At 72.1% G+C, this 98002-nt stretch carries 74 protein-coding genes, 1 tRNA gene and 1 rRNA gene; 23 read left to right on the plus strand and 53 right to left on the minus strand.

Annotated elements, in window-relative coordinates:
- Positions 1 to 161: 161 nt before the first annotated feature.
- The 8 genes from ACIP5W_RS23325 to ACIP5W_RS23360 all read right to left on the minus strand — a co-directional run bounded on the left by ACIP5W_RS23325 (position 162) and on the right by ACIP5W_RS23360 (position 14100).
- The gene (locus tag ACIP5W_RS23325; RefSeq protein WP_401476719.1) at positions 162 to 1028 is read right to left on the minus strand and encodes a S1 family peptidase; all 867 of its coding nucleotides are present in this window, start codon (positions 1026 to 1028) and stop codon (positions 162 to 164) included.
- Positions 1029 to 1160: 132 nt separating this feature from the next.
- The gene (locus ACIP5W_RS23330) at positions 1161 to 2702 is read right to left on the minus strand and encodes an RNA polymerase sigma factor (RefSeq protein ID WP_401476722.1); all 1542 of its coding nucleotides are present in this window, start codon (positions 2700 to 2702) and stop codon (positions 1161 to 1163) included.
- 465 nt (positions 2703 to 3167) lie between these two features.
- Entirely contained in the window at positions 3168 to 4055 is an 888-nt protein-coding gene (locus ACIP5W_RS23335; RefSeq protein ID WP_401476725.1) for a FadR/GntR family transcriptional regulator, read from the minus strand.
- A gap of 162 nt (positions 4056 to 4217) precedes the next feature.
- Positions 4218 to 6428 (minus strand): ATP-binding cassette domain-containing protein, encoded by a 2211-nt coding sequence (locus ACIP5W_RS23340; RefSeq protein ID WP_401476728.1) that lies wholly within the window; start codon positions 6426 to 6428, stop codon positions 4218 to 4220.
- Between the two features lie 242 nt (positions 6429 to 6670).
- The gene (locus ACIP5W_RS23345) at positions 6671 to 7429 is read right to left on the minus strand and encodes an NUDIX hydrolase (protein ID WP_366061212.1); all 759 of its coding nucleotides are present in this window, start codon (positions 7427 to 7429) and stop codon (positions 6671 to 6673) included.
- 130 nt (positions 7430 to 7559) lie between these two features.
- Positions 7560 to 9479, minus strand: a complete 1920-nt coding sequence (locus tag ACIP5W_RS23350; protein ID WP_401476732.1) for a glycogen debranching N-terminal domain-containing protein — start codon at positions 9477 to 9479, stop codon at positions 7560 to 7562.
- A 433-nt stretch (positions 9480 to 9912) separates the two neighbouring features.
- Positions 9913 to 11778: a DUF4192 family protein gene (locus tag ACIP5W_RS23355; protein ID WP_401476735.1), complete on the minus strand. Its 1866-nt coding sequence runs from the start codon at positions 11776 to 11778 to the stop codon at positions 9913 to 9915.
- 168 nt (positions 11779 to 11946) lie between these two features.
- Positions 11947 to 14100: a RecQ family ATP-dependent DNA helicase gene (locus ACIP5W_RS23360; protein ID WP_401476738.1), complete on the minus strand. Its 2154-nt coding sequence runs from the start codon at positions 14098 to 14100 to the stop codon at positions 11947 to 11949.
- A gap of 427 nt (positions 14101 to 14527) precedes the next feature.
- On the opposite strand from ACIP5W_RS23360, the gene ACIP5W_RS23365 reads away from it, so the two are divergent.
- Positions 14528 to 15145, plus strand: a complete 618-nt coding sequence (locus ACIP5W_RS23365) for a hypothetical protein (RefSeq protein ID WP_401476741.1) — start codon at positions 14528 to 14530, stop codon at positions 15143 to 15145.
- A gap of 391 nt (positions 15146 to 15536) precedes the next feature.
- Here ACIP5W_RS23365 and ACIP5W_RS23370 read toward each other — a convergent pair whose 3' ends face one another.
- From ACIP5W_RS23370 to ACIP5W_RS23380, 3 genes are all read right to left on the minus strand, one after another.
- Positions 15537 to 16175: a hypothetical protein gene (locus tag ACIP5W_RS23370; protein WP_401476744.1), complete on the minus strand. Its 639-nt coding sequence runs from the start codon at positions 16173 to 16175 to the stop codon at positions 15537 to 15539.
- Positions 16176 to 16243: 68 nt separating this feature from the next.
- Positions 16244 to 16945, minus strand: coding sequence for a ribonuclease HII (locus ACIP5W_RS23375; protein WP_401476747.1), 702 nt, complete (start codon positions 16943 to 16945; stop codon positions 16244 to 16246).
- Between the two features lie 234 nt (positions 16946 to 17179).
- Positions 17180 to 17803, minus strand: a complete 624-nt coding sequence (locus tag ACIP5W_RS23380; protein WP_401476750.1) for a TetR/AcrR family transcriptional regulator — start codon at positions 17801 to 17803, stop codon at positions 17180 to 17182.
- Between the two features lie 238 nt (positions 17804 to 18041).
- Between ACIP5W_RS23380 and ACIP5W_RS23385 the strand changes: the two genes are divergently transcribed.
- Complete coding sequence (locus ACIP5W_RS23385) at positions 18042 to 19592, plus strand: MFS transporter (RefSeq protein WP_401476753.1); 1551 nt, start codon at positions 18042 to 18044, stop codon at positions 19590 to 19592.
- A 365-nt stretch (positions 19593 to 19957) separates the two neighbouring features.
- Here the strand turns inward: ACIP5W_RS23385 and ACIP5W_RS23390 are convergent, their stop codons facing one another.
- From ACIP5W_RS23390 to ACIP5W_RS23400, 3 genes are all read right to left on the minus strand, one after another.
- On the minus strand, positions 19958 to 20863 hold the full coding sequence (locus ACIP5W_RS23390; protein ID WP_401476756.1) for an ADP-ribosylglycohydrolase family protein: 906 nt from the start codon (positions 20861 to 20863) through the stop codon (positions 19958 to 19960).
- A complete protein-coding gene (locus tag ACIP5W_RS23395) occupies positions 20853 to 21533 on the minus strand; it encodes a histidine phosphatase family protein (protein ID WP_401476759.1) in 681 nt (226 codons plus the stop codon). The genes ACIP5W_RS23390 and ACIP5W_RS23395 overlap by 11 nt, the downstream gene beginning before the upstream one ends.
- Positions 21534 to 21654: 121 nt before the next feature.
- Positions 21655 to 22260: a YdbC family protein gene (locus ACIP5W_RS23400; RefSeq protein WP_401476762.1), complete on the minus strand. Its 606-nt coding sequence runs from the start codon at positions 22258 to 22260 to the stop codon at positions 21655 to 21657.
- A 153-nt stretch (positions 22261 to 22413) separates the two neighbouring features.
- Here ACIP5W_RS23400 and ACIP5W_RS23405 point away from each other — a divergent pair, with 153 nt between their 5' ends.
- Positions 22414 to 22947: a TerD family protein gene (locus tag ACIP5W_RS23405; protein WP_401476765.1), complete on the plus strand. Its 534-nt coding sequence runs from the start codon at positions 22414 to 22416 to the stop codon at positions 22945 to 22947.
- A 203-nt stretch (positions 22948 to 23150) separates the two neighbouring features.
- Here ACIP5W_RS23405 and ACIP5W_RS23410 read toward each other — a convergent pair whose 3' ends face one another.
- Together ACIP5W_RS23410 and nrdR are read right to left on the minus strand one after the other, a co-directional pair.
- Entirely contained in the window at positions 23151 to 26054 is a 2904-nt protein-coding gene (locus ACIP5W_RS23410) for a vitamin B12-dependent ribonucleotide reductase (protein ID WP_401476768.1), read from the minus strand.
- Between the two features lie 164 nt (positions 26055 to 26218).
- Positions 26219 to 26785: a transcriptional regulator NrdR gene (nrdR, locus tag ACIP5W_RS23415; RefSeq protein ID WP_401476771.1), complete on the minus strand. Its 567-nt coding sequence runs from the start codon at positions 26783 to 26785 to the stop codon at positions 26219 to 26221.
- A gap of 645 nt (positions 26786 to 27430) precedes the next feature.
- Here nrdR and lexA point away from each other — a divergent pair.
- Positions 27431 to 28210: a transcriptional repressor LexA gene (lexA, locus tag ACIP5W_RS23420; RefSeq protein ID WP_401476774.1), complete on the plus strand. Its 780-nt coding sequence runs from the start codon at positions 27431 to 27433 to the stop codon at positions 28208 to 28210.
- Positions 28211 to 28430: 220 nt separating this feature from the next.
- On the opposite strand, the gene ACIP5W_RS23425 is transcribed toward lexA, so the two are convergent.
- The 4 genes from ACIP5W_RS23425 to ACIP5W_RS23440 form a co-directional block, all read right to left on the minus strand.
- Entirely contained in the window at positions 28431 to 30404 is a 1974-nt protein-coding gene (locus ACIP5W_RS23425; RefSeq protein WP_401476777.1) for an ATP-dependent DNA helicase, read from the minus strand.
- A gap of 173 nt (positions 30405 to 30577) precedes the next feature.
- Positions 30578 to 31309: a GNAT family N-acetyltransferase gene (locus ACIP5W_RS23430; RefSeq protein WP_401476780.1), complete on the minus strand. Its 732-nt coding sequence runs from the start codon at positions 31307 to 31309 to the stop codon at positions 30578 to 30580.
- Positions 31310 to 31336: 27 nt separating this feature from the next.
- Positions 31337 to 33331, minus strand: coding sequence for an IucA/IucC family protein (locus ACIP5W_RS23435; RefSeq protein ID WP_401476783.1), 1995 nt, complete (start codon positions 33329 to 33331; stop codon positions 31337 to 31339).
- The gene (locus ACIP5W_RS23440) at positions 33328 to 34719 is read right to left on the minus strand and encodes a diaminobutyrate--2-oxoglutarate transaminase family protein (protein ID WP_401476918.1); all 1392 of its coding nucleotides are present in this window, start codon (positions 34717 to 34719) and stop codon (positions 33328 to 33330) included. Before ACIP5W_RS23440 ends, ACIP5W_RS23435 begins: the two co-directional genes overlap by 4 nt.
- 485 nt (positions 34720 to 35204) lie before the next feature.
- On the opposite strand from ACIP5W_RS23440, the gene ACIP5W_RS23445 reads away from it, so the two are divergent.
- Positions 35205 to 36428: a trypsin-like serine peptidase gene (locus tag ACIP5W_RS23445; protein WP_401476786.1), complete on the plus strand. Its 1224-nt coding sequence runs from the start codon at positions 35205 to 35207 to the stop codon at positions 36426 to 36428.
- A 67-nt stretch (positions 36429 to 36495) separates the two neighbouring features.
- Here ACIP5W_RS23445 and hflX read toward each other — a convergent pair whose 3' ends face one another.
- From hflX to miaA, 6 genes are all read right to left on the minus strand, one after another.
- Positions 36496 to 37989: a GTPase HflX gene (hflX, locus tag ACIP5W_RS23450; protein WP_401476789.1), complete on the minus strand. Its 1494-nt coding sequence runs from the start codon at positions 37987 to 37989 to the stop codon at positions 36496 to 36498.
- A 134-nt stretch (positions 37990 to 38123) separates the two neighbouring features.
- Positions 38124 to 39662 carry a M1 family metallopeptidase gene (locus ACIP5W_RS23455; protein ID WP_401476792.1) on the minus strand — a complete coding sequence of 513 codons (1539 nt, stop codon included), beginning with the start codon at positions 39660 to 39662 and terminating at the stop codon, positions 38124 to 38126.
- Positions 39663 to 39789: 127 nt separating this feature from the next.
- Positions 39790 to 42009, minus strand: a complete 2220-nt coding sequence (locus ACIP5W_RS23460) for a RelA/SpoT family protein (RefSeq protein ID WP_401476795.1) — start codon at positions 42007 to 42009, stop codon at positions 39790 to 39792.
- Positions 42010 to 42308: 299 nt separating this feature from the next.
- A complete protein-coding gene (gene dapF / locus ACIP5W_RS23465; protein ID WP_401476798.1) occupies positions 42309 to 43178 on the minus strand; it encodes a diaminopimelate epimerase in 870 nt (289 codons plus the stop codon).
- Between the two features lie 67 nt (positions 43179 to 43245).
- Positions 43246 to 43839, minus strand: a complete 594-nt coding sequence (locus ACIP5W_RS23470; protein ID WP_401476921.1) for a hypothetical protein — start codon at positions 43837 to 43839, stop codon at positions 43246 to 43248.
- 108 nt (positions 43840 to 43947) lie between these two features.
- Positions 43948 to 44886 carry a tRNA (adenosine(37)-N6)-dimethylallyltransferase MiaA gene (gene miaA, locus ACIP5W_RS23475; protein ID WP_401476801.1) on the minus strand — a complete coding sequence of 313 codons (939 nt, stop codon included), beginning with the start codon at positions 44884 to 44886 and terminating at the stop codon, positions 43948 to 43950.
- 182 nt (positions 44887 to 45068) lie between these two features.
- Here miaA and ACIP5W_RS23480 point away from each other — a divergent pair, with 182 nt between their 5' ends.
- Together ACIP5W_RS23480 and ACIP5W_RS23485 are read left to right on the plus strand one after the other, a co-directional pair.
- On the plus strand, positions 45069 to 45308 hold the full coding sequence (locus ACIP5W_RS23480; protein WP_401476804.1) for a hypothetical protein: 240 nt from the start codon (positions 45069 to 45071) through the stop codon (positions 45306 to 45308).
- A 24-nt stretch (positions 45309 to 45332) separates the two neighbouring features.
- The gene (locus tag ACIP5W_RS23485; protein WP_401476807.1) at positions 45333 to 45602 is read left to right on the plus strand and encodes an antitoxin; all 270 of its coding nucleotides are present in this window, start codon (positions 45333 to 45335) and stop codon (positions 45600 to 45602) included.
- A 179-nt stretch (positions 45603 to 45781) separates the two neighbouring features.
- On the opposite strand, the gene ACIP5W_RS23490 is transcribed toward ACIP5W_RS23485, so the two are convergent.
- The 3 genes from ACIP5W_RS23490 to ACIP5W_RS23500 all read right to left on the minus strand — a co-directional run bounded on the left by ACIP5W_RS23490 (position 45782) and on the right by ACIP5W_RS23500 (position 50212).
- Positions 45782 to 46507, minus strand: coding sequence for a class III extradiol dioxygenase subunit B-like domain-containing protein (locus ACIP5W_RS23490; RefSeq protein WP_401476810.1), 726 nt, complete (start codon positions 46505 to 46507; stop codon positions 45782 to 45784).
- An 86-nt stretch (positions 46508 to 46593) separates the two neighbouring features.
- A complete protein-coding gene (miaB, locus tag ACIP5W_RS23495) occupies positions 46594 to 48123 on the minus strand; it encodes a tRNA (N6-isopentenyl adenosine(37)-C2)-methylthiotransferase MiaB (RefSeq protein WP_401476813.1) in 1530 nt (509 codons plus the stop codon).
- A gap of 307 nt (positions 48124 to 48430) precedes the next feature.
- Positions 48431 to 50212, minus strand: a complete 1782-nt coding sequence (locus ACIP5W_RS23500) for a M28 family peptidase (RefSeq protein ID WP_401476816.1) — start codon at positions 50210 to 50212, stop codon at positions 48431 to 48433.
- 973 nt (positions 50213 to 51185) lie between these two features.
- Between ACIP5W_RS23500 and ACIP5W_RS23505 the strand changes: the two genes are divergently transcribed.
- Entirely contained in the window at positions 51186 to 51602 is a 417-nt protein-coding gene (locus ACIP5W_RS23505; RefSeq protein ID WP_401476819.1) for a CHAT domain-containing protein, read from the plus strand.
- A 54-nt stretch (positions 51603 to 51656) separates the two neighbouring features.
- Here ACIP5W_RS23505 and ACIP5W_RS23510 read toward each other — a convergent pair whose 3' ends face one another.
- Positions 51657 to 52328, minus strand: a complete 672-nt coding sequence (locus ACIP5W_RS23510; protein ID WP_363091944.1) for a response regulator transcription factor — start codon at positions 52326 to 52328, stop codon at positions 51657 to 51659.
- Positions 52329 to 52404: 76 nt separating this feature from the next.
- Complete coding sequence (locus tag ACIP5W_RS23515; RefSeq protein ID WP_401476823.1) at positions 52405 to 53460, minus strand: sensor histidine kinase; 1056 nt, start codon at positions 53458 to 53460, stop codon at positions 52405 to 52407.
- A 334-nt stretch (positions 53461 to 53794) separates the two neighbouring features.
- On the opposite strand from ACIP5W_RS23515, the gene ACIP5W_RS23520 reads away from it, so the two are divergent.
- Together ACIP5W_RS23520 and ACIP5W_RS23525 are read left to right on the plus strand one after the other, a co-directional pair.
- On the plus strand, positions 53795 to 54280 hold the full coding sequence (locus tag ACIP5W_RS23520) for a cation:proton antiporter regulatory subunit (RefSeq protein WP_382795088.1): 486 nt from the start codon (positions 53795 to 53797) through the stop codon (positions 54278 to 54280).
- Between the two features lie 4 nt (positions 54281 to 54284).
- On the plus strand, positions 54285 to 55511 hold the full coding sequence (locus tag ACIP5W_RS23525; protein ID WP_401476826.1) for a cation:proton antiporter: 1227 nt from the start codon (positions 54285 to 54287) through the stop codon (positions 55509 to 55511).
- Positions 55512 to 55743: 232 nt separating this feature from the next.
- Here the strand turns inward: ACIP5W_RS23525 and ACIP5W_RS23530 are convergent, their stop codons facing one another.
- On the minus strand, positions 55744 to 56151 hold the full coding sequence (locus tag ACIP5W_RS23530) for a MazG nucleotide pyrophosphohydrolase domain-containing protein (protein ID WP_401476829.1): 408 nt from the start codon (positions 56149 to 56151) through the stop codon (positions 55744 to 55746).
- 99 nt (positions 56152 to 56250) lie between these two features.
- Here ACIP5W_RS23530 and ACIP5W_RS23535 point away from each other — a divergent pair, with 99 nt between their 5' ends.
- Positions 56251 to 57249: a TAXI family TRAP transporter solute-binding subunit gene (locus ACIP5W_RS23535; RefSeq protein WP_401476832.1), complete on the plus strand. Its 999-nt coding sequence runs from the start codon at positions 56251 to 56253 to the stop codon at positions 57247 to 57249.
- An 11-nt stretch (positions 57250 to 57260) separates the two neighbouring features.
- Here ACIP5W_RS23535 and ACIP5W_RS23540 read toward each other — a convergent pair whose 3' ends face one another.
- Together ACIP5W_RS23540 and ACIP5W_RS23545 are read right to left on the minus strand one after the other, a co-directional pair.
- On the minus strand, positions 57261 to 58673 hold the full coding sequence (locus ACIP5W_RS23540; RefSeq protein ID WP_401476835.1) for an ATP-binding protein: 1413 nt from the start codon (positions 58671 to 58673) through the stop codon (positions 57261 to 57263).
- A 9-nt stretch (positions 58674 to 58682) separates the two neighbouring features.
- A complete protein-coding gene (locus tag ACIP5W_RS23545) occupies positions 58683 to 59366 on the minus strand; it encodes a response regulator transcription factor (RefSeq protein ID WP_401476838.1) in 684 nt (227 codons plus the stop codon).
- A 325-nt stretch (positions 59367 to 59691) separates the two neighbouring features.
- On the opposite strand from ACIP5W_RS23545, the gene ACIP5W_RS23550 reads away from it, so the two are divergent.
- The 8 genes from ACIP5W_RS23550 to ACIP5W_RS23585 all read left to right on the plus strand — a co-directional run bounded on the left by ACIP5W_RS23550 (position 59692) and on the right by ACIP5W_RS23585 (position 66224).
- On the plus strand, positions 59692 to 60468 hold the full coding sequence (locus ACIP5W_RS23550) for an amino acid ABC transporter ATP-binding protein (protein ID WP_401476841.1): 777 nt from the start codon (positions 59692 to 59694) through the stop codon (positions 60466 to 60468).
- Between the two features lie 91 nt (positions 60469 to 60559).
- Positions 60560 to 61411, plus strand: coding sequence for a glutamate ABC transporter substrate-binding protein (locus ACIP5W_RS23555; protein WP_401476844.1), 852 nt, complete (start codon positions 60560 to 60562; stop codon positions 61409 to 61411).
- A 132-nt stretch (positions 61412 to 61543) separates the two neighbouring features.
- Positions 61544 to 62212, plus strand: coding sequence for an amino acid ABC transporter permease (locus tag ACIP5W_RS23560; RefSeq protein ID WP_401476847.1), 669 nt, complete (start codon positions 61544 to 61546; stop codon positions 62210 to 62212).
- Complete coding sequence (locus tag ACIP5W_RS23565; protein WP_401476850.1) at positions 62209 to 63111, plus strand: amino acid ABC transporter permease; 903 nt, start codon at positions 62209 to 62211, stop codon at positions 63109 to 63111. The genes ACIP5W_RS23560 and ACIP5W_RS23565 overlap by 4 nt, the downstream gene beginning before the upstream one ends.
- Positions 63112 to 63286: 175 nt before the next feature.
- Positions 63287 to 64888 carry an FAD-dependent monooxygenase gene (locus tag ACIP5W_RS23570; protein WP_401476924.1) on the plus strand — a complete coding sequence of 534 codons (1602 nt, stop codon included), beginning with the start codon at positions 63287 to 63289 and terminating at the stop codon, positions 64886 to 64888.
- Between the two features lie 167 nt (positions 64889 to 65055).
- Positions 65056 to 65127 carry a putative leader peptide gene (locus ACIP5W_RS23575; RefSeq protein ID WP_309544753.1) on the plus strand — a complete coding sequence of 24 codons (72 nt, stop codon included), beginning with the start codon at positions 65056 to 65058 and terminating at the stop codon, positions 65125 to 65127.
- A gap of 93 nt (positions 65128 to 65220) precedes the next feature.
- Entirely contained in the window at positions 65221 to 65772 is a 552-nt protein-coding gene (locus ACIP5W_RS23580; RefSeq protein ID WP_401476853.1) for a cysteine dioxygenase, read from the plus strand.
- Positions 65773 to 65795: 23 nt separating this feature from the next.
- Positions 65796 to 66224 (plus strand): rhodanese-like domain-containing protein, encoded by a 429-nt coding sequence (locus ACIP5W_RS23585; RefSeq protein WP_401476926.1) that lies wholly within the window; start codon positions 65796 to 65798, stop codon positions 66222 to 66224.
- Between the two features lie 198 nt (positions 66225 to 66422).
- Here ACIP5W_RS23585 and recX read toward each other — a convergent pair whose 3' ends face one another.
- The 4 genes from recX to ACIP5W_RS23605 form a co-directional block, all read right to left on the minus strand.
- On the minus strand, positions 66423 to 67211 hold the full coding sequence (gene recX / locus ACIP5W_RS23590) for a recombination regulator RecX (RefSeq protein WP_401476856.1): 789 nt from the start codon (positions 67209 to 67211) through the stop codon (positions 66423 to 66425).
- Positions 67212 to 67219: 8 nt separating this feature from the next.
- On the minus strand, positions 67220 to 68350 hold the full coding sequence (recA, locus tag ACIP5W_RS23595) for a recombinase RecA (RefSeq protein ID WP_401476859.1): 1131 nt from the start codon (positions 68348 to 68350) through the stop codon (positions 67220 to 67222).
- Between the two features lie 324 nt (positions 68351 to 68674).
- Positions 68675 to 69937 carry an AI-2E family transporter gene (locus ACIP5W_RS23600; RefSeq protein WP_401476862.1) on the minus strand — a complete coding sequence of 421 codons (1263 nt, stop codon included), beginning with the start codon at positions 69935 to 69937 and terminating at the stop codon, positions 68675 to 68677.
- Positions 69938 to 69997: 60 nt separating this feature from the next.
- Positions 69998 to 70192 carry a DUF3046 domain-containing protein gene (locus tag ACIP5W_RS23605; protein WP_401476865.1) on the minus strand — a complete coding sequence of 65 codons (195 nt, stop codon included), beginning with the start codon at positions 70190 to 70192 and terminating at the stop codon, positions 69998 to 70000.
- Positions 70193 to 70271: 79 nt separating this feature from the next.
- On the opposite strand from ACIP5W_RS23605, the gene ACIP5W_RS23610 reads away from it, so the two are divergent.
- Positions 70272 to 71216, plus strand: coding sequence for a hypothetical protein (locus ACIP5W_RS23610; protein WP_401476868.1), 945 nt, complete (start codon positions 70272 to 70274; stop codon positions 71214 to 71216).
- Positions 71217 to 71259: 43 nt separating this feature from the next.
- Here ACIP5W_RS23610 and ACIP5W_RS23615 read toward each other — a convergent pair whose 3' ends face one another.
- From ACIP5W_RS23615 to ACIP5W_RS23625, 3 genes are read right to left on the minus strand one after another with little or no spacing between them, the layout of a single operon-like run.
- The gene (locus ACIP5W_RS23615; protein ID WP_366061112.1) at positions 71260 to 71568 is read right to left on the minus strand and encodes an AzlD domain-containing protein; all 309 of its coding nucleotides are present in this window, start codon (positions 71566 to 71568) and stop codon (positions 71260 to 71262) included.
- The gene (locus tag ACIP5W_RS23620) at positions 71565 to 72308 is read right to left on the minus strand and encodes an AzlC family ABC transporter permease (RefSeq protein WP_401476872.1); all 744 of its coding nucleotides are present in this window, start codon (positions 72306 to 72308) and stop codon (positions 71565 to 71567) included. Before ACIP5W_RS23620 ends, ACIP5W_RS23615 begins: the two co-directional genes overlap by 4 nt.
- Positions 72305 to 73171, minus strand: a complete 867-nt coding sequence (locus ACIP5W_RS23625; RefSeq protein WP_401476874.1) for an AraC family transcriptional regulator — start codon at positions 73169 to 73171, stop codon at positions 72305 to 72307. The genes ACIP5W_RS23620 and ACIP5W_RS23625 overlap by 4 nt, the downstream gene beginning before the upstream one ends.
- A 286-nt stretch (positions 73172 to 73457) precedes the next feature.
- Here ACIP5W_RS23625 and ACIP5W_RS23630 point away from each other — a divergent pair, with 286 nt between their 5' ends.
- Positions 73458 to 78449, plus strand: coding sequence for an ATP-dependent helicase (locus ACIP5W_RS23630; protein ID WP_401476877.1), 4992 nt, complete (start codon positions 73458 to 73460; stop codon positions 78447 to 78449).
- Between the two features lie 51 nt (positions 78450 to 78500).
- Positions 78501 to 79355, plus strand: coding sequence for an Fpg/Nei family DNA glycosylase (locus ACIP5W_RS23635; RefSeq protein ID WP_401476880.1), 855 nt, complete (start codon positions 78501 to 78503; stop codon positions 79353 to 79355).
- Between the two features lie 52 nt (positions 79356 to 79407).
- On the opposite strand, the gene ACIP5W_RS23640 is transcribed toward ACIP5W_RS23635, so the two are convergent.
- The 9 genes from ACIP5W_RS23640 to ACIP5W_RS23680 all read right to left on the minus strand — a co-directional run bounded on the left by ACIP5W_RS23640 (position 79408) and on the right by ACIP5W_RS23680 (position 93823).
- Positions 79408 to 79695 carry a hypothetical protein gene (locus ACIP5W_RS23640; protein WP_401476883.1) on the minus strand — a complete coding sequence of 96 codons (288 nt, stop codon included), beginning with the start codon at positions 79693 to 79695 and terminating at the stop codon, positions 79408 to 79410.
- A gap of 357 nt (positions 79696 to 80052) precedes the next feature.
- Complete coding sequence (locus tag ACIP5W_RS23645) at positions 80053 to 80433, minus strand: helix-turn-helix domain-containing protein (RefSeq protein WP_073497352.1); 381 nt, start codon at positions 80431 to 80433, stop codon at positions 80053 to 80055.
- Between the two features lie 109 nt (positions 80434 to 80542).
- A complete protein-coding gene (locus ACIP5W_RS23650) occupies positions 80543 to 81088 on the minus strand; it encodes a CinA family protein (RefSeq protein ID WP_401476886.1) in 546 nt (181 codons plus the stop codon).
- Complete coding sequence (gene pgsA, locus ACIP5W_RS23655) at positions 81085 to 81876, minus strand: CDP-diacylglycerol--glycerol-3-phosphate 3-phosphatidyltransferase (protein ID WP_401476889.1); 792 nt, start codon at positions 81874 to 81876, stop codon at positions 81085 to 81087. The genes ACIP5W_RS23650 and pgsA overlap by 4 nt, the downstream gene beginning before the upstream one ends.
- Positions 81873 to 83345, minus strand: a complete 1473-nt coding sequence (gene rimO, locus ACIP5W_RS23660) for a 30S ribosomal protein S12 methylthiotransferase RimO (protein WP_401476892.1) — start codon at positions 83343 to 83345, stop codon at positions 81873 to 81875. The genes pgsA and rimO overlap by 4 nt, the downstream gene beginning before the upstream one ends.
- A gap of 122 nt (positions 83346 to 83467) precedes the next feature.
- The gene (locus ACIP5W_RS23665) at positions 83468 to 84298 is read right to left on the minus strand and encodes a helix-turn-helix domain-containing protein (protein WP_401476895.1); all 831 of its coding nucleotides are present in this window, start codon (positions 84296 to 84298) and stop codon (positions 83468 to 83470) included.
- Positions 84299 to 84554: 256 nt separating this feature from the next.
- Positions 84555 to 87272 (minus strand): DNA translocase FtsK, encoded by a 2718-nt coding sequence (locus tag ACIP5W_RS23670; protein WP_401476898.1) that lies wholly within the window; start codon positions 87270 to 87272, stop codon positions 84555 to 84557.
- Between the two features lie 154 nt (positions 87273 to 87426).
- A complete protein-coding gene (locus tag ACIP5W_RS23675) occupies positions 87427 to 88113 on the minus strand; it encodes a two-component system response regulator (protein ID WP_401476901.1) in 687 nt (228 codons plus the stop codon).
- A 244-nt stretch (positions 88114 to 88357) separates the two neighbouring features.
- The gene (locus ACIP5W_RS23680; protein ID WP_401476904.1) at positions 88358 to 93823 is read right to left on the minus strand and encodes a HAMP domain-containing protein; all 5466 of its coding nucleotides are present in this window, start codon (positions 93821 to 93823) and stop codon (positions 88358 to 88360) included.
- A 327-nt stretch (positions 93824 to 94150) separates the two neighbouring features.
- Here ACIP5W_RS23680 and ACIP5W_RS23685 point away from each other — a divergent pair, with 327 nt between their 5' ends.
- Entirely contained in the window at positions 94151 to 96892 is a 2742-nt protein-coding gene (locus tag ACIP5W_RS23685) for a SpoIIE family protein phosphatase (protein WP_401476907.1), read from the plus strand.
- A gap of 62 nt (positions 96893 to 96954) precedes the next feature.
- Here ACIP5W_RS23685 and ACIP5W_RS23690 read toward each other — a convergent pair.
- The 3 genes from ACIP5W_RS23690 to rrf all read right to left on the minus strand — a co-directional run.
- Positions 96955 to 97027, minus strand: a tRNA-Thr gene (locus tag ACIP5W_RS23690).
- 111 nt (positions 97028 to 97138) lie between these two features.
- Entirely contained in the window at positions 97139 to 97801 is a 663-nt protein-coding gene (locus ACIP5W_RS23695; RefSeq protein WP_401476929.1) for a DegT/DnrJ/EryC1/StrS family aminotransferase, read from the minus strand.
- 114 nt (positions 97802 to 97915) lie between these two features.
- Positions 97916 to 98002, minus strand: a 5S ribosomal RNA gene (gene rrf / locus ACIP5W_RS23700); the annotation flags it as partial.

Genomic DNA, 98002 nt, shown 5'->3' on the forward strand with positions numbered 1-98002 from the left:
TATAACCTGGCGGCGCGGCGGCCCGTCCCCGCCGGCCCCGCCTCAAAATACGCGGGCTCACTTTGGGGGGGCCCCCCCCCCCCCACCCCGCCCCGGGGGGGGGGGGGGGGCCCCCCCGGGCGCCCGGGGGGGGCCCGCCCGCACTCGTTCGTCGTCCCGCTTCAGCCCGCGCGTGGCGCCCGCGCGGCACCCGGCAGCGCGGCCTCCCAGCGCAGTGTGCTGACGATGTCGGACACCCGCGTGTAGACGCCAGGACTTCCGGCCCGCCCGCATCCGTCTCCCCAGGACACGAGACCGATCAGCCGGCCCTGTGCGACCAGCGGCCCGCCGCTGTCCCCCTGACACGAGTCGCGGCCCCCCTGGGCCTCCCCCGCGCACACCATCGTCCGCGCCTGGTACGCGCCGTCGGCCGGCCCGGGGTACGCGTTCGCGCAGACACTGTCCCGCAGCACATGCACGCGAGCGGCCCGCAGACTGTGGGCGTAGGAACCGCTCCCCGTGGTGTCCCCCCAGCCGTACACCATGGCCTCGGTCCCCGGCTCGTACGCCGGATCGCCGACGCCGGTCATCGCGATGACCGAAGTCTGCGGCAGCGGCTCGGCCAGCTTGAGCACGGCGAAGTCGCCCGAGTTGCTGTAGGTGTCGTAGGCCGGGTTCACCCAGATCTCGTTCACGGCGATCTCCCGGCCCGCGTCCGAGTAGAGGTCCGTGCGCCCCGCGACGACCTTCAGGTCGTGCGCCCGGTCCGGGGGGACCCCCAGGGCTTCCTCCCCCATGCAGTGGGCCGCGGTGAGCACCGTGGTCGGGCCGACGGCCACTCCCCCGCAGAACTGCCCGGACCGCATACCTCCGAACCGGTCACGGCTGGACAGGGCGACGGTCCAGGGACTGTCCGACACATCGACCGGGAAACCGCCCACCACGACACCGTCGGAGGCCGCAGGAGCGGCGGAGACCAGCGGTATGACCATGACCGCGACCGCCAGGACCAACGGCCGGGTCAGTACCCGGACAAAGGGACGACGCATGCGCGCTCCTCACTCTCGAGTGACCAAGGGACACTCAGAGTGATCCAGCTCCTGTCGCCGCGCACCCGGGCGCAAGGCGAAGGCCCGGCCCCCCACGGGGGGACCGGGCCTTCGGCGTCGTACGGAGCCGACTCAGTCGAGGTAGTCGCGCAGCACCTGGGAACGCGACGGGTGGCGCAGCTTCGACATCGTCTTGGATTCGATCTGGCGGATGCGCTCGCGCGTCACGCCGTACACCTTGCCGATCTCGTCGAGGGTCTTCGGCTGGCCGTCGGTGAGACCGAAGCGCATGGAGACCACGCCCGCCTCGCGCTCGGACAGGGTGTCGAGGACGGAGTGCAACTGCTCCTGGAGGAGCGTGAAGCTGACCGCATCGGCCGGGACGACGGCCTCGGAGTCCTCGATGAGGTCACCGAACTCGCTGTCGCCGTCCTCGCCCAGCGGGGTGTGCAGCGAGATGGGCTCGCGGCCGTACTTCTGGACCTCGATGACCTTCTCCGGGGTCATGTCGAGTTCCTTGGCCAGCTCCTCCGGGGTGGGCTCGCGACCCAGGTCCTGGAGCATCTGGCGCTGCACGCGCGCGAGCTTGTTGATGACCTCGACCATGTGCACCGGGATGCGGATGGTGCGGGCCTGGTCGGCCATGGCGCGGGTGATCGCCTGACGGATCCACCAGGTGGCGTACGTGGAGAACTTGTAGCCCTTGGTGTAGTCGAACTTCTCGACCGCGCGGATCAGACCGAGGTTGCCCTCCTGGATGAGGTCCAGGAAGAGCATGCCGCGGCCGGTGTAGCGCTTGGCGAGGGAGACCACCAGACGGAGGTTCGCCTCTAGGAGGTGGTTCTTGGCGCGGCGGCCGTCCTCGGCGATGATCTCCAGCTCGCGCTTGAGCTTGGGGGCGAGCTTGTCGGCGTTGGCCAGCTTGTCCTCGGCGAACAGACCGGCCTCGATGCGCTTGGCGAGCTCGACCTCCTGCTCGGCGTTGAGCAGCGGGACCTTGCCGATCTGCTTGAGGTAGTCCTTGACCGGGTCGGCGGTGGCGCCGGCAGCGGCGACCTGCTGGGCCGGCGCGTCGTCCTCGTCCTCGTCGGAGAGGACGAATCCGGCGCTCTCGGTGCCCTCGGGCTCGTCGCCCGCCTTGGGGGTCTCCTCGAGGACCTCGTCCTCGACCAGCTCGGCGTCGTCCTTCTTGCCGGCGGTCTTCTTCGCCGCCGTCTTCTTGGCGGGGGCCGCCTTCTTCGCGGTCGCCTTCTTGACGGCGGTCTTCTTGGCAGCCGCCTTCTTCTCGGTGGCGGCTTCGTCTGTGGGGTCTTCCACAGCGGGGGCGGCCGGAGCGGTGGGAGAAGTGGCGGTGGCCTTCCTGGTGGTCACCGTCTTCGCCGCGACCGTCTTGGTGGCGGTGCGCTTGGCCGGACTCTTCGCTGCGACGCTCTTTCGGGTGCGCTTGGGCTCCGCGGCACTGACCATCAGCGTCACACCCTCTTCCTCGAGGATCTGGTTGAGGCTGCGCAGTACGTTCTTCCACTGAGTGGCCGGAATCTGGTCAGCTTCGAAGGCCCGACGCACATCGTCGCCGGCGATCTGCCCCTCAGCCTTTCCCCGCTCAATGAGCGCCATGACAGAGACGGACTCGGCGATCTCCGGCGGGAGCGTACGGGATGTGCTGGCCGACACGAACAACCTCTCGGAACGTTGGAAAACGGCTTCCGGCCCCGTCCACGACGGACAGGAGCCGACCACCGGCCTTGGGGGTGGGCCGACGGTGCGGGCGGGGGCCGGGAAGTTGCACAGCGCCTTCTATGGCGTCCGTATTCCTTCCGCGGCAGTCACCTCTTAGGTCATCGCGTTGCTTCCATGAGCGTTACGCCCAATCTTCGTGGCCCGAGTCACACCCCGTAAGCGCTCAAAGACGGTCAGACGCGGGCAGATAAGGTCACCCGCAGTGTCTACCCACACTGTTGCGAGTCAATCGGCCTCGACGCGCGGTCGGACCCCGCAGACCCGAGGCGGGTCCTGCGGGGTCCGACGGGAGGGCGGGGAGGCGGAGGCGCGACGCAGGAGGAGGAAGGGCGGGCGGGGCACGACACAGGAGGGGGGGAGGAGAGTGGGACGTCCGGCCGCGCCGACCGTGTTGTGCGGTCAGTGCTCGCGGGGCGCCGGGACGACCCGCTCCACCTCGGGGTGGACGGTGAGCAACTGCCGCATGGCTGCTTCGGCGCCGGCGCCGTCACCCGCGGCGAGGGCGTCGGCGATCCTGCCGTGGTGGCCCAGCGAAGCCTCGGTCGGCCGGTCACATCCCGTGACCGGACCGCCGGAGACCTGAAGCGCGGAGGACACGATGCCGGAAAGGTGCTCCAGCATGCGGTTGCCCGCGACCTGGATGAGCAGCGAGTGGAACTCGGCGTCGGCCCGGGAATAGGTGAGCGCATCCCCCTGCCCCATGGCGTGCCCCATGATCTCGACCATGTCCGACAGGCGCTGCTGGACGTCCTCGCGCCCGTGCCCGGCCGCGAGACGGGCGGCGAGCGGCTCGATCGTCCAGCGCAGCTCACTCAGCTCGCGCCGCTGGTTGTCTCGCTGCGGACCGAAGGCCCGCCACTCGATGATGTCCGGGTCGAGAAGATTCCAGTCGCTCACGGGACGCACGCGCGTGCCGACGTTCGGCCGGGCGCTGACGAGTCCCTTGGCCTCCAGGACCCGGAGCGACTCGCGGACGACGGTGCGGGAGACCTCGAAGCGCTGGCCGATCTCCTCCGGCACGAGGGGACGGTCCGCCCCCAGGTCACCGGAAACGATCATCTGGCCGAGCTGCTGGACGAGTTGGCCGTGCAGCCCGCGTCCGCGGCTGCCCGCGCCACGCCGGCCCACACGGCCCAGCTCGGGATCCGCACCCTCCCAGACAGGGGTGCCGACGCGGTCGGCGGCGGGGCCCTCCCCGAAGGGATAGCGGTCGTGTTCGCCCGGGCCGGCCAGACCTGAGTCGGTGGAGCGGGCGGCGGTCATCATGGTGTGCGCAAGGGTACTCACGGATCCTTTGTCGGCGTCGCCTCCAACTCCCTTGAGGTCTTTGGTGAAAAGCACACGAAAGGGTGATCGCTCACACCGTCGCAATTGACGCCTTATCGGAAAGAAATGGGCGTCCTGCGGGGAGTTGTGCACAATCCGTTCCCAGGCGGGAACGGGCGATCGTCATCGGGCACGACTGCGCATGGTTGTGAGCAGATACGCGCAGAGCAGACCGCTCAGCGAAAACACCAGTGCTCCACCCACGGGTTGAGCGACCACGCGCAGCACAGCCGCCACATAGCGGTCCCCGCCGAAGGGCCACTGCGAAAGGAGCACCTCGCGCAGCCGCACCGAGAATCCGGCGGCAGTGCGCACGGATGCGCTCTCCACGGCCTTCTGTACGAGCGGCACGACGGCCACCGGTACGGCGACCACCGCCGCGAGTCCGGCAGTGGTGGACCGGAAGACGCCCGCGGCCAGGACGCCGGCCCAGGCGCAGCCGACCGTGAGCGCGAGCCAACTCGCGCTCAACCGGAGCCAGTCGGCGGGAACCTGCGTGAACTCCCGTCCGTGGACGAGATAGAGCGCTTCGGCGTCACAGCCCGCGGTGAGGAAGGCGAGCATCAGCGCGGTGAGGGCGGAGACGAGGAGCTTGGCGGTGAGCAGGCCCAGCCTGCGCGGCACGCTCCCGCGATCCGCCGCCAGGGCGGGGTGGCGGAACTCGTCTCCGAAGGCGAGCGCGCCGAGCAGGCCCGCACCGAGCGCCGCCGGGGGCAGCGGCAGCTGCACGGGCCAGGCGGCCAGCAGTCGCGCCTGCGAGGTGTGCCCGACACGGGCCAGGACGAGCGAGGTGAGGACGGAGACGAGCAGGACGACGGCACCGGTGAGGAAGCCGGTGCTGATACCTGCGGCACGGCGCAGTTCGTAGCGGAGCGGGCGCAGCGGGCTGGGGGCGGAACGGACGGCGATGGGGGGTGGCAGAGCGGGCAGGGAGCCCTCGAGAGTCCGAGAGGGATCCGAGGGGCCACTGGCCGAGGCGCGGGCGGGTCGAGCGGGGACGGCCGTGGAGTCGTCGGGGACGCCTTCCGGCGGAGTCGGCTGCGCGGCGGGCGTCGTCCCGGCCGCGGGGGCCGGTCCCGGTCCGACGCCTCCCGACGCAACCGATTCCCCGACCGATTCCCCGACCGGCATCGCCGCCGGCTCCGCGGCGCCCCATCCCGATCCCGCACCTCCTGGCGCGACCGCCCCCTTGACCGGCACCGGCGTCGTGTCTGTGGCGGCCGGCCCCGGCGCGATGGAGGTCGGCCGGGGTCCGGCTCCGGTGGAGTCGGGGGGCCGGTTCGGGGTCGGGCGGGCCGGTTCCGGGGAGGGGCCGTCGGCGGCTGCGGTGGGCTGTTCCTCGTGGGGTGCGTCGCCGGACGGGCGGTCGTCGCGGGCGCGGGTCGGGCCGGGTTCGCCGTCCTGGCCGCCGGTTTCCCGCCCGGCGTGTGTCGAGTCCGCGTTGCCGCCGTCGGCCCCGGGACCCATGTCGCCTACCTCGTCAGCGAGTTGATGGACGAGGATGCGGTGCCGGAACGCGGCCTCCCCGATGTCGGCACAGGTACTGCCGTACACGGAGAGGCGGTTGCCGTCCTCCTGCACGACCTCGACGGAGCGGCGAGCGGTACGGGCCTCTTTGGCGAGCACAGCCGCCAGGCGCGCGGCGTGCGGGCTGCGGACGGCGACGCGGGGCCGCAGTCGGGTGCGGGCGAAGCGTGCGGCCTCCTGGTCGGCGACGAGCCTGCCCTGGTCCAGGGTGACGACCCGGTCGGCCGTGCGGGCGGCCTCCTTGGGGTCGGCCGTGGTCGAGAGCACGGTGCCACCCTGGGCAGCGTGCGCACGCAGCAGATCGTGCAGCCAGCGGCTTTCGCGCTCGGAGAGCCCGTCGGCCGGGTGGTCGAGCACGAGGGTGTGCGGATCGGCGAGGAGGGCGCAGGCGAGGCCGAGCCGGCGGTCCATGCCGCGGGAGAGGGTGCCCAGGCGCTCATCGCGCAGGCTGACCAGGCCGACCGCTTCGAGGACTTCGTCGGCCCGTCGGACCGGGACACCGGCGGCCGCGCACAACATGCGCAGATGGCCCCGGACGGTGCGGGCCGGATGCCCCGGCACATCCCCCAGGAGGACACCGACCTCCCGGGACGGGTGGGCGATGCGGTGCAGGGGGCGGCCTCTGAAGTAGGTCAGACCACGGCCCTGTTGGAGTTCGAGCATGAGTCTCAGCGCCGTGGTCTTACCCGCGCCCGGCGCTCCGAGCAGCACGGTCACGTGTCCCGAGCGCGCCTCGAAGGAAACGTCGTCGAGCGCGGGCGGGAGGCCCTTGCGGGGATTGCTCGTCAGTCCGAAGGCCTGGATCACCCGTAGCAAGATAGCGCTCTATGTCCTGTTTTGCGGGGCAGCGCGACTGGCTGCGGAATCCTGATCGTCGCGGGGCGCCAACCACCCTGTCCGAAAGGGCGATCGACACGGACGCCTGATGCGCGGGAGGCGCGAAGTGAACACCGAGCGGGCGGTCGGCACCCCGGAGCGGTCACAGCCCGGTCGGCACGTCCCGCGGCTGTCGCGGCCCTGTCACGCACATCCTGGTACGTGCGCCGGGATCACACCTCGGGGCGCAGCATCGGCGGGTTGAGCAGGGTCGCGCCGCCGGCGCGGAAGAGCTGCGCGGGGCGGCCACCCTGGCGGGTGGTGGTGCCGCCCGTGGGGACCAGGAAGCCAGGTGTGCCCGTCACCTTGCGGTGGAAGTTGCGCGGGTCCAGCGCCACCCCCCACACCGCTTCGTACACACGGCGCAGCTCGCCCACGGTGAACTCGGTGGGGCAGAAAGCAGTCGCCAGTGACGAGTACTCGATCTTGGAGCGGGCCCGCTCGACCCCGTCGGCAAGGATCTGCGCGTGATCGAAGGCGAGGGGCGCCACCGGTTCGCCGTCACGGCCGTAGCCACCCTGCTGCAGCAGCTCCTCGACCGGGGCCCAGCGCGCGTTGCTCGCGTCGCCGCCGGCGCGCGGTGCCGGCAGGTCGGGGGCGAGGGCGAGGTGGGCGACGCTGACCACACGCATCCGGGGGTCGCGCCCGGGATCGCCGTAGGTGGCGAGCTGTTCCAGGTGAGCGCCGTTGTCCTGGTCGGGGGCGGCGGGACCGTGGGCGCGCAGTCCGGTCTCCTCGGCCAGTTCGCGTGCCGCGGCCTGGGAAAGGTCCTCGTCGTCCCGCACGAAGCCGCCCGGAAGGGCCCACCACCCCTGGAACGGCGGCTCCCCCCTGCGCACCGCCAGCGCGCACAGGGCGTGGCGGCGCACGGTCAGCACGACCAGGTCCACAGTGACGGCGAAGGGCGGAAATGCTGACGGGTCGTAGGGCATGGGGCGATCATAGTCGTCTTCCTGACGATAAACACGCCCTTCGTCCGCCGCAGCGACGGCTGATGCACCGCGGTCCCACGCGGCCGTCTCCACGCACCCGGGGCTGTCGGCCATCCCGCGTCCCGCCAGGTCACGCGCCCAATTGCAGCCCGTCGGCCGCCTCCTCGACCATGGCCAGCCCGAGTCGGCTGACCCGTACGGAGAAGGCGGCACCGGAGACCCGCAGACCTGTCAGACCGACCTCGCCCAGGGGTGCACCGCGCAGCGGGCGCAGGGTCACGGTCCCGGCCGGGACGTCGGGCCGGATGCCCGCCACCGTGGTCAGGAGGAGGACCCCGGCGGCGGCCGCAGTGGCGGCGGGGCGGCAGGCGGCCGGGTGGGGCAGCGGAGCACTCCCCTCCGTTCGCTGCTCCCCGCCGTACATCTCGGGGAGCCTGTGGCCGAAGGCCTCGGCCGCCGCCAGTACGCCCCGCAGCAGGGCCCCCGCTTCCTTCTCGTGTCCCGCCGCCGCCAGCCCCGAGACTCCGATCGCCGTCTCGTGGACCCGTACGGCCCCGCCGCGATGACCGAAGGGGTTGTGACCCGCCTCTCTCACGCCGAGTCCGCGCAGCCCCCAGCCGGAGTCCATGCCCGGGCTGCCGAGGAGCCGGGCGAGCTGTTCGGTCCGCACCTTGTCGAGCAGTCCCGGGGCGTACTCCCCGCAGCCCAGCAGGCCGGTGTCCAGGAGGTGGACGGCGGTCGCCCCCAGATGGGTGACCGGGCGACCGTCCGGGGTCCGGGCGGCGGCGGGGCGGCCGCCTGCCGGATCGTCGACCCAGAAGTCCTCGCGGAACGCGGTCCGCAGGGCCTGCGCCCATTCCCGCAGTCCGTTGCCGCCCGGTCTGCCCAGGGCGTCGAGCAGGTCGGCGCCGAGCAGTGCCGCGCGGTGGGCCTGGGCCTGCGTCTCGCATCGGACGGGCCCGCCGGGCTGGGGATCGCGCAGGTACGCGCCATCCCCCGCCGCGGCCCGCAGCCAGGCCAGACAGCGCTCGGCCGTCGGCAGCAGTTCCTCCGTCTCCCGATCGGGCAGCCCCCACCGGCGGGCCTCCGCCAGGAGCACGGGGAAGAGCAGCGTCGCCTCCGTCCCCGTGCAGGCCGGGGGCAGGTGTGCGCCCGCGTCACGCCGCGGTCCAGGGATCATGCCCGTGCGTGGCCCCTTGCCCCTGACCTGGGTGCGGGCGAGGGCGCGCAGTGTGCCGGCGGCGAGCCGCGTGCCGAGAGGCAGGGTCATACGGGCCGCGGCCAGGGCCTCGGCGGGGGCCGGCCCGCAGCGCCACGGTGCTCCTGCGGCGAGCTGGGCGTCCGTGGGGTGTACGGGGTCCCGCACGAGGAGGGCCTCCAGGTCCTGGATGCTCGTGTCCAGGAACCGACGGACCCGGGGGTCGTCGCCGGTCGCCCGCGCGGCGGCCAGGGGGCTCGTCGCAGCCCGGCTCACGGCCCGCATCGGCCCCGCACCTTCCAGGCGGACTCTCAGCTCGACGGTCACGCTGCCTCCGGCAGGCACGTCGAACTCCCAGCGCAGGAGCCCCGCGGAGGCGAGCGCGTCGGTGGGTGGTGGGTGGGCCGTGACGCAGGCGTTCCCGGTGGGGCCGGCCCAGCGCAGGCCGGAGTCGTGCACGCTGGCGGGCAGCTCGGGCCCGGCGGCGCCGGCCGCGACGGCGCCAAGGTCGGCCAGGTCCGTGCCGAGGGCCACCTCCACCGGCAGACGCAGTGGGCGGGTGGCGGCGCTGCGCAACGTGATCCGCTCGACGCCGTCCGCGGAACGGGTTCGCTCGACGACGACGTCCGGGTCCGGTCCCCCATGGGGCGTGGCCCGCAGGGTTCCGACGAAACGAGCCCGGTCGGCCGATGTCATCCGTGCCTGGACGACGAGCGGTTCGCGTCCGGCGACCCGCACCTGGCAGCGGGACAGGACGCGGCGGCCCGCCCGGTAGAACCCCTCCAGTCCGCGCCCGGTCAGCTGTCCCTCACCGGTGGAGATGGCCAGACCGGGCAGGGAGACACAGATCATCGCCGTGTGGACGGGGGGCAGATCGGCGGGGCGCGGCGGGGTCGCCCCCTGAGCCGGTGGCGTCTCCCGTCGCGGGGACCGAGGTGCCGGACCAGGCGGCGGGAGCACCGGGCGGCGCTCGTCGGTGGCTGAGGGCGGAGTCGGCTGATGCATGAGGTGACTTCCTCTGCTCTCTGGACGCCTCTGGCGTGGTCGACGGCCGTCTCCGGCAGGGCGCAGCGGCACAACCCGGGCGGGCTGTGCCCCCGCACAGGGGGAACGGAGCCGGACTCCACCAGGTCACGCCCGCGCGGGCGCCGGCCCACCGAATGGCGCCGACGCGGCGGACGGTCGGCCGCTCCCACTGTTGTCCGGCTGTGAGCGGCCTCCCGGCCGGTCCGGTACGACGAACGGCCGGCCACCTCCCGCCTCCATGCTCCGGGTGGGTACCGGCTCACCCCTGCCCGTTGCTCTCGTCGCCGTCGACGCAGCCGCTCCTGCGCCGTGCGGCGGCCTCGCCGGAGGTACGACGGGTGCGCGAGCGCGCGTCGACCCGGCCGGGAGCGGCGGGGCGCGTCGAGCCGGCCGCACGGGCGCCGAGGGTCCTCGCTCCCCGTTCCTGGGCCGCCCTCGCCGTCGTCCGTGCCGGGGAGCCGGCGACACCGGCGGAACGCGCACGGCGTCGGCGACGGTCGGCACTCGGTGAGGGGGGCCGCTCCGGTCCCGGAGCGGAACCGGTCGCACTGTCGGCATCCGATGCCGCACCGGGCTGGGCTTCGCCCCGGCCGTCGGTCCGGCCAGCACCGCCTTCGTGGCTGTTGACGGCGATCTGGGCGGCCTGCGCGCCTGCTCGGGGCTGCGTCCCTCCCTGGACTTGAGCAGCGGTCCGGTCGTGACCACGAGTCCCGGATACGGCCCCGGTTCGGGCCGCGGTCCCACTTCCGGCTCCGGCCTTCCCCCGACGGTCGGTTCCTCCTCCGGCCTGCTGCTCGCGCACCTCGCGCTCGGCGCGCAGGCAGCGTCGGACCGATTCGGGGTCCAGACCCTCGTTGCAGGCATGGTGCAGGAGGCGGGCGAAGAGGTAGCTCGGGTCCGCGCCCAGGGCCATGGCGAGGGCTTCCCGGGCCTCGAGTTCGTCACCGCTGGACCAGGCGACCCAGCCGGCGAGGGTGAGCGGGGCCGCCGCGTGCTCGCCGTAGGGGCCGACGCAGCGGCGGGCCAGCGCTCGCCAGAGCCGCAGGGCGGGGGCCGCTTCGTCGCCCTCCATCCACTCGGCGGCGCGGTCACGGGTCACCCGGTCCTGGAGGCCCAGAATGAGGGCAGCGGCTTCGTCGGAAACCACGAGCTCGTCGTCCCGGCGGTCCGCGGGAAGAGCGCCTGTCACCGAGGGCGCCTCGGAGAACCTGCGAATCACGCGTGCGGCCAGTGCGATGGTCTCCTCCTCGACGGCCGCGCGGCTCGTGTCGTGGAGCATCCGGGGAAGCAGGTCCATGCCCACCGTGTCGAGGGCCGACTCCTGCTCCACGGCGACACCCGTTTCCAGCGGAAGCAGCCGGGCCCTCAACTCCCTCAGCGTGCCGCGGACCTGGATGCCGGCATAGGTGGCCGCCGCGGCCAGCACAGATGTGCCCGGCAGGCCCATCGGCACCCCCTCGACCGGGCAGCAGCCCTCGCCGGAGCAGCAGTACGACCAGAAGCGGCCGTCAGAGATGCACAGCGCCTCGATCACCGGGATGTCGAGCCGACCGCATTCGACGCGGAGCGCGTGCGCGAGCGGCTGGAGGCGCTCCCTGACCCGACCGCCCGTCTCGCCCTTCGCCGGTTCCTGGCAGAGGTAGGCGACGATCTGTGCGGGGCGGACTCCCCTGCGTTCGCTGCCGGTCACGAGCCCCTGTGCCAGTTGCCGGGCCACCGCGGGCCAGTCCTCCGGGTGGGCCGGGATGCCGAGGCGGGCCCGGCCGCCGAACCTGCCCCGGCCGCCCCGGTCGTGGAGGGCGACGAGAACGATGCTGTCCTCGGGCCGGTACCCGAGCAGGTAGGGCAGGGCGTCGGCCAACTCGGCCGGGGTGCGCAGGGTGACCTGGTGAGAGGTGGGGCCTCCGTCGTGGGCGGGGCGCCCGTCGTACGGGACGTGACCTTCGTAGGCGGCTTCACGGTCGTACGCGGTCTCGGTCCCGTGGTCGTACGAGGCCGCACGGCCGCAGGCGGTCTCGTGGTCGTACGCGGCCCGGCCCTCGTGCGGTCCGGGACCGGTACGTCCCCCGCGTCCGATGATGTCGCCGTTTCCGGAGGATCCAGTGGTTTCGCTGTGGTTCGTCATGCGTCGACGATCTCGCGGACTGCGGAATTCCGGTTGATCCTGTGGATAAGTCTGGACAGGGACACGTCATCGGCGCGAGGCCCGACTGCACGCCGAACTCCCCTCCGGCCGGACCGAAGCCGTTCGCAACTCCCCTCCGGCCGGGCCGAAGCCGTTCGCAGGGGGTGCTCAGCCCGTCGCGGCGAGGACCAGCGGAAGAACCGCCTCGCTGCCTGCCCGGCGAAGGAGGCGGGCGGCGACCGCGAGGGTCCAGCCGGAGTCGGTGTAGTCGTCCACGAGCAACACGGGACCTGGAGCGGCCGCCAGGGCGGCGGCCAGCTCATCGGAGACCGTGAAGGCCTCCGAGAGCGCCCTGAGGCGCTGAGCGGAGTTGCTGCGGCGGACCGCGTGGGCACCGCCCTGGCCGGTGTAGGTCAGGGTGCCCAGGAAGGGGAGGCGGCCGATGGCCGCGATGCCCTGGGCGAGGGAGCCGACCAGCTGCGGGCGGGCCAGGGACGGGACCGCGACGACGCCCACCGGCCGGGCGGAGGCGTCGGGGGCGTCGGCCGCCCAGCCGCCCGGGGAGCGCGCCCAGTCGGCGAGGACGGCCACCGCGGCTTTCAGGACTTCGTCGGGGACGGCTCCGTCAGGGGCGTTCTCGGCCAGCAGGGGTCGCAGGCGGTTGCCCCAGCCGATGTCCGAGAGGCGCCCCAGGGCGCGCCCGGTGGAGCACTGCTCGCGAACGGGAATGCGTCCCTTGAGGTCGATGCCGAGGGCGGTCATGCCGGTCGGCCACATGCGGCGCGGCTCGACCTCCACCCCCGGGCGGTCCAGTTCCTTCGTCGCCCCGGTGAGGGCCTCTGCCGAGACCGAGGAAGCGATCCAGGCACCGGCGCAGTTGTCGCAACGGCCGCACGGGGCCGCGCCCTCGTCGTCCAGTTGCCGGCGCAGGAACTCCATCCGGCATGCGGTCGTGCTCACGTAGTCACGCATGGCCTGCTGCTCGGCGGCCCGCTGCCGGGCCACCCAGGAGTACCGCTCGGTGTCGTACGTCCAGGGCTGCCCCGTGCCCTCCCAGCCGCCCTTGACCCGCTTGACGGCCCCGTCCACGTCGAGGACCTTCAGCATCGTCTCCAGCCGGGTGCGCCGCAGGTCCACCACCGCCTCCAGGGCGGGCACGGACAGCGGCCGTCCCGCGTCGGCGAGGGCCGAGAGGGTCTGGCGCACCTGTGCCTCGGGCGGGAAGGCGGTGTCGGCGAAGTAGCGCCAGATGGCTTCGTCCTCCTTGCCGGGCAGCAACAGCACCTCGGCGTGCTCCACGCCTCGGCCCGCGCGGCCCACCTGCTGGTAGTAGGCGATCGGCGAGGAGGGCGAGCCGAGGTGGACGACGAATCCCAGATCCGGCTTGTCGAATCCCATGCCCAGCGCGGAGGTGGCCACGAGTGCCTTGACCCTGTTCTCCTGGAGGTCGGTCTCGGCCTGGAGCCGGTCGGCGTTCTCCGTGCGGCCCGTGTACGAGTCCACCGTGTAGCCGCGCTGCCGCAGGAAGGCCGTGGCCTCCTCGGCCGCGGCGACGGTCAGCGCGTAGATGATCCCGGAGCCCGGCAGTTCGTCCAGGTGCTCGGCGAGCCAGGCCAGGCGGTGCGCGGCGTCCGGCAGCCGGACGACTCCGAGCCGGAGGCTTTCCCTCTCCAGCGAGCCGCGCAGCACCAGGGCCTCGCCGGCGCCGGTACCGAGTTGTTCGGCCACGTCGGCCGTGACGCGCGCGTTGGCGGTCGCGGTGGTGGCGAGGACCGGCACGCCGGGGGCGAGGTCGCCGAGCATGGCCCGCAGTCGGCGGTAGTCGGGACGGAAGTCGTGGCCCCAGTCGGAGATGCAGTGCGCTTCGTCGACCACCAGCAGACCGGTCGTGGCCGCCAGCTTGGGGAGCACCTGGTCCCGGAAGTCAACGGAGTTGAGGCGTTCCGGACTGACGAGGAGAACGTCGGTCTCGCCGCGCTCGACCTCCTGGTAGATCGCGGCCCACTCCTCCGGATTCGCGGAGTTGATGGTGCGCGCCTGGATGCCCGCCCGTTCCGCGGCCTCGACCTGGTTGCGCATCAGCGCCAGCAGCGGTGAGACGATCACCGTCGGCCCGGAACCGCGTCGGCGCAGCAGCGCGGTGGCGACGAAGTAGACCGCCGACTTGCCCCAGCCGGTGCGCTGCACCACCAGGGCCCTCCGGCGCTCCTCGACGAGGGCCGCCACCGCCTGCCACTGGTCCTCCCGCAGCCGCGCCCCCGGCACTCCCACCAGCTCGGCGAGGATGGCGTCTGCTTCGGTGCGGAGCTCCAGGTTGTCCATGCCCCCATGCAACCCGATGGCACTGACAATCGGCCACCTCACTCTGCGTGAGCGAACGTGGCGCACCCGTGCGGCCGGAACCGCCAGGAACCGAGGGCGACACCGCGTGCGCCGGCCGACACCGCCTGCGCGTCGGCGGGGGAGGCCCCGCGCACCGGTCGGGAAACGCCACCCCTGGGGCAGATGAACGAGCGGTGTACGGCCGGCACACGCGTCACCCTGCGTTCATGGGGTAAGGATATAAGACACTCTCCGCCACATAAGGGTCGGTGGCCCCAATTGCTCGTTGCCGCATCCAAGTTCGACAGGAAGAATTGAGTTCCGCTCCCCGCACGGCTCGCCCGTGGTCCGGCAGGGCTCTGCTGCGGTGTGCGTGCCCCCGAATCCGACCCGCCCGCAGGTGTGGGCCGTAGCCGAAGGGAGGCTCGTGACCCTCGGATTCGCTCCGTCGTCGGCATCGCTGTCGACGTCCACGTCCGCCGCTTCCGCCAACCGCTTGCTCGAACCCGCGGAGTGGGCTTCGGCCGGCATTCCGCTGCTGCGCAACCCGCGGGAGGTCGTCAGCGGCCTGCACGCGCGTCATCTGCCGAAGCCGGCCACCGCGATCGTGGCCGTGCTCGATCCGGACGAACGGCTTCTGGCCAGCGCCTCGTTCACACGGCGCCAGGCGCAGGCCGACGGCTGGATGTTCCGCAACGCGCTGCTCGCCCAGCTGCGCCGGGTCATCCCGCACGATCTGCGGCGCCGCACGCCGGTGCGCACCGCCGTGCTGCTCTACTGCCGCGAGGGCGACGCACGCTGGACGGAGGAGGACGGTGCCTGGATGTGGGGTCTGCGTGACGCCTGCACCTTGCACGGGCTGCGCTGCGGGGCGTACATCACGCTGACCCAGGACGGCTGGCAGGTCCTCGGCGAGGGCCGCGGAGGCCGTCGTCCCCACGCCGGCTCACCGCCGGAGCCCTTCGCGCTGTCCGAGGCGCCGCCGCCGTTGCCGCGGACCGGCGGCGCAGCCTCGGAGGTGCTGCGCCGCGCGGCCGCGCGCTGAGGGCTGCCGACTTCCCCGCCGAGTCGGCAGAAACGATCCGCCTTCACCGGACAGCGGTCCCGAAGAACCGACTGCGCGGTGCCGCGTCGTACCGCACGACACCGGACGCCGGCACCGCGCATCACGCGTCGGCACCGAGTGTCACGCGTCGGCACGGCACATCACGATGTCGCGCGCGACGCATCATGACGCCCCCGAACGACGCCGCATCCCGGTTCGTCCGCCGTGCGAGGCCGGAGCCCGTGCGAGGCCGCGGCCACGCGCACGCCGAGGGGGCGCGCCCGGACTTACGGGTCCGCACGTCCGAAGACCGTCGCGAAGGTGCCGCGGGCGGCGCCTCCCCCCGCCCCGGGTGCTCTCCCGGACGACCGGGAGACGACCGGGAGCGGGCTCAGATGCCCGCGCCGAGCACCGAGTTGATCTGCTGCGGGTCACCGCAGACGATCAGCAGGGCACCGGCCCGGGCGCGAGCCGCCGGAAGGGCGGCGACGGCAGCGGGACCTCCGTTGACCGCGACGACGACCACGGGTCGCACCGCCGCCCGGTCCAGAGCGGAGGCATCGGCGTAGAAGACGTCGTCGCCCGAGTCGTGCTGCGCCCAGTAGGACGCCTCACCGAAGGACAGTTCGTGGGCGGCCCACGGGTGCTGTTCGCCGGTGGTGACCACCAGCACCTCACCCGGGGCGCGGCCCGACTCGAGCAGCAGATCGACGGCCTCCTCGGCGGCGTCCAGCGCCCCCGCGGCCGAAGCCGGGATCAGCTGGATCTGGGGAGTCGCCGAAGCGGGTACGGAAGGGGAAGCGGCAGGGGTGGCCGGGGCCGAAGGCCCGGGCACGGCGGCCGCATCGCGCGACGTGCGCTGCACGGGCGGCGTGGGCCGGACAGGACCAGGCCGACCGGGACGCGACGGAGCCGCGGGACGGGGACCGGGTACGGGTCGAGGGGTCGGCGCGGTGCGGCCACTGGCCGGAGTGGCGCGGGGACCCTGGGCACTCTCGTGAATCTGAGGCTCCTCGGGAATGAGAGGCATGGGCTGATGTCTATCAAACGGTGGTGCGGCTCGCGCCAGCGGGTGGCACATCAGTGCGAGCGGAATGGTCAGAAGTCGAAGCCGAGCTGGCCCTCGATCTCCGGCGCGCTTCCGTTCGCCCAGCTGCGGGCCTTCTTGAGGTGCCGCCACTGGGGCAGCGCATCAAGATACGCCCACGACAACCGGTGGTACGGGGTGGGGCCCCGCTCCTCCAGTGCGGCCTTGTGGACGGGCGACGGATACCCGGCGTTGTCCGCAAAACCGAAGTCTGCATGGTCGATACCCAGTTCGGCCATCATTTTGTCGCGCTGCACCTTGGCGAGCACCGAGGCCGCCGCGACGGCCACGCACGACTGATCGCCTTTGATCACCGTACGGACCCTCCAGGGGTCGCCGAGGTAGTCGTGCTTGCCGTCGAGGATCACCGCCTCGGGGCGCACCGGCAGGGCGTCCAGTGCACGCACCGCGGCGAGCCGCAGAGCGGCGGTCATCCCCAGGTCGTCGATCTCCTTTGGGGAGGCGTGCCCGAGGGCGTACGAGGTCACCCACTTCTTCAGTTCCACGGCAAGCTCGTTGCGACGCTTGACGGACAGGAGCTTGGAGTCGGTGAGGCCGACGGGGGGCCGGCGCAGTCCGGTGACCGCCGCGCAGACGGTGACGGGACCGGCCCACGCACCGCGCCCCACTTCGTCGACACCGGCGACGATCTTGGCTCCGGTCGTGGCGCGGAGGGAGCGCTCGACGGTGTGAGTGGGTGGTTCGTACGGCATGGCGGCCTTAGCCTACGCCGCCCGGATCCCCTCGCGACACCCCGGTCCGCAGGACCCCGCGCGCGATCACCGAAGGACTGGCGCCTGTCCGGCGAATCATGGCGCAGACGCGGGGCCCGGCACGCCCTCCCCGATCTTGCAACCGGACGCACCGGACCCCGCTCGCCCCGGCCGCAAGGCGCCGCCGGTCTCCTCCGACGTGACCCGCCGGACAGGCCCTGGCAGGCAGCTCGTTCAGCCCGCGTCCGGCCGCAGCAGCGGCAGCATGAACTGGTCGATCATCTCCTCGATCTCCCGGTCGCCCCATTCGCTGCCGCACATCTTGGAGCGGTACATCATCATGGCCGGAACGGCGTCCAGTACATAGCCGTTCGCCGCGTCGGAACGCACCTCGCCTCTTTCGATCCCGCGCCTGATGACCTCACGCAGAAGCTGAACGGTCGGTTCGACGACCCCCTCGAGGATCAGGGCGTGGAAGCGCTCCGCCTGATTCGGATCACACTCGTGAATGATCGAGCGCAGCGCGAAACCCGGCCGGGAGTACATGGCGTCGCGCGCCCGGCGCGTCAGGGCCAGCAGGTCCTCGCGCACGCTCCCCAGATCGGGCACCGCATCCAGTCTCGGCAGCCCGGCACGCAGGGCGTCGGCGACGAGGTCCTCCTTGGACGGCCAACGGCGGTACACGGCCGCCTTGCCGGTCTGGGCGCCGGCCGCCACTCCTTCCATCGTGAGGCCGTTCCACCCGACCGTGCCCAGTTGGTCCAGGGCGGCGTCGAGGATCGCGCGTTCGAGCACGACGCCGCGCCGACGGGAGGAGGCCGCCCGAGCGGGAGCGGCCGTCCAGCGCGAAGTAACCATCTGTATGTCTCCAGCGAGCAGAGTGAGCGGGCAGGGGCAATACGGGGAGCGGGGTCCGTTCGCAGGGGGAGAGAACGGAGAGCGGTTCGGGGAGGAGGTGGCGGCGCCCCGGGCGGCGCGGTGCGGGGCATGCCGACGGGAGACATCACAAGTGAACGCTTGCGTTCACTACCGAGGACTCACTACGGTTGGCGCGACAGTGAACGCCAGCGTTCACTAAGGCACTTGTGGGGGACCCATGGCGACAACCTCTCCATTGATTCAGGCCCAGAAACCGGGAGCGCCCCGCCGGGAGGGGCATCCCGGCCTCGCGCTCACCGTCATCGCGGCGTGCCAGCTCATGGTGGTACTCGACGCGACGATTGTGAACATCGCACTCCCGCACATTCAAGACGCGCTCGCATTCAGCACCACCGACCTCACCTGGGTGGTCAGCGCCTACACCCTCACCTTCGGCGGTCTGCTGCTGCTCGGCGCCCGCGCCGGTGACATCCTCGGCCGACGCCGGGTCTTCATGGCCGGCATCCTGCTGTTCACCTTCGCCTCGCTGCTCGGCGGTCTGGCCCAGGAACCCTGGCAGTTGCTGGCGGCACGCGCCCTCCAGGGAGTCGGAGGCGCCATCGCCTCGCCGACCTCGCTGGCACTCATCACCACCACCTTCCCCGAGGGCCCGGAACGGAACCGGGCCTTCGGAGTCTTCGCCGCGGTGTCCGCGGGCGGCGGAGCCATCGGCCTGCTCGCGGGCGGCATGCTCACCGAGTGGCTCGACTGGCGCTGGGTGCTGTTCGTCAACGTGCCCATCGGCGTCCTCATCGCCGTCCTCACTCCGGTGTACATCGGGGAGTCCGAACGGCACCCCGGGCGCTTCGACATCGCGGGCGCCCTCACCTCCACGGTGGGAATGGCGTCCCTGGTCTACGGCTTCATCCGGGCCGCCGAGAACGGCTGGCGGGACCGACTGACCCTCGCCGCCTTCGGGGTGGCCCTGGTGCTGCTGATCGCCTTCGTGTTCACGGAGATGCGCGCCAAGGAGCCGATCACCCCTCTGAGGATGTTCGCCGACCGCAATCGCTCCGGCACCTACGTGATCATGCTGAGTCTCGCTGCGGCCATGTTCGGCATGTTCTTCTACATCGTCCTGTTCGTGCAGAACGTGCTCGGCTACAGCCCGATCAGGGCAGGCCTCGCCTTCCTTCCCGTCACGGTCGCGATCGCCTTCGGCGCGGGTCTGTCGCAGCGGTTCCTGCCGGTCCTCGGCCCCAAGCCGTTCATGCTCACCGGCTCCTCGCTCGTGGTGGTCGGACTCGTCTGGCAGACCTTCATCAGCCCCGACAGCTCCTACCTCGGCGGGGTGCTCGGACCGATGGTGGTCTTCGGCTTCGGGATGGGCCTGAACTTCGTGACAGCCACGGTGACCGCCGTGGCCGGCGTCAGCCAGCACGAGGCGGGCGCCGCGTCCGGCCTGCTCAACGCCACGCAGCAGGTGGGTGGTTCGATCGGACTGGCCCTTCTGACCACCGTCTTCGGCTCGGCCGGCACCGCCGAGGCGGAGAAGCAGCTGCCGAAGTTCTTGGCCGAGGGATCGGCGGAGCAGAAGGCCGAGTTCGCGGCGTCCGGGCAGTTGCCCGCTCCATGGGGACACGAGGTACTCGCCCACGGGATCTCGGCAGCCTTCGTACCGGCCGCCGCCATGGCCGCGCTCGCCGTGGTGATCTCCGCACTGGTCATCCGGGTCCGCAAGAGCGACCTGGAGGCACTGTCGGGCACGGCGGGCCCCATGGTCGGCTGACCGCGAGGACCCCCGGGCAGGCCGCGGACCGGCGTCGACGCACCTCGTGGGCGCGCGTCCGCGGCCGCTCGCCCGGCCCCTCGCCCCGCCCCGGTCGATGCGCCCCCGCCCGCCGAGCACCCCGTACGCAACGACGGACAGCGTCACGACCGCCCACATCACGAACCTCACGCCCACCCCGCCTCCGTCCAGCCGCTCGACAGCCTCCCCGCTCCCGGGCTCACCGATCGCGGGCTCACCGATCGCAGGGCGAATACCCGGACAACGCGCGAGCGGTCACGCAGAGTTCCCGTCGAACACGAAGAGTTCACCTGGGCGGGTGGTGGGTGAGGGCAGAGAACACTCGGTGGTACGGGCGGTAGCGCTCAGGACGCGGAGGGGACCCACCCCGGCAGGGCCTCCGCCTGCTCCGCCCAGGTGGCGGGAGGTGCCCCGGCCTTTCCGGAGGCGATGACGCCGCCGACGATGGCGCAGGTCGTGTCCACGTCCCCGCCGGCCTGAGCGGTGGTCCAGAAGGCCTCCTCGTAGTCGCCGAGGGAGCGGGCGGCGGACCAGAGCGCGAACGGCACGGTGTCGTGGGCCGTCGTACGCCGGCCGCAGCCCAGCACCGCCGCGACGGTGCCGGCGTCGTCGTAGTCGAGCATGTCCCGGGCACGGCGCAGCCCTGCCGTCACGGCGCTCCTGGGGATGAGGCCGATGACGCCCTCCAGGAGGGCGTCGGCGCCGGGCGGACCTCCCGGCGCACCGGCCAGCGCGGCGGCCGCGGCGACGGCCATGGCGCCGACCACGGCCTCCCGGTGCTGGTGCGTGGGGTAGGCGGAGATCTCGGCCTGGTGGGTGGCCTGCTCGGGATCGTCGGCGTACCAGGCGCCCAGGGGGGCGATCCGCATGGCGGCGCCGTTGCCCCAGGAGCCCTGGCCGTTGAACAGGGCGGCTGCGAGTTCGCGCCAGTCGCCGCCTTCCCGGACCAGTCTCAGCAGCCGGTTGACCGCGGGGCCGTAGCCGCGGTCGAAGTCGTGGTGCGCGGCGAAGGAGTGGGCCAGGGCGTCCTGGTCGATGCGCTGGTGGGCGGCCAGGACGGCGACGACGGAGCAGGCCATCTCGGTGTCGTCCGTCCACTGCCAGGGTCCCGGCGGCAGTTCGCGGTGCTTCAGCAGCGGGTAATTGGCCGGCACGAAGAACTGTGAGCCCAGCGCGTCCCCCACCGCGAGTCCGCGCAGCGCTGCCAGGGCGCGCCCCAGGCGTCCCTCGGGGGAGGAGTCAACGGTCATCGCTCTGCCACTCTCCAGTGATCCCGTACGGCTCCGGAACTCGCCACCGGTCGAACGGCCGGTCGAGGGAGTACTTGCCGTCGTCCCCGAGAACGAGCATCCGCATCTCGGCGTTCCCGGGATTCGACAGCGACTCGAATTCGGCGACCGTCCAGTGGAACCAGCGCATGCAGAACAGTCGCATGGCCAGGCCGTGCGTCACGATCAGCACGTTCGGCGGGTGGTCGGGGGCCTCGAAACTGCGGAACAGGCTCTCCAGGAAGCCGCCGACCCGGTCGTACACGTCCGCCCCGCTCTCGCCCTGGGCGAAGCGGTAGAAGAAGTGCCCGTAGGCGTCGCGGTAGGCCTTCTGGAGGCGGACGTCGTCGCGGTCCTGCCAGTTCCCCCAGTCCTGCTCGCGCAGCCGGGGTTCCTCCCGCACGCGTATGAGGTCGGGGTCGAGGTGGAAGGCGCGGAGGGTCTCATGGGTGCGTCGGTAGGGCGAGACGTACACGCTGACCTGCTCGTCGCCGAACACCTCCCGCAGTCTCCTGCCCGTCTCCTCCGCCTGGTGCCGGCCCCGCTCGGTCAGGGCCAGCGCGTGGTCGGGTTCACGCTCGTAGACGGTGTCATCAACATTGCCCGTTGACTCCCCGTGCCGGACAAGGACGATGCGCCGTGGTCTTGCCATGCGAAAACACTAGATCGAGTGGCGGCCGATCGAGCACTCGTACGGCCTCCATACGGCGTAGGTCACACGAATTCCCGCACCCGGGAGGTACGTCGGTGCGCGCGGTCGGGGAATCCGGATCTCACACCGTCCAGGTGGACTCCAGCTCCACGATGTCGCCGGTCATGGCCGAGACGTCCGCTTCCGTCTGGGCACGCAGGGCGAGCCGTTCCACTCGCTCGGTGCGGTACTTGCCGTGCTCGGCCTGCGAGCGCCACATCGACAGGACGAGGAACTCGTGTCCCGGCGCCTCCGCGAACAGCCCGCGGACCATGCCGGGTGATCCCGCCATGGCCGGGTTCCACACCTTCTCCTGCATCAGGGTGAAGTGTTCGGCGCGTTCCTCGTGGACCCGGCACAGGGCCACCCGGACCAGGTCGGAGTCGGTGAAGCGGGGCTCGAAGCCCGTCTTCACGTCGAAGCGGTAGTCGAACAGGCGGACCTGGGCGTCCTTGAAGGTGCCCGCCTGGGCGGTCGCGAGCCGGTCGTGGGAGCGCGCCATGAAGGAGTCGTAGAAGGCTCGGCTCTCCCAGAAGGCGAAGACATGCGCGACCGAGGGCCGTGCCCTGCTCCAGCCCCCGCCCTGTCCCCGAAATCCCGGCTCCCCCAGAAGCCCCGCCCACTTTCGCTGCCCCCGCTCGAACCCGCGACGGTCCACCACGGTGCAGCGAATCCACTTGACCAGCACCGCGCCATGGTACGGCCGACGGGGTGGCGTCGGTCACTCCTGGGCACCAGGCACTCGTGCGGGCTACCGCACGCGCGTGGCAGGATGGACAACCGGCCCCGAAGAGCGGCCAGTTCGGCGCGACAGCAGACGGGGACGGGGAGGGGAAGATCGGTGAACGGCCTCAACAAGGGGATCCGCAAGGTCGAGATGGCGCTGAGGTGGGACCCGAGTCCGGCGGGTGAGCCACCCACCGACCTGGACATCGTGGCCGGCACCTACCTCGCGGACGCCCCGGGGGGCGAGCCCGCCTACGTGGTGCACTTCGACAGCCGCTCCCCCGACGGCACCATCACGCTCAACCGTGACAGCACGGACGGCAGGGGCTTCGGCTGGGACGAGGTCATGACACTCGAACTCGACCGGCTGGATGCCCGGTACGCGCGCGTGGTGGTCGGCGTCGTCATCCAGCAGCGTCCCGGGGAACGGACCTTCGTCAGCGTGCGCAATCCGGCCTTCCGGATACGCGAGGGTTACACCGTGCTGGCCGAGGACGACTTCGGCGGCGTGCTCGGCGCGACGGCGGCCACGGTCGCGGAGTTCGTGCGCGACCCGGTCGACGGCTGGTCGCTCCACGACGGCGTGCAGGGCTACGAGGACGACCCGGCGGCCTTCACCAGGATCATGGGCCGACTGCGCCGGTCCTGAACGCCGGTGGGACACGGAGTGAGCGGGTGGAGCCGAGGTCCGGCTCCACCCGCTCACTCCGTCCCGGCCGAGGTCTCCGGGAGGTCCGCAGCTCCGGGTCCCGCACCACCTAACGCCGAGAGCGGTGGAGCCCGAAACCTGCTCCACCGCTCTCGCCGGGTCATTCACCCCGGGCAGGCCCTACCGCCCGGGGCCGCCCGGTATCAGCTGCAACCGCTGGTCGAGCCGCAGCCCTCGCAGATGTAGCAGGAACCGGCGCGCTGCATCTTCGTGCCGCAGGAGAAGCACAGCGGGGCGTCGGCGTGGATGCCCAGCTGCATCTCCACCAGCTCGGCGCTGGTGTGGGCCTGCTTCGGGGCCGGCTTGGCGGCCTCCACCTCGGCCTTCGGCGTGGCCACGGCCTTCAGGTCCTGGGCGCGCGGGGCCGACTGGGCCAGACCCTCGACGTCGACGTCCTCCTCGGACGGCTCGTAAGAACCGGTCTCGAGGTGCCGCTGGCGCTCCTCGGCGGAGTGGATGCCGAGCGCGGAGCGCGTCTCGAAGGGCAGGAAGTCGAGCGCCAGGCGGCGGAAGATGTAGTCGACGATCGACTGGGCCATCCGCACGTCCGGGTCGTCCGTCATACCGGCCGGCTCGAAGCGCATGTTGGTGAACTTCGAGACGTACGTCTCCAGCGGCACGCCGTACTGGAGTCCGACGGAGACCGCGATGGAGAAGGCGTCCATCATGCCGGCGAGCGTCGAGCCCTGCTTGGACATCTTCAGGAAGACCTCGCCGAGACCGTCGTCCGGGTAGGAGTTGGCGGTCATGTAGCCCTCGGCGCCACCGACCGTGAACGACGTCGTGATGCCGGGACGGCCCTTGGGGAGACGCTTGCGGACCGGGCGGTACTCGACCACCTTCTCGACCGCGGTGCGGATGGTGTCCTCGGCCCTCTCGGTGATCTCGGCCTTCTCCTGCTCCTTGGTGTCCTTCGTCTTCGCGGAGAGGGGCTGGCCGACCTTGCAGTTGTCGCGGTAGATCGCGAGCGCCTTGACGCCGAGCTTCCAGGCCTCGAAGTAGATCTCCTCGACCTCCTCGACGGTCGCCGTCTCCGGCATGTTGACCGTCTTGGAGATGGCGCCGGAGATCCACGGCTGGATCGCGGCCATCATGCGGACGTGGCCCATCGGGGAGATGGCGCGCTCGCCCATGGCGCAGTCGAACACCTCGTAGTGCTCGTGCTTGAGGCTGGGGGCGTCGATCACATTGCCGTGTTCGGCGATGTGGGCGACGATCGCCTCGATCTGCTCCTCCTGGTAGCCCAGGCGGCGCAGGGCCTGCGGCACGGTGCCGTTGACGATCTGCATCGAGCCGCCGCCGACCAGCTTCTTGAACTTGACCAGGGCGAGGTCGGGCTCGACACCGGTGGTGTCGCAGGACATCGCCAGACCGATGGTGCCGGTCGGGGCGAGCACGGACGCCTGGGAGTTGCGGAAGCCGTTCTTCTCGCCGAGGTGCAGCACGTCCTGCCAGGCCTCGGTGGCGGCGGCCCAGACGGGGCTGTCCAGGTCGTCGATGCCGACGGCCTTCTGGTTGGCGTCGGAGTGCTGCTTCATGACGCGGTTGTGGGCGTCGGCGTTGCGGGCGTAGCCGTCGTAGGGGCCGACGACCGCGGCCAGCTCGGAGGAGCGGCGGTAGGCCGTACCCGTCATCAGGGAGGTGATGGCGCCGGCCAGCGAGCGGCCGCCGTCCGAGTCGTACGCGTGGCCGGTCGCCATCAGCAGGGCGCCGAGGTTGGCGTAGCCGATGCCGAGCTGGCGGAACGCGCGCGTGTTCTCGCCGATCTTCTGGGTCGGGAAGTCCGCGAAGCAGATGGAGATGTCCATCGCGGTGATGACCAGCTCGACGACCTTCTGGAAGCGGTCGGCCTCGAAGGACTGGCTGCCCCGGCCGTCGTCCTTCAGGAACTTCATCAGGTTCAGCGAGGCGAGGTTGCAGGACGTGTTGTCCAGGTGCATGTACTCGCTGCACGGGTTCGACGCGGTGATCCGGCCGGACTCGGGGCAGGTGTGCCAGGTGTTGATGGTGTCGTCGTACTGGATGCCCGGGTCGGCGCAGGCCCAGGCGGCTTCGGCGATCTTGCGGAAGAGCGACTTGGCGTCGACCTCCTCGATCACGTCACCGGTCATCCGCGCGCGCAGGCCGAACTTGCCGCCCTGCTCGACGGCCTTCATGAACTCGTCGTTGACGCGGACGGAGTTGTTGGCGTTCTGGTACTGGACGGACGTGATGTCGTCGCCGCCCAGGTCCATGTCGTAACCCGCGTCGCGCAGGACGCGGATCTTCTCCTCCTCCTTGACCTTGGTCTCGATGAAGTCCTCGATGTCGGGGTGATCCACGTCGAGGACGACCATCTTGGCGGCGCGGCGGGTGGCACCACCGGACTTGATGGTGCCGGCGGAGGCGTCGGCGCCGCGCATGAAGGAGACCGGGCCGGAGGCGTTGCCGCCGGAGGAGAGCAGCTCCTTGGAGGAGCGGATGCGGGAGAGGTTCAGGCCGGCGCCGGAGCCGCCCTTGAAGATCATGCCCTCTTCCTTGTACCAGTCGAGGATCGACTCCATGGAGTCGTCGACGGACAGGATGAAGCAGGCCGAGACCTGCTGGGGCTGCGGCGTGCCGACGTTGAACCAGACGGGGCTGTTGAAGCTGAAGATCTGGTGCAGGAGGGCGTACGCCAGCTCGTGCTCGAAGATCTCGGCGTCGGCGGGCGACGTGAAGTACTTGTGGTCCTCGCCGGCCTTCCGGTAGGTCTTCACGATGCGGTCGATCAGCTGCTTGAGGCTGACCTCGCGCTGCGGGGTGCCGACGGCACCCCGGAAGTACTTGCTGGTGACGATGTTGACCGCGTTCACCGACCAGAAGTCGGGGAACTCGACGCCACGCTGCTCGAAGTTGACCGAGCCGTCGCGCCAGTTGGTCATGACGACGTCACGGCGCTCCCAGGCCACCTCGTCATACGGGTGCACGCCGGGGGTCGTGTGGATGCGCTCGATACGCAGGCCCTTGGTCGCCTTGGCGCCCTTGGCTCGGGAACCCCGTGCCGGACCGCTCGCCGTCTCTGTCATGCCGCCTCCCTGTACGGGCGAAAACGCCCTGAAATGCCACGCTGTTCCCGTGACACGGTGTTCTGTCTTGTGCTGCGGGCACCACCACTCGTCACGCCCGCAGCAGGTCTCGTCCGCCGCCGCCCGGCCCGGTCCGGAGCCTGCGTCCCGGTTCCGGCCCGCGGTCAGTCGGCGGAGTGGGCGGGCTCGGGGACCTGGACGGTCCCTCCGCGCCCGCGGTCGTCCTCCCGGCCCCCCGCGACAGCGCCTGCCGTCTCCTCGCGGTCGCCGTCGTCCGCGTCGGGGTGCCGTGCCTGCCTGAGTTCCGCGATCGCGGCCTCGAAGTCGTCGAGCGAGTCGAACGCCCGGTAGACGGAGGCGAACCGCAGATAGGCGACGAGGTCCAGCTCCTGCAACGGGCCGAGTATGGCCAGCCCCACGTCGTGGGTGGTCAGCTCGGCGCTCCCGGTGGCCCGCACGGCTTCCTCGACCCGCTGACCGAGCTGGGCGAGCGCGTCCTCCGTGACGGGCCGCCCCTGGCAGGCCTTGCGCACGCCGTTGATGACCTTGGTGCGGCTGAAGGGCTCGGTGACCCCGGACCGCTTGACCACCATGAGCGAGCACGTCTCCACGGTCGTGAAACGACGGGAGCAGTCAGGGCACTGGCGGCGCCTGCGGATCGACGTGCCGTCGTCGGTCGTACGGCTGTCGACGACACGGCTGTCGGGGTGCCTGCAGAAGGGGCAGTGCATGATCCATCCCTCCTCACGGCAGTCTCCATGGCCTCGCGGGCCTCACGGGCCCCTCGAAGCAGCCCCCAGCATAGGTGATCCCGGAGGGTGCGAAGTCCCGGGGGAACACAACTTGTGGGCTGCGGGGGACATCCAACCACTAGATGTAGGGCTTGGCTTATTCACCCAGGCCGTGTCGCGTGTCGCGCCGACGGCCCTCACAGGACGCGTTCCGGCGGTCACGGCGAGCACACGGAACCGGCCGTGCTCGGACCGCCGCACACGCGCGCGTACGGCCATGTCGCCGTGCGCGTACGGCCGCGCGGTCACCCGCGCACGACCGGGCCGCCGGGCCGCCGGGCCGCGCACGGGGATACCGTGAGCGCCGGGGGGAGGAGAGGTGGGGCTCTCGCACAGAGCCGGGCCCGGCCCCCGGCCCGCCGCGGCGTGAATGGCAGACTGGGGCCACCCCTCGCAAGGCGATCGGCTCCGGCGGCGAAGAGTACAACAAGCACCTCTTGCGTCCGGCGGGCAGCGCGTCAGCTATACACCCCGACACATGATCAAGTCAGGCTATCCAGGCTTTTTCACTCGAACGTGTGTTTGGCGCAACCTTTCGAAAGCAACTACCGTTGTGCAGCAGGGAGACAACCGAGAGGGGCCGACGTGACCACCACCGCAGACAGTGCCACCATCACTGCCCAGGACCGCTCCCAGGGCCGACTCGAGCCGGTGCACGCGATGAACGAACCCGTGAACCCGGAGGGGCACAAGCGCTCACTGCCGGGCCGACCTCCAGGCATCCGGGCGGACAGCTCGGGGCTCACCGACCGTCAGCGGCGGGTGATCGAGGTCATCCGGGATTCCGTGCAGCGGCGCGGATACCCGCCGTCGATGCGGGAGATCGGCCAGGCGGTCGGCCTGTCCAGCACCTCGTCGGTCGCACACCAGCTGATGGCACTGGAGCGCAAGGGCTTCCTGCGCCGTGACCCGCACCGTCCCCGCGCGTACGAGGTGCGCGGGTCCGACCAGGCCACGGCGGTGCAGCCCACGGACACCGCCGGCAAGCCCGCCGCGTCCTACGTCCCGCTGGTCGGCCGGATCGCCGCCGGTGGCCCGATCCTCGCCGAGGAGTCGGTGGAGGACGTCTTCCCGCTGCCCCGGCAGCTCGTCGGCGACGGTGAGCTGTTCGTGCTCAAGGTTGTCGGTGACTCGATGATCGAGGCCGCGATCTGCGACGGCGACTGGGTCACCGTCCGCCGCCAGCCGGTCGCGGAGAACGGCGACATCGTGGCCGCCATGCTGGAGGGCGAGGCCACCGTGAAGCGCTTCAAGCGCGAGGACGGCCATGTGTGGCTGCTCCCGCACAACGCCGCGTACGAGCCGATCCCCGGCGACGACGCGACCATCCTCGGCAAGGTGGTGGCCGTTCTGCGCCGCGTCTGAGCGCGGCGGCGGACGGGCCTCCTCGACCGCCCCCCTGACTGGGCCCCGGGATCCCTGCGCCGGTTCCGGGGCCCTGTGCTGTCCGGGCGCCGGTCGGTCCCGCGCCGTCCAGGGCCCGGTCGCTCCTGCGCCGTGGGGCGGTCCGGTCACCGGTCGGACCCGTCGGGACGCAAGGGGGCCTGTCCTCACGGGGACAGGCCCCCTTCTCATGGCCCCGCGCCTATGCGTCGGCCTGCTTCGCGGCCGCGTCGATCGCCGCCAGCGACCTGCGGACCTGGTTCGGGTCCGTCGTGAACCAGAAGTCGGGCATCGAAGCCTTCAGATAGCTGCCGTAGCGGGCCGTGGCGAGCCGCTGGTCCAGCACGGCGACGACTCCGCGGTCGCCCGACGCGCGGACGAGCCGGCCGGCGCCCTGGGCCATCAGCAGCGCGGCGTGGGTGGCGGCGACCGCCATGAAGCCGTTGCCGCCGGCCTCCTCGACCGCCTTCTGGCGCGCGCTCATCAAGGGGTCGTCCGGACGCGGGAAGGGGATCTTGTCCATCACCACCAGCTGACAGCTCGGGCCGGGCACGTCGACCCCCTGCCAGAGCGACAGCGTGCCGAAGAGGCAGGTCTCCGGGTCCGCCGCGAAGTTCTTGATCAGCTCCCCGAGCGTCTCCTCGCCCTGCAACAGGATCGGGAACTCGGGGATGCGGGCGCGCAGCTCCTCCGCGGCCAACTGGGCGGCGCGCATCGAGGAGAAGAGACCGAGGGTGCGTCCGCCGGCCGCCTGGATCAGCTCCGTCAGCTCGTCCAGCATGTCCGCGCGGTCGCCGTCGCGCGCGGGACGGGCCAGGTGCTTGGCGACGTACAGGATGCCCTGCTTGGGGTAGTCGAAGGGGGAGCCGACGTCGATGCCCTTCCACTGGGGGACGTCCTCGCCCTGGGTGCCCTCCGGGGCGAGCCCCATGGAGGCGCCCACGCCGTTGAAGTCGCCGCCCAGCTTCAGTGTCGCCGAGGCCAGGATCACGGAACGGTCCGCGAAGAGCTTCTCGCGCAGCAGGCCCGAGACGTTCATGGGGGCGACGCGCAGGGAGGCGCCGAAGCGGTCGTGCCGCTCGTACCAGACGACGTCGTACTCGGAGCCGTTCACGAGGCGCTCCGCCACGTCGTGGACGCTCTCCACCGACGCCAGCGCCTGCTTGCGGACCGAGTCCTCGTCCTGGACGGACTTGTCGCGGGTCGCGCCGATCGCGGAGATCACCGTGCGGGCGGCGTCGCGCAGCGCCATGAGGACGTAGCCGAGGTCTTCCGGGATCTCTTCCAGACGGCCCGGGAGGGCCAGCTCCATCAGCCGCTCGAAGCCCTCGGCCGCGGTCTGGAGCTGATCGGCCGCCTTCTCGTCGACGAGCTTCGCGGCGCGGCGTACGGCCCTGTTGACCTGGCCCGCGGTCAGCTCGCCGGTGGCGACGCCGGTGACCCGCGAGACCAGCTCGTGGGCCTCGTCGACGATCAGCACCTCGTGCTGGGGAAGGACGGGAGCGCCCTCGATGGCGTCGATGGCCAGCAGGGCGTGGTTGGTGACGACGACCTCGGCCAGTTTGGCCCGCTCGCGGGCCATCTCCGCGAAGCACTCGGCGCCGTACGCGCACTTCGTGGCGCCGAGGCACTCGCGGGACGAGACCGAGACCTGGCCCCAGGCGCGGTCGGAGACGCCGGGGGTCAGGTCGTCCCGGTCGCCGTCCTCCGTCTCGTCGGCCCAGTCGCGCAGCCTCAGCAGGTCCTGGCCCAGCTTGCTGGTGGGCGCGGCGGCCTCGAACTGGTCGAAGAGGCCGTCCTCCTCGTCCTGGGGCATGCCCTCGTGCAACCGGTGCAGGCACAGGTAGTTCGACCGGCCCTTGAGCATCGCGAACTCCGGTCGGCGGCGCAGCAGCGGATGCAGCGCGTCGACCGTGCGCGGCAGATCGCGCTCCACCAGCTGGCGTTGCAGTGCCAGGGTGGCGGTCGCCACGACGACCCTCTCCCCGTGCGCGAGCGCGGGCACGAGGTACCCCAGCGACTTGCCGGTGCCGGTGCCGGCCTGGACCAGCAGATGGGATCCGTCGTCGATCGCCTCCGCGACGGCTTCGGCCATGGTCACCTGGCCGGGGCGCTCCGTGCCGCCTACGGCGGCGACGGCGGCGTGCAGGAGTTCGGGGAGTGAGGGCTTCGTCATAGCGCGACCACCCTACGGGGCGGCACTGACAAAGGTGTGGTCACGGGGGACGGGAGCGACGCGATCAAGACGGTGGGCCTCCCGGTGGGCGGGACGGGGTGCCGGTTTCGGCACGCGAGTGACCGATCGGGACCGGATGGGGACGGCCGCTGACCGGACAGCTCGCCAGGGTGTCAGAGCAGATGCCGCGCAGCCCGGTCCCGGATCATGAGAGCGGCTCGTTTGGTGGGCAGGCCGACCTCCGCGGAGAACCGGAAGCCGGCGGTCAGGAAGGCCGCGACGGACGGCGTGTTGCGGATGTCGGGTTCGGCGACGACCCGCGCGCAGCCGGGTCTGCTGTCGAGAACGAGATCGGCGACCGCCCTGAGCAGTGCGCCACCGAGGCCGCGGCCCCGGTCGGCGCCGCGGCCGAGGAGAACGTGCAGGCCCGTGTCGTGCGGTCGGGCCGGATAGAAGCCTGCCAGGGGATCGAGGTCCGCCCGGTAGATCTCCCAGTAGCTCATCGGGGTGCCCTCCAGGACGCCGAGGCACGGGACGCTGCGGCCGTCTCCGGCCAGTTGCCGGCGCAGGTGCGCCGCGGTCACGGTGTCCGGACCGGCCAGTTCCCAGTAGGCCGCGACCTCGGGGTCGTTCATCCACCCGGCGATGTGGGGCAGGTCCCTGCCGAGCCGGACGGGAACGAGCCGGAAGGCCCCGACGGGGGTGGCTGCCCGGCCCCAGCCGGCGATGTGGTCGAGCGGATCCCCCGGGGCGGCGGGGCCGAGCCGGGGGCGCGGGACGCCCGTGCCGGACGCGGAAGGTCCGGACGGCGTCCGGATCGCGCCCTGTCCCGGTGAGGTGGGCGAGGTGCGGACGCCGTCGGGCGGACGCGGCTCCCCGGTGTCCTCGGCATCGGCTGCGAGCACGGCTCCACTCCTCTCGGGAAGCGGGGTTCAACGGTGCAGGGGGTTGGCGATGGTGACGTAGACGGACTGGGTGTCGACCGGGCCGACGAGTTCGTCCAGGCCGTGGAGGCGGGTGAGCAGGTTGGCCTTGCAGCGCAGGTGCGGTGAGTCGAGCAGCCGGGCGGGCAGCGAACTCCGTGTCCGGCCGGGACTGGTGCGAGGGCGCAGGCCGGGACCGGTGCGAGAGCCGGCGTCGGCAGCCGCGACGGCGTCGGCAGTGGTGAGGAAGCGTCGGAAGGCGGCGAGCAGCATGTGTTCGTCGGCGAGCCGCTGGGAGCCGAAGGCGCCGACGAGTCCCAGCACGTTGTTGATGCCGAGGTAGTAGGCGAAGCGCTCGTCGGCGACCTCGTCCGGGACGAAGGTGTCGCCGGCCTCGCCGATGCCGGGCAGCCGGGCATCCAGGTCCGCGCGGCGGGACTCGCGGAAGTAGTAGCCCTGGTTGTCGCGGTAGCGGCCGCCGCTCGGCCAGCCGTCGGGGTCCAGCAGTACCAGCGTGTTCTGCTGGTGCGCCTCCAGTGCGATCCCCGCCTCGCCGTCGAGCCACAGCACGGGGCGGACGACCCGCTCCAGGTAGCGCAGGAACCACTCGGCGGCCACGGTCTCGCGCGGCCGGCCCGTCACCGCGGCGAGCCGCCCGACGAGCGCCGCGAGCCGGGAGGGCGCGCAGCCGCCGTCCTCCGCCCGACGCGGCTCGGGGTGGGGCGCGACGAGTCCGGCGAGGCAGGAGACGTCGTCGGCCGGGGCGAACGGATTGTGCCGGATCACCACGTCGAGCCCGGCCACCGGACGGCCGTCCGGCCCGTCCAGCGCGAGCCAGGCCGGGTCCCGGACGATGTCGAAGTCCGGGTGGGCCGCCCGCCACCGCTCGCCGAGGCCGGTGCGCAGCAGGCGGTGGACCTCGACTCCCCGGTGCAGTTCCTTGCGGAGGTTCTCACGGCGGGAGTTGGTGATGCGCAGTCCCAGCGAGAGCTTGAGCATCGCCGGTGCGCCGGAGCGGTGAACCGTGCGCACGGAGGAGGTCGGGTGCCACGGAGGGCCGTGGGCGCCGAGGTCCCGGAGCAGGCCGGCGTCGAGCAGGGCCGCGACCTCGGGACGGTGGCGGGCCTCGCCAAGCTGCCAGGGGTGCACGGGCAGGGCGGCGTACCCGTCGGGCAGCGGCAGTGGGGTGCCGGCGAGCCGGGCCGTCAGCGCCCGGGCGGGGACGGGACGGCCGCGCTCGGTCCAGGCGGAGCCGGCGGCCAGCACGCGGGGCGCGACAGCCAGCCAGTGAAGGGGGAAGAAGCCGTGCGCCTCGGGTGAGTACAGCCGGGCTTCCGCGTCGGAGAGGCCCTCGCGGCTCTTGGGGACCGGATGCAGCGGGTGCCCGAATGTCAGAGCCTGCTCGGCCGAGAGGAAGAGGTCGGCTCGCTCCACAGGGCGCTGCCGGTCCGCGGGGCGCTGCCGGTCCGCGGGGTGTTCCCGGTGCACACGGCGTTCACGGTGCGCGCCGACGAAGGTGGCCGTGTGGCGGACGGAGTCGGCGACCCGGGCGACGAGGTCGTCGTCCCGCGGTGCGCCCTCGGGCACGGCGTCCGCCACGCGGAGGGCCGCGCCGGGCGCGGCCCCGAACGTCCCGCCGGGCCTGGCGGGCAGCGCCTCGCGGCTGAGCAGGGCCGCGACCGTGACCGCGTCCACGGGCGCGGAGTGCTCGGGGACGTCTGCCGGGCGCGGAGGCCCGAAACGGTGCCACCCGGTGGGCGACCAGTAGCGCACGGGGACGAGGAGTGCGGTGCCGGTGGCGGGCAACGGGATGCGCAGGACACCGTCGTCGGGGGCCGGCAGGCCGGTCTCGCGGACCCAGCAGCGCAGCAGGTTCTCCACGGCCGCCGCCTGGGCCGCCCGACGGGGGTCGGGGTGGTGCAGCGGGTCGGCCGCGGTGCCCTGCTGCCCGCGGGGGGCCGGGAGCACCGACGCGGGCGAGGATGACGGGGGCGGGGTGTTCACGGTCGTTCCTTTGCTCGCGTGCGGGCCACGGCGTGCACCGCGTCCGAGAGTCGGTCGAGTACGGCCGCCGCCTGTTCGTCGGTGATCGTCAGGGGCGGCAGCAGGCGTACGACGCTCGCGTGGCGTCCGGCCAGTTCGACGATCAGGCCGCGGCTCAGGCACTCCCGCCGGACGGCGGCGGCCAGTTCGGGCGACGCGGGAGGAGTCCCCCGGGCGTCGGCAGCACGTCCGCCCCGGATCCCCTCCGGGTCGACCATCTCCACCCCGATCATCAGGCCGCGTCCCCGTACGTCCCCGACGCACGGGAAGTCGTCCGCCAGGAAACGGAGTCGGCGCAGGAGGCTGTCGCCCAGGGCGGCCGCGCGTCCGGCGAGACCGTTGGCGCGGACATGGGCGAGGGTGGCCGCGCCAGCGGCCATGGCGAGCTGGTTGCCGCGGAACGGGCCCGCGAGGGCGCCGGGTTCCCGGACGCCGAGGTCGTCCCGGTGGACGATCACGGCCAGGGGCAGACCGCCGCCGACGGCCTCGGACAGGACCATCACGTCGGGGGTGATGCCACTGTGTTCGACGGCCCAGAAGGCGCCGGTCCGCCCGACGCCCGTCTGGGCCTCGTCGGCGATCAGGGGGATCGAACGTTCGGCGGTGATGCGGCGCACGCGGCGCATCCAGGCGTCCGGCGCGGGGATCACTCCCCCCTCGCCCTGGACGGGTTCGAGGATCAGTCCGGCCGGCGGGCGCACCCCCGACCCGGGGTCGTCGAGGACCGACTCGGTCCAGCGGGCGGCGAGTTCGGTGCCCCGCTCGCCACCGGCACCGAAGGGACAGCGGTAGTCCTGGGGGTACGGCAGCCGGGGCACCCGTACGTCCGGGTCGCGGCCGGGGGCTTCGGGGGGACCCGCGGGCGTTCCGTGGCGGGCGCCGGTGAACGCCAGGACTCCGGTGCGGCCCGTGGCGGCCCGGACCAGCTCGAGTGCGGCCTCCACCGCGTCCGAGCCGGCCGGTCCGCAGAACCGCACGCGCGCGTGGCCGGCCAGTCCCGGCGGCAGGGTGTGCAGCAGCTCGGCGACGAAGGCGTCCCTGAGCGGCGTGGCGAGATCGAGGGCGTGCAGCGGGGCGCCCGAGTCGAGGACCTTGCGGACCGCCTCCAGGACGACGGGATGGTTGTGGCCGAGCGCGAGGGTCCCGGCGCCGGAGACGCAGTCGAGGTAGCGGCGGCCGTCGGCACCCTCGATGGTCAGCCCCCGGGCCCGGACCGGTACGACCGGCAGGGCCCGGGCGTAGGTCCGCGCCGCCGGCTCGCGTACGGGCTGCCCGCGCGGGACACTCCCCTGGGCGTGGCGTCCGCGCACGGGAGTACCGGGAGTGCCGGGAGTGCCGGGCACGGGGATCTCCGCACCGGCCGGACTCGCGCACACCGGGACGCCCACAGCAGTTCCCCCGTCGACATCACGTCCCGCGGACGTCTCCCCCGGCACTGGCTGCGTCACGGCCACGGTTTCCTGTCCTCCCGCTGTCCACAGGCGAGTCGGTGCGCCGCGGGGCTCCCCTCGCCGGGTCCTGACCGGTGAGCCGGGCCGAGGGCGGCGACACCGCGCCCTCGGGGGGGGGGATTCCCGCGGGAAGGGCCGCGCACGGACCGCCACCCCACGGCTACCAACCGCCGACGGTCCTGCGGGTTACGGGTTGCCCCAAGATCCTTGCCGTGACGGAACCGTTGCTGTTCCGTCGGTGCTCCCCCACAGCGAACGCATATCGTGTGATGCCGTCCCACCCGGCCGTGAGACCCGCCCGAACCAGGCATGAGAGGACGCCGAGTTCCCGCGGTGTGCGCGGCCACCGCTCCAAGTTCCTTGACACCACGGGGAGTCACACCATGCGATCCATACGGCCGTCCCTCATCGCCCGGCGGGGGAGGAACGCCTCACGCAGAATCTCCCCCGCACTGGGTGCCGTAGCCCTGGCCTCGGTGCTCGCCCTCACCGCGACCGCCTGCGACTCGGGCGGCGCCGACGCCGACGACCGGGCAGGTGCCTCCGCCTCGGCCGCGGGCGACGGAAAGATCACGATCCCGGACGACATCAAGGACCGGCTCAAGGAACACGGGATCGATCTGGACAAGTGGAAGAACGGCGCCTGGAAGAACTGGGACAGGGACGACTGGCTGCGCGAGGCGCAGGACTACGTCAACCCGATCATCAAGGGCCTGTGGGACCCGGACCGGATGCGTGAGGCGGAGGACCCGGACCGCAGCGTCGACGAGAACGACCTCTCCGACGACCAGGGTGTGACCGACCCCGAGCCGGCGGCGGTGGACGCGGCGGCCGTGCCGACCACCTACCACGCCAACGCCCCCGAGGCGGGCAAGGTGTTCTTCGACTCCCCCGAGGGCACGATGGTCTGCTCGGCCACGGTCGTGCAGGACCCGGCCCACCCGGGCAGGTCCAACCTGGTGTGGACGGCGGGCCACTGCGTGCACGCCGGCAAGAAGGGCGGCTGGTACCGCAACATCGCCTTCGTGCCGTCGTACAACGACTCGGGCATGTCGGCCGCGAAGCTGCAGACGGCGACCAAGGAAGAGGTGGCGCCGTACGGGGTCTGGTGGGGCGACTGGGCCCGGACGTCCGACCAGTGGATCGAGCAGGGCGGGCAGACCGGCGGCGACGGCGCCTCGTACGACTTCGCCGTCATCCATGTGACGCCCGAGGAGGGTGGCTCCGGCAAGTCGCTGGAGGAGACGGTCGGTTCGGCGCTGCCGGTGGACTTCGCGGCCCCGGCGGTGACCAAGGTGAAGAGCATCACGGCGACCGGCTACCCGGCGGCGGCGCCGTACGACGGGGAGACGCTGTACCAGTGCCAGGACAGGCCCGGGCGGCTGTCGCTCAACGGCACCGACCCGACGATGTACCGGATCGGGTGCACGATGACCGGCGGTTCGTCCGGCGGCGGCTGGGTGGCCGCGGGCTCGGACGGCAAGCCCGCGCTGGTGTCCAACACCTCGATCGGTCCGGTGGACGCCGGCTGGCTCGCTGGTCCGCGGCTGGGTGAGGTGGCCAAGGGCGTGTACGACTCGGTGAGCGAGAAGTTCGCCGGCCGGTAGACAGGCGCACGGCGAAGGCCCGCCCCCCGCGACGAGCGGGGGGCGGGCCTTCGGGTGAACCGACGCGTCAGCCGAGCGTCGCGGGAACGTACGGCGCGAGATCCGCCGCCAGTTCCTCGTGCACCCGCGCCTTCAGCAGGGTGCCCTCCGCCGTGTGCTCCTCGGAGATCACCTCGCCCTCGGCGTGGGCGCGCGCGACCAGCTTGCCGTGGGTGTACGGCACGAGCGCCTCGACCTCGACGGACGGCCTGGGCAGCTCGTCGTCGATGAGCGCCAGCAGTTCGTCAATGCCCTGGCCGGTGCGGGCCGAGACGGCGATGGAGTGCTTCTCGTTGCGCAGGAGCCGCTGGAGCGTGAGCGGATCGGCCGCGTCGGCCTTGTTGATCACGACGATCTCGGGCACGTCGATGGCGCCGACGTCCCTGATCACCTCGCGCACGGCGGCGAGCTGCTCCTCCGGGGCCGGGTGCGAGCCGTCCACCACGTGCAGGATCAGGTCGGACTCGCCGACCTCCTCCATGGTGGAGCGGAACGCCTCGACCAGATGGTGCGGAAGGTGCCGGACGAAGCCGACGGTGTCGGCCAGCGTGTAGAGCCGACCGCTCGGGGTCTCGGCCCGGCGCACGGTCGGGTCGAGGGTCGCGAACAGGGCGTTCTCGACCAGCACGCCCGCGCCCGTGAGCCGGTTGAGCAGCGAGGACTTGCCGGCGTTGGTGTAGCCCGCGATGGCGACGGAGGGCACCTTGTGTCGCTTGCGCTCCTGGCGCTTGATCTCGCGCCCGGTCTTCATCTCCGCGATCTCCCGGCGCATCTTCGCCATCTTCTCGCGGATCCGGCGCCGGTCCGTCTCGATCTTGGTCTCACCGGGACCGCGGGTGGCGAGGCCGCCGCCCTTGCCGCCGCCCATCTGACGGGACAGCGACTGACCCCAGCCGCGCAGCCTCGGCAGCATGTACTGCATCTGCGCGAGCGCGACCTGCGCCTTGCCCTCTCGGGACTTGGCGTGCTGGGCGAAGATGTCCAGGATCAGGGCCGTGCGGTCGATGACCTTGACCTTGACGACGTCCTCGAGGTGGATCAGCTGGCCCGGACTCAGCTCACCGTCGCAGATGACGGTGTCCGCGCCGGTCTCGAGGACGATGTCGCGCAGCTCGTCGGCCTTGCCGGAGCCGATGTAGGTGGCGGCGTCGGGCTTGTCGCGGCGCTGGATCACGCCGTCGAGCACGAGTGCGCCCGCGGTCTCCGCGAGGGCGGCCAGCTCGGCGAGGGAGTTGTCCGCGTCCTGTGCGGTCCCCGAGGTCCAGACACCGACGAGCACGACCCGCTCCAGGCGGAGCTGACGGTACTCGACCTCGGTGACGTCCTCGAGTTCGGTGGAGAGACCGGCGACGCGGCGCAGGGCCGCCCGCTCGGAGCGGTCGAGCTGGTCGCCGTCCCGGTCTCCGTCGGTGTCGAGGCTCCAGGCGACGTCCTCTTCCATCAGGGCATCGGCCCGAAGACCTTCGGGATAGGTGTGCGCGAGGCGCTTGGTGTCCTGGGAAGAGGAAGAAGAGGAGGTCATTGGGTCCTTACGTCGTTGGGGATGCCGGTTCGGCGGTCATAGTGCACAACGCACGAGCGGTCCGGGAGATTCCCGCGTCCCGTGCCCCGCCGACCCGACGATGGTCGCACGGTACGGCCCGTCTCGTCATCGCCTTATTCGGAGGCCTTGACGGCGGGTCCGGGCGCCTTGCCGGCCGGCGCGACCGGCTTCCACTCCGGGTGGCCGGGCATCGGCGGGGTCTTCTCGTCGTACAGCCAGTGCTGGAAGAAGCTCCCGAGGTCACGGCCGGAGACCCGGGCGGCGAGGCGGACGAAGTCGGCCGTGCCCGCGGTGGCGTCGCGGTGGTCGCTCAGCCAGCTCCGTTCCAGCCGGTCGAAGGCCTTCTGGCCGATCTCCTGGCGCAGGGCGAAGAGCACCAGGGCCGCGCCGTCGTAGACGTTGGAGCGGAAGATGCCGATCTTCTGGCCGGGAGCCGGCGGCTTGGGGGCGCCGGGCGGGCCGCCGGCCGTGCGCCAGCGGTCGGAGGCCCCGTACGCCGCCTTCATGCGGGCCTCCAGGGTGCGGTCGGCCTTCTCCTGCGCGTACAGGGCCTCGTACCAGGTGGCGTGGCCTTCGTTGATCCAGAGGTCGGACCAGGTGCGCGGGCTGACGCTGTCGCCGAACCACTGGTGGGCCAGCTCGTGCACCATGATCGACTCGACGTACCAGGTGGGGTAGGCGGGCTCGGTGAACAGGCCCTTCTCGAAGAGGGAGAGCGTCTGCGTCTCCAGTTCGAAGCCGGTGGCGGTGTCGGCGACGAGCACGCCGTACGTCTCGAAGGGGTAGGGGCCGACCTTGTTCTCCATCCAGGCGATCTGGTCGGGGGTCTTCCGCAGCCAGGGTTCGAGGGCCTCGCGGTCCTTGGCGGGGACGACGTCCCGCACGGGCAGTCCGCGCGGTCCCTCGCGGTGCAGGACGGCGGAGCGCCCGATGGAGACCTGGGCGAGTTCGGTGGCCATCGGGTGCAGGGTGCGGTACGTCCATGTCGTCGTGCGGCCCGCCCGGCCGACGTCGGTCGGCAGACCGTTGGCGACGGCCGTGTGCCCGCTGGGCGCGGTGACGCGGAAGGTGAACATGGCCTTGTCGGAGGGGTGGTCGTTGCACGGGAACACCAGGTGGGCGGCGTCGGCCTGGTTGGCCATGGCGAGCCCGTCCGCGGTCCGCACCCAGCCGCCGTCCCGGTCGTCGGCGCTCACCGGATCGCTGGTGTGACGCACGGTGACGCGCATCCAGTCGCCGCGGGGCAGCGGGTGCGCCGGCGTGATCACCAGGTCCTCGCCGGCGGTGGCGAAGTCGGCGGGCTTCCCGTCGACCTCGACGGACCGGACCTCTCCGTGGGCGAAGTCCAGGTTGATCCGGTCCAGGACGGCGGTGGTCCAGCCGTCGATCGTGGTGACCGCCTGGAGCGGTTTGTCGTTGCTTCCGGAGTACGTGAGGGCCAGGTCGTACGAGGCCACGTCGTAGCCGGGATTGCCCAGGTGGGGGTAGAGGCGGTCGCCGACGCCGAGCGGGGTGGGCGGGGCGCCCGCGGCGACGAGGCAGACGGAGACGGCCGAGGCGAGGAGGGCGGAGGCGAGGCGGGAGCGGGCGGTGCGGGGCCGGCGGGTGCCGGTGCCGCCCCGGTGGGCCTGGGCGCGGGGGGAGAGCAGCATGCACCACGGCTACCAGCGCGCCCCGCCCGTGCGGCGCCGACGCGCGACCGGCCCACCCGAACGGGTTGCGCACGCGCGCGTGCGGTGACGGACGGGGCGGTAAGGGGCCGGGCCGTGCCTCGGAGGATCAGGAGAACGGCGTCTGGTGGTGCGCGCGTCCCACGTCGTACACGCCGGGGACGTCGCGCATGGCGCGGATGAGGGTGGGCAGCCGGGCCGCGTCGGGGAGCTGGACGGTGTAGGTGTGGCGGACCCGCTGCTGGCTGGGCGGTTCGACGGTCGCGGAGACGATCTCGGCGCCCTCCAGGGCCATCGCCTCGGTGAGGTCGGCGAGCAGATGGGGGCGGCCGAACGATTCGGCGAACAGGGTGACCCGGCACTCGGTGGTGTCCCCCCAGCGCACGTCGACCGCCGCGCGCCCCGCCTCCGTCATGCGCGCCACCGCGGCGCACTCCACGCGGTGCACGGTCACCACGCCGCCGCGTACGGCGAAGCCGGTGACCTCGTCGGCCGGTACGGGCGTGCAGCACCCGGCGAGCCGGACTCCGGCACCGGGGCGGTCGACGACGGTGATCGCGGCGCCGGGGCGGGGCGCGGGGGCCTCGGGCGCGGGGGCGTCCGGTGCGGGGGCGTCCGGTGCGGGCTGGGCCGGGGCGCCGTCGGACGGGGGCCGGGTCGCGCCGGCGCCCGTGCCGTCGGCCTCGGCGGGCGCATCGTCCGTACCCGGGTGAGCCGCGAGCCACCGCTGGATGGCGATGCGCGCGGCGGGCGTGTGGGCGTGCTCCAGCCACTCCCTGGAGGGCTCGGAGGCGGGGTCCTGGCCCATGAGGAGCTGGACGCTGTCGCCGTCCTTCAGCACGGTGCTCAGGGTCGCCAGGCGGCCGTTGACGCGGGCGCCGAGGCAGGCGTGGGCGTCCTCGCCGTACTGCGCGTACGCGGCGTCCACGCAGGTGGCGCCCTCGGGCAGGCCGAGGGTGCCGCCGTCGGGGCGGAAGACGGTGATCTCGCGGTCCTGGGCGAGGTCCTCGCGCAGGGTGGACCAGAACGTGTCCGGGTCGGGGGCCGCCTCCTGCCAGTCGAGGAGACGGGAGAGCCAGCCGGGGCGGGTGGGGTCGACACGCTCGCCGTCGGGCGCGCCCTGCTCCTCCGCCGGCGAGGCATAGGGACTGCCGAGCGCGACGACTCCGGCCTCGGCGACCTTGTGCATCTGGTGGGTGCGGATGAGGACTTCGGCGACCTGGACGTCGGCGGGGGTGCCCCCGGGCGAGTCCGTCCGGGCCCGGGGGAGGGAGACGGCGGTGTGCAGCGACTGGTACAGGTTGAACTTGGGGACGGCGATGAAGTCCTTGAACTCCGAGACCACGGGCGTCATACAGGTGTGCAGTTCACCGAGGACCGCGTAGCAGTCGGCGTCCTCGTTGACGAGGACGAGCAGGCGGCCGAAGTCGGAGCCGCGCAGTCGTCCGCGTTTGCGGGCGGTGCGGTGCAGGGAGACGAAGTGCCGTGGCCGGATGAGGACTTCGGCCTGGATGTCGGCGTCGCGCAGCACCGCGCGCGTCACGTCGGCGAACTCGGCGAGCGGGTCGTCCGCGCGCGCGGCGTTGTCGACGATCAACTTGCGCGTGTGCTCGTACTCCTCGGGGTGCAGGATGGCGAAGACCAGGTCCTCCAGTTCGGTCTTCAGCGCCTGGACACCGAGGCGTTCGGCGAGCGGGATGAGGACGTCGCGGGTCACCTTGGCGATGCGTTCCTGCTTCTCGGGACGCATCACGCCGAGGGTGCGCATGTTGTGCAGCCGGTCGGCGAGTTTGATGGACATCACGCGGACGTCGTTGCCGGTGGCGACGAGCATCTTGCGGAACGTCTCGGGTTCGGCGGCGGCGCCGTAGTCCACCTTCTCCAGCTTCGTCACACCGTCGACGAGATAGCGCACCTCGGCGCCGAACTCGTCGCCGACCTGATCGAGCGTCACATCGGTGTCCTCCACGGTGTCGTGGAGCAGCGAGGCCGTCAACGTGGTTGTCTCGGCGCCGAGTTCGGCGAGAATCAGCGTCACGGCCAGCGGGTGCGTGATGTACGGCTCGCCGCTCTTGCGCATCTGGCCGCGGTGGGAGGACTCCGCGAGCACGTAGGCGCGGCGCAGTGGTTCGAGGTCGGCGTCCGGGTGGTGGAAGCGGTGGGCCTCGACCACGTGGCCGATCGCGTCGGGCAGCCTGCCGCGGGAGGCGGGGCCGAGCAGGGCCGCCCGGCCCAGACGGCGCAGGTCGATCCGGGGGCGGCTGCGCCTGCGGGGCGCGGCAGGCACTACCGGGCCTGGGGTCGCGGGGTTCGTGGCCTCCGCACTCATGGGCACCTCCGGCTGCGTCGACCGGCGGACGGGGTGCCCCAGGGCGGACACGGCTCGGGGGGCTGGCGACAGTCCCCCGTCCGGGCCGGTGCTTGATGCTACCGAGCCCATCACGCCCGACCGACCGCCTCTCGCCGAGCGTGAAACGGATCACCCATTCGAGCGAAGCCTTTGAGGTTTACGGTTTTACGCCGCACGGCACCGGGTCGGTCTTGATTTCGAACGCACAGCCACGGACCTGGCGGCACTCCTGTGAGTGCCGGTCCTTCACGGCCTCCGATGCCAAGCCGCACCCCTCCTCAACGGGCGGCGCTTTCCAGCCACTCGGAGTCGATCTCGCCTTCGGCGACGATCACTGCGGGACCGGTCATCTCGATCTCGCCGTCGGGCCGCTCGGTGATCACGAGCCGCCCGCCGGGGACGTCCACGGTGTACGTCACCGGAATACCGGTGACGGACGGGTCGGCGCCGTCCCGGCGGGCGGCGGCCACGGCGACGGCGCACGCGCCCGTGCCGCAGGAACGGGTCTCGCCGGAGCCGCGCTCGTGCACGCGCAGCGCGACGTGCCGCGGGCCGCGGTCGACGACGAACTCGACGTTGACCCCGTCCGGGTAGGCGGAGGCGGGGCTGAAGGGGGGCGGCGTGTGCAGGTCGCCCGCGTGCGCGAGGTCGTCGACGAAGGCGACGGCGTGCGGGTTGCCCATGTTCACGTTCCGTGCGGGCCAGCTGCGCCCGTCGACGCCGACCGTGACGTCGCCCTCGGGGAGGTGTGCCCTGCCCATGCCGACGGTGATGTCGCCGTCCTCGGCGAGGTGCACGCTCTTCACGCCGCCGCGCGTGGCGATCGCGAGGTCGCCCTCGGGGACGAGGCCGGCGTGGCGGAGGTAGCGGGCGAAGACCCGGACGCCGTTGCCGCACATCTCGGCGATCGAGCCGTCGCCGTTGCGGTAGTCCATGAACCATTCGGCCTCGGCCGCCAGGTCCTTCGCCTCCGGGTGCGCGGCGGAGCGCACGACGTGCAGCAGTCCGTCGCCGCCGATGCCCGCGCGCCGGTCGCACAGGACGGCGACGGCGGCCGGGGAGAGGTCGATGGCGTTCTCGGGGTCCGGGACGATCACGAAGTCGTTCTCGGTGCCGTGCCCCTTGAGGAAGGCGATCCGCGTGCTCATCCCTCGATCGTAAGGGGTGGGTACGACGGTCCCGCGCGGCGGCGACGCGGGGCCGGGCGGACGAGGTCTAACGCAGCCGTGCGACCCGCCAGACGGCCAGCGCCACGACCGCGGCGACCAGGACGACGTAGGCGAGGACGACCCGCCAGTCGGGACGGCGGCCGGAGCCGCGCTGCGGCAGGCCGGGCCAGGTGTGTCCGACGCGGCGGGCGGCCATCATTCCCCAGCCGGCCGCGCAGGAGCAGATCAGCAGGCCCAGCATGGCGATCACGGCGCCGCTGTCACCGAAGTCGAAGGCGAGCGGGAAGGCGAACATCAGGGAGCCCGTCGCGGCCAGGGCGACGATGGGGGCGAGCTGCCAGATCCGCAGCCTGCGCTGGGGGCGCAGCTCGACCTCGACCTCCGGGCCGCCGGCGAACATCTCCTCCGGCTCGGGGCCGTCGGCGGTCACGCCGTCCTCGGCCTCGTCCGTGTCGTCGATGTCGTCCGTGCCGCCGATGCCGTCAGTGCCGTCGATGCCGTCCGTACCACCGTCGCCGTTCGAGCCGTCGACGCCGTCCGCTCCCGCGGGACCCGGACGGCCGTCCACCGGCTCCGGTTCGCCACGCTCGCCGGTGACGTGCTCGGTGCCTTGTGCGGTGTCACGAGGGCCGGCCTCCATCGCCACGCGCCCTCCCAACTCGGACTCCACTTGGTCGATCGAAGCTCGATGATGGCACGGGGCCGGAGGCCCGGATGACGGCCTGAGCGTCCCGATGCCATGACGTGATCAGGCTGTGACCGGTCGTTCGACCAACGCCAACGCGAGCCGCGGAAGTTCCGTGAGGTCCGCCGCGGCCCCACTCAACCAGTGCACCCGCGGATCGCGCCTGAACCAGGAGTCCTGACGGCGCGCGAAGCGTTTGGTGGCGCGGACCGTCTCCGCCCGCGCCTCGTCCTCGGTGCACTCGCCGGCCAGGGCCGCGAGGACCTGCTGGTAGCCGAGCGCACGAGAGGCCGTGCGCCCCTCGCGCAGGCCTCGCGCCTCCAGCGCGCGCACCTCGTCCACGAGCCCCGCCTCCCACATCCGGTCGACTCGTCGGGCGATGCGCTCGTCGAGTTCGGGCCGGGTCACGTCCACGCCGATCTGGATCGTGTCGTAGACGGAGTCGTGCCCCGGCAGATTGGCCGTGAAGGGCTTCCCGGTGATCTCGATCACTTCGAGGGCGCGGACGATACGGCGGCCGTTGCTCGGCAGGATCGCCTGCGCCGCCTCCGGGTCGGCGGCCGCCAGCCGGGCGTGCAGGGCGCCGGAACCGCGCAGTGTCAGCTCCCCCTCGAGCCGGGCCCGCACCTCGGGGTCGGTGCCGGGGAACTCCAGATTGTCGACGGCGCCGCGGACGTACAGCCCGGAGCCGCCGACGAGGACCGGCCAGCGGCCCTCGGCGAGGAGGGCGTCGATGCGGGCCCGGGCCAGGCGCTGGTACTCGGCGACCGAGGCGGTGACGGTGACGTCCCAGATGTCGAGGAGGTGGTGCGGGACACCGCCGCGCTCCTCGGGCGTCAGTTTGGCGGTGCCGATGTCCATCCCTCGGTACAGCTGCATGGAGTCGGCGTTGACGACCTCGCCGCCGAGCCGTCGAGCCAGAAAGACGCCCAGATCGGACTTTCCGGCCGCGGTCGGTCCGACGACGGCGATGACCCGGGGGGCGGGGGGTGTGCTGCTCACCGCACCAGTCTCCCAAACGTCACCCCGTGCCCTCGAACGAGTGAGGTGACAGGACTCGTGCCAGGTCGTTGCCCGCTGCGGGATTTCCGTCACCCGTTCGCGGGACGGCGTGCCCCGGTGACGCAAACGGAGGCGCCGGGCGACGCGGGATTTCGCCCGCACGAGTACCGTATGGAGTGAATATGGGCGTTATCGCATGGCTTTTCCGTAGGCCGAAGGCCGCCCGGCAGGCGACCCCGGAGGAAGCGGTCGCGGAGGAGGCCGCCGTGCAGGAGGCGGTGGCCGCCTCCGAGGCACCGGCCGGTTCGTCCGAGGGCGGCACCGGGACGGAGGAATCCGCCGAGGACGGTGTCGGTGTCCCGCGGCAGCAGTCGTCCGGCAAGGCAGCCGACCGTGAGGCCGACGAGAACGCCCGCACCTGACGGACCCGCCAGGGAAGGTGACCCATGGGTCTTTTGCACAATCTGAAGGCCAGGCTCAGCCCTGCCAAGGACAAGATGTCCGGCCTCGCGCAACAGCACGGGGGCAAGATCCACCACGGGATCGACAAGGCCGCCCACGTGGTCGACGAGAGGACGAAGGGCAAGCACTCGGGCAAGATCCAGTCGGGGACCGGGAAGGCCAAGGACGCAGTGGACCGGCTCGCGCACAAGGACGAGCCGGGGGCGGGCGGCGACACGTTCACGCCCCCGAGCACGCCTCCCCCGACATCCTGAACGACGGCCGGCAGCGGCACGGTGGAGACGGACGGACGCGGTGCACGTGCGCACACGCGGCCGTCCGCCGTTCCCCGCGCGCCGACGCCGGTGCGGCCGGGACCGCGCCGGGCAGCGAAGCGCGCCCGGTGGCGGCCGGGACTCGGACCGGGCCGCGACCACACGGCCGACCCTGCGCGTCAGTACACCTGGGACCAGGCCGCGACCACGTACCCGACGCCGTACGGCGCGTCCTCGTACAGCAGGGTGCCGGACAGGCCGGCGTCCTGCGCCGCACCCGCGAGCACCTGCCAGGGGGCCCGTCCGGCCGCCTTCAGCTCACGGGCCAGTCCGGCGTCGAGGGCCTTCAGGGCCGCGATGTCGGCGGCGCCGAGCGCCCGCCCGGCCTCGGCGTCGAAAGGGGCCGCGCGCTCGTCCAGATAGCCCGGCGCCTTCAGCGTGCGGCAGGCGCTCGCGTCGCCCATCACCAGGAGCGCGATCCGGCCGGGCCGGGCGGCGATCTCCCGGCCGGCCTCGGCACATCGCCCGGGCGCGAGGGACTCCTCCACGCCGAGTCCCTCGACCGGGACGTCCGACCAGCCGGCCCGCTCCAGCAGCCAGGCGCCCACGGCGAGGGAGGGCGGCAGGTCGCGCCCGGAAGCCGTCTCCGCGCCCGCCCTGCCGAGCCGTACGGCGAGATCCACGCCGAAGCCGCGGAAGGAACCCGGCGTGCCCGCGGGATACGCGCCCCGCCCGGCCTCCTGCACGGGGCCGATCACCACGAGCCGGTCCGGCCGGGCGGCGGCGAGTACCGACAGCGCGTCCGAGCAGGCGGTACGCGCGGCGTCCAGCTCGGGTGCGGCGCCCGCGGCCACCTCGGGCACGAGCAGGGGCGGACAGGGGCAGACTGCGGCGGCGGCAAGCATGATCGGCAGGGTAACCCCGAGCAGCCGGCCCCGTGTGCGCCGGCACCGGCATAGGCCCGCGTGGTGCGGGAGGGGCGGCGCCCCGGTCAGTCGCGGCCGCAGCCGCTGCCGCCGGCCACCGGGAGCGGCGCGGGGGCGCCGATCCCGGGCAGGCCCAGCATGACGCCGGCCGGCTTGGCCGCCTTCTCCGCGGTGCGCTTCTCCCAGGCGTCACCCGCGCGCGTGCGGCGCACGTCGAGGACGGCGCCCTCGGCGAGGAGGTGGTGCGGGGCGGCGTAGGTGATCTCGACCGTGACGACGTCGCCGGGGCGGACCTCCTGGTCGGGCTTGGTGAAGTGGACGAGGCGGTTGTCGGGGGCGCGGCCGGAGAGGCGGTGGGTGGCGCCGTCCTTGCGGCCCTCGCCCTCGGCGACCATCAGTTCCAGGGTGCGGCCGACCTGCTTCTTGTTCTCCTCCCAGGAGATCTCCTCCTGGAGGGCGACGAGACGCTCGTAGCGCGCCTGGACGACCTCCTTGGGGATCTGGTTCTCCATGGTGGCGGCCGGGGTGCCGGGCCGCTTGGAGTACTGGAAGGTGAAGGCCTGGGCGAACCGGGCCTCGCGCACCACGTGCAGGGTCTCCTCGAAGTCCTCCTCGGTCTCGCCGGGGAAGCCCACGATGATGTCGGTGGTGATCGCGGCGTGCGGGATGGCCGCGCGGACCTTCTCGATGATCCCGAGGTAGCGCTCCTGGCGGTAGGAGCGGCGCATCGCCTTCAGGACGGTGTCCGAGCCGGACTGGAGCGGCATGTGCAGCTGCGGCATCACGTTCGGCGTCTCGGCCATGGCGGCGATGACGTCGTCGGTGAAGTCGCGCGGGTGCGGCGAGGTGAACCGCACGCGCTCGAGACCCTCGATCGTCCCGCACGCGCGCAGCAGCTTGCTGAATGCCTCCCGGTCGCCGATGTCGGAGCCGTAGGCGTTGACGTTCTGGCCGAGCAGCGTGATCTCGCTGACGCCCTCGCCCACCAGAGCGTCGATCTCGGCGAGGATGTCGCCGGTGCGGCGGTCCTTCTCCTTGCCGCGCAGGGCCGGGACGATGCAGAACGTGCAGGTGTTGTTGCAGCCGACGGAGATCGACACCCAGGCCGCGTACGCGCTCTCGCGGCGCGTGGGCAGCGTCGAGGGGAACGCCTCGAGGGACTCGGCGATCTCGACCTGCGCCTCCTCCTGCACGCGCGCGCGTTCCAGCAGGACCGGGAGCTTGCCGATGTTGTGGGTGCCGAAGACGACGTCGACCCAGGGGGCCCTCTTCACGATGGTGTCGCGGTCCTTCTGCGCCAGGCAGCCGCCGACCGCGATCTGCATGCCGGGCCGCGAGGCCTTCCGGGGCGCGAGGCGGCCGAGGTTGCCGTACAGCCGGTTGTCGGCGTTCTCCCGTACGGCGCACGTGTTGAAGACGACGACGTCCGCGTCACCGTCCGACCCCTCGGGGGCGCGCACGTAGCCGGCGTCTTCGAGCAGCCCGGACAATCGCTCGGAGTCGTGGACGTTCATCTGGCACCCGTAGGTGCGAATCTCGTAGCTCTTGGGTGCGGGAACGTCCACTGCGAGGCTCCGGTCGCTGCTGCTGGTCATGCCTTCAAGGTTAGACGGCCCCGCGGTGGGCGTTCCCCGGCACTCCTGCGCCGGGAGGAGCGCACCGCCGTCCTCCCCGGAAGCGACTCCCGGCAGCGGCACCGTGATCATGCTCGATCCGGACGCGTGGCGACGTCCCGTGCCACGGCCGTCGCGGACGGCGGTTCCCGGGGCACCGGCCCGGAACGAGGAGGCGGCGCCTCACCGGCGGGGCCGCCGTCTCCCGGCGCGGTCCGGCACCGCGGCAGGAGGCGGGTGAGCCCGAAGGCCCGTCCACCTCCTGCCGACGGTGCCGGACGGCCCCGTGTCAGCCGGTCTGCACGCTCACGTCGTCCAGCACGAAGCTGGTCTGGAGGCTGGCGTCCTCGGTCGCGGTGAACGACAGCGTGACCTGCTGGCCCACGTAGGGGCTCAGGTCCAGGGTCCGCTGGACGTAGCCGCTCGCCGCGTCGACGTTGGACAGGGTGGCCAGCGTGGTGCTGCCCGCCTTGACCGTGAACCGGTCGTAGACCGTGCTGCCGGATTCGTCCGTGTCGATGTGCAGCCAGTACGTCAGGGTGGCCTTGGCGCACCCGGAGGGCACCGTCACCGTCTGGCTCAGGCTGTCGGATCCGGTACGGCCGTAACCGCCCAGCCAGGCGAAGCGCGTGCCGCTGTGCGCGGACTGACCGGAGTAGGCGCCGATCGCCGCGGTGTCACCGGTCCACGGCGAGGTCCCGCTCTCGAAGCCGCCGTTGACCACGAGCTGGCCGGGCTGGCAGGTGCCGGTGCCCCTGACCGTCAGCGTGTACGTGGCGGTGCGGGTGACGGCACCGGTGCCGGTCAGGGTGATCGGGTACGTGCCCGGGACGACCGACGAGCCCACCGCGAACGTCGCCGTGGACGACTGGCCCGAGGTGAGCGTGGCCGGGCTGAAGGAGACGTTCACGCCGGTGGGCGCGCCGGAGGCCGACAGGTTCACCGTCTGCGGCGAGCCGTTGGTGGTGGCCGTGGCGACGGTGGTGGCCACCGAGGTGCCCCGGTCGGCGGTGCCGGAGGCCGGGCTCGCCGCGACGGAGAAGTCGGCGGCCGGGACCTGCTGGGAGACGGCGACCGTCCACAGGGTGTGGGCAATGCCGTCCGCGGCACGGTTGAGCCCGGTCGCGTTGATGTTGCCGACGGTGTCGCAGGGCTGGTGGTAGCAGGGGTCGTACGCGGAGCCCGCGGTGCCACCCCACTTGGCCGCCTGCGCGGAGGTCTTGCGGGCGCTCGCGCCCATCGCGTAGCCCGAGGTCGGGATGGAGTACTGCTCGAACGGGTAGTCGTCGGAGCGGCCCGCGCCCTCGGTGTTCTCCTCCGGCTGGAGGTTCAGCGAGTCCCAGTACGCCTTCATCGGCTGGGCGGCCGTGGAGGTGACGTGGTTGATGAAGTAGCCGCCGTTGGTGGAGGCGATCATGTCGAAGTTGTAGTACGCCTTGATCGTCGAGCGCTGCGTCGAGGTCAGCGAACGGACGTAGAAGTCCGAGCCGTTGAGGCCCTGTTCCTCGTCGGTCCACCAGGCGAAGCGGACCCGGTTGGTCATCTGCGGATTGTTCGCGGCGAGGGTCAGCGCCGTCTCCAGGATCGCGGCGCTGCCGGAGCCGTTGTCGTTGATGCCGGGCCCGGCCGAGACGCTGTCCAGGTGGGCGCCGAACATGTAGACCTTCGAGGCGTCGCCGCCCGGCCACTCGGCGATGAGGTTCGGTCCGGCATTGGTGGTGCAGCCCGAGGTGCAGGGCTGCTCGGTGACCGTGTAACCGGCCGCCTGGAGCTTGCCCTTCACGTACGCGAGGGAGTCGCGGTAGCCCTGGCCGGTCGAGCGCCGGTTGCCGCCGTTGTCGGCGGCGAAGCGGCTGAACTCGGTCAGGTGTGCCTGGACCTTGGAGACGTCGATGTCGGGGGCGGCCGCGGCGAGCACGGCGGCCGTCGTGCCGGCGGTGGTGCCGCCGTGGCCGAGCCGGGCCGTCGGGCCGCTCGTCGGCGACGAGGCGGCCGCTGACGCGGCGGGCAGGGACGCCAGTCCCAGGGTCACGGCCAGGGAGAGGCCGGCGAGGCTGAGTCTTCGTAGCACCGTGGCTCCTTGTGTGGGCGGAGGTGGCGAGGTGGCGCGGGCCTGACGGCGTGCCGCCTCCGGCTCCTCCCGGTGAGGAGGGAGCCGGATTTCATGACATGGCCATGTTCAACATGAGGACGGTCGCAGCAGCCGCGAGCTCGCGTCAATGGGGTCCGCGGGGGAAGGAGTCGGTCATTTCGCGATCAGGAACGGGGTGACCGCGGTGCGGACGGAGGCCTTGCGGGCACCGTGCCGCAGTTCGCCGGAGCCGCCGGCCGCAGCCTCGCCGGCGACGAGAGCGAGGGAACCGCCGCGACCGGGAAGCGGCCCGGACCCGTCCCTCCCGACCGCGCCGGGGGCGACGGGGACGGGGGCAGGGGCGGCCGCGGGGCTCGCCGAGAGCTCCAGTGCCGACGCAGCGGCAGCGGCAATGACCGCGGCCGGGCGCAACGTCGTGCCCCGTTCACCGCGGGGAGGCGGATCGTTGCGGCCGAGTACGGGTCCGCACCCAGCCGGTTGAGTACATGCCAATCTCCACAAGGCGCGGGTCACGGTGCGGCGCCGTGCGTACGCTGCGCCGATGAGGCGGGAGTCGAGGCATCTCGAAGCCGTGTGCCCGATCGGCGAGGCCCGCAGTCCGAGCGGGGCTGCGAGGCAGCTCGGGATCACCCAGCCCGCTTTCGGCCCGACTGCGGCGGATCGAGCGCGTCGCGGGCGGGCAACTGTTCCTCCGCAGCCGCCGGGAGGGTGGAGCCGACCCTCGCCCCCACGCGCGACCGGGCGGAGCGGCGCGGCCCGGCCGACGCCGGTGGCGGTGGCGGCGGTGGCGGCGGTGGCGGTGGCGCGCCGCTGGTCGCCTCACCCGAGGAGGAACCGCCCGGCGTCGCGGCCGCCACCCGCCACGCCGCCGGGCTGCTGGGCGCGGGTGAGCCGCTGGCCGGTGCCGCCGCGACCCGGGAGGCCGTCCTGGCCGGGCTGGGCGGCGCGGCCTGTGCGGCACTTCGGCTGCCACGCGGCGACCGACCCCGCGGCACCGTCCGGGGCCCTGCTGCACCTGCCCAGCGGCGAGTCGCTGCCGGTGCTGGACGTCTGCCGTGCGCGTCCGGGTGCGGCGCGCCTCGCCTTCCTCGCGGCCTGCGGTGCGGCCCGTACCTCCGAGCGGCTCAGCGACGCGGCGATCCCCATCACCGGCGCGTTCCTGCTCGCCGGTTTCCCGACCGCCGTCGGCACGCTCCGGGAGATCGACAGCACGCACGCCGACCACGTCACCCGCGACTTCTACCGCCGGGCCGCGGAGGAACCGGCGCACGGCCCGGCCCTCGCCGCGCACCACAGCGTCCGCGCCCTGCGCGAGCGGATGCCGCAACGCCCGCACGTCCGGGCGGCGTACGTGCACGCGGGCGCGTGAGCGCGCGTGCCCGCACGGGACGGGACCGGGGCAGGGGCCGGGCCGGGGCCGGGGTCACGGGTCGATCAGGCCCGCCCGGATGGCGTAGCGCGTGAGTTCGAGGCGGTCGCGCATGCCGAGCTTCTGGAGAAGGTTGGCGCGGTGCCGTTCGACGGTCTTGGCGCTGATGAAGAGGAGCGCGCCGATCTCCTTGGAGGTGTGTCCCTCGGCGACGAGCTTGAGGATCTCCTCCTCGCGCTCGGTGATGGGCCGGTCGGGCAGGCCGTCCACGCCGGCGCCGCGGTGCAGTCGTTCGAGGTACGACCGCACGAGCGCGCGCTCCGCACCCGGGTAGATGAACGGCTCGTCGCGCACGGCCGCCCGGCACGCCTCGACGAGGTCCCGGTCGGCGACGGACTTCAGCACGTACCCGCCCGCGCCGGCCTTGAGGGCTTCGAAGAAGTACTGCTCGTTGTCGTACATGGTGAGGATCAGGATCCGCAGGCCGGGCAGCCGCCGGGAGAGTTCGCGGGCCGCCTGGAGACCGGTCATTCTTGGCATGGCCACGTCCAGAACGGCGAGGTCGATGTCCCCCGCGCGGGCCCGCTCGACCGCCTCGGCCCCGTCTCCCGCCTCCGCCACGACCGTCAGGTCGGGTTCGCCGTCCAGGATGAGCCGCACTCCGCGGCGCACGAGGGTGTGGTCGTCGGCGAGGAGCACGCGGGTCGGTGCGGACTCGTCGGTCATCGGCGGCCTCCGGGGACGGTGGGGCGGGCGTGATGGCTGAGCGGCGAGGCCCCGCGCCGGGACGGACGGACCCCGGTCACCGGAGGCCGCCTCCCGCGGGTGGCGCGGTGGTGGGCGGAGCGGGGGCGGCCGGCGCGGTGGTGGACGCGGTGGTGGGCGGAGCGGCGGCCGGCGCGGTGGTGGGCGGCGCGGCCGCGGCGGGCGCGGTCCGCAGGCGTACGGCGGTGCCGCCGCCGAGGCCGGGCCCGAAGGTGAACGTCGCTCCGATCAGCAGCGCCCGTTCCCGCATCCCCAGGACCCCGGCCCCCTCCCCCGCGGTCGGCCCGGGGCCCCGGCCGTTGTCCCGCACCAGGAGTTCGACGCCGTCGGCGACGGGACGGAGACGGAGTTCGGCGCGGTCGGCACCGGCGTGCCGGGCGGTGTTGGTCAGGGCTTCCTGGGCGACCCGGTAAAGCACCAGTTCGGTTTCCTCGGTCAGCGGGGGCAGGCCGGGCCGCAGGTCGGGGCGGACCGTCAGCCCGTGGGTGGTGAACTCGGCGGCGAGCGAGCGCAGGGCGCTGACCAGGCCGAGTTCGTCGAGGACACCCGGGCGCAGACGGCGGGCGATCCGGCGGATCTCGTCCAGTCCCGCACGCGTGGCCTCCTGCGCCTGCCCCACCTCGTCACGCAGGTCGTCGGGGGCCCGGTCGGCGACGCGCTTGAGCTGGAGGAGTACGGCGGTGAGGGTCTGGCCGACCTCGTCGTGCAGTTCGCGGGCGATGCGGTGGCGTTCGCGTTCCTGGGCGGACAGGGCGCGGGCGGCGCTGGTCGCCCGCTCCGATTCCAGCCGGTCGAGCATGGCGTTGTACGTCGTGATCAGCTCGGCCGTCTCGACCGGACCGGAGACGACGGCACGGGCGCCGGGGTGCAGCAGGTCGGCGTCGCCCATGGCCCGGCCCAGCCGCCCGAGCGGTGCCAGCCCGACGCGCAGCACGACCGCGTTGACGGCCAGCAGCGAGGCCAGGCCCGCCACGACGACGAACGCCTCGGCCGGCAGGACGGGCGTGGAGACGGTGACCGGACCCAGGAGCAGCGCGGCGGCCACCACCAGGCCGACGGCGTTGAGGGCGAAGATCCGCCAGAACAACGACACGTGCGCGACTCCTCCTCCCCCGGTCCTCGTCCTCGGCCGGTTCCCCCGCGACGGCCGAGCCGTGCGCGGCCGGCCCGTCAGGGACCATGGCACCGCCCTGACCAGCATCTCCGTCCTGCGTCGGCCTTGTCCATCCGTGACGACACCCATGTCGTCACCGTACGGCGGGATGGCAGCATGGCGCGTCGGCGCACTGATGATCGACGGTCCCGGGGGCCGGCCGGCACCGGCCACCGCCGCCCTCGCGGCGCCGGTACCGTACCGGTACCGCGAGGGCATCAGCACCGGCATCAGCACCGACATCGACCGTCCACGACCTCAAGGGGAAGAAACCGTGTCCGCTCCACGCCTCCGGACGACGCCGCTGCCAGGCATAGGCGTCCAGTACGACCTCGTGACGCGGGAGCAGCGCCACCTGTCCGTGGTGGCCCACCGTGACGGAACCCGGACGGTGAGCGTGTACCAGGCCGACGACCCGGACTCCTGCGCCCAGTCGCTGCGCCTCTCCGGCGCCGAGGCGGGCTCGCTGATCGACGCGCTGAAGCCGTCCCACCACAGCGCGAGCCTGCTGTACACGACCGGCCTCGGGCTGGTCGCCGAGCGCATCGAGGTGGCCGCGACGTCCCGCTGGAACGGGCGGCTGCTGGGCGACACCCGGATGCGCACGGAGACCGGCGCGTCGATCGTGGCGGTGCTGCGGCGGGCCGAGGCGATCCCCTCGCCGACGCCGGACTTCCGGCTGGCGGGCGGCGACACCCTCATCGTGATCGGCACCCGCGAGGGCGTGGACGCGGCCGCGGCGATACTCGGTCGGGAGTGAACCGGTGCACTCCTCCGCGGTCCTGCTGATCGAGTTCGGTTCCATCATTCTGGCCCTCGGACTGCTCGGCCGGTTCGCCGCCCGCTTCCGGTTCTCGCCGATCCCCCTCTATCTGCTCGCCGGCCTGGCCTTCGGCGAGGGCGGGCTGCTCCCGCTGGGCGCGAGCGAGGAGTTCGTGGCCACCGGCGCCGAGATCGGCGTCATCCTGCTGCTGCTCATGCTCGGCCTGGAGTACACGGCCAGCGATCTGGTCTCCAACCTCAAGGCCCACTACCCCTCCGGCCTGGTGGACTTCACGCTCAACGCGCTGCCGGGCGCCGCCGCCGCGCTGCTGCTGGGCTGGGGCCCGGTGGCGGCCGTGGTGCTGGCGGGCGTCACCTGGATCTCCTCGTCCGGGGTGATCGCCAAGGTGCTGGGCGATCTGGGCCGGGTCGGCAACCGGGAGACGCCAGTGATCCTGAGCGTCCTGGTGCTGGAGGACCTGGCCATGGCGGTCTACCTGCCGATCGTCACCGCGCTGGTGGCCGGGGTGGGGCTGGCGGCCGGCAGCGTGACCCTGGCGGTCGCGCTGGGCGCGGCGGGGCTCGTCCTGTTCGCGGCGGTGCGCTACGGCCGGGTCGTCTCCCGGTTCGTCTCGAGCGACGACCCGGAGAAACTGCTGCTCGTGGTCCTGGGACTGACGATCCTGGTCGCCGGAGTGGCGCAGCAGCTCCAGGTGTCGGCGGCGGTCGGCGCGTTCCTGGTCGGCATCGCGCTGTCCGGTGAGGTGGCGGAGGGCGCGCACACCCTGTTGAGTCCCCTGCGGGACCTGTTCGCGGCCGTCTTCTTCGTGTTCTTCGGGCTGCACACCGATCCCGCCAGCATTCCTCCGGTCCTGCTGCCCGCCCTGGTGCTGGCCGTCGTGACCGCCGCGACGAAGATCGCGACCGGGCACTGGGCGGCGCGGCGCGCCGGCATCTCGGTCAAGGGCCGCTGGCGCGCGGGCGGCGCCCTGGTGGCCCGCGGGGAGTTCTCCATCGTCATCGCGGGGCTGGCGGTCACCGCCGGCATCGAACCGTCCCTGGGCCCGCTGGCGACGGCGTACGTCCTGATCCTGGTCGTCCTGGGCCCGCTCACCGCCCGCTACACGGAACCCCTGGCGACCCGTTGGACCCGCCTGCGCGAAGCGCGCCGGACCCTGTCGCCGGAGCGGGCGGCCGAGACGCGCGCGGAGGCGCCGGTGGGCGACTGAGGAACGGGCCGGTGACGGTGACGGTGCCCACGGGGGGGCGCGCCGCACCGTAGGCACCGGTCGTCTCGGTGCGGGCCCGGCAGCGGTCACGTGAGGTGGGCCCCACCACGAAGACCGGCGCCGGGCGGGGAACCGCGCCTTGCCACCGGTCGTGGGGGCGTGTTTGCCGCCCCCACCGGCCGATGAGGGCGCCTGCCGCCGGTCGACGACGCCCACGCCCGCCCGAGAACCGTCAGGCCTCGCCGCCGGGGACCCACCCCTGGCGGCGCAGCACCGCCGACACGTCCGGTGCCTCGTAGTGCTCGCCCTTGAGGACCTTGCCGTCCGCCCGGCGGGCGACCTGCCCGTCGGGTCCGAGCTTGGTCATGTTGGAGCGGTGGATCTCGGCTATCACGGCGTCGAGATCGATCCCGTGCACCAGAGCCGTGCCGTACGCGACGTAGACGACGTCGGCCAGTTCGTGCGCGAGGCGGTCCAGGGGCCCGTCCACCGACACCTCGGCCACCTCGGCGGCCTCCTCGGCGAGCAGTTCCCCGCGGTGCGCGGCGAGGCCGGCCGGCACTTCCGTCGGCTTGCTGCGGGCGTCGAGACCGAAGGCGAGGTGGAACTGACGGACCAGGTCGGCGGGCGAAGAACTCATGCGACCGACTGTATCGACGGCCACTGACAGTCCCGCCCGGCACCACCCGGTGTGCCCCGCCCTGGCCAGTTCGCCGCCCCACCTGGCAGGATCGCGCGCATGTCCAAGGTGTTCCCTCCCGTCGGCCGGCGCCGGGCCGTGCAGGGCGCGGCCGCCGCCGCCGTCGCCCTCGGGCTGTTGCTGTGGTGGCTGCTGCCGCTGGGTCAGGACCCGCCGAGCGGCACCATCACCTTCAGCACGGGCACCACGAGCGGCGTCTACCACGAGTACGGGAGCCGGCTGCGCACCGAGCTGGCCGAGGACATGCCCGACCTGGACGTGAACCTGACCACCAGCAACGGTTCGCAGGAGAACGTCGCGCGCGTGGCGACCGGGGAGGCCGACTTCACCATCGCCGCGGCCGACGCGGTGGAGACGTACGAGCGGGAACACCGCGACGCGGTCGCCCGGCTGCGCGGGGTCGCCCGGCTGTACGACGACTACGTGCAGCTGGTCGTGCCGCGCGACTCGGACGTGCGGACCGTGGCCGACCTGAAGGGACGGACGGTCGCGACCGGGCTGCCCCGTTCGGGGGTGCGGCTGATCGCCGAACGGGTCCTCAGGGCGGCGGGCGTGGATCCGGCGAAGGACATCAGGGCCGTGTCGGAGGGCATAGACACCGGCCCGGAACGGCTGAAGCAGCGGAAGATCGACGCGTTCTTCTGGTCCGGCGGGGTGCCGACGGCCGGGCTGGAGAGGCTGGCCGACGGCTTCACCTTCCGGTTCGTGCCGATCGACGCCGCGCTGGTGGCCAAGATGCACCAGCAGGACGACGCGACGGGCTACTACCGGGCCACCAACATGCCCGAGTCCGCCTACCCGATCATCCAGAACGGCTCCACGGTGCCGACGATCGCGGTGTCCAACCTGCTGGTGACCCGCACGGACGTGGACCCCAGGCTCACCGAGTGGCTGACCCGTACCGTGATCAAGAGCCGCGACGGGATCGGACGGCACGTGCACTCCGCCCAGCTGGTCGATCTGCGCACGGCCATCTACACCGACCCCCTCCCCCTGCACGAGGGAGCCCGGCGCTACTACCGCTCCGTCAAGCCGTAGCGGGGCCGGTCTCAGGCCGCCGGCCGCGACCTCGGCACGGACACCGTCACCTTCAGCCCGGTGGGCTGGTGGTGGTCGTACGAGATCGTGCCGTCGCCGGCCGCGAGCAGGGCGCGGGAGATGGACAGGCCGAGGCCGGAGCCCTTGATGTTCTGGTGCCGGCCGCTGCGCCAGAAGCGGTCGCCGACGCGCTGGAGCTCCTCGTCGGTGAGGCCGGGGCCGTGGTCGGTGACGACGACGGTGGAGGCCTCGCCGTCGACGGCGACCGTCACCTCGACGCGCTCGCCCTCCGGCGTGAACTTGACCGCGTTGTCGATCACCGCGTCCAGGGCGCTGGAGAGCGTGACCGGGTCGGCCCAGGCCGTGGTGGGCGGGCAGTCACCGGTCAGGCGGACGCCCTTGGCCCCGGCGGTGGGCGCCCAGGCGGCGACGCGCTCGGCGGCCAGCGCGCCGATGTCGGTGACCCGCAGGTCGGCCTGGGTGTGTTCGGCCAGGGCCAGGTCGAGCAGGTCGTCCAGGACCTGGGCGAGGCGTTTGCCCTCGCTCTGCACGGACGCGATCTCCTCATTGCCCTCCGGCAGTTCGTAGCCGAGCAGTTCGATGCGCAGCAGCAGCGCAGCGAGCGGGTTGCGCAGCTGGTGCGAGGCGTCGGCGACGAAGGTGCGCTGCTGCTCCAGCACGTCCTCGACGTTGTCCGCCATCTCGTTGAACGACCGGGCCAGCCGCCTGAGTTCCGGCGGGCCGCTCGCGACCGCGACCCGGGACTTCAGACGGCCGGTGGCGATGTCGTGGGTGGTGGCGTCCAGGACCCGCACGGGCCTGAGCACCCAGCCGGTCAGCCGCAGGGCCGCCCCGATGGCGAGCAGCATCGCCGCGATCTCGCCGGCGCCGACGACCAGCCAGCCGTGCAGGATGCGCGAACGCATCGCCCCGGTGGGCGAGTCGGTGACGACGACCGCGACGACGTCGCCGTCCCGGATCACCGGGGACGCCACCACGAGCCGGTTGCGCTGCCAGGGCCACACCTGCTGGGGGTCGTGACTGCGCCGGCTCAGCCGCGCCTCCTCGAACGCGTCCCGCACCTCGCCCTTTTCGGGGAGGTACCAGTCCCTCGGCGCGTGGGCCATGGGGGTGTCGCCGCCGTAGAAGACACCGGCACGAATGCCGTACACGTCGTAGTAGTTGGCCAGTTCGCGGCTCAGCGTCCCGCGCCGCTCGTCGTTGGTCGTGGAGACCGGGTCGGAGGCGCCGGTGGGGACGGTGACGAACTGGGCGAGGGCGGCGAACCGTGCCGTGTCGTCGATGCGGTCGACGACCACGTCCTGTTGCTGGGCGCCGGCCACGCTGACCGCCAGCGGCACACCCAGCGCGAGCAGCACGGCCGCCATCAGGACGATGAGCAGCGGCAGGAGACGTGTGCGCAACGGTCCTCGCTAGGCCGGGGCCACGAGCCGGTAGCCGACGCCGCGCACGGTCTCGATCAGGGCCGGCATGCGCAGTTTGGCGCGCAGGGAGGCGACGTGCACCTCCAGGGTCCGTCCGGTCCCCTCCCAGCTGGTGCGCCACACCTCACTGATGATCTGCTCCCGCCGGAAGACCACGCCGGGGCGCTGGGCCAGCAGCGCCAGCAGGTCGAACTCCTTGCGGGTGAGCTGGACGACGGCACCCTCCACGGTGACGCGCCGGGTGGGCAGTTCGATGCGCACGGGCCCGAGCAGCAGCTCGCCGTCCCCCGCGGCCGCCGCGTCCTCGGGGACGGTGCGCCGGCTGACGGCGTGGATGCGGGCGAGCAGCTCACCGATGTCGTACGGCTTCACCACGTAGTCGTCGGCGCCCAGGTTCAGGCCGTGGATGCGGGAGCGCACGTCGGAGCGGGCCGTCACCATGATCACGGGGGTGGCGGTGCGCTTGCGGATCTTGCCGCAGACCTCGTAGCCGTCCTGGTCGGGCAGCCCCAGGTCGAGCAGGACGACCCCGAAGCCGGGCCCCTCCGGGACGAGCGCCTGGAGCGCCTCCTCGCCGCTGCGCGCGTGGGTGACGTCGAAACCGTGCCGCTTCAGGACCGCGGACAGCGCGGCGGCGACATGGTTGTCGTCCTCGACGAGCAGCAGTCTCATCCCGGCCTCCTCCGGTTCATCGGGCGTACCATCTGGTTCTGTACAAAGTCGCACGACCCAGGCGTACGGTTTCGGTGGGCGAAAAGCGCGGTGCACGCGCGCGTGCACCATGGCAGTCACGCTGATGGACGAGGACGCCGTCAAGTGGGTTCCGGTTGCGCGGGACTTCCGTTATCCGCCCGATACGGTCCCAGGTCCCCGGCACTACGACACGTGTCCGATTGCTATCGGATCGTGATGCTCAGATTCCCCTCAGATGTAATGACGCTGATCGTGAGTGGTCACTACTGTCCTCCGAAACCGAGGAGGACGGAGCCCGAAAGCGATGACCGAAGTATCGGTGGCCAAGGAAGACGCGGCCGCACCCGGCGAACTGGTCGTCCTGAAGAGCGTCAACAAGCATTTCGGCGCGTTGCACGTTCTCCAGGACATCGATCTGACCATCGAGCGCGGTGAGGTCGTCGTGGTCATCGGACCCTCCGGGTCCGGTAAGTCCACGCTGTGCCGCACCATCAACCGCCTGGAGACGATCGACGAGGGTTCGATCACGATCGACGGGAAGCCGCTGCCCCAGGAGGGCAAGCAACTGGCCCGGCTGCGCGCCGACGTCGGCATGGTCTTCCAGTCGTTCAACCTGTTCGCGCACAAGACCGTGCTGCAGAACGTGATGCTGGGCCAGATCAAGGTCCGCAAGGCGGACAAGAAGAAGGCCGAGGAGAACGCGCGCGCCCTGCTCGACCGCGTCGGCGTGGCCAGCCAGGCCGACAAGTACCCCGCCCAGCTCTCCGGCGGCCAGCAGCAGCGCGTGGCCATCGCGCGCGCCCTGGCCATGAACCCCAAGGTGATGCTCTTCGACGAGCCGACTTCCGCCCTGGACCCGGAGATGATCAACGAGGTGCTGGAGGTCATGCAGCAGCTCGCCCGGGAGGGCATGACGATGGTCGTCGTCACCCACGAGATGGGGTTCGCACGCTCGGCCGCGAACCGCGTGGTGTTCATGGCCGACGGCCGCATCGTCGAAGAGGCTGCGCCGGACCAGTTCTTCAGCAATCCGCGCAGCGACCGCGCCAAGGACTTCCTGTCCAAGATCCTGCACCACTGACGGCGCCCCGCGCGCCCGCGACCAGCGTCACCCGCCTCTCGACGGCCCGCACCTCTCCTTCATCGAAGGCATCACCCAAAGGAAGTTGATCATGAAGCTTCGCAAGGTCTCCGCCGCCTCGGCCGCCGTCCTCGCCCTCGCCCTCGCCGCCACCGCCTGCGGCTCCGGCGACAAGGACGACACGAGCAGCGGCTCCGGCTCCGGCGGCGGCGGCGACAAGATCAAGATCGGCATCAAGTACGACCAGCCGGGTCTCGGCCTGAAGGAGCCCGACGGTTCCTTCTCCGGCTTCGACGTGGACGTGGCGACGTACGTGGCCAAGGAACTCGGCTACAAGCCCGACCAGATCCAGTTCGTCGAGACCAAGAGCGCCGACCGCGAGAACGCGCTCTCCCGCGGCGACGTCAAGTTCATCACGGCCACCTACTCGATCAACGACGAGCGCGCCAAGAAGGTCGACTTCGCCGGCCCGTACCTGCTGGCCCACCAGGACCTGCTGGTGAAGAAGGACTCCGAGATCGCCAAGGGCGCGGACCTCAACGGCAAGAACCTGTGTTCGGTGGCCGGCTCGACGTCGGCGCAGAACGTCAAGGACAAGATCGCCCCGAAGGCCAACCTGCGTCAGAACTCCGGTTACTCGGAGTGCATCGCCGCCCTCCAGAGCGGCGCCGTCGACGCGGTGACCACCGACGACTCGATCCTCGCGGGCTTCGCCGCGCAGGACAAGTACAAGGGCCAGTTCAAGCTCGTGGGCGAGAAGCTCTCGAACGAGAACTACGGCATCGGCGTCAAGAAGGGCGACAAGGCCACCGTCGACAAGATCAACGCCGCGCTGGAGAAGATGGTCAGCGACGGCTCGTGGGACAAGGCCGTCAAGGAGAACTTCGGCCCGGCCGAGTACAAGAACGAAGAGGCCCCGAAGATCGGCGTCATCGTCAAGTAACCCGGCACCCGCCGTCTCAGGAATCCCGCGCCCGGCGTGGGGTTCCGCGGGCGCGCCGTCCGTCGTCGCGATCACGGCGGACGGCGCGCCACGCCCTCCACGTACGCCACACACCCGGAAGCGCGGGAGATCGTGTTCGACTTTCTTGAAGGCTACGACGTCCTCGCGGCGTTCTGGATGACGGTCAAACTGACCGTCTTCTCCGCCGTCGGCTCCCTGGTCTGGGGCACCCTGCTGGCCGCGATGCGCGTCAGCCCGGTCCCGCTGATGCGCGGGTTCGGCACCGCTTACGTCCACATCGTCCGGAACATCCCTCTGACGGTCATCATCGTCTTCACCTCGCTCGGCCTCGCCGACATCTTCGGCATGACGATGGGCGCGTCCGACGACTTCGCCCTCCAGGGCTTCCGCCTCGCGGTGCTCGGTCTGGTCGCCTACACGGCGGCCTTCGTCTGCGAGTCGATCCGGTCCGGCATCAACACCGTGCCCCTCGGACAGGCCGAGGCGGCACGCGCGATCGGGCTGAGCTTCAGCCAGACGCTGCGGCTCGTCATCCTGCCGCAGGCGTTCCGCTCGGTCATCGGCCCGCTGACCAACGTCCTGATCGCCCTGACCAAGAACACCACCGTGGCGGCCGCCATCAGCGTGGCCGAAGCCGCCTTCCTGATGAAGGAAATGATCGAGAACGAGGCCCAGACGCTGGCCATCGGCGCGGTCTTCGCCTTCGGTTTCGTGGTCCTTACCCTTCCCACCGGCCTGCTGCTCGGCTGGCTCGGCAAGCGACTGGCGGTGAAGCGATGAGCTCGGTCCTCTACGACGCCCCCGGGCCCCGCGCCAAACGGCGCAACGTCCTCCTCTCCGTCGTCTTCTTCGTACTGCTCGCCCTGGCCCTGTGGTGGGTGTGGCAGAAGATGGACGACAAGAACCAGCTCGAATGGGCCCTGTGGGAGCCCTTCACCACGTCCCAGGCCTGGACGACCTACCTGCTGCCGGGCCTCGCCGACACCATGAAGGCCGCGGCGCTCGCCATGGTCATCGCCCTTCCCCTGGGCGCGCTCCTCGGCATCCTGCGGATGTCCGACCACCGCTGGGTGCGCGTCCCGGCCGGCGCGGTGGTCGAGTTCTTCCGGGCCATCCCGGTGCTGCTGCTGATGCTGTTCGCCAACGAGCTGTACGTCCGCTCCTCGGACATCACCAGCGAGGACCGTCCCCTGTACGCGGTCGTCACCGGCCTCGTGCTCTACAACGCCTCGGTCCTCGCCGAGGTCGTCCGGGCCGGCATCCTCTCCCTGCCCAGGGGACAGACGGAGGCCGCGTACGCGATCGGCCTGCGCAAGGGCCAGACGATGACCAGCATCCTGCTGCCGCAGGCCGTCACGGCGATGCTGCCGGCCATCGTCAGCCAGCTCGTGGTCATCGTGAAGGACACCGCGCTCGGCGGCGTGCTGCTCGGGTTCACCGAGCTGCTCAACGCCCGCAGCACGCTCGCGGCGAACTACGCCAACGTCGTCCCCAGCTTCATCGTCGTGGCGCTCATCTTCATCGTCGTCAACTTCGCCCTCACCTCCTTCGCCTCCTGGCTGGAGGCCCGGCTGCGGCGCAGCAAGCGCGGCACGGGCGCGGTGCTCGACCCGGACGAGGTCGAGGACAACCCCGCCGCGATCGCCGAGAGCCACGGAACGGGCAAGACGATCACCTGACGCCCACTCACCCGGCGTGACCTGTACGGAGGCAGTGGCGTGCGCGCCGCTGCCTCCGTCACTTGACGCGAGCTGTGGCAATGGGTTGCATACGTTCTGTGATCGTGCACCCTGCTCCTACCCCTTGTTCACCTACGTCCCTGAGGACACCGTCGCGGGCAGGGGGCACCACGCCGTGGACCCGGTGATCATCGTCGGAGCGGGGCCCGTCGGGCTCACGCTCGCCCTGGCGCTGGCGCGTCAGGAGGTGCCCTCGGTCGTCCTCGACGAGGGGCCGGGCAAGGACGAGCCGCGGCTCGCGCGCACGGTCGTGCTGCGCGAGGACACCGCCGCCCTGCTGGAGCGGCTCACCGGCGCCCCGCTCGACGGGGCGGGCGTCCGCTGGGCCGGTTGGCGGTCGATGCGGCGCAAGCAGGTGACACACGAGATCACGTTCGACGACGCCGACCCGGCTCCGCTGCACCTCCCCCAGCACCTGCTGACGGACGCCCTGCGCGCGGCCCTGGCCGGCGAGCGGCTCGTCCGCGTCGCCGTGGACAGCCGCCTGGACGGCGTCGAGCAGGAACCCTCCGGTGTCACGGCCCACACCCGCGGCCCCAAGGGCACCTGGTGGCGCGGCAGTTACCTGGTGGGCTGCGACGGCCCCCGCTCCACGGTCCGCAAACTCCTCGACATCCGCTTCCCCGGCCGTACGGCGGTGGAGCGGCACGCCGTCGCCGCGCTGCGCACGGAACTTCCCTGGGACGACCGGGCGTTGCTCCACCGGACACCACCGTGGCGGACCTCCGGCCCCTCCGCCGGGGAGATCACCGGACGTCCGCTGCCGGAAGGCGTCTGGCGCCTGGACTGGCTGCTGCCGCCCGGCAAGGACCTCGTCACCCCCGAACTGCTGGTCGCCCGCGTCCGCGAGACCCTCGCGGGCTGGAACGGCGGCACCACCCCGGCGTACGAGCTGCTCGACACCGGTGTCCACACCGTCCACCACCGGCTGGCCCGCCGCTGGCGCGCCGGGCGGGTCTTCCTCGCCGGGGACGCCGCCCACCTCCTCGGCGCCTTCGGCACCCAGGGGCTGGACGAGGGCCTGCGGGATGCCGACAACCTGGCCTGGAAGCTGGCCCTGGCCTGGCACCACGGCCCGCACGAGGCGCTGCTCGACAGCTACCAGACGGAGCGGCGCGCGGTCGTCGCCGCCCGGCTGCGCGCCGCCGACCAGATCCTGCCGACACTGCGCGGCGGCCCCGGCATAAGGGCGTACGTCCCCGGCGCCGCCCGCGCCCACGACGCCCTGCTCACCGACGGTCACCTGGGGCGCGGCCAACTGGGCGCGCCGGGCTCGTACGCCGGCTCCCCGCTCGCGCCCCGGAGCCTGGAGGCGGAGGCGCCGGTGGACACGCCTCCCGGCGCACCGGTCACGGACGTCCGCGTCACCGCCGAGGACGGCTCCTTCGTCCAGCTGCGGGACCGGCTCGGCCGGGGAGCCCTGATCGTCCTGCTGATCGCGCCGGGCACCGGCGTCTGGGAGCGCCGGCACTGGGTGGGCGCCGGGATCATGCCCCGGCTCGCCGCCGCGGTGACGGCGCTGCCGAGCCCGGCCGAGCTGCTGGTCGCCGAGAGCTATCCGGGCGCGGCCGCCCACACCGTCCTGCTGATCCGGCCCGACGGCCACCTGGTCACCGCGCTGAGCGGGGTGCGGCCGGCCGATCTGTACGCGGCGGCGGAGGCGGCGGTGGGAGGAGCCGCGGAGGCGGGGGCCGAGGCGGGGGCCGGGGCCAGGTGAGGTGACCGGGAGGGGCCGGGGCGGCGCCGTCGACGGGGTACCAGGCGTTTTCGTCCGGTACGACGATCGGCTGATCCGCCTCACCGTCACGCCGCGGTCCACATGGTGACAGCCGGTTGACCGGCTCACCCCGGCATGGTCTACTCCGGATCGTGACCGACACCTGTGTGCGCCTGTGGCGGAGGGTCCATATGGACCTCGTCCGCTACGCGGGCTGCGTGTGTCGTCCGTCCTGCTGAATTCGCACCCCTTTTCCCCAGGTTTTCCCCTGGCGCGCGCCGCCGCGCTCTCGTGCGGCCGCACGCTCCCGCGAACGCCACAGGACGGTACCCGTGTCTGTCTTCCCCTCCGCGTCCCCCGCTCTGTCCGCATCCGTCGCCACGCCCACGCGCACGCCCACGCAGGCGGACCTCCTCGACTTCGTACGGCGCACGGCCGCCGACACCGCGCTGATCGCCTCGCTGCCCCTCGACCCGGAAGGGCGCACCTGGGTACGCCTCGAGGGCCCCGGCGGCAGCGAGGCCTGGCTGATCGGCTGGCCGCCCGGCACCGGCACCGGCTGGCACGACCACGCCGACTCGTCGGGTGCCTTCCTCACCGCCCGCGGCGAGCTGAAGGAGAACTCGCTCGCCGCGCGGCTGCCCACAGACGGCTGGAAGACCCTGGAACTGTCGGAGGACGTGGACCGGGAACGCCGGCTGTCGGCCGGTGAGGGCCGCGCCTTCGGACGCCACCACGTCCACGAGGTCCTCAACGAGTCCCTCGACCAGCACGCGGTCTCCGTGCACGCCTACCATCCGCCCCTGCCGCGGATCCGGCGGTACAGCCGCACGGGCCAGGTGCTGCGCCTGGAGCAGGTCGAGCGCCCCGAGGACTGGCAGTGAGTGGCGGCGCGGCGGGTGGTGACGTGGTGAAGGGTGCCGCGGGGAAGGGTGCCGCGGGAAAAGGCGAGCGGCCCGTGGGCATCGACGAGTTGCTGGAGCGGGTACGGGCCGGGTACACGCGCGTGGAGGCACGGGAGGCTTACGAGGCCGCCCGCGCGGGCGAGGCACTCCTCGTGGACATCAGGTACGCGGCCCTGCGCGAGCGGGACGGGCTGATCCCCGGCGCCCTGGTCGTCGAGCGCAACGAACTGGAGTGGCGGCTCGATCCCCAGGGCAGCCACCGTGCCCCCGAGGCCACCGGTCACGACCTTCGGATCGTCGTGGTCTGCAACGAGGGCTACGCGTCGAGCCTGGCGGTCGCCTCCCTGCACCAGCTGGGGCTCAGCCGGGCCACCGACCTCGTGGGCGGGTTCCAGGCGTGGCGGTCGAGGGGGCTGCCGGTGACGTACTAGGTGTGTTGTCCCTGGACGCGCACGTGGGGTCGGTCCTCGCGCGGGCGGCACAGCGCAGCGGTGCCGGGGGACGAGGCAACCAGTCGGACTGACGGAGCGTCAGCGAGGAACTGCGGGAGAAGAGGAGCCCACGCCTGCGTCTCCGCTGCGCCGACCTCCTCGGTCCGCCCTCGTCACCGAGGAATTCCTTTCCGTAGGTCAGAGATCCCCGTCATCCAGGAATTCCGTGTCCTCGCCCTCCTCCTCGAGCGCCTGCCGGACCACCCGCAGGGCCATGCCCTGGGGATAGCCCTTGCGCGCGAGCATCCCGGCGAGACGGCGCAGCCGCTTGTCCCGGTCGAGTCCGCGGGTCGAGCGCAACTTGCGGGCGACCAGTTCGCGGGCGGTGGACTCCTCCCGCTCGGAGTCGAGCTGGGCGACCGCCTCGCCGATCAGGGCCGGGTCGACGCCCTTGGTGCGCAACTCCTGCGCGAGGGCCCGCCGGGCCAGACCGCGGCCGTGGTGCCGGGACTCCACCCAGGCGTCCGCGAAGGCACTGTCGTTGATCAGTCCGACCTCCTCGAACCGCGAGAGCACCTCCTCCGCCACGTCGTCCGGGATCTCCCGCTTGCTCAGGGCGTCGGCGAGCTGTTTCCGGGTGCGCGGGGTCCCGGTGAGCAGGCGCAGGCAGATCGCCCGTGCCCGCTCAGCCGGGTCCCCTGAAGACTCCCCCTTCTCGGCCCTCGACGAGGCAGAGGTGTCTTCGTCCTCGGTGGACGGTTCTCCGAAGCCGCGCCGACGGCGCCCACCCCGCGAACCGCCCTCGCCGCCGCGTCCCCCGCGGCGGCCACGGGACCGGCCTGCGCGGGCCGACCCGTCGTCCCCGCGGGACCCGCTGTCCGGCAGGTCCTCACCGCCCCGGGCCCGGCCGTCGCCGTCCCCGCTTCCCGGCGGGGGGAAGTTTCCGGGGTGGGCGTCGTACTCGGCCCAGTCCGTTCGTCGTGTCACGGGCCGGCTCAGCTCTTGGCAGCCGCGGCCTTGGTCTTGGTGGCCTTGGCTGTGGAAGCGGGAACCGTCTTGGCCGCGTCGGCCGCCGGCGCGTCCGGGGCGGCCGCGGCATCCGCGCCCGTGGCCTCGGCAGGCTGCTCGGGGCGCACGCCCACCCCCAGCTTCTCCTTGATCTTCCTCTCGATCTCGTTGGCGAGGTCGGGGTTGTCCTTGAGGAAGTTGCGGGCGTTCTCCTTGCCCTGGCCGAGCTGGTCGCCCTCGTACGTGTACCAGGCGCCGGCCTTGCGGACGAAGCCGTGCTCCACGCCCATGTCGATCAGGCCGCCCTCACGGCTGATGCCCTGCCCGTAGAGGATGTCGAACTCGGCCTGCTTGAAGGGCGGCGCGACCTTGTTCTTGACGACCTTGACGCGGGTGCGGTTGCCGACCGCGTCGGTGCCGTCCTTCAGCGTCTCGATGCGCCGGATGTCGAGCCGCACGGAGGCGTAGAACTTCAGCGCCCGGCCACCGGTCGTGGTCTCCGGGGAGCCGAACATCACACCGATCTTCTCGCGGAGCTGGTTGATGAAGATCGCGGTGGTCTTGGACTGGTTGAGCGCGCTGGTGATCTTCCGCAGGGCCTGGCTCATCAGACGGGCCTGCAGACCCACGTGACTGTCGCCCATCTCGCCCTCGATCTCCGCACGCGGGACGAGCGCGGCGACGGAGTCGATGACGATCAGGTCGAGTGCCCCGGAGCGGACGAGCATGTCCACGATCTCCAGGGCCTGCTCGCCGTTGTCCGGCTGGGACAGGATCAGGTTGTCGATGTCCACGCCGAGCTTCTGCGCGTACTCGGGGTCGAGGGCGTGCTCGGCGTCCACGAACGCCACCTGGCCGCCGGCCTTCTGGGCGTTCGCCACCGCGTGCAGGGTCAGGGTCGTCTTGCCGGAGGACTCGGGTCCGTAGACCTCGATGACACGGCCGCGCGGCAGACCGCCGACGCCGAGGGCCACGTCGAGCGCGGTCGACCCGGTCGGGATGACCTCGATGGGCTCCTTCGACCGGTCGCCCATGCGCATGACCGCGCCCTTGCCGAATTGCCGTTCAATCTGTGCGAGTGCGGCGTCCAGGGCCTTCTCGCGGTCGGTGCCTGCCATGGGTTCCACCCGATTTGCTTGAGTCGATCGCTTCACGTCAAAGACGCTAACGCCTGCCACTGACAATGCGCCTCGACGCCGGCCCGGCCTGTGGACAACTCGGGCACTTCGCCATCCAAACCGGGACGAAGTACCCGTCGAGAGCCCCGCCGGAACCTCCATCAGAATGTATGTTCGATTTTAGTGTCAAGCGCACCACGCGGCACCTCCGAGCCTGCGGTCGCGCATCCGCAACGCCCCGGACCCCGCACCGGGCTCGTCGCGACGGACCCGGGTGAGCCCTCTTGTCAGTCGGGGGACCCCTGTGAGGGCCCGCACCAGGTGTCAGCGGGACCCTTCTCCCGGCCCGGCCGTCCGCTCCCGCTCCCGCGTCCGCGTCCACAGCTGCCGCGCACGCGTGAGCGGATTCGGTCCCTCACCCCGTCTCCGGTGCCCGTGCACACGGGGATCGTCCGTGACGTCGTAGCGCTTCACATAGGCACCGAGGAACGCCTGGAGCGTGGCGATCGCGGGGATGGAGATCAGCGCGCCGACCGCGCCGAGCAGCGCGGTTCCGGCGATGACGGAGCCGAAGGCCACGGCAGGGTGGATGTCGACGGTCTTCGAGGTGAGCTTCGGCTGCAGCATGTAGTTCTCGAACTGCTGGTAGACCACGACGAAGATCAGCACCCACAGCGCGTACCAGGGATCGACCGTGAAGGCGATCAGCATGGGCAGCGCACCCGCGAGATAGGTGCCGATGGTCGGGATGAACTGCGAGACCACTCCGACCCACACGGCGAGCACGGGCGCGTACGGGATACCGAGGATCTGGAGCAGTACGTAGTGCGCCACGCCGGAGATCAGGGCCATCAGACCACGTGAGTACAGGTAGCCGCCGGTCTTGTCGACGGCGATCTCCCACGCGCGCAGCACCTCGGCCTGCCGGGCGGGCGGCAGGACGGAACACAGGGCGCGCCGCAGCCGGGGCCCGTCGGCGGCGAAGTAGAACGAGAACAGTCCGATCGTCAGCAGCTGGAAGAGGCCGCCGAGAACCTGCGTGGAGACGTCCAGGACACCGGCCGCGCTGTTCTGCGCGTACTTCCTCAGCCAGTCGGAGTGGAGCAGGCCCTCCTGGATGTCGACCCGCCTGAGGTCGGTGCGGAACGTGGTGTTGACCCAGTTGATCACCGAGTCGAGGTACTGCGGGAAGCCCTCGATCATCTTGATGATCTGCCCGGCGAGCATCGAGCCGAGCAGCGTGAAGAAGCCGGCGAACACGATCAGCAGACCGGAGAAGACGAGGAAGGTGGCGAGCCCCCTGCGTATACCGCGCGCCGCCATCCGGCTCACCGCCGGTTCGACGGCGAGGGCGAGGAAGAACGCGATGAGGATGTTGGTCAGCAGGCCGATGACCTGGTGGAAGGCCCAGGTGCCCAGCTGGAACGCACCGACCAGGGCGAGTGCGAGCAGCATCGCGCGGGGGAGCCAGCGCGGCATGCGCGCGCTCGGCGCGGCGTCGGTGCCGGACGGCGGCCGAATGGGCGTCGTCGGGCCCGACGGGGGTGCCTGCGGGCCGACGTGCCCGTTCTCGTCAGTGGGTGCCACGGACCAAGTCTCGCCCACGCCACCGGCCATCGGTGACCCCCCTGCGGTCTCCTCGCCGGATCAGTGCCTCTCCCGCGGAACGTTCATCACCGCGCACACCACGCGCCAGACGTCCTTGGCGTCCCAGCCGGCCGCCAGCGCCTCGTGCACGGTGCGCCCGCCGAGTTCCGTCATCACGTGATCGTGCGCGAAGGTCTCGGCGTACCCCGTGCCGAAGTGCTCCGCCATCCGCTGCCAGAAGACCGTCAACCGCATGACACCAGTATCCCGCGCCCGGGGGTGGCAGTGGCCGGGACCGCCTGCGGAGGCCACTTTCCGGCCTACGGTCTGACTCATGGTCGAATCCGGAGCATCCCCACTCCCCCCGACGCCGTCGGCGCGTTCCCCGCTCTTCCGCGCCGAGCACTTCGTCTGGCTCACCGCGCGCGTGCTGGAACAGCGTCTCTTCGCACACCACTTCCTCCGTGGCGCCGCCGACCCCGTGGAGACGGCGCTCGACGCGTACCGCAACGAGGACGGCGGATACGGCCACGCGCTCGAGCCCGATCTCCGCGGCCCCGTCAGCCAGCCCCTGCACACCGCACGCGCCCTGCACGTCCTGGACTCGCTCGGCCGCTGCGGCGGGCAGCGCACGGAACGGGTGTGCCGCTACCTCACCTCCGTCTCCACTGCCGACGGGGCGCTCCCGGCGGTCCTTCCCAGCCAGCGCGGCTACCCCGCCGCCCCGTTCGTCCCGATCGTGGACGACCCGCCCGGCGAACTGCTGGCGACCGGTCCGGTGGTCGGTCTGCTGCACCGCAACGAGGTCTGGCACGCCTGGCTGTTCAGGGCGACGGACTTCTGCTGGCAGGCGGTCGACGCCATGGAGACGTCCCACCCGTACGAGATCCAGGCCGCCGTGACCTTCCTGGACTCCGCCTCGGACCGCCCGCGCGCGGAGGCCGCCGCCGACCGCCTGGGCCGCCTGACGCGCGAGCAGCGGCTCGCCGTACTCGACCCGGACCGCCGGGACGCGTACCCCGTCGCCCCCGGCTACGCGCCCGGCGAGCACCACTTCCCGTACGACTACGCGAAGACACCGAATTCGCTCGCGCGCGCGTGGTTCACCGACGCCGAGATGGCGGGCGCCCTGGACTTCCTCGCCGGCGAACAGCGGGAGGACGGCGGCTGGCCGATCCGGTGGCGCGGGTGGGCGCCGGGCACGGAGCTGGAGTCCCGCCCGGTGGTGACGATCGAAGCGCTGAGCGCCCTCCGGTCGTACGGCCGCGCCATCGGCTGACCCGACGCGCCGGCACGGGAGGGGACCTCAGGAGGACACCCCCTCATCCACCCAGGGCCCGCACCCCGGCCGTGACCGCCACGGCCGCCGCGACGACGAGCAGGAACGGCGCTCGCAGGACGAGCGCCACGGCGGCCGCGGCGAGTCCGGCGGCCTTGGCGTCGAGCACGAGGGACTGGCCGTCGGCGAAGGTCTGCTGGGCCGTGAGGGCGGCCAGCAGGGCGACGGGGAGCAGGGCCGCGAGCCGCCGGACGAGGGGCCGTTCGAGCACCCCGGCGGGCACGAGCAGGCCGGTGAGCTTGACGGCGTAGCAGCCGAGGGCGGTCGCGCCGATCGCGATCCAGACGTTCACCGGCGCTCCTCCTCGCCCCGCGCGCGGCCCTGGCGTCGGCCCTCGGCCCACAGGGCGAGCGGCGCGGCGAGCGCGGCCACCAGGACGGGCACCCCGCCGGGCAGGACGGGCAGCAGACCGAGTCCGAGCAGGACCGCGAGCGCCGCGGCGACCCGCTCGGTGGTGGACTTCAGCATGGGCGCGAGCAACGCGAGGAAGACGGCCGGGCCGGCCGCGTCGAGCCCCCACGCGTCGGTGTCCCCGATGGCTTCCGCACCGAGGGCGCCCAGCAGGGTGGTCAGGTTCCACAGCACGTACAGGCTGAGTCCGGTCACGGCGAACCCGATCCGCGCGCCTCGTCGATCGCGTTGCGCCAGCGAGACGGCCGTGGTCTCGTCGATCACCCACTGTGCGGCGAACGGGCGCACCGCGCGCGGGAGGGCCAGCAACTGCGACAGGCGCAGACCGTAGAAGGCGTTGCGTACACCGAGGAAGAAGGCGCCGGCGGCCGCCGTGAGCGGATTGCCGCCCGCCGCGAGCGCCCCGACGAGCGCGAACTGGGACGCGCCGGTGAACACCAGGAGGCTGAGCGCGCAGGTCTGCCACACCGTGAGTCCGCTGCCCGCCGAGGTCACTCCGAAGGCGAACCCGGAGAGTCCGACGGCGATCCCGACCCCGAGGGCGTCCCGGACGACGGCGGTGTCCGGCCTTACTCCCCGGTCGTCGTCCCGTATGTCTGCGAGAGCTGTCTGTTCTGTCACCTGCCGGACGGTAGGAGCGGCCCGCCCCGCGCGTCTTGTACGTTCTTGCGCTCCCGCTGGTACGCACCCGGCGGCACGCCCACGATCCTGGCGAAGTGACGGTTGAGGTGCGGCTGGTCGGTGAAGCCCACCGCGAGTGCCGCCTCCGCCGGGGCGGTCCCGGCGTCCAGCAGGCGCCGCGCCCGCCTGACCCGGGTGTCGGTGAGCCAGGTGTGCGGCGGCATCCCGTAGGCGTCCCGGAACGCCCGCAGCAGGGCGAAGGGGCTCGTCCCGAGGTCGCCCGCGAGCCGCTCCAGGGTCGGCGGATCGACGAGCCGCTCCTCCAGCACGGCACGCGCGCGTGCCGCCGTCCGGGCCCCGGCCGTGCGCACCTGCCGGTCGGGCAGCGTCCCGCCGTTCAGCCGCAGCAGCCGTGTCACGGCGACCCGCAGCAGTGTGTCGGCGGCGAGCGCGTTGCCCTCGTCGGCGGCCCGGAGGATCTGGTGCACGAGCGCGACGGCGTACGGATCGTCGAGCACGGGGCTGACGAACCCCGGAGTCCCTCGCAGGGTCGTCGTCTCGGCGGCGATCCCGGCCACGAGTTCGGGCGACGGGTACACCGCGCCGTACCGCCAGCCCTCGGGCACACCGGCCCGTCCGGTGTGCGGGGTGTCGGGATTGACCAGAGCGAGCGTTCCCGCGCCCGCGTACTGGTCACCACCCCGGTGCTGGAAGACCTCCAGCCCCTCCGCGATCCCGGCGATCACGAAGTGCTCGTGCGTGTGCCGCACGAAGTTCTTCCGCACGTACCGGGCCCGCAGGAGGTCCACACCGGGCAGCTCCGCGTACTGCCAGTGCCGCGCCACCTCACGAGTTCCCGCCACACCCCCATTCTCCGCGACGCGAACCCGAGGCCTCCGGCCGGCGCCGGACCGGCGCCCCCGCCACCACGTTGCGCGCCGGGCGGCACCCTCACTTCGCCCCGCCGTACCAGCGATCCGCCGCCACGCCGTCCGAGACGGACCCACGCCCCACCAGCCCCCGCGCCGCCGGACTCACGACCCGCCGCCGGTCCGGACCGCCCCGCGCCGACATCCGTGCCCCGGCTCGGATCGCGACGCGAAGCCGCAGGTCAGGCGCATTGTCAGTACGCGGGTGCAGGATGGACGCATGGTCGGCAAAACACACCGAGCCCTGGACGGCTTCTCCCCCGCGACCCGCGCCTGGTTCACGGGGGCGTTCTCCGCGCCCACCGCGGCCCAGGCGGGCGCGTGGCAGGCCATCGGCGAGGGCTCGGACGTGCTGGTGGTGGCCCCGACCGGCTCCGGCAAGACCCTGGCCGCGTTCCTGGCGGCCCTGGACCAGCTGGCCTCGAAGCCCCCGCCGGCCGACCCGAGGAAGCGCTGCCGCGTGCTGTACGTGTCACCGCTCAAGGCCCTCGCTGTCGACGTCGAGCGCAACCTGCGCAGCCCTCTCACCGGCATCCGCCAGGAGTCCGTACGCCTGGGCCTGCCCGAGCCCGAGGTCAAGGTCGGCATCCGCTCGGGTGACACGCCGCCCGCCGAGCGCCGCGCTCTCTCCACGCGCCCTCCGGACATCCTGATCACCACCCCGGAGTCCCTGTTCCTGATGCTGACGTCGGCCACCCGCGACGCGCTGACCAACATCGAGACGGTGATCCTCGACGAGGTCCACGCCGTGGCGAGCACCAAGCGCGGCGCCCACCTCGCCCTCTCCCTGGAGCGCCTCGACGAGCTCCTGCCGAGGCCGGCCCGCCGTATCGGCCTCTCGGCCACGGTCCGTCCGGTCGACGAGGTCGCCCGCTATCTCTCCCCGCGCCGCAAGGTCGAGATCGTGCAGCCCGAGTCGGGCAAGGAGTTCGACCTCTCGGTGGTCGTCCCGGTGGAGGACCTGGGCGAGCTGGGCGGCTCCCCGGTCGCCGACGGCTCCGAGGGCGCGGAGCGCCCGTCGATCTGGCCGCACGTCGAGGAGCGCATCACCGACCTGGTCCAGGCCCACCGCTCCACGATCGTGTTCGCGAACTCCCGCCGCCTGGCGGAGCGCCTGTGCAACCGGCTCAACGAGATCGCCTACGAGCGGGCCACCGGAGAGACCCTCGACGAGCACCACGCCCCGGCCGACCTGATGGGCGGCTCGGGGGCGGCCCAGGGCGCCCCAGCGGTCATCGCGCGCGCCCACCACGGCTCGGTCTCCAAGGAGCAGCGCGCCCTGGTGGAGGAGGACCTCAAGGCCGGCCGCCTGCCCGCGGTGGTCGCCACCTCCAGTCTGGAGCTGGGCATCGACATGGGCGCGGTCGACCTGGTCGTCCAGGTCGAGTCCCCGCCCTCGGTGGCCTCCGGACTCCAGCGCGTGGGCCGCGCGGGCCACCAGGTCGGAGCGGTCTCCACCGGTGTGGTCTTCCCGAAGTACCGGGGCGACCTCGTCCAGGCCGCGGTGGTCACCGAGCGCATGCGCACGGGCTCCATCGAGTCCCTGAGGATCCCGGCGAACCCGCTGGACGTGCTGGCCCAGCAGCTCGTCGCGATGACCGCGATGGACACCTGGCAGCTGGACGACCTGCTCGCGCTGGTCCGCCGCGCCGCGCCCTTCGCCTCCCTCCCCGAATCGGCCTTCACGGCGGTCCTGGACATGCTCGCCGGCCGGTACCCGTCCGACGCCTTCGCCGAGCTGCGCCCACGCGTGGTGTGGGACCGCGTGGCCGGCACGATCACCGGCCGCCCCGGCGCCCAGCGGCTCGCCGTGACCTCCGGCGGCACCATCCCGGACCGCGGCCTGTTCGGCGTGTTCCTCGCGGGTGCCGACCCCAAGAAGGGCGGCGGCCGGGTCGGCGAGCTGGACGAGGAGATGGTCTACGAGTCCCGCGTCGGTGACGTCTTCACCCTGGGCACCAGTTCCTGGCGCATCGAGGACATCACCCGCGACCGCGTCCTGGTCTCGCCCGCTCCGGGTGTGCCGGGCCGCCTGCCGTTCTGGAAGGGCGACCAGCTGGGCCGCCCGCTGGAACTGGGCCGTGCCGTCGGCGCGTTCCTGCGCGAGGTCGGCTCGCTGCCCAAGGACGACGCCCGGCTGCGCCTGCTCACCGCCGGCCTGGACGCCTGGGCCGCCGACAACGTCCTGTCCTACCTGGACGAACAGCGCCAGGCCTGCGGCCACGTCCCCGACGACCGCACCATCGTCGTGGAGCGTTTCCGCGACGAGCTGGGCGACTGGCGGGTCGTCGTGCACTCCCCCTTCGGCGCCCAGGTGCACGCCCCCTGGGCGCTCGCCCTCGGCGCCAGGCTGTCCGAGCGGTACGGCATGGACGCCCAGGTGATGCACGCCGACGACGGCATCGTCCTGCGGCTGCCCGACGCCGACCTCATGGGCCTGGACCTGATCGACCAGCCGCCCCCGAAGGCCGGGACGGAGTACGACGCCGAGCGGGCCCCGATCGGCGCGGCGGACGTCGTCCTCGACAAGGGCGAGGTCGACCAGGTCGTCACCGACCAGGTGGGCGGCTCGGCCCTGTTCGCGGCCCGCTTCCGGGAGTGCGCAGCGCGCGCGCTGCTGCTGCCGCGCCGCAACCCCGGTAAGCGCACCCCGCTGTGGCAGCAGCGCCAGCGAGCCTCCCAACTGCTCCAGGTGGCGAGCGAGTTCGGCTCGTTCCCGATCGTCCTGGAAGCGGTCCGCGAGTGCCTCCAGGACGTCTTCGACGTCCCCGGACTCGTCGAGTTGATGGGCGACCTGGAGTCCCGCAGGGTGCGTCTGGTCGAGGTCACCACTCCGGAGCCGTCCCCCTTCGCACGCTCCCTCCTGTTCGGCTACGTCGCCCAGTTCCTCTACGAGGGCGACTCCCCGCTCGCCGAACGCCGCGCCGCCGCCCTGTCGCTGGACTCACGGCTGCTGGCCGAGCTGCTCGGCCAGGCGGAGCTGCGCGAACTGCTCGACGCCGAGGTGCTCACCGAACTGGAGCGGGAACTCCAGTGGCTGACCGAGGACCGCCGGGTGAAGGACGTCGAGGGTGTCGCGGACATCCTGCGCGTGCTCGGCCCGCTCACCGACGCGGAACTGGCCGAACGGGGCGCCGAGCCGCACTGGGCCCACGAGCTGGCCGCGGCCCGCCGCGCCATCAGGGTCCGTATCGCCGGCACGGACCACTGGGCGGCCGTCGAGGACGCGGGCCGCCTGCGCGACGCCCTGGGCACGGCACTGCCCGTCGGTGTGCCGGAGGCCTTCACCGAACCGGTCAAGGACCCGCTCGGCGACCTCCTCGCCCGCCACGCCCGCACCCACGGCCCGTTCACCTCGGCCGGCGCCGCCGCCCGCTTCGGCCTGGGCGTCGCGGTCACCGAGGGCGCCCTCCAGCGGCTCGCGGCGGGCGGCCGCGTCGTCCAGGGCGAGTTCCACCCGGCCGGCATCGGCCAGGAGTGGTGCGACGCGACCGTCCTGCGCAGGCTGCGCCGCCGCTCCCTGGCCGCCCTGCGGCAGGAGCTCGAACCGGTCCCGCCCGCCGCGCTCGCCCAGTTCCTGCCCCAGTGGCAGCACATCGGCGCGGGCCATTCCCTGCGCGGCATCGACGGCCTGGTGCGGGCGATCGAGCAACTCCAGGGCGCCTCCGTGCCCGCCTCCGCCCTGGAGAAGCTCGTCCTCCCGTCCCGCGTCCGGGGCTACGCGTCGGCGATGCTCGACGAACTCACCGCCACGGGAGAGGTCCTCTGGGCCGGCGCCGGCGCCCTGCCCGGCAAGGACGGCTGGGTGTCCCTGTACCTGGCGGACGCGGCGCCGCTGCTCCTGGCCCCGCCGCACCCCCTGGAGCTGACGGCACTGCACCAGTCCGTCCTGGACGCCCTCGCCGGGGGCTACGGGCTGTTCTTCCGCCAGATCGCCGACCAGGTCCGTGCCACCACCCACCCCGAGGCCACCGACCCCCAACTGGCCGACGTCGTCTGGGACCTGGCGTGGTCCGGCCGCCTCACCAACGACACGCTGGCGCCGATGCGCGCCCTGCTGGGCTCGGGCCGTACGGCCGGCTCCACCGCCCACCGCGCCAAGCGCGCGGTACCCCGGGGGCGGTACGGCTCCCTCACCGCCGCCCGCTCCGCGTCCCGCGGCGGCCCCCCGACCGTAGCCGGCCGCTGGTCACTCCTGCCGGCCCACGAACCCGACCCCACCGTCCGCGCCCACGCCCTCGCCCGTACGCTCCTCGACCGGCACGGCGTGGTGACCCGGGGCGCGGTCGCGGCCGAGGGCGTGGAGGGCGGCTTCTCGGCGACGTACCGCATCCTGTCCGCCTTCGAGGACAGCGGCCAGGCCCGGCGCGGCTACGTCGTGGAGGGGCTCGGCGCCGCGCAGTTCGCGATGGACGGCGCCGTGGACCGCGTCCGCGCGGTGGCCAACGCCCGTGACCGCGGCGAGCCGTCGCCGGGCCCGACCGGCGCCCGGGGCACATGGGGTACCGGTACCGCCTTCCCCACCCTGACCGGCCCGGACCGGCCCGCCGGGACCGACGGCGGTGAGGAGCCGGACGGCGCACACGCCGGGCCCGGCGCCGACGACCTCTTCGCCGCCCCCGGCGGATTCCCCCCGGCCGACATCGACTGGGACTTCCCCGGCCTCGGCGGCACCGCCGGCTCCCCGCCGGCTCCGGGCGAGTGGGTCTCACCGCGCGACGTCCCGAACCCCGGTGCCGGTGGCCTCCGGGGCGGCAGCGGGTCCCCGTACGCGTCCGGCTTCGCCGGCCGGCACCCGCGCACCCCGTCACCCGCCTCCCACGCCGTCGTCCTCGCCGCTGCCGACCCGGCGAACGCGTACGGCGCCGCCCTGCCCTGGCCCGAGCCGCCGACCGGCGCCGGACACAAGCCGGGCCGCAAGGCAGGCTCCCTCGTGGTGCTCGTGGACGGCGAACTGACGCTCTACATGGAGCGCGGCGGCAAGACCCTGCTGGCCTGGCCCGCCGCTCCGGATCACGCCGACTCGCCCGCCGACGACCCCCGGCTGTCCGCGGCGGCGGAGTCCCTCGCCGCGGCCGCCCGTGCGGGATCGCTCGGCACGGTCACGGTGGAGCGCGTCAACGGCGCCTCGGCCCTTACCTCCCCCCTCGGCGCCCTCCTGGAAGGGGCGGGCTTCATCGCGACCCCGCGCGGCCTGAGATTGCGAGCATGACAAGCCACCGGACGGCTGCGGGGCCCGCTCCCGTCGTGCCACCCTTGACCCATGCCTGAAGGTGACACGGTCTGGCAGGCCGCGAGCCGGCTGCACGGCGCCCTCGCGGGCAAGGTGCTGACCCGCTCCGACCTGCGCGTGCCCAAGTACGCCACCGCCGACCTCACCGGTCGCGTCGTCCTGGACGTCACCCCGCGCGGCAAGCACCTCCTCACCCGTGTCGAGGGCGGTTTCACCCTCCATTCGCACCTGCGGATGGAGGGGGCCTGGAAAGTGTTCGCGAACGGTCAGCGCTGGAGCGGTGGGCCGGCCCACCAGATCCGCGCCGTCCTCGGCACACACGACCGCACGGCCGTCGGCTACCGCCTTCCCGTGCTCGAACTGCTGCGTACGCCCGACGAAGAGCGCGTGGTCGGCCACCTCGGGCCCGACCTGCTCGGCCCCGACTGGGATCCCGACCAGGCACTCGCCAACCTCCTCGCCGACCCGGCCCGAGCCCTCGGCGAGGCCCTCCTCGACCAGCGCAACCTCGCCGGCATCGGCAATGTCTACAAGAGCGAACTCTGCTTCCTCCTGGGGGTCACCCCCTGGCTCCCCGTGGGCGCGCTTCCCGCGGACCGCACCGCCGCGCTGCCGATCTTCGCGAAGAAGCTCCTCGAGGCCAACCGTGACCGCCCGGTCCGCATCACCACCGGCCGCAGCGGCCAGGCCCTGTTCGCCTACGGCCGCGCGGGCCGCCCCTGCCTGCGCTGCGGAACCCCGATCCGCGTGGCCGACCAGGGGGACGGCTCCCGCGAGCGGCCCACGTACTGGTGCCCCGCCTGCCAGTCGGGCCCGGTCCCGGCACCGGGCTCCCCACCCACGCGCCGCGTCCGCACCCACCCCCGCCCCCGCTCCACGGATTGACGCCGTCGCACACCCGTCACCGGCCACCGGGCCGCCCCCGCGCGAACCCGGCTCACGGGGCCCCAGCACCGCCCTCGAGCTCGCCCCGGCCCCCGCCTGCTCGCACCCGCTCCCCCCGCCAAGCACCCCTCCACCGCCCCGCCGCGAGGGCTCCCGCGGCCCGCGACTCGGCCACGCAGTGCACGGGCAGGAGACTCAGCCCCCAGCCACCGGCCGCGACGGCCCCTTCGAGCACCCCGGCGTCGGGTGCGAGGGCGAGACGCACCACGGCCCACCACCACACCGCCCCGAGCCCGAGCACGGCCCCCCGCCGCACTATCGGTCCCGCCCCGGCCGTCACCTACGGCCCACCACCGAGACCCCCGTCGGCCCGCCGCCCGCGACAGCACCGGACACGCGCACGGCGTCGGGGAACCGCGGCAGGCACGGCGGGTCTGCGTCGGACAGACGGCTCTTCACGGCGTACATCCGCACCTCCGGGTCGATCGGCTCCCGCCCTGACCCTCCACGATGACGGCAGCCCGGAAACCCGGCAAACGGGCTCGGGGCGCCCGACACAAAAACCCCGACCGCACCCCTCCGGATCTCCCGGAGAGGCCCCGGCCGGGGCCTCACGGCTGCCGTACGCCTACACGTACTCGCACCCGTTCTCACACACGTACTCGCTCGTCGGTCGACGCGCCCGGCCAGGGGCACGTCACGCGGCGACCACGTCCACCGCCTCGGCGGGCGCCTTGATGGTCACCCGCTCCGGTGGCACACCGGTCACCGACACGGAACCCAGCATCGGGCGAACCGACGCCGGTACAGGACCGCTGGGGGTGGCCGCAGCCGACTGGGCCAGCTCGGCGAGGGCGAGTTCGTCGCTCACTTCCCGCATGAGCTCGGACATCCGTACGTCCAGCGCGTCGCAGATGGCGGCGAGCAGCTCGGAGGAAGCCTCCTTCTGCCCCCGCTCCACCTCGGAGAGATAGCCGAGTGAGACTCGGGCGGACGAGGAGACTTCGCGCAGAGTACGGCCCTGACGCTGGCGCTGCCGACGCAGCACGTCACCCAGCAGGCGACGGAGCAGAATCATCGGTGGCTCCCTCCTCGGACCGCGTAGCCGCATCCTTCACGCCCCACCGTACCGCCTTGCGCCGCGGCCGTGCGGGGAGCGATGTCGTGTTCACTCAGGGCTGCAAACATCAAAACCCCCCGTTCTGTTCCGTATCCTGTGTCCGCTCATTCCCGGTCTGTTCGCCCGCCAGCTCTCTCAGGAGCACTGCGAGTACGCTCCGTACACTCTCTCTACGAATTTCCGCCCGGCTGCCGTTCAACCGCAGGGCCTCCACTTTTCCGCCAGAGGCGGAACCGGAATCGGGCCCCGAGGGACCCTCCACCGCGACGAAGACCGTCCCCACGGGCTGCCCGTCCTGGGCGTCCGGGCCGGCGACTCCGGTGGTCGCGACGCCCCAGTCGGCGCCCAGCGCCCTGCGCACACCGGCTGCCATCTGGGCCGCCACCTGCGCGTCCACCGCTCCGCGCGCGGCCAGCAGGCCCGCGTCCACGCCGAGCAACTCGTGCTTGAGCGGGGTGGCGTACGCCGTCACCGATCCCCGGAATGCCTTGGACGCCCCGGGTACGGAGGTGATCTCCGCCGCGACCAGGCCACCCGTCAGCGATTCGGCGACGGCGAGCGTCTCACCCCTCACCGTCAGTAGTCGCACCACGTCGGTGGCCGTGGAACTCACGCTCGCGTCTCCTCCGAGGCCACCCGGTGCTCGGCGATGCCCTGCCGGCGCAGCACAATGGCCTGTCTCACGTAGTCGAGCCCGGTCACCACGGTCAGGACGACCGCGGCGGCCATCACCCACCACCGCAGGGTGGCCAGCCAGCCCGTCAGCGCCAGGATGTACATCCCGACGGCGACGCCCTGGGTGAGCGTCTTCAGCTTGCCGCCCCGGCTCGCCGGGATGACGCCGTACCGGATGACGAGAAAACGCAGCAGGGTGATCCCGAGTTCCCGGCCGAGGATGACGCCCGTCACCCACCACGGCAGGTCGCCGAGGGCGGAGAGGCAGATCAGGGCCGCTCCCATGATCGCCTTGTCGGCGATCGGGTCGGCGATCTTCCCGAAGTCGGTGACGAGGTTGTAGGTCCGCGCCAGATGCCCGTCGAACAGGTCGGTGATCATGGCGATGGCGAAGGCCGCCCAGGCGAACGCGCGCCAGGCAGGGTCGTACCCGCCGTCGGCCAGCATGAGGGCGACGAAGCCGGGCACCAGGAGGAGCCGGAGCATCGTCAGCAGGTTGGCCACGTTCCATACGCTGGCCTGGTTGACGGCCGCGGCCGCGATCTTCCCGCCCCGCGCGGGCCTGAGGGTGCCCTGCTCGTCCGGGGTGGCGCCGGTGAGGTCGGTGCCCATCTCCGCGGCCGCCGCGGACACGTCGGTGGCGGCGGAAGCACCGGGGGCGGGGCTCGTGGCGGCCCCCTCGGCACGCGCGGAGCCTCCCGCGGCCGATGCCGGGACACCCGTCATCTGTCCGCCTCCTCACTACACCCGATCGAGCCCTGGAGGGGCTCGGCCACCAGGTCGACGCCTTCGGTACCGACCACCTTCGCCTCGACCATACGACCGACGCTCAGGCCTTCGCCGCTCGTGAGCAGCACCTGGCCGTCCGTCTCGGGCGCCTGATGGGCCGCGCGGCCGTACACGCCGTCGACGGGGTCCACCGACTCCACCAGCACGTGCAGGGTCTCGCCCAGCCGCTCCTCGGCGCGCTGCGAGACGAGTTCCTCGGCGAGCCGGGAGATCCGCGCGAGCCGCTCGGCGACGACGTCCTCGTGGAGCTTGTTCTCGTACGTCGCGGCCTCGGTGCCCTCCTCGTCGGAGTACCCGAAGACACCGATGGCGTCCAGGCGCGCGTGGTTCAGGAACCGCTCCAGCTCGGCCAGGTCGGCCTCGGACTCGCCGGGGAAGCCGACGATGAAGTTGGAGCGCACACCGGCCTCGGGCGCCTTGCTCCGGATGGTGTCGAGCAGTTCGAGGAAGCGGTCGGTGTCGCCGAAGCGGCGCATCGCGCGCAGCACGTCGGGCGCGGAGTGCTGGAAGGACAGGTCGAAGTAGGGGGCGACCTTCGGCGTGGAGGTCAGCACGTCGATCAGGCCGGGCCGCATCTCGGCCGGCTGGAGGTAGCTGACCCGCACCCGCTCGAGGCCGTCGACCTCGGCCAGTTCGGGCAGCAGCGACTCCAAGAGCCGGATGTCGCCGAGGTCCTTGCCGTAGGAGGTGTTGTTCTCGGAGACCAGCATGATCTCCTTGACGCCCTGCTCGGCCAGCCACCGCGTCTCGTTCAGCACGTCGCTGGGGCGGCGGGAGATGAAGGAGCCGCGGAAGGACGGGATGGCGCAGAAGGAGCAGCGCCGGTCGCAGCCGGAGGCGAGCTTGACCGAGGCGACCGGGTTGCCGTCGAGCCTGCGGCGCAGGGGCGCACGGGGTCCGGAGGCCGGCGCGAGCCCGTCGGGAAGGTCCGCCGGAGCGTGCCCGGGAAGGGCCACCGAGCCGGCCGACTCCTGCCGCTGCGCGGGGCTGATCGGCAGCAGCTTGCGCCGGTCGCGCGGGGTGTGGGAGGCGTGGATGCCGCCGTTGAGGATGGTCTGGAGGCGGTCGGAGATGTCGGCGTAGTCGTCGAATCCGAGGACGCCGTCGGCCTCCGGGAGGGCCTCGGCGAGGTCCTTGCCGTAGCGCTCGGCCATGCAGCCGACCGCCACGACGGCCTGGGTTCTGCCGTGACCCTTGAGGTCGTTGGCCTCCAGGAGGGCGTCGACGGAGTCCTTCTTGGCGGCGTCGACGAAGCCACAGGTGTTGACGACGGCGACGTCCGCGTCCTCGGCGTCCTCCACGAGCTGCCAGCCGTCCGCCTCCAAACGGCCTGCGAGCTCCTCCGAGTCCACCTCGTTACGGGCGCAGCCAAGGGTGACGAGTGCGACGGTACGGCGTTCAGGCATGGGCTCAAGACTACTTTGTCTGGCTGACACCCCATGTCGACGGGGTTGGCGATCTTCGGAGGGGCACGCCGAAGGGGCCGGCGATCACCGCCGACCCCTGTGCGAACCGGACGCCGTCCGCCTCACCCAGCCTGTGGGTCGCCCTTGGTGTACGTCAGGCGCTCCACGGCTCCGGGCTGGAAGTCGTCGTCGATCTTCTTGCCGTTGACGTACAGCTGGATCGCGCCGGCGTCGCCGAGGACGAGGTTGACCTTCTCGCTGTCCTGGAAGGTCTGGGACTCGCCCTGCTTGAGCAGGCCGTCGAAGAGCAGCCGGCCGTTGTGGTCCTTCGCCGAGATCCAGCTCTTGCCGTCGGTCGCCGTGACCTGGACGGTCACCTTGTCCTGCGGAGCCGCGGCGATGGCGCTGTCGGAGGGCTCCGGCTTCTCGTCGACGGGCTTGTCGGTCTTCGGTGTCGGGGTGGCGGGCGCGCTGCTCGACGGGGTGGTGCCGTCGGCGACGTCGGTGGTGCCGTCGTCGCCCTTGAAGGCGGTGAACCCGACGAACCCGACCACGGCGACGATCGCGGCGACCATGGCCGCGGTCCAGTTCGGGCCGCGCCGTTCGGGACGGATGCGCTCCGCCTCGAACATGGGTGCCGCCGGGGTCGGCGCCGGGCGGCCGCCGTGCGTGGCGTCGTACTGCTCGATCAGCGGGGCGGGGTCGAGTCGGACGGCCCTGGCCAGGGTCCGGATGTGGCCGCGCGCGTAGACGTCGCCGCCGCAGGGCGCGAAGTCGTCCGCTTCGATGGCGTGCACGATGGCGATACGGACCCGGGTGGCGGTACTGACGTCGTCGACGGTGAGCCCGGCCGCGATGCGGGCCTGCTGGAGGGCTCGGCCGATGGAGGGGTGGGCTGGCTCGGAAACGTCTTCGAACGGACGCTCGTCTTCAGGGGAGTTGCCGATGGACACGGGGGCGCCTTTCGAGCGTGTAGCCACCTGTGCTGGAGGTTCAGTCTAGGGGGGGTGCGAAAGGGAGGGGCAACCGGGCGGTAGGACTTTGTACGCCATCGGTATGGCCGGACACGCCGATGACGGGCAGGTACGACTCCCCTGGGGGAACCGTACCTGTGTTCTCGCTCAACTTGACGTACGACGAGGGAAAACGGTTGCCCGCCGCTCTCTAACGGGTGAGTCACGAACAGCCGCCGTCCCCACGTGGGAACCCCTACCCCTCGGACTCCCCGCGGATCACGGCGAGCACTCCGTCCAACTCGTCGGGTTTCACCAGAACGTCACGTGCCTTCGATCCCTCGCTCGGGCCGACGATGTTCCGCGACTCCATCAGGTCCATCAGCCGGCCGGCCTTGGCGAAGCCGACGCGCAGCTTGCGCTGGAGCATCGAGGTCGACCCGAACTGGGTGGACACGACCAGCTCGGCCGCCTGGCACAGCAGGTCCAGGTCGTCGCCGATGTCCTCGTCGATCTCCTTCTTCTGCTTGGTGCCGACGGTGACGTCGTCCCGGAAGACGGGCGCCATCTGGTCCTTGCAGTGCTGCACGATCAGGGCGACCTCGGCCTCGGTGACGAAGGCGCCCTGCATGCGCGTCGGCTTGTTCGCGCCCATCGGCAGGAACAGTCCGTCACCCTTGCCGATCAGCTTCTCGGCCCCCGGCTGGTCGAGGATGACCCGCGAGTCGGCGAGCGAGGAGGTGGCGAACGCGAGCCGCGACGGCACGTTCGCCTTGATCAGGCCGGTCACGACGTCCACCGACGGCCGCTGGGTGGCCAGCACCAGGTGGATGCCGGCCGCACGCGCGAGCTGGGTGATCCGCACGATCGAGTCCTCGACGTCCCGCGGCGCGACCATCATCAGGTCGGCCAGCTCGTCGACGATCACCAGCAGGTAGGGATACGGCTGGAGCTCGCGCTCACTGCCCTCGGGCTCCTTGACGGTCCCCTCCCGCACCGCGCGGTTGAAGTCGTCGATGTGCCGGTAGCCGTACGCGGCCAGGTCGTCGTAGCGCAGGTCCATCTCGCGCACGACCCACTGGAGTGCCTCGGCGGCCCGCTTCGGGTTGGTGATGATGGGCGTGATCAGGTGCGGGATGCCCTCGTAGGCGGTCAGCTCGACGCGCTTGGGATCGACCAGGATCATCCGGACGTCCTCGGGGGTCGCCCGCATCATGACCGAGGTGATCAGGCAGTTGATGCACGACGACTTGCCGGAACCGGTGGCACCGGCGACGAGTATGTGCGGCATCTTCGCCAGCGAGTGCATGACATAGCCGCCCTCGACGTCCTTGCCGAAGGCGACCAGCATCGGATCGTCGTCCTCGGCGGACTCGGCCAGCCGGAGCACGTCGCCCAGGTTGACCATCTCGCGGTCGGTGTTGGGGATCTCGATGCCGACCGCCGACTTGCCCGGGATCGGCGAGATGATCCGCACGTCCGGGCTGGCGACGGCGTAGGCGATGTTCTTCGTCAGGGCGGTGATCCGCTCGACCTTCACGGCGGGGCCGAGTTCGACCTCGTAGCGCGTGACCGTCGGGCCGCGGGTGAAGCCGGTGACGGCGGCGTCGACCTTGAACTCCGAGAAGACGTTGGTGAGCGAGGCGACCACCGCGTCGTTGGCCGCGCTGCGCACCTTGCCGGGACCGCCGCGCGTGAGGAGGTCGAGCGAGGGCAGCGCGTAGGTGATGTCGCCGGAGAGCTGGAGCTGCTCGGCACGCGGCGGCAGCTCGCGCGGGGTCTCGGGAGCGGCCTTGGTCAGGTCGGGGACGACACCGGCCTTGAGCTTGTCCTGCCGGGGGCGGGCGGCCGGGGCCGGCACGGGCGTCGGCGTGGTGGGCTCGCGGTCGCCGGCGCTCACGCCCTGGGTGAGGTCGGCGACGATCCGGGAGGGCGGCATGCCGTGCAGCACGGCCCCGTCGAGATCGGCCGCCGCGGCCGCCGCGATGTCGACGGCGTCCATCTGCCGGTCCAGCGCGGGCTGCGGCACGGCCGAGCGCCGGGGCCGTCCGCGGCGCCGGCCGAGGGCTTCCTGCTCCGCACCCTCGGGGTCGTACGCCTCCGGTGCGCCGGAGCGGCGCCGGGGGCGCGCGGGCAGCGCCTCGCGCCACTGCTCGTCGTACCGCTCGTCGTCGCCGAACTCGTCGTACTCCTCGGCCGCCGCCTCGTGCACCACACCGAGGCGCACACCGAGCTGCCGCAGCCGCTGCGGGATGGCGTTGACGGGCGTGGCGGTGACCACCAGCAGCCCGAAGACGGTGAGCAGCACGAGCAGCGGTACGGCGAGAACCTCGCCCATGGCGTACGTCAGCGGGGTCGCGGCGGACCAGCCGATGAGCCCGCCGGCGTCCCTTATCGCCTGCATGCCGGCGCTGCGGGCGGGCGAGCCGCAGGCGATGTGGACCTGCCCGAGCACGCCGACGAGCAGCGCCGACAGACCGATCACGATGCGGCCGTTGGCCTCGGGTTTCTCCGGGTGCCGGATGAACCGTACGGCGATGACGGCGAGCAGGATCGGCACGAGCAGGTCGAGCCGGCCGAAGGAGCCGGTCACCAGGATCTCGACGAGGTCGCCGACCGGGCCGCGCAGATCGGCCCAGGTGCCCGCGGCGACGATCAGCGCGACGCCGAGCAGCAGCAGCGCGACGCCGTCCTTGCGGTGGGCGGGGTCGAGGTTCCTGGCCCCGCTCCCTATGCCGCGGAAGACCGCGCCGACGGCGTGCGCCAGGCCCAGCCAGAGGGCGCGGACGAGCCGGTAGACGCCCCCGGTGGGACTGGGGGCCGGTTTGGGTGCGGACTTCTTGGCCGCGGCTTTCCGGACGGGCGCCTTCTTCGCCGGGACCCTCTTGGCGGCGGCCTTCTTCGCCGGAGCCTTCGCGGGAGCGACCGCCTTCTTGGCGGGCTGCTTCTTGGCTGCGGAGGGACGTGAGGCCATGGTGTGAGGTTACCGGGGGAGACGGCAGGGGACACGTGTGACCGCTGCTTCACCCGTTCGTGTCGCTCGTGGAGGGGCGCGGAACTGACGCGCGCCCCCGCGCGGCTGACACCCGCTCACGCACAACTGCGGCACGGCCCGTGCCCGTTCCGGCTCAGGTCTGCGACGCCACGGAGGGCGGGCCGCTTCCGGTGCCGGGCTCCAGCGCGTCCAGCGCCCGACGCAGACCGGTGAGTTTGCGCTCCAGATGCGCCGCCGTGGCCACCGCCGCCGCGTCCGCCGACTCGTCGTCGAGCTGCTTGGACAGGGCCTCGGCCTGCTCCTCGACGGCCGCGAGCCGCGCGGACAGCTCGGCCAGCAGACCGGCCGACTCCTTGGCGCCACCGTCCGCCGCCTTGCCCGCGCCGCCCTCCAACTGGAGCCGCAACAGGGCCGCCTGCTCCCGCAGCTGGCAGTTCTTCATGTACAGCTCGACGAACACGGAGACCTTCGCGCGCAGCACCCACGGGTCGAACGGCTTGGAGATGTAGTCCACCGCCCCCGCCGCGTATCCGCGGAAGGTGTGGTGCGGGCCGTGGTTGATCGCCGTGAGGAAGATGATCGGGATGTCCCGGGTCCGCTCCCGCCGCTTGATGTGCGCGGCCGTCTCGAAGCCGTCCATTCCCGGCATCTGGACGTCCAGCAGAATGACCGCGAAGTCGTCCGTCAGCAGTGCCTTGAGCGCCTCTTCCCCGGACGATGCCCGCACCAGCGTCTGATCGAGCGCCGAGAGGATCGCCTCCAGCGCCAGCAGATTCTCCGGCCGGTCATCGACCAGGAGGATCTTGGCCTTCTGCACCATGGCCCGCCCTCCTCGCCCCGGCAGTGCACCGGGCGCCGCCCCTGGGGACGACTCCTTTGCGCCGCCCTTCCTTGTGCCGGTCATGGTAGCCGCACCCCGACCGTCGCCACACCCTGTCACCGTGATGTCACTGTGCACGTAGCAGGAACGCGGCGGAAGACCAGAAGGTTCCCCGGATCCCGCCCCTCTACACACCTCCGGACACCGTGAGTCAACAACTTCTCGCGTTTCCGCACGGTTCCCGTCACTCGGCACGCATCCACTGCTCCATCACCGCCAGCAGATGATCGGGGTCCACCGGCTTGGTGACGTAGTCGGACGCACCCGACTCGATCGCCTTCTCCCGGTCGCCCTTCATCGCCTTCGCGGTGAGCGCGATGATCGGCAGACCGGAGAACTGCGGCATCCGACGGATCGCCGTGGTCGTCGCGTACCCGTCCATCTCCGGCATCATGATGTCCATCAGGACGACCGCCACGTCCTCGTGCTGCTCCAGGACCTCGATGCCCTCACGGCCGTTCTCCGCGTACAGCACCGACAGCCCGTGCTGCTCCAGGACGCTCGTCAGCGCGAACACGTTACGGATGTCGTCGTCGACGATCAGCACCTTCTCGCCGCCGAACCGGATGCCCCGGGACGCCTGCGGCGCCGCCTCCTGCCGCACGGGCGCCCACTGCTCGGGCCGCCCGACCTGCGGCTCGCCCCCGGCCGCCGAGCGGCGCCGGCGCCGGAACAGCGCCGCCGGACCGTTCTGCGCGTCCTGGTACGACCGCACCTCGGCCGGCGTCTGGATCTGCTGCCCGGACAGCTCCGACCGCTCCCGCATCCCGCTCTCGGACGCCACCAGGTCACCGGCCTCCAGCTGGGGCACGAGCTGCTGGTAGCCCTGCGGCGGCAGCTCGCTCGGGTGCAGCGGCAGATACAGCGTGAACGTCGAGCCGCGCCCCGGCTCGCTCTGGGCGTAGATCTCACCGCCGAGCAGCTGCGCGATCTCCCGCGAGATCGACAGTCCCAGGCCCGTGCCGCCGTACTTGCGGCTCGTGGTCCCGTCGGCCTGCTTGAACGCCTCGAAGATCACCCGCATCTTGCTGGCCGCGATCCCGATGCCGGTGTCGGTCACCGAGAACGCGATCAGCGGCGCGTCCGCGTCCGCCAGCGAACCGGCCTCCAGCAACTGCTCCCGGATCGCCACCGGCACGTCCGTGCCGGCCGGCCGGATGACCAGCTCCACCGAGCCGGAGTCGGTGAACTTCACCGCGTTGGACAACAGGTTGCGCAGCACCTGGAGGAGCCGCTGCTCGTCCGTGTGCAGCGTGGCCGGCAGCTCCGGCGACACCCGCACGGACAGGTCCAGGCCCTTCTCCGCGGTGAGCGGCCGGAAGGTGGCCTCCACGTAGTCCACGAGCTGCACGAGCGCGATACGCGTCGGGGAGACGTCCATCTTGCCCGCCTCGACCTTCGACAGGTCGAGAATGTCGTTGATCAGCTGAAGCAGGTCGGAACCGGCCCCGTGGATCGTCTCGGCGAACTCGACCTGCTTCGGCGAGAGATTCCCCTCGGCGTTGTCGGCGAGCAGCTTGGCCAGGATCAGCAGCGAGTTCAGCGGCGTACGCAGCTCGTGCGACATGTTGGCGAGGAACTCGCTCTTGTAGCGCATCGACACCGCGAGCTGCTCGGCCCGCTCCTCCAGGACCTGCCGCGCCTCCTCGATCTCGGTGTTCTTCACCTCGATGTCCCGGTTCTGCCGGGCCAGCAACTCCGCCTTCTCCTCCAGTTCGGCGTTGGACGCCTGGAGGGCCTTCTGCCGCTGCTCCAACTCCGCCGACCGCTCACGCAGTTGCTCGGTCAGCTCCTGCGACTGCTTCAGCAGCTGCTCCGTCTTGGTGTTCACGGAGATGGTGTTGACACTGGTCGCGATCATCTCGGCGAGCTGGTTGAGGAAGTCCTTCTGGATCTGCGTGAACGGCGTGAAGGAGGCCAGCTCGATCACCCCGAGCACCTTGCCCTCGAACAGCACCGGCAGCACGATCACCTGCGCCGGAGGCGCCTCCCCGAGCCCCGAGGAGATCTTCAGATAGCCGCTCGGCGCGTTGGAGACGAGGATCGTCCGCTTCTCCTCGGCCGCCGTGCCCACCAGCGCCTCACCCGGCCGGAACGAGGTCGGCATCGACCCCATCGAGTAGCCGTACGAGCCCAGCATCCGCAGCTCGTAGTGCTCGTCGGCGCCGTCGGCCGTCGGCATCGCCAGGAAGAACGCGCCGTGCTGCGCGGCCACCAGCGGCGGCAGCTCGCTCATGATCAGCGAGGCCACGTCCTCCAGGTCGCGCCGGCCCTGCATCAACGCGGACACGCGGGCGAGGTTGCCCTTGAGCCAGTCCTGCTCCTTGTTGGCGATCGTGGTGTCGCGCAGGTTGGCGATCATCTTGTTGATGTAGTCCTGGAGCTCCTGGATCTCACCGGAGGCGTCCACGTCGATCTTCAGGTTCAGGTCGCCACGCGTCACCGCGGTCGCCACCCGCGCGATGGCCCGCACCTGCCGGGTCAGGTTCCCGGCCATCTCGTTCACCGACTCGGTGAGGTCGCGCCAGGTGCCGTCCACGTCACGCACGCGCGCCTGACCGCCGAGCTGCCCCTCGGTGCCCACCTCACGGGCGACCCGGGTGACCTCCTCGGCGAACGAGGACAGCTGGTCGACCATCGTGTTGATGGTCGTCTTCAGCTCCAGGATCTCCCCGCGCGCGTCGATGTCGATCTTCTTCGTCAGGTCGCCCTTGGCGATGGCCGTCGTGACCATGGCGATGTTGCGCACCTGACCGGTCAGGTTGGACGCCATGCCGTTCACCGAGTCGGTGAGGTCCTTCCACGTGCCCGCCACACCCGGCACGTGCGCCTGACCGCCCAGGATGCCGTCGGTGCCCACCTCACGGGCCACCTTGGTGACCTGCTCGGCGAACGAACTCAGCGTCCTCACCATGGTGTTGAAGGTGTCGGCGAGCTGCTGCACCTCGCCGCGCGCCTCGATGGTCACCTGCCGCGTCAGGTCGCCGTTGGCGACGGCCGCCGCGACCTGGGAGATGTTGCGCACCTGCATGGTCAGGTTCTTGGCCATCAGGTTGACGTTGCCGCTGAGGTCCTTCCAGATGCCGGTGACGCCCGGCACGTGCGCCTGACCGCCCAGGATGCCCTCGGTGCCCACCTCACGGGCCACCCGGGTCACCTGCTCGGCGAACGACGACAGCTGGTCCACCATCGTGTTGACGGTGGTGACGAGTTCGAGGATCTCGCCCTTGGCGTCGACGGTGATCTTCTTCGACAGGTCGCCCTTGGCGACCGCGGTCGTGACCTCGGCGATCTGGCGCACCTGGATGGTCAGGTTGTTCGCCATGAAGTTCACGGACTGGGTGAGGTCCTTCCAGGTGCCGGAGACACCCTGCACCTCGGCCTGTCCGCCGAGCTGCCCCTCCGTACCCACCTCACGGGCCACGCGAGTGACCTCCTGGGCGAACGACGACAGCTGGTCGACCATCGTGTTCAGGGTGTTCTTCAGCTCCAGGATCTCCCCGCGCGCGTCCACGGTGATCTTCTGGGACAGGTCACCACGGGCCACGGCGGTGGCGACCTGCGCGATGTTGCGCACCTGAGCGGTGAGGTTGCCGGCCATGCCGTTCACCGAGTCCGTCAGGTCACGCCACACACCGGCGACGCCCGGCACCTGTGCCTGTCCGCCGAGCTGCCCGGCGGTGCCCACCTCGCGCGCCACCCGGGTCACCTGGTCGGCGAACGCGGAGAGCTGGTCGACCATCGTGTTGATGGTGTTCTTCAGCTCGAGGATCTCCCCGCGGGCGTCGACGTCGATCTTCTGCGACAGGTCGCCCCGGGCCACGGCCGTCGTCACCTGCGCGATGTTGCGCACCTGCGACGTCAGGTTCCCCGCCATCGAGTTGACGGAGTCGGTGAGCTCCTTCCACGTGCCGGACACGCCGTCCACGCGGGCCTGCCCGCCGAGCCGGCCCTCCGTGCCCACGTCCCGCGCCATCCGCGTCACCTGGTCGGCGAACGACGACAGCTGGTCCACCATCGTGTTCACGGTGTTCTTCAGCTGGGCCATCTCACCGGACACGTCCACGGTGACCTTCTGCGACAGGTCGCCGTTGGCCACCGCCGTCGTGACCTGGGCGATGTTCCTCACCTGTCCGGTGAGATTCCGGAACGCCGTGTTGACGGAGTCCGTCAGGTCCTTCCACGTCCCGGCCGCGCCCGACACCTGCGCCTGACCGCCCAGCTCACCCTCGACACCGATCTCGCGCGCCACACGCGTGACCTCGGCACCGAAGGCCGACAGCTGGTCGACCATCCCGTTGACGGTGTTCTTCAGCTCCAGCATCTCGCCGGCCACGTCCACGGTGACCTTCTGCGACAGGTCGCCGTTGGCCACCGCCGTCGTGACCGCGGCGATGTCCCGCACCTGCGTCGTGAGGTTGCGGAACACGGTGTTGACCGAGTCGGTGAGGTCCTTCCACGTCCCGGCCGCGCCCGGCACGTTCGCCTGACCGCCCAGCTGTCCAGCGGCACCGACCTCGTTGGCGACGCGGGTGACCTCGTCCGCGAAGATCCGCAGCGTCTCCGTCATCTGGTTGATCGTCTCGGCGAGCTGCGCGACCTCACCGCGCGCCGGCACCGTCACCTTGCGCGACAGATCGCCGTTGGCGACCGCCGTGGTGACCTCCGCGATCCCGCGCACCTGGGCCGTGAGGTTGCCGGCCATGGTGTTCACGGAATCGGTGAGTTCTTTCCACACACCGTCGACGCCGGACACCCGCGCCTGGCCGCCCAGGATGCCCTCGGTGCCCACCTCCCGGGCCACCCGGGTCACCTCGGACGAGAACGCCGAGAGCTGGTCCACCATCGTGTTGACGGTGTTCTTCAGCTCCAGCATCTCGCCCTCGACGTGCACGGTGACCTTCCGCGACAGGTCGCCCTTGGCCACCGCCGTCGTCACCAGCGCGATGTCGCGCACCTGGGCCGTCAGCCGCTCGGCCATCGTGTTGACGGACTCCGTCAGGTCCTTCCAGGAACCCGACATGCCGCGCACCTGGGCCTGCCCGCCCAGCTTGCCCTCGGTGCCCACCTCACTGGCCACGCGCGTGACCTCGTCGGTGAACGTCGACAGCTGGTCGACCAGGTTGTTGACGGTCCGCCCGACCTTCAGGAACTCCCCGCGCAGCGGATGTCCCGCCCCCTCCGGGGTGTGCGTGCGCAGCTCCATCCGCGGCGACAGGTCGCCCTCGGCGACCGCCGACAGCACCCGCCCGACCTCGGAGACCGGCCGCACGAGGTCGTCGACCAGCGCGTTCGAGTTGTCGATGGCGGCCGCCCAGGAACCCTCGCAGGCCCCCGTCTCCAGCCGCTCGGTGAGCTTTCCCTCACGCCCGACCATGCGCCGTACGCGCGACAGCTCACCCGTGAGGTGCAGATTGCGGTCGGCCACCTCGTTGAAGACGGCCGCGATCTCCGACATCACGCCGTCGCCGGGCACCGTGAGCCGCTTGCGGAAGTTGCCCTCCCGCATCGAGACCAGGGCGGCCAGCAGCCGGTTCAGGGCCGCGGTGTCCACCGTCGTGGTCCCGCCTCGGGGTGATCGCTGCCCGCTCAGGGTCTGTCCGCCTTTCGCGCGCGCCTTCGTGCCCCGCGTCGCTGCGCCAGACTCCACGTTGTCCCTCCCGGAGGGGTCGACCGTCGTACTGCCGATGTAATCAGGCAGGCCCAAGGGGCTGCTGCCCGGCGAACACACAAGACACCCAGTCTGCCGGACCTTCACAAGAAGCCTGCCCAGTGTTTCACCCCCGCCGAACCCGGCCATAACAGTTCGGCAGCTTTCGCACACCGTCCGCACACCCTGAGGTGGAAACACAACTGACCGGCATCCGCGGGGACGGGGAAGGTAAGTAACCTTGCATGCGGCTGTCCAGCCACGCCGGTCCGTCCGGTCTGGGCGGTGGCACGAGCACGAGCGGGCATCGGAGGGGCGGCCGCACACATGACCACCGGACTGATCCCGGGGGGACAGCCCCCGGACCCCCGGCCGACGAGCGCGCTTCCGCCCCAGCAGCGACGCGAGCAGGACGGCCGGGAACACGCCAAGCACGTCGACGACCGGCCGAGGAGTTCTGTGATCACCGCGCGCGCGGCTGCCAGTTTCGAGCCCGTCGGGCGATCCGTCGCGACCGCCCGCGGATTCGTCCGCGACACCCTCCAGGGCTGGGGCTTCGCCGACATCATCGACGACGCCGTCGTCCTGACGAGCGAACTGGTGACGAACGCGGTCGTCCACGCGGGAACCCACGCGGACCTGCTGTGCCTGCGCCACGAGGACGCCGTCCGCATCGAGGTCGCCGACCGCTACCCCGAGCGCGAGATTCCGCTCCAGGGTTCCCCGGCCACCATGGGCAGCCCCGACCGCGAGGGCGGCCGCGGCCTCCAGCTGTGCGCGGCCATCGCCGCCCGCTGGGGCGTCGACTACACGCCCACCCACAAGACCGTCTGGTTCCAGCTCGACCTGCCCGACCGCCCGGTGGGGACCCGCTCGGCGGGCCCGGCCCTGCCCGCCGACCTGCTGCCGCTCGCCGACAGCCGGGTCCGCGTCGCAGTGGTCCAGATCGACCGCACCGGCGCCATCTCGGCCTGGAACGAGGACGCCGAGGAACTCTTCGGCTACCCCGCCGACCAGGTCGTCGGCAAGCCCCTCACCGACCTCGCGGCCTGGCCGCACACCCCCGGCACCAGCACCGGCATCGTCGAGGCCCTCCGGCTCTCCCGCTGGGAGGGCAGCTACGGCATCCGCGGCGCCGACGGCCGCGTGATCCCGGTCTACGCCTCCCACCTGCGCGTCCGCGACACCGACGGCGACCCCTCCACGGTCTGCCTCCTCGTCCGCGATCACGAACGCGCCGTCCTGCAGTCCCCGACGCGCGTTCCCGCCACCGACACCGGCCCCGCGGACGGCCAGAGCACGGACCCGTTCGAGGTCTTCATCGGCTCCCCCGCCCCCGACGACCTCGACGGGCTCCTCCAGCGCACGGTGGAACGCGCCCGCGACATGCTCGACGGCGACTCCGCCTTCCTCCTGCTCGCGACCGACGACGAGACGGAGCTGGAGGTCCGCGCCTCCACGGGCCTGCCCTCCGCCCGCCAGCGCTTCGCCCGCGTCCCCGTCGAGGCCGGACCCGGCCGGTACGGCTCCGCCCGCATGCCGGCCGTCCACGAGGACCTCCTCGCCGTCCCCGGCGCGGTCCCCCTCCTCAACGGCACCGGCATGCGCTCGGTCGTCACGGTCCCCCTGAAGGTCGAAGGCCGCCTCACCGGCTCCCTGGGCGTCGCGGCCGAGGGCCCCGGCCGCTACTCCAACGAGGAGGCCCTGCGCCTGCAGTTCGCCGCGGACCGCATCGCGCTGGCCGTCGAGTCGGCCCGCCTGGGCGAGCTGGAGCGGCTGCGCCGCGGCTCCCTCAGTTTCCTCGTGGAGGCCTCCGACCTGCTGGCCGGCACCCTCGACCGCGACCAGACCCTGGCCCTGATGGCGCAGATGACGGTCCCGACGCTGGCCACCTGGTGCGCGGTCTACACGATCGCCGACCAGGCCTCCGAGCCGTATCTGTCGTACGTCCTGCACGAGGACGAGGAACTCATCGACGGCATCAAGTCGCTGCTCTCGAAGATCGCCCCGCCGGACCCGGTGCCCACTCCGGGCGCCCGCGTCTGGTCGGCCCCAGGCGAGGCGGCGCACGACGCGGCCCTGCGCAGTTCGATGCGCAGCCTCGGTCTGACCGGCGGACCGACCCACCAGGTGTCCTCGGGCATCGGCCCCACCCTGGCCACCGCCTCCGCGGTGGGCGGCGAGACCGTCGTCCTCCCTCTGGTCGCCCGCAACCGCGTCATCGGCATGCTGACCCTGGGCAAGCCGACCGACGAGCACTTCCGCCAGGAGATCCTGGAGCTGGCCGAGGACCTCAGCCGCAGAGCGGCACTCGCCCTCGACAACGCCCGCCTCTACTCCGAGCGCACGGCGATCAGCCAGTCGCTCCAGCGCAGCCTCCTGCCCCCGGAACTCCCCGACATCGACGGCGTTGAGGTAGAGGTCATCTACCGCGCGGCCGGCGAGGGCAACGAGGTCGGCGGCGACTTCTACGACCTCTTCCCGATCAGCGACGGAGCCTACGGCTTCGCCATCGGCGACGTCTGCGGCACCGGCCCGCACGCGGCCGCGGTGACCGGCCTCGCCCGCCACGCCCTCCGCCTGCTGGCGAGGGAGGGCCTCAGCGGCCCGGCGGTCCTGGAGCGCCTCAACTCCGCGATCCTCGACGAGGGTGCCCGCAGCCGCTTCCTGACCCTCCTCTACGGCGAGATGCGCCCGCAGGCCGACGGCAGCGCGGAGCTGAAGGTGGTCTGCGCCGGCCACCCCCTTCCCCTCCGCCTGCGCCAGGACGGCACGGTCGAGCCGGCGGCCGAACCCCAGCCGCTCCTCGGCGTCATGGAGGACCTGGAGCTGTACGAGGAGACGATCACCCTCGATCCCGGCGACGTCCTGCTCTGTGTCACCGACGGCGTCACCGAGCGCCGTGAGGGCACCCGCATGCTGGGCGACGACGGTCTCGCCGACGTGCTCACCACCTGCACGGGTCTGACGGCGGGCGCGGTCGCGGCCCGCATCATGCGCGCGGTCGAGCGTTTCGCTTCGGACGCCCCGTCCGACGACATGGCCATCCTCGCGATGCGCGTGGCGTGAGGAAGGACCGGGAACGAAAGAATCCCCCCGCCCGGAAGGGCGAGGGGATTTCTCTTTCGCGGAGCCCCCTAACGGAATCGAACCGTTGACCTTCTCCTTACCATGGAGACGCTCTGCCGACTGAGCTAAGGGGGCCAGTCACTTGTCGGGGTTTCCCCCGCGGCAACGGAATAGATCATACCCCGAACGGAGCCGTGTTCCCAAACTCGCTCAGAAGGCGGGTTGAAGCAGTCCCCCGAAACTCGCTCAGAAGGCGGGTTGAAGCAGTCCCCCGAGCGCGTTGCACGCGGACACGATCCGCTGCATGTCCCGCTTCGTCAGCGAGGCGTCGACCGGCAGCGCCAGCGTCTCGTCGGCAGCCAGCTCGGTCTGCGGCAACGACACGTGACGCCGGAGGCCGGACAGCCGGTGCAGCGGGGTCCTCACCGGAACCCGGCAGTCAACTCCCCTGGCCCGCAGGGCCCGTGCGAACGCGTCCCGGTCGGGCCGCCCGTTCCCCGGCACCCGCACCACGTACTGCTGGTAGGTGTGCCCGTCCCCGCCGTCGGGTGTCCGTACCCCGCGCAACCGCGCGTCGAGATACGCGGCCCGCTCCCGTCGCTGCGCCACCTCGTCGTACGGCGCGTCGGGCTCCGCCTGCTCCAGCACCAGCAGTCCGTACCGCTGCCCCACCTCGCGCAGCCGCACGACGTCGGCCGGCCGGCCGAACCGGTGTACGGCAACGACGGCCGCCGTCCGCGGAGTTATGGCCGCTTCGACGGCAAGGGTGTCCAGGCAGTAGGTGACCGGGTCCACGTCGGCGAAGGCGGGAAGCGCGCCGGACCGGACGACCGCTTCGGCCACTTCGACGTTCCCGAACGCCGGCACGACGACCTCGTCACCGGCTCCGACACCTGCGGCCCTGAGCATTGCGGCAGTACCCATGCCGTGGATGCTGGGCGCGGGACATGAACGTCAAGTGACGGAGAACAAAAAAGGGTTGGGCCCTGAACCGAAGTTCAGGGCCCAACCCTTTGAATGATTGTTCGGCGGCGTCCTACTCTCCCACAGGGTCCCCCCTGCAGTACCATCGGCGCTGTGAGGCTTAGCTTCCGGGTTCGGAATGTGACC

Source organism: Streptomyces sp. NPDC088766 (assembly GCF_044750845.1).
Taxonomy (GTDB): domain Bacteria; phylum Actinomycetota; class Actinomycetes; order Streptomycetales; family Streptomycetaceae; genus Streptomyces.

Excerpts from the sequence above, each read along its gene's own strand:
- ACIP5W_RS23550 (WP_401476841.1), top strand. The coding sequence starts at position 59,692 with ATGACCGAAGTATCGGTGGCCAAGGAAGACGCGGCCGCACCCGGCGAA.
- pgsA (WP_401476889.1), bottom strand. The coding sequence starts at position 81,876 with ATGACGGGTGTCCCGGCATCGGCCGCGGGAGGCTCCGCGCGTGCCGAG.
- nrdR (WP_401476771.1), bottom strand. The coding sequence starts at position 26,785 with ATGCACTGCCCCTTCTGCAGGCACCCCGACAGCCGTGTCGTCGACAGC.
- ACIP5W_RS23695 (WP_401476929.1), bottom strand. The coding sequence starts at position 97,801 with ATGCTCAGGGCCGCAGGTGTCGGAGCCGGTGACGAGGTCGTCGTGCCG.
- ACIP5W_RS23395 (WP_401476759.1), bottom strand. The coding sequence starts at position 21,533 with ATGGCAAGACCACGGCGCATCGTCCTTGTCCGGCACGGGGAGTCAACG.
- ACIP5W_RS23555 (WP_401476844.1), top strand. The coding sequence starts at position 60,560 with ATGAAGCTTCGCAAGGTCTCCGCCGCCTCGGCCGCCGTCCTCGCCCTC.
- ACIP5W_RS23390 (WP_401476756.1), bottom strand. The coding sequence starts at position 20,863 with ATGACCGTTGACTCCTCCCCCGAGGGACGCCTGGGGCGCGCCCTGGCA.
- ACIP5W_RS23510 (WP_363091944.1), bottom strand. The coding sequence starts at position 52,328 with ATGACCGACGAGTCCGCACCGACCCGCGTGCTCCTCGCCGACGACCAC.
- ACIP5W_RS23445 (WP_401476786.1), top strand. The coding sequence starts at position 35,205 with ATGCGATCCATACGGCCGTCCCTCATCGCCCGGCGGGGGAGGAACGCC.
- dapF (WP_401476798.1), bottom strand. The coding sequence starts at position 43,178 with ATGAGCACGCGGATCGCCTTCCTCAAGGGGCACGGCACCGAGAACGAC.
- ACIP5W_RS23605 (WP_401476865.1), bottom strand. The coding sequence starts at position 70,192 with ATGCGGTTGACGGTCTTCTGGCAGCGGATGGCGGAGCACTTCGGCACG.
- ACIP5W_RS23635 (WP_401476880.1), top strand. The coding sequence starts at position 78,501 with ATGCCTGAAGGTGACACGGTCTGGCAGGCCGCGAGCCGGCTGCACGGC.
- ACIP5W_RS23480 (WP_401476804.1), top strand. The coding sequence starts at position 45,069 with ATGGGCGTTATCGCATGGCTTTTCCGTAGGCCGAAGGCCGCCCGGCAG.
- ACIP5W_RS23645 (WP_073497352.1), bottom strand. The coding sequence starts at position 80,433 with ATGATTCTGCTCCGTCGCCTGCTGGGTGACGTGCTGCGTCGGCAGCGC.
- ACIP5W_RS23535 (WP_401476832.1), top strand. The coding sequence starts at position 56,251 with ATGTCCAAGGTGTTCCCTCCCGTCGGCCGGCGCCGGGCCGTGCAGGGC.
- ACIP5W_RS23675 (WP_401476901.1), bottom strand. The coding sequence starts at position 88,113 with ATGGTGCAGAAGGCCAAGATCCTCCTGGTCGATGACCGGCCGGAGAAT.
- ACIP5W_RS23410 (WP_401476768.1), bottom strand. The coding sequence starts at position 26,054 with ATGACAGAGACGGCGAGCGGTCCGGCACGGGGTTCCCGAGCCAAGGGC.
- ACIP5W_RS23610 (WP_401476868.1), top strand. The coding sequence starts at position 70,272 with ATGGTCGAATCCGGAGCATCCCCACTCCCCCCGACGCCGTCGGCGCGT.
- miaB (WP_401476813.1), bottom strand. The coding sequence starts at position 48,123 with ATGACCAGCAGCAGCGACCGGAGCCTCGCAGTGGACGTTCCCGCACCC.
- ACIP5W_RS23685 (WP_401476907.1), top strand. The coding sequence starts at position 94,151 with ATGACCACCGGACTGATCCCGGGGGGACAGCCCCCGGACCCCCGGCCG.
- ACIP5W_RS23490 (WP_401476810.1), bottom strand. The coding sequence starts at position 46,507 with ATGCTTGCCGCCGCCGCAGTCTGCCCCTGTCCGCCCCTGCTCGTGCCC.
- ACIP5W_RS23355 (WP_401476735.1), bottom strand. The coding sequence starts at position 11,778 with ATGACGAACCACAGCGAAACCACTGGATCCTCCGGAAACGGCGACATC.
- rimO (WP_401476892.1), bottom strand. The coding sequence starts at position 83,345 with ATGCCTGAACGCCGTACCGTCGCACTCGTCACCCTTGGCTGCGCCCGT.
- hflX (WP_401476789.1), bottom strand. The coding sequence starts at position 37,989 with ATGACCTCCTCTTCTTCCTCTTCCCAGGACACCAAGCGCCTCGCGCAC.
- recA (WP_401476859.1), bottom strand. The coding sequence starts at position 68,350 with ATGGCAGGCACCGACCGCGAGAAGGCCCTGGACGCCGCACTCGCACAG.
- ACIP5W_RS23350 (WP_401476732.1), bottom strand. The coding sequence starts at position 9,479 with ATGATCTGTGTCTCCCTGCCCGGTCTGGCCATCTCCACCGGTGAGGGA.
- ACIP5W_RS23455 (WP_401476792.1), bottom strand. The coding sequence starts at position 39,662 with ATGCTGCTCTCCCCCCGCGCCCAGGCCCACCGGGGCGGCACCGGCACC.
- ACIP5W_RS23545 (WP_401476838.1), bottom strand. The coding sequence starts at position 59,366 with ATGAGACTGCTGCTCGTCGAGGACGACAACCATGTCGCCGCCGCGCTG.
- ACIP5W_RS23325 (WP_401476719.1), bottom strand. The coding sequence starts at position 1,028 with ATGCGTCGTCCCTTTGTCCGGGTACTGACCCGGCCGTTGGTCCTGGCG.
- ACIP5W_RS23360 (WP_401476738.1), bottom strand. The coding sequence starts at position 14,100 with ATGGACAACCTGGAGCTCCGCACCGAAGCAGACGCCATCCTCGCCGAG.
- ACIP5W_RS23375 (WP_401476747.1), bottom strand. The coding sequence starts at position 16,945 with ATGCCGTACGAACCACCCACTCACACCGTCGAGCGCTCCCTCCGCGCC.
- ACIP5W_RS23425 (WP_401476777.1), bottom strand. The coding sequence starts at position 30,404 with ATGACGAAGCCCTCACTCCCCGAACTCCTGCACGCCGCCGTCGCCGCC.
- ACIP5W_RS23370 (WP_401476744.1), bottom strand. The coding sequence starts at position 16,175 with ATGCCTCTCATTCCCGAGGAGCCTCAGATTCACGAGAGTGCCCAGGGT.
- ACIP5W_RS23385 (WP_401476753.1), top strand. The coding sequence starts at position 18,042 with ATGGCGACAACCTCTCCATTGATTCAGGCCCAGAAACCGGGAGCGCCC.
- ACIP5W_RS23670 (WP_401476898.1), bottom strand. The coding sequence starts at position 87,272 with ATGGCCTCACGTCCCTCCGCAGCCAAGAAGCAGCCCGCCAAGAAGGCG.
- ACIP5W_RS23460 (WP_401476795.1), bottom strand. The coding sequence starts at position 42,009 with ATGAGTGCGGAGGCCACGAACCCCGCGACCCCAGGCCCGGTAGTGCCT.
- ACIP5W_RS23565 (WP_401476850.1), top strand. The coding sequence starts at position 62,209 with ATGAGCTCGGTCCTCTACGACGCCCCCGGGCCCCGCGCCAAACGGCGC.
- ACIP5W_RS23380 (WP_401476750.1), bottom strand. The coding sequence starts at position 17,803 with ATGGTTACTTCGCGCTGGACGGCCGCTCCCGCTCGGGCGGCCTCCTCC.
- ACIP5W_RS23630 (WP_401476877.1), top strand. The coding sequence starts at position 73,458 with ATGGTCGGCAAAACACACCGAGCCCTGGACGGCTTCTCCCCCGCGACC.
- ACIP5W_RS23470 (WP_401476921.1), bottom strand. The coding sequence starts at position 43,839 with ATGGAGGCCGGCCCTCGTGACACCGCACAAGGCACCGAGCACGTCACC.
- ACIP5W_RS23345 (WP_366061212.1), bottom strand. The coding sequence starts at position 7,429 with ATGCCCTACGACCCGTCAGCATTTCCGCCCTTCGCCGTCACTGTGGAC.
- ACIP5W_RS23530 (WP_401476829.1), bottom strand. The coding sequence starts at position 56,151 with ATGAGTTCTTCGCCCGCCGACCTGGTCCGTCAGTTCCACCTCGCCTTC.
- ACIP5W_RS23485 (WP_401476807.1), top strand. The coding sequence starts at position 45,333 with ATGGGTCTTTTGCACAATCTGAAGGCCAGGCTCAGCCCTGCCAAGGAC.